This is a genomic window from Legionella massiliensis, from assembly GCF_000756815.1.
Lineage (GTDB): Bacteria > Pseudomonadota > Gammaproteobacteria > Legionellales > Legionellaceae > Tatlockia > Tatlockia massiliensis.
Window position 1 is genome coordinate 57,672 of sequence record NZ_CCVW01000001.1, and the last position, 115,343, is coordinate 173,014.

Consider the following 115,343-nt stretch of genomic DNA (forward strand, 5'->3'; position numbering starts at 1 on the left):
TTATGATATTTGGATGTTATCCAGACAATTCGATTTTAATGGTAAGGAACTTTCAGAAGCAATACGTCTGACATTTGAAAACCGTAACACCTTATTATCAGATAACATTGAGGCGTTTTCAAATCAATTTATACAATTAAAACAAACTCAATGGCTAGCCTTTACCAAACGGCTCAAGCAAGAGTATATACCGATTCAATTCCAAGAAATTATTAGTAAAATTCAGGCTTTTCTTTATCCGATGGTATTAACATTCTCTCAACAAAATCCAATTCCACAAAAATGGTGTAGTATTACATGTCAATGGTCATAAAAGCCAAACCCTACAATACCCGTTCATCTCAATCATATTGGGTTAATATTAAAACCAAAAGAAAATCGCAAATGGTTACATTTTGTAACCGGTTAAAAAAGATAAAGCGGTGACAAATTGTCACCAGTTAAAAATTAACTTCATGTGCGTTCAATTAATAACACTCAGAAAAAACCTTTGACAAACACTCGGATTTAAATAAACATCATCAATAGATGACCATTAAACTAAACTTTCACCACAATTTTTTTAACTCCCAAAATCAATGAGCCTAAATCCGTTCAAAACAAGGCCGACCCTAACCCGACACATCAACCCGGCACAAACCCGACATAGCAAGATCCAATAGTAGCAAGGAGAAAGATCCATTTGAATATAAAAACCCAACAAAGCAAAATTCTCCAAGCCGACCCACCTCATAACTCCAAAATCTGTTTTTTATGTGTTTACGCGCGCGAGGAAAATTTTTTTAAACAATTTTAAACAAAAATAACCAATTACCAACGCAAAAACTTCTTAGTAAAAAAATATAAGGTTCATTTAATATCATTTACTATCAAACCCATTTTCCCTATTGACACTTTCCACCAATTTCCTAGAATGAATCAAGTTTAATGCATCTTGGTTATCTAAATGTCATCGATTGATAGCGTTTGATATCAATCGAAATAAAAATACAGGGTTTAAACAGGAGTAAAAAATGGATTTCTTATTCGTCACCACCTACGAACTGGACGCACTCAGAGAAATCCCTCTCATGCAAAGAGTGGTCTATCTCATGGGCATCCGCCCCTACATGGACAGAAAGACCTTCATGGTCGGCATTAAACGCAAAATCAGCTACCAGTCTCTAAGAGAAACACTTTATGTCGCTCCGATCAAAGGCGTAAAAACAGGCTGCCCTAGTCACCAACAAATGAAGCGCGTAATTAAATCTCTGGCACGCCAAGGCATCATAGAAATTCGCTCAACAACCAAAAATCTCATTGTGAAATGCCTTCTGGCTAACCCACATGAGCCGATAGAGCTTGAAAATAAATCTAAGCCTGAATCAAATCCACCGACCCAAGCAGAACAGAATCAATCATTACCACCAGAAAATCCGAAATCAATGAAAACTGAAAAACCAACCTACTCAAAATCAGACGTCAAAGCACAGCCCAGCAACAACCTAAAAGTTCTATACCAAAAATTCGAACAATTCTGGCAACTCTACCCCTTACCTAGTTATAAATCTGAAGCATGGAAACAATTTCAGCAAATTGATCCTGATGAGAGGCTTTTTGCTCAGCTCATAGATGGATTGCAAAAACAGTTAACCACAGTTAATCGTTCAGGAGCTTATTGGCCTTATCCTGCTAGTTGGTTGGGTCAAAAAAATTGGTTAAGCAACGAGGGTATATAAGCTCATTTATAACGCAACCATCGTCCAATCTATTAATTGTTATCTATCCTTAAGCAAAACCTTACCTGAAAGTATGGGCTATACTGATTACAGTTTGCTCAATATTTAAGGAATTCATTATGCAAAAGGACTTCATAATAAATGATCCAATTCATAAATTAATGTTATTCAGAAATGATGAATCACGTCTTGTAAATTCAATTATCAGCACACCTTCATTCCAAAGACTTAGATACATAAAGCAATTAGGAATGTCTTATCTAGTTTATCCAGGAGCAAATCATACTAGATTTAGTCATTGCCTAGGAGCAGCTTATATTGCTAAAAGAGTTATTGAGAAATTACGTGCCGATCAAGACAATGACATTTCTGAGAAAACTAAATTATACGCCATTTCTGCAGGGCTCCTTCATGATATCGGTCATGGTCCTTTTTCTCATATATTTGAATTAGATTACGATGGTTTTAAATTTAATCATGAAGAAATGGGGTCTTTGTTAACAAAAAGAATTTCTAAAGAAATAGATGAGGATTTTCAAGAAATGATCCTAGAAACAGCTACTTTTCTTGATAAAAACAATATGAAAGATAATGCTAAAGATAAGTTAAGCAATGAAGCAAAGTTTGTAAAAACATTAATATCATCTCAACTTGATACGGATAGAATGGATTATTTATTAAGAGATAGTCATTTTTGCGGAGTTGATTATGGTGAATATGACATCAAATGGTTAATTAATGGAATAAAATACTGCTCTAAGAAAAATATAGTAGCAATGGTAATCCCCCCATTTTTAACTGAAGTTAAAAGTAGAGGATTAGGCAACTAGTGCCAATTTTTGCCTTGGAGGAATGCCTCCAATAGCAGTATTTGGACGTTCATTGTTGTATGTCCATAACCATTGTGTGGCATGTAGTTGCACCTCAGCAATAGATTCGAATAAATATTGGCTTAACCAATCATACCGAACAGTGCGATTATACCGTTCAATATAAGCATTTTGCTGTGGATTTCCTGGTTGAATAAAGACCAATCGTATTTGATTTTTATCCATTCCTCCAAATTTAGCTCGCCATTTGTAAAATGTAGCAGCGCTAATGACATGTTCTCGGCAGAGTTCTGAAACAGGGGTGCCACCTTCGGCTTGTTTTAGAATCGACAGGATTTGGCTATCTGTAAATTTTGATCTTTTCATGAAGAATCTCCTCCTATATAGCGTATGAGAAAATTCTACTTTTAACATCACTTATTTTTCGGGGGGATTACCCAATCAATAGAAAAGCTATCGGAGTAATTGAACATTATTTAATAGCACGGAGATTAATGACAAACTGTGTTTATAAGCACAAGAAAGTAATTGCAGCAACACATTTATTAAGTACCTTCTTAAAAGTCCTTCACTTGAATATAGAAGAACTAAGTAAATTGAATAAATATAGCTCGTTGCCAATAGTGCAGTTTTTTAACGTTATTTCCAAAGACGCACAGCATTCAAATATAATTGACGAGTTTCTTTCTATAACAGATTCAGATATTGATTTAATTATTAAAATGATTGCCAGTGAAAAAAATAAAAAAATTAACCCCTCTCTAAAAAAATTAGCACTAAATCTACTTAACAGACAAATTCCCAAAGCATATGAAATTGATTTTTCAAGGTATACTGACGCAAACCAAATTATTTCTGAATGGAAGGAAAAAAACTCTGGTTTTTTGGATTGGCAGGTATGCTTAGAGGAAAGAAATATTTCTACATATAAAAGTCATTCGTCCAAAAACACAGAGGATGAAAGCATTTACGTTATTGATTCAAACAATAATATTAAGGCAATTGACTATTTTTCACTACCGATTTTTTCTTTTAGTAACAGAGTTGAAATTAACCCAATAATTATGATTGATAAAGAATTAGAAGATACTTCTTTGGAAAAGCAATTGTTAGAAGAACTCAATAATGCATGTTGCTTGATTGATTGCAATCATAAAACATAGGAATCTCGCTTAACTCTTTGAAATTTTGATCATATTGATAATTTCATTAAAATTCTATGCGTCACTGCAATTTTACAGCAGTGACGCATACATATAAGATAAAAAATCCAATTTAAAATCAAACAATTAACAAATAAAATTCAATCCCACACCACAGGATTGAACAAAATATTCCTCCAAAACCTATTGCTCCCAGATATCGCCTTTGCTAAATTTTTCATAAGCATAACTGATGAGCCTGTGCAATTCAGGCGAAACCTTCGGGTCTTATGCTAAGCCACTCTCATCCCATAACCTGTGGCTGGACGTCTAGTCGGGAATCTGTAGTTCTAGGATAGGCTACCATCGGGTAGATAAGTTAATAATCACTTCTTTATTAACCATGGATCAGCGGCAGCTGCTGTTGGATTGCCGTGCGTTTTTTTATTTAAACAATAAGGAAATAAACCACAAAAAAACCGTTGTACCCAAATAATCATTAACCTTGATTTGCCCCACCATTTCGAGCCTTGCAGCGCAAGCTGGATATCCTCTTTGAGTGAGTCGCTCGATTAACACTAAACCAAAGACAGGGCAAATAAATTGATTGAATAGAACTATGCGCAGACACTCTTTAAGACAAATAGCGAGCCAATATCTGGATCATGATAATAGCGGTAGCCCTCGTGGTAAAAAATATCGCCGCTTTGTTATTCTAAGGATGATTGAGGATCTCTTTGTGCTTGGACTTGCGCCATCCAATTGGCCTGGTTTGACACCAATCCATTTGCAGCAACTGATTCAACACTGGCATAAGAAAAAAGTTAAACCTTCGACTCTGATGAATTACATGACCATCATCCGAAAATTTCTAAACCATGTAGGTCATACTGCTGAAAATATTGATAATCACAGTCTTGGTTTGCAAACTAAGAAAATTAAGAAGAAAACTCGGAAGTCTCCTACTGATTTAGTAGAGAAGATCAATGACCCTGTTGCCAAAATCCTTTTAGGCTTCCAAATTCATTTTGGCTTGTCCTTGAGCGAAGCCATGCGCATTTTGCCAGGGGTACATATTCAAGCGCATGAATTACTACTGACACGAGAAATCACTTTTAATAGCAAGGATAGGAGGATTCCTATTCGCTCCGGAGATCAAATAAAGCTTATACAGGATTTTAATATGTTAACCCAAGGGAACGGCTGCCTTATCACTACTCACGGTTATAGAGCTATCTGCTTTAGCTGGCAAAAGGCCATGAAGTCCCTAAGGCTCTCTGGAAAGAAATGCTGGCGTTATCTTTATGCCCAGCAATTAAGTTCACAATTATCATCTCAAATATCCCATTACCGTTTGTCCTTACTCATCATGGATGAAATGGGTCTGAAATCCCGTACCACACTTTGGAGTTATCTCAATGAGCAATAAACTACGTAGCGCACTTTACTCAGTACACCAATTAATTAGACAGATGCAGGGTTATTCCTATGCCAGCAAAGCAGATATGAAACATATGATAAACCGCTGCATGAAAGACCTACATGAATTGGGGTTCAAAGTTGGCCATTTAAATGGTTTAAAGCCCAAGCATATCTATATACTGGTTGAGCATTGGAAAAATCAAGGCAAGAGTCCAGCAACTATCAAGAATTATATGTCCAAATTACGTAAGCTCGCTTATTTTCTTGATAGACCTAAGCTGGTTAAGACAGGCAATGACTCCTACAACATTGATAAACGCACTTATATTCCTACCCAAAGCAAAGCCATTCACCATATCGATTTAAACTTATGTACCGATCCGCATATTCGCCTATCACTTGAAGCACAAATGCTTTTTGGTTTACGTAGGGAAGAATCAATGAAATTTGTAGTCAGTGAAGCATGGCATGGCGATTGTTTGCATATCAAACCCAGTTGGACAAAGGGTGGTATTGGACGATTGCTTAAAATTACTAATGAAGAGCAAATGAAATGGCTATTAAAAGTCTCGCAACAGATTAGACGAGGTGAGTCCCTAATCCCTGCGGAAAGAACCTATAAGCAACATTTAAGTCATTATCAACAGCAGGCTAAGTTAATGGGTGTCTGTAAATTACATGGTATCCGTCATGCTTATGCTCAACGTAGATATCTTGAATTAACGAAACAGTTAGATCCTTTAAATATAGGTTTGAGATGTCCGATTGCTGGGGGGAAAACAGCTCAAGAGCTAGATCAAACAGAGAGAAAAATCGATAAACAAATTAGAGGTATAATCAGTCGTGAACTTGGGCACTCACGCATAAATATCACCAAAACTTATTTAGGTTAACAGGACTAATCATGTTACAACTCGCTAACAAAAGTAGCGTTAGCTACTTTATAGTTATCAAGCATTTCATTCCATAATAATTGAACATTAGCTCTTGAAATAGGAATATTAGTTACCTTATTGGATAAAAAACCAGCGTGCTCACATGAATTTACAAATGAGAATAACCCATCAAAATACCCCTTAATATTTAAAAAACCTATGGGTTTTATTAATTCTCCAATTTTTATAGCGTTCCATGTCTCAATTGCTTCTTCTAGCGTTCCAAGGCCACCAGGCATCACAACAAACATATCAGATATTTTTTGCATCATGGCCTTACGTTGTTGCATGGAATCAACAATATGTAATTCGTCTATTATTTTTAAAGGCTTTTCTTGTGCGATAAGATGATTAGTAATTATCCCTACTACCCTTCCGCCATATTCTTTTACAGTATTGGCAAGAAGCCCCATCATCCCTAGACTTGAACCACCATAAACTAGAGTAAAACCATCTGCAGCAATTTTTTTACCTAATAAAATTGCTGCATCACTATATTCATTATCATTACCAAATTGAGCGCCCAAATAAACGCAAACAGTTTTCATATAGTTCCAAATAATTCAAAATAATTCAAAAGAGAATTTCAAATATGATGCCATGGTAGGTTAATTTAAAAATGAAAGGCAAGATCGATATATATAATGAAACGGAATCAAAGTCTTTGGTCATTGATCTTTGCGACAAAAGTTACACCACTTTTGTTCATATATAATATTATCCGCACGAATCTCCCACTCATGCCCATTTTTACAAACCATTCTAATCTTAGTTTTACATTGCAAATATTCAGTTGATAAACACACGCCTCCATGTCTACTCGCAAATTCATGGAAGTACTCTATTGAATATTTCCGAGAATTATTTCGCGCACAAAGAGGACATCCAGACTTATTTTTTGTTCGGTTATAGATCGTAGCCTGCCATGAGTGTTTTTTGTCACATTTCCACCATACTTTCTTGCCTACATGTGGAGTAAAGTTAGTTGGATTTAGCCCTTTGTTCATTTCGTTATCCCATTCTACCAATAGTTCAGGATAAGAAACCGCTAAATTATTTGTCGCTGAAGCATACCGGCCATAACAAAATGGACAACCTGTGCCACTAGTTCTACTGTTAGGTGCTGCCTGCCATTCATGCCCCTTTGTACATTTCCACCAAACTTTTGTATTCATGTTTGGAGTTATTTCTTCGGGAAGAACTCCAACATTTTTTTCATGATGCCATTCATTAACTAGCTGGGGGTTTATTTTTGCAAAATTCCACTCATTGGTTGCCCTGTTGGGAAGAATACGAGGACAATGAGGACAACCAGTGTTTTGGCATGAGCGATTATTTAGTGAAGTCTCCCAAGTATGACCTTGCTCACATCTCCACCAAACATTTTTATTTGCTGCAGGCCTAAAATGTTCAGGAGATAACGGGGCATTTAAATCATAAGCCCACTCTCTAGCAAGCTCTGGTTTTTTAGCAGCAAATGAAAGCTCGTATGGCGGAGCTGGAAGATGAGAAATAATTTTCCGATATAGTTTTTTATTAAGAAGTGAACCGCTATCAATATAATGCTGTAGATTTCCACGCTCAACATTGGATAAATCAGCAAATTTAATGATTTGATTGATAAGATTAGAAATTACTGGAAATATATTATTTGACGATTTAAAAGAGATGTCTCGGACGCTCAATAACGGCAATCCCTCCTCCCTTAAACGAAATAACAGAATACCTTTTTCTTCAAACAATTTTTGCTTTATAGCATCAACATGTGCTTTGGGTTTATGCCAATACACGCCATCAATTTCTACTCCAATTTTTTTATCAGGAAGGAATATATCACATTCGTATTTTCCAATTTTTTCACGCCACAAAACATTAGGAAACAATGCTTTTATTTCAGTGTAAACAGCAATTTCAATTCTTGATGTTTGAAGCGCACACCTCGGGCAACCAGTACCATTGTTAACTCTAGTTCCAACTGTTGCCTGCCAGTCGTGGCCATGCTTGCAAATCCACCAAATTTTTGTTCCACCACCCGCAATAACATCATTAGGAGTTAAGGTCTCGTTCTTAGTAGGATGCCAATCTTGAGCAATGTCAGGGCGAAGTCGAGCAAGACTATTCTCATCGCATAGCTTACGATTCGTACAATATGGACAGGATTTATTGTATTGTTTTCTTGTTCGATTTGTAATTGTAGCTTGCCAAGAGTGCCCCTTTTGGCATTTCCACCATACTTTTTGATTCGCTCTTGGGGTAAGGTTTTCAGGATCAAGATTTTTGTTTTTTATCGAATCTAATTCTTTCAATAATTCAGGATATTCAATAGCAAAGTTTCTATCGCTTGTTGGCTTTTGACCAGCACAATAAGGACAACCATGCCCACGATTTCGGCTATTAATAACTGCTTCCCACTCATGGTTATTTGAACATAACCACCATACTTTTATTCCTGAACCAGATGAAACATCTTTGGGCGTTAAAGGCATATTTTTATGTGGATGCCATTGTTGTGATAATTCTGGATTTTCTGACTGTAATGTGTCGGCTCTTTTAATTAAACCAAGAGATTGCTCAATCGAACGTCCTTTCTTTAACATTTCGATGACGTGCGTATAGGCTCGATTATAGTATTTTGCAGCTTCTTTTAGAGTTTTAAACTCACGACCCTCTACTTGAACAGAAATACCCGCAGTTTTGGATGCAAAAGCAGGAGGCGGTACAAGCCCTACGGCTTGCTCTGGAGTCCAACCTTTTGAAAGACGATAATCAACTGTATTTCGTGATTTACCAAATGCCTTAGCTGCACTCTCAAGTGATTCGTACTCTTTTTCTTGAATTATTATTTTTCTTTTGTTTGATCGTATAGTCATCTAATTCTGATTTTTGAAAATACCAAAGTACACCCAGAAGTACACCTAGCAGAATTTTTGATTTGAAATGAGTTTTAACTGAATGATGCAACTTACTGATTTAAAAGGGGATTTTATGGTCGGGACGGAAGGATTTGAACCTTCGACCACTAGCACCCCATGCTAGTACGCTACCAGGCTGCGCTACGCCCCGAACTGGTTGGGCATAATAACTTGTCTGTTTTTAAAAGACAAGGTTGTCGTTGAAATCGTTTTTAATTTTGAGAGTTTTGTGCGGCAAGCTATTAGTTTTGGTGATATTGGGCTCACTTGGCTTTTAGTTACCGCTGCTGTCATTAAGCGAAGGCATTGATGCCGGTTATGTGGCGGCCTAGTACTAGGGTGTGTACATTGTCTGTGCCTTCGTAGGTGAAAACGGACTCTAAATTCAGCATATGGCGGATCACGCTGTATTCTAGACTGATGCCGTTACCGCCTAAGAGATTTCGGCAGGCTCTGGCTATTTTTAGTGCTTCGCGACAGGCGTTGCCCTTCGCTAGTGAGATCATTACCGGGGTCTCGCGTTTTTGATCTTTTAATTGGCCGATTTGTAAATTCATACATTGGGCTTTGATAATCTCTGTGTACATTTCTGCTAAATCTTTCTGTATAAGCTGGAAAGAAGCAAGGGGTTTGTCGAATTGCTTGCGCTCTAGTAGGTAATCGCGAGTGATATCAAAACAGGCCATTGCTGCTCCCATAGCTCCCCAAGCAATACCATAGCGTGCCTGACTGAGGCAACTTAGCGCAGCGCCTAGTCCTTTCTCGCTACCGGCTAAAAAGTTTTCGTCGGGGACGAATACATCTTCAAGTACTAATTCACCAGTGATAGAGGCGCGCAAAGACATCTTTTGTTTGATTTCTGGGGCAGAAAAACCCTTAAAATCTTTCTCAACAATAAATCCACGAATTCCTTCATCCGTTTTTGCCCATACAATAGCAATATCAGCTATGGGGGCATTGGTAATCCACATTTTTGCGCCATTTAACCGCCAGCCACCAGCTACCTTTTTAGCTGTCGTACGCATAGAGGCGGGATCAGAGCCTGAATCAGGTTCTGTTAGGCCGAAGCAGCCGATAATTTCTCCGGCTGCCATAGCGGGTAAAAACCGCATTTTTTGTTCTTCATTACCAAAACGAAAAATGGGATACATACACAGAGAGCTTTGTACGGAAACAAAACTACGCAAACCGCTGTCCCCTCGCTCCAGCTCCTGACAAACCAGGCCGTAAGCCACATACGAAGCTTCTGCTCCACCATACTGAGCAGGCAGAGTGAGGCCTAATAAGCCAAGCTCAGCCGATTTTTTGATAAGCTGTTTAGGGAATTGGCCATGCTCGAAGGATTCGGCCATTAAGGGGATCACATCATGTTTAACAAAACGTGCGACGCTATCGCGAATCATACGTTCATCATCTTGTAATTGCTCGTCAAGAAACAGCAAGTCGTCCACGTTCTTTCTCCCTTTTTACTGAATATAAAGCTCTAACAGCTTCGACAATAGAATCACGACTAGGTAATAAATATTGCCAGGCTGTGCCTAATGGTATGAAACAATCTTCACCTGTAATGCGTTTTACTTTCAAGCGGTTTGCTGCCTTTTCTATCAACATAGTCATCAGAGCCTCGCTGAGCGAACCACTGCGTCTGCCTTCATCAACAATGAGTACTCGTTTAGCTTTGGCGACCTCAGCCAAAATTGCCTCCTCAGGAAGCGGGCTTAGCCAACGCAAATCGACAATTTTCACAGCAATATCATGTTGTTCTTTGAGAATCTTCGCTGCTTGTCGCGATAAATAATAGCCATTGGCATAGGTGAGAATCACTGTATCGCCCTCACCAAAAACACCTACCTCACCAGCAGCGATGTTTTGATCTACGGCCGGATAATCAAAAAGCCAACCATTATCGCCAGGTTCATGTAGATCTTTTGTCATATACAAAGCAATAGGCTCTAAGAAAACAACAATACGACCTTCCTGATGGGCTAGGCGCATGCAAGTTCGTAACATTTTTGCGGCGTCAGGGCCGTTAGACGGACAAGCTACGATAACGCCCGGTAAATCGCGTAAAACAGCAATCGAATTATCATTATGAAAATGCCCGCCAAAACCTTTCTGGTATGCTAACGACGCAATACGAATCACCATTGGGTTCTGATATTGCCCATTAGAGAAAAAGGATAAGGTAGACGCTTCGCCCCGCAATTGATCTTCAGCATTGTGTAAATAAGCCAGAAACTGAATCTCTGGAACGGGTAGAAAACCATTATGAGACAGACCAATTGCCGTACCTAAAATAGTTGTTTCATCTAAGAGAGAATCAAATACTCGACGTTGACCAAATCGCGCTTGTAAATCTGCAGTGACACGATAAACGCCGCCTTTTTTACTGACATCTTCTCCGAAAATCAGCATATTGGGGTATTGCATCATCAGATCAGTTAAAGCGAAATTAATCTGCTGACAAAGATTACGTTTCATCGCTAACTGATTATAGGCTGAGCCAAAAATCTTCTCGCGTATTGCCTTCTCAGGCAGAGGATAAGGCTGTTTATTAGGCCCTTTAGGTAGCAAAGAAGCCATAACCTCCTCTGCACTAGTCATTCTCGGTAGACGAATGGCTTCCATTGCCTTCGCTTCAATAAGTGTCCTATTGTCTTGGTAGAGTTGCAAAATAGCCTGGCGGCTCATTAGGCCTTCCGCTAACAGAATACGAGCGGTATGCAATAGGGGATCGTTTGCTTCGCGCCCATCAATTTCTAGCTGTGAATTATACTGCGACTCAATATCAGAGCCGGCATGTCCAAGTATGCGGACACATTTCATATGCAGAAAGACGGGCTGTTTGCGGACCCTCGCTATATATTCCGCCTGCTGTGCTTTCAGGTAGATATCCGCAATATTCAAACCATCGCAGCTTAGATAATGTATACCTGGTCGTTGCTTTATAGAGGTCTCAATCCAATCATTCGGTGTGGGTACTGAAATCCCAAGACCATTGTCTTCACAGATAAAGATTAGGGGCAGGGGATATTGCTGCGTTGCAATCCATGAGCAAGCATTCAAAGTTGTTTGTGCTGAAGCATGGTTGGTTGATGCATCGCCAAAGGAGCAAAGAATCACTGTATCAGCAGGTAATTTCGAATGAATTGCCAATTCTTTTGCACGGGTTATTGATATTGCCGTACCCAGTGCCTTTGGCAAATGCGATGCAATTGTTGAAGTTTGCGGGGGAATTGTCAGCGCTACACTGCCAAAAACCTTATGACGACCGCCCGCTATTGGATCGGAGGCAGCAGCAACAAGTGATAGTAAGATATCGCGCACACCATCTCCATCGTCCAACTGCTTGGAGCGCTGCAAATAGAATGCGCCGCTACGATAATGCAGAAAAGCCATGTCCGTTGTTCTAAACACTTGGCCAAAAACGGCATTCCCCTCATGCCCACTACTACCGATAGTGTAATAAGACAGCCCTTTCTCTTTCAGTTGCCGGGCAATCAGATCTAAAAGGCGTGATTTAATTTGTGAATCAAATAACTCAATTGCGAGTTTTTTATCTATTCCGGCCTGCTCAAGGCTAGTAGAACTTCGAGCTTCGGGGAAATCATCTTCGCTAACCCGTTTAATAAATTGCTCATCGACTACGCTGGCTCTATCTAACATCATTACACCCTGTCCTTAGTCCATTCCCATTCGGCGATGGGTCAAGTAATTGCAATATCTGCCGATACAATGGGCATCAGTATAGTGAAATGACTTTGTAGATGACAAGCACATTTAAAGGAATAAAAGTATGCCTGTAGATATTTCCAACACCCCTCCTCTAAGACTCAATCCAAACCAGGAATTAAGATTCACCAGACCTGAAACCGAACTCTATGTTGGCCAGGTTTTAAAAGCTGTGGTTGTTAAGTCTTTGTCGGAAAGCCAAGTTCTTATAAATATCAACGGCGAAAATATCAATGCACAAACCTCGCAACATATTGAACCCGGAGAATTGCTGCAGGTTAAGGTTATACAAAGCGATGAAGACCCCATTGTTTTGCAGATTTTAAAGGATAATTCGCCATTAACGCCTCTAGCGGCAGAGTTAGCAAGAACCCTGCCCAGACAAGCATCTGCAACTCAACTTCTTGCTTCATTATACGAACTAAGCCATGCCATTAACCTGCCAACTGCCCTTAAACAACAAATTAATCAGTTTTTGGCAAGCATTAGCTCAGTATCACAGTTACCCCAGCAGCTTGCCCAAGCGATCGCAAATAGCGGTCTATTTTGGGAGGCCGCCTTATTAAATTGGCGACGAAATAAGTCATCAGGCTTGCAGACTGACTTCAAAGGGCAATGCTTACGCTTGCTTGCAGCCCTTATTGAGGAAGGCGCCATGACACCGAGCACTCATACTAGCAATGAACAACGTGAATCCCTACTGCTACCAGGGGCAATTCCCCAGCCCTTACCGCAAGCTTCGGCACAATCGTTCTCAGGACAAGCCTTAAGTACTGTGCTAGCAAGTTTAAGGGAGCAGACTGAGCAAGTTTTAGCGAGGATTAAAACCGGCCAACTTAATAATTTACTACAGCCAGAGGGGCAACCTTATAGCATCATGCTGGATCTTCCCTTAGGAACAAACAGAGGTTTTGATTTGATCGCTTTATCGATTAAAGAAGAACGTCAAGGAACCCCCTTTCCCAGCTCAAGTTGGTCCATCAGTTTTGCACTCAACCTACCTGAATTAGGTGACATTCAAGCTAGGGTTAAAATCAATGAATTAGCCATTGATGTACAAATCAATGCAGAGAAGCAGGAAACTCTAATCTTATTAGAAGCAAATCAATCTATCTTCGATAATCTTATGGCCAATTTAGGCTTAACTCTGCGCTTATGGAATTTACAACTAGGCCTGGAAAAACAAAATATTGAGGGTAGCAATTTACGTTTATTGGATATACGCATATGAAGAAAGACAAAAAACAAGCCATTGCCCTAAGTTATGATGGACAATCAGCGCCCAAAGTCACAGCTAAGGGTGAAGGGAAACTTGCTGAGCAGATCATAAAGACAGCACAGAAACATGGTGTTCCTTTGCAAAAAGATGAAGAGTTAACCGCCTTGCTTTCTGAGGTAAAACTTAATGAAGAAATCCCGCCAAAGCTCTATCTGGCTGTCGCGCAGCTGCTCAGCTTTCTCTATTACCTGGATTCTAATCAATTATCTACTGGCGCAGCGGATAAGCAAAATTAATTGTTCAACTCTCAGCTTAGCATCCGTGACCTACCAAGCTAATTCGCATCGCCTCGAGAATCAAAAAGCTGGTAATAGGTCAGCCCTATCACCCTAATACTGCGCTCTGGATGACGTTGCGCTGAGACAAGGAGGGACGTGACCTATTACAAAGCTGCGGTTGGAGGAGAGTGTCCTTCTTCGTCCTTAGGGGCCTCGGGCTCATTTGCACCTTTTGTACCGTCAAGTTGCGGTTTAAATTGTTGAGTGCTGCTTATGCTTTGTAAACGATCAGCAACAGCGACATTGCTTGGAGCGGGAATTAATTGCTGACGGCATTCAACACGATTGATTGATACAAGGATATCTAGCATTCTATTCTCCAAGCCAGGTAATTTATTAGATAAGTCCGGATTATCGTGTAATGCAGCCATGATATCTTTAGCAGTATCTCTTATATGGGGGAGAGTGTTTTTGGTAACATCATGCTTTGCAAGTCTAAGCAGAGCATCCAGATTATCTTTACCCCTCCAACAAGTCAGTTTTACCTTTTCTCGCAAGATCATCAGTCCAGTTCTTAATTCCAGTTAAAAAGCAGAAATCTTGTCTTCTTCAATTTTGACCTTTTCATAGCGCTTAGGGGGGTGTTATTTTGAGCTTCAATTGATCTTAAAAAAGAATCATCCAGCTCTTCCGCGACCAAAGTCAGCTGTCCTTTCTTAGCTATATTATCTATCATCTCGACTGGAACACTGTCTAACATACTACAGGCATCTTGAGGTTCTGATAATTTCTGGGCGAGCTTTTGAATAGTTTGCTTTACCGCTATCTCTTCCTCTTGGGCTTGTCTTTTTGGCTTTGAATAATTAGGTGCTAAATCTTTGACTGTTTCTTCTTTAGATCTTGCCATAGCGGCTCTCCAACTTCAGCAACAGTATTTGGGGTCATGTGTATCATCTAAAACCAATTGATTATTGAGTACGCCAAGACTTATAAATACATTTCACTCTCTCATTGGTTTAATTTCAGACTAAATGAAAATAAAGTTTTCAAACTTGGCATCTCAGACAATCTCGCTAAAGCCGAGTTTTTGTTTTCAATCTATTGGCTTAGGCTCACTTTGTTAGAAAAGGCAAACTGGCAATAAATGTTCAAATATTCTACAATTTAACAACAGGTAGAAGACTTGAGGTTAATCATGAAATGGATCGCAATAGCCCCAATGATCATCTTGTTAGCAGCCTGCGGTTGCTGTACAAACACTGGTTATGTTGAGTACCGGCAAGTGAGTTACCGACCCGCGGTTATCGCCACACCAGTAGTTACAACCTCCGTTGTTGCAACTCCAATTTATTATGATCCTGTCACTATTATCGATGATGATCCGATTGATGTGACAACAACAACCATTGACTATTATTAGAGGTCAAGGTTAGGAAACGTCAGTTATGGATAAGAATCGTTTAAACGATTCTTATCCATAACTGACGCTTGGAATGGGACTTTTTGTTGACTAGCAAAATTTTCCTTTAGCCTGATTTTTGAATTGATTTTAATTTAGACATTTATTCAAGAATAAAAAAAGAGTAAAATAGCTATTTTTTGCATTACAGTCCTGCCGTTTTCTACGATTGTAAGAACTAAATTTAGATAAATCAGGTAAAAAAATGACCCCCTATGTAATTATCGCTTTTTATCAATTTGCCCCCCTTAATGATTACGAATTCATGAGAGAACCCCTGCTACAAACCATGAGGGACAATAACGTAAAGGGTACAATTATTTTGGCAAGCGAAGGGGTAAATGGTAGTTTTTGCGGCCTTCGGGAAGAGATAGCTCCCCTTATTGCACACTTGAGAAGTTTCCCTGGATTAAAAGAGATCGTTTTTAAAGAAACTTATAATGATTTCAATCCCTTTGCCAAAGCAAAGGTTAAATTGCGTAATGAAATAGTGACTATGGGTGTATCAGGAATTGATCCCCTCACTTTACCTGGCACACATCTAAATCCAGACGAATGGAATGCGCTGATTAGTGATCCGGAAGTAATCATTATTGATACGCGCAATGACTATGAAGTTAAGCTAGGTACCTTTAAAAATGCTATCAATCCCGAAACTGAAAATTTCAGAGATTTTCCTGCCTATGTTGAACAACATTTAACAGACAAAAAAGACAAAAAAATTGCAATGTTTTGCACTGGTGGAATTCGTTGTGAAAAATCAACGTCCTACTTAAAAACACTAGGATTTAATGAGGTTTATCAGCTCAATGGTGGGATCTTAAATTATTTGGAATCTGTCGACCAAGAAAACTCACTTTGGGAAGGCAGTTGTTTTGTTTTTGATGACAGGGTTGCCGTAGATAAAGATTTAAAGGGTTATGAAAAAGGTAGTATTGACCTTGAGTGGAAAAATAAACATAGAAAAAAAAGCGATGTTTAATAAACAAACACTATTAATATTGCCTTAATTTTACCCCGATATACTCACATTAATAGCTATCACAGCGAGACGTATACATGCCAAGAAGTAGCTTAGACATAAAAACTTATGTCCAACGCCTGTTAGGCGATAATCTAGAACCTGTTTCCCGTAAAGATCAACAGCTTGCTTATGGCTATCCTACAGAACGAAAAGTTTACGAAGATCCCATAGTTGAAGGAAAACAAGTTGTCGTAGTCACTGAGGGCGTGCAGTCTGTTGGGCAACCTAATGCCATCCACGAAGCAAATAACTACATTGACAATCTTGCTGCCGCAGCAAAAGCGCTAATTGATAAAGATAATCCAAAAGATAAAGAGCTTAGAAAAAAGGCCATTGATAATCTTGCTGAAAACTTTAAGAAAACTATTCAAGACAACATCGATCCTCGAAAAGCCACTGGCAATTTATTTAAGAGCAAAAAGCAAACCGTCAATAAAGATTTCTTAGATGAACTTGACACAGCACAAGAGATATTGAGCGACTACACCCAGGCTCTTGGGAAATTAACGGGGCATAAATTAAAAGAATTAGATGAAGCAGGACATCAGCTACGCAGCCAAAATCGTGCAACTCTTATCCATCGCTTTCAAGCTCCCAATGCTAAAGAAGGTGAAGAGCAATTCATTATGTATATTCCTTGTGGACGCTATACCAAGCGTCAGCAAACTCTGATGGGCAAAGGCGAGTCTCCTAACCGTGATCATGATACAACTAGCCATAACCGCGCCAATCTGGTTTTAGGAAACTCTAGCATGGCTCGCATGGTAGCCGGAACACGTCATGCTGATGGGACGGTAACTATTCTTCATGACAGCTTCACTGGTCCAGGCGCTCGGATGCCCTATTCAGATTTCAAGAGTGCTGATAGTTATAAAAAACTGGCTATTAAAGCGGTTACGCTAATAAACCAGGAAGAAATTATTCAAACCTTGGCTCAGCGACAAATCGATCGCATGTCTAACGATGAGCTAAGAGAAAAAATCCCTGTAGAACATCTGCCTGCCCGGCTTCCAGAAGACGAGAAAGAAGCACGTAAGACCTTAATTGAATTATACCTGGCTAGCCCCGACTACCAGCTCTCTGTGACAGAATGCTATACCCAAGTCGTTACTGCAGGACAAAAGGTTGCTGCTGAAAATCAGCATGAGCAATTTCAGTATGTACGAGAAGTGATGGATGCCTTCGATGGTACAAAGGTCAAGGTCACTATCCAAACTGGTGAGGATAGCGAAGCGGAAGCTAAGGTCAATTATCAGGCACGCATGGGCTCATGGGGGGTAAACTGGTTTAGAGGCAAGCATAATCCCTTAGCTGACAATAGTATTACTCAAGAACAAAATGCCCGTTTTATCAATCAGATGACTAGGGATGTGCTTGAGAATTTAAAGCAGGTAAAAGGCGAGCTACAAGATTTTGATAGGATTGACGCGCTTTATAGGCTTTTGAACAACAGCAAAACTAGAGAAGACGAAAAAGCCATCGCTCAGCTAGAAAACGGCCACCTTATACCGCTAAGATCCCTCTACCGCAAAGCCTTATTTGAGTATTTCAATGAATATAGCAAAGGCGAAGAAAATTGGAATCGCGATGAATTAGATCGGCTTAAAGGCCAAGTTGAGCTTTATGAAGGCCAAATTAAGATACAAGAACGTAGAATCTACAGAATACATAAAAGAATCGACGATCGTAGAAAATCTGATTTTCTAGATAACAGAGATGAGATCCTAAGAGTCTTAGGCGACTTAAAGCAACAAATTGAACCAGCACTGACCTCCGAGGAGACCTCTCCAGAGCTAAAAGCTAAATTACAGCATTTCTATAATACCTGCGCTTACTTAACCCATGCACAGGAACTGTACTATAAAGATACCTGGTATAAAGACAAAAACAATTTTAACTTACAAGCATTGATGGCTTCCTTAGCGGAAGAACTTGATTATGCCAATACCAAGGGATGCAAGAGTAATAACGACCGCGGTCAAAGGCTTGCCCAAAAGATAGTAGGAAATGCCTTATGGACTAAAATGAGTGACAGCGGTTTATATACGCGACAATTTCTCGATCGCAAACGAACACATAGAGAGGAAGTCAGCCCGATTGAAGCACTTGATCGCAAGTTAACAACCATTCAAGCCCTTCACCATACTGCAAATACAGGGGTCTCTGGTGGTAAATTTGAAATCGATAAGGCCTATTTCGCAGATAATGGCCTCTACGGTAAGGTTGCAAATCTGGCTAAAGTAAAAGATATGCAACCCAAAAATGCTATAACTCAAAATCTAGATTTAAAATTGGGTATTGGCGCAGCTCTCGGGTTAGCCGCTGGTGCGGCTGTTTTAGCTTTATGCTTGTTCCCACCTGTTGGCCTTGCCTTAGCAACCACTGCTTTGGGAATTGCCGGTGTAACTGCTTTAGCTGCAGTGGTTACTTTTCTTACCATATTATTATTAACCGCAGGGGTTGGAGTAATTCAAAATATTCGTCATGATAAGCAAATCCAAGCTTCTGCTGATAAGGGGCTTGAGATGGCTGAGAGCACCTTAGCTAACGCGCACTCGAGCAATAATGATAGGCTACATCAACTCTTAGGTGTTGATCACGTCGGTAGTGATGCACATCCAGATAATGAGCATAGAAAAATTGTTTCGAAAGACCAAACCGAGCACGGCGTAAGTCTTGGATACTCTGATGGCGATGAGGATCAAGCCCATAAAGGGATAAGCCTAAGTCAATCATAACATTGCAATACCGTAGCCGTAGAACAGAAAGAGTTTATGAATTACTATAGCTATTCAGTAAATCCCTCTCTTGAATAGCTATGCATCGTCTCATGTCCTTTTTAGTGCTTTGTTCTCTAAGCCAGTTGGCTAATGCCTTACCCAAAGGATTTGTCTATTTACACGATCTTGCCCCTACTATCATTGAGGATTTGCGCTACACAACCAGCAATAATTTTATTGGACGCCCCATCACTGGTTATAAGGCAAATCGCTGTATTTTAACCCTGCAAGCTGCCGAGCATTTACTGAGGGTGCAGCAAGCAGCTAATCAACAAGGCTACAGCTTGAAGGTCTATGATTGCTACAGGCCTCAACGAGCGGTGGATACCTTTTATCAATGGAGCCTTAATCCCAAGGACAGCCTGATGAAAGCGAGTTTTTATCCACGTGAAGATAAAAAATATTTATTTGCCAAAGGCTATATTGCTCAATCCTCTGGGCATACTCGCGGGAGTACCATTGATCTTAGTCTGGTAAAGATTGGCAGCAAAACCCATTTATCTAAGCCAGCAACTAACCGTTGTTATGGTAAAACCCCAAGCTATCAGGATGATAATTCGATTGATACTGGCACTCGTTTTGACTGCATGGATAGAAGCGCCAATACTGATTACCAGGCCCTCACAAAGGCACAAAAGAACAATCGCTTGCTACTGCGGCATCTAATGCTTACCAATGGCTTTATGCCTTATGAACAAGAATGGTGGCATTTCACGCTCAGAAATGAGCCTTTTCCTAAGACTTATTTTAATTTTGTCGTAAATTAACCTAAGGTCAGCCCTGTCCCCCTAACACAACGTCATCCAGAGCGCAGCGAAGGATCTCCTGAATGTGGCACCATGCTAATCCCAGAGATTCTTCGCTGCGCTCTGGATGACGGAATGCAGGGGCAGAGGGGCGAGACCTATTACTCATTACCCCTTTCCAAGCCGGATCCTTGCTTCCTTCACAAAGCTAGCCTACCTTTAGTTGTAGGGATAAGAAGTTTGGAGCACAATTATGTGGTTCGTCTACGCGGTCTTAGCCTCTATCTTGTGGGGATTGAATTATACCTTGGCTGAAAAAATACTCGATCGCATTTCCCCCATTAGCTTAATAACCATTGAAGTATGGATAGGTGCAATTCTATTTACTGCCATTTCTTATTTCACCACACTGAAAAAAGATCTCGCAATATTAGCCTCCGATCACTATATCCTTTGGCTGACCATTGTTGAGGCGCTAGTAGTCTTAATTGCCGGCTTCTTTATAGTCGCCTCAATCCATCTCAAGAATGCAACGGTAGCCGGTATCATTGAGTTGACTTACCCCTTATTTATTATCTTTTTCACTTGGTTTTTATTTAGTGAGATTCACGTTAACTCCTCAGTGATAATCGGGGGCTTATTAATTTTCTTAGGGGTTTTAATTATCAGTTTGGCTTAAAATAACGTATTATCACTTGACATTGAACCCAATTTAAAATCATACTGTTCATAATTTATATCTTAATGAACCCATTCTCAATGAAACGATTCGATTTACACATGATGATGCGCAGCCTGGACACTGTTTTGTCCAGGTTGGGCGGATGCATATGTAAATCGGCGTTGAACATCTGAATCCTACCCAATACCAGTGTCCAGGCTAACTTCACAAACGCCATAACAGCTTAGATTTACATTAATAGTGAGGTTACAATGGCTAGCTCATACCAACATCTACAAACTTTGTTGATTAGAATTCCCTTTATTTTGAAGGCCTATATCCAAGATAACATCCAACCCGTTTCGGCAAAATATAGTTATCCAGGCGAGCAGGGTATTAATCCAGCTTTTGAAGCACTGGATCAAGTCAAAACGGGCTTAGCTCTAAACGAAAAACGACTTTTTGCGCTACGCTCAGACTTTGTTATTGCGACTGGGGTCAAAAATGCTTATCAAGAACATAATTATCGCGGCCTAAAAAATATTTTACCGGAGTCTTCCCATAACTATGTGAACTGGGAGGATCGCTATGGCCATCCCTCACTGGTCACCCCTGGCGAACACTATGATGGTCGTGTGTTCTATGCAGGATTCGTCTGTCAGCGGGCTGAGTATTTAGAGGTTTTCCTCTCCTCTGGTCGCTTTAATCGCGTAGATAGAACAGAGGAAGGTATCCAACCTCTCAGCGAGGAACAAAGGACTATCATAGAAACCTATCTAAGCTTGCAGTTCTCAAAGGCCTATGGCGAGCAAACAGTTGTATTTTACGATACCTACCCCGGCAAAGAGGATGATGAAGATTCTGCCCTATTTTTTAGAGATCAGCCCTTTCCGCTAACAAAGAAATCCCGCGCTTACACCAAAGCTTCTCTAACAGAGGCGATAGAGCTCTCTGAAACAACTCTGGGTTTTGCGCAAGCCCGTCAATATCTGCAAGCTAATATTCCAGCCCTCCAACCCAAATATAGTTATGAAAACGAAGGCGCTTGCCTTAATCCTGGTTTTGAAAATATCGAGCAGGTCAGCCGCCCCTTGCAGATACTTGAAAAACGCATTTGGGCCTTACGCTCAGATCTGATTCTAGCTACAGGGGTTAAAAATGCCTATCAACAGGAATATGGCTATCAGGGATTGGTCGATAGTTTCGGAAAATCAAGCCTAGACCACCTAAATTGGAAAGATCGCTATGGTCACCCAACTCTGGCAGTTCCTGAAGGGGATTATGATGGCGGCATTCTATATGCGGGTTATATCTGCCAGAGAAAAGGGTATTTGCAAGTCTACTTAGCATCTGGCCGCTACGATCGCCATGATTTAAATTCAGAGCAAAGAGCAATTCTTGAAGCTTACATAGCCGCCCAATTTCAAGTTGCCTATGGACAGCAAAAAATTGTTTTTGATTTTGCTGATCCAGATAATAGCTATTACCACACAACTTTTTTTAGCAACGACCTTTTCTCGCCAGACAATCCGCAACGTCAATATAATCAAGCAACTATCCGAGAAATTTTGACTAATGGCTTGCTATCGGAAGATGAGCTTGCAGATAAGGATGAGGACCAAAGCCGTAAAGCGGTTGCTTAACCATTGATAGCACAACAGTCTAGGGTTCAGAGTTTCGAACCCTAGATTACTTCACCTGAGGATTTTACTAGGAACCTCCTAAAAGGAGTCGCCTTAGGACCCTTATAAATTCCTGATTTCATAATCTCTTAATAATAATCTATTAACATTAGCTAGATAACTTTCCAAAAAAGGTAAATTCAATGACTATAATCACTGATACTATAACTAACGCCTTTGTAAGTGCTAACCCAGAACTAAATAAGCAGCAAGTATCAAAAAGTGAAATATTTGAAGAGACTATTTTTAGACATGCTTGCTCACTTAATCCAGAACTTACCCAAAATATGTCTTTTAAAATTGCTGATAATGCCCATTATCAGGTCAAAGATAATCGTTTAGTGGTTACTTATTTGCAGTTAAATAATATTGATGATTTCAAAAGATTGGCAGCAATTTATGAAGCCGCTTATCCTGGATTAAATGTCAAAGTTACTGATAACTCTGTTTCAACAAGAAAGGTAGGGCAAAATTGTATATATTTTGCCTTAAGTTTTGACGCAAAAGCATTTATTGAGCAGGTAATTCCTACACTTGGAAAGCCTGTACCCCCTGTAAGTGTAGCTCCAGAAAAAGCGGAGAACATTCAGTACTTGCACCTATATCGCGGTGGCCATGTTTATCCCTATAACAGTGAATTAGCTGCACAAAGGAATATACGACTTGACCAAGAACTAGAAAATAGAAATGTCGCACTAATTAGACAAATCCAAGAATTCTGTAAAGATACTTCGTTCTGGTCTACAAAGGTGCGCTCTGGATATGGTGTACAGCTAGAAACTGGTGTTGTTCCTCATGGAGTCGCTCAAATTTTAGACCTTATCGAAAACAATCCCGATCACCTATCCTCCGCAGCCTTACTTCAAGCTATTGGTAAGGTTGCTGAATCAAAATACAGTAGGAATTGGCAGCCCTTGCATTCATTTTTTAGAGGGCGGGATGATAAGACCAATGAGTTTTATGGGATTTTGCAGGATTTGTCTTCGTCTTCTGCAAAGAATGGCGTTTCCCAAAAACTGGAGCAGTTTATACCAGCAACAGACGAAACTAGCCTGCTATTATCCTAGAGGACGTTCTGCGGCAAAAATGCTATAGGGGCGTAATAGGTCACGTCCCCCCCACCTCATATCTAAGGAAAACCTTGATGCAACGCAGTGTAATCAAGGTTTCATTAAATTGACTACTCTGGGAATCCTTAACTCTTAGCCCGTTTTCCCCTCATGCAATCCCCTTATTCTAAGCAACCGATTCACGAATAACCCAGATTCGCTTGGATGCCCCAGTGCCAGCAGTTGCCGCTACTGTTTCTGTCCACAAAACCAAGGGTTTATCTCCTGTTGCCATTGGCATAGCCTGTGAAGACAAAGCTACCGCAAAAGGATATTTTTTCCGAACCGACTGCAAGGCGGTTAAAACTTTCGACGAGTCTGCTTGGTTATCTTTAAGCACTAACTCATTGCCTCGATAAATAACCGTCACAGCCTGTCCTTTGAGCGCTTGCTTAACTACAGTTTCCAAACGGCGCCAACGAGCTTGTCTGCCACGTTGTAATTCAGCCTGTGTCGGGTTCTGCTGGAATTTAATGCGGGTATGGGGAGCAAAGACCTTCGATAAGATGTTATTCCCTGGTTTCTGCTGTAAGAAATAGGTACATAAAGCATCAACCAATGAGCGATAATGGCCAGAAACAGAAACAGGTGTACCTTTTCGATTATTAATAAAAATTGCAAAGGCTAAAGTATGATCATTAGCCGTATATAAAAAGCCTGATAAACTAACAACCCCAGTCATAGTACCTGTTTTAGCGCGAACCATATCTTGCTGGTTTGGTTTCTTAAAACGCTTTTGCAGAGTACCATCACGGCCAGAAACTGGTAGGGCAGCGATATATTCATAGGTCAGCGGGAATCTGTCATAAAGAAAGCGTAACAAACCTACCGTCTGCTCCGGCGTCAGTAAATTGTTGCGCGATAAACCTGAACCATCAGTTAATACCGCATTACTTAAATTTATTCCAGTCTGTTGTTGCAGGAATTTTTTCACCTGCACTTGCGCCAGATCCCAATTAACAGGTGCGCCATTTAGCTTTTCTGCTGCATGCAAAAATAGACTATCTGCATAGAGATTATCAGAAGGCTTCAGCGTATCAGCCATAATTTGTGAAATTGGCTTTGATGATTCTGAGGCAATCAACAACGAGCCGGAAGGTGCTTTGCCCAATAACACATTGCCTTCGAAGACAATATTAGCGTCACTCAATTGTCGCTTAATTAAGCCCTGGGCATAGGCTAAGGGATTACGAATTGCCATCTTTTGCATAACCGCCCATTGGCCAACCCCTACGCAACCACGCACGGTTAAGTGGTTATCTTTGTCCATTGAAAAATCGACGCCACAATGCGCTGAAGTTGCTTTGGTTTTCACCTGATTGCTTAAGACAATACTAGAGCTCGCGTCATCCGTTTCAACAACGGCTGGTTCATCAGGCTTACCGGCGGGATTAACTGTTACGGTTAAACGGTTAGTATCGATCATTAGGGGCGCAGTTGGGGCACCATAGCTATAGACCAAATCCGAAACCATCCAACCTGGGGGATAAGGATTTGCCACAGCATGGCTGCTATCAATATAGACATTACCTTGAATATGCTTGATTCCCCACGATTTCAATCCAGCAATAAGTGCGGCGAGACGATCATGGTTGAAGGAAGGATCTCCAGTAAGATGCAAATACAATGAACCTTTCAAGATCCCCTGCTGTAATTGCGTGGCATTTGTACTGAGCTGATTTTTGAAACGATAATCAGGTCCTAAAACCATAAGGGCTGCTGCGTCAGAAAAAAGCTTCATATTGCTTGCGGGAATAAAGGTACGCGCTTGATTGCGATGATAAAGCGTTGCTCCCGTTGTTAGATCAACCACTTCAATACCAATATTCATCGTAGGATCAATTTGGTTAATCATGCGATCAGCACCACTTTGAATACTAGCATACGAGGATGCTGATAAAAGCGCGCAGAACATACCCGACAGCATCCTTTTCATCGATTCTCATTCCTTCTCATAATTAGGGACATTTTTTCGTTGATTTTTAGCGATCACCATAGAATCTTTAGACAGGACTCTGAGATCAAGAAAATAAGTGTCTAATCATAGCGCAAGCCCATCTTCTCCAAAAGCCCTGCCAAGGTATCATTATCGAAAAATTTTACTTGCAACCAGCCACCCTCCGCATTATCGCTAATAATTTGTACAGGAGCGCCAATTTGCTCAGCAAGAACAGTCTGCAAACGCTCTATATCTCGATCTTTTCTAGGATTAGCATTCAGTGGTTCGTTAGTCTTTAACTCCCTCACCTTCTTTTCAAGTTGTCTCACAGACCAATCATTTAAAATGATTTGCTCGGTTAAATACAATTGTTGTGCGGGAAGCAAGCCAACCAGCATACGTGCATGACCAAGAGAAAGCTGTTCTGCTCGTAATCGTTCCTGTACAGGTTCACTGAGGCTAAGCAAACGCAGGATATTAGCGATATGACTACGAGACTTACCCACTAATAAGGCCACCTCGTCCTGCTGAAAATGGAACTCTTCAAGCAACCGCCTATACCCACTGGCCTCTTCAATCAAATTCAAATCTTGCCGTTGAATATTTTCAATCAGCGTGACTGCAGCAGCCTGTTCATCGCTATAGTTGCCAATTAAACAAGGAAGTTCCTCTAGGCCTGCGAGCATTGCTGCTCGCCACCGCCTTTCGCCAGCAATAATCTCATACTTCTGAGCAGACAATTCTCGAACAACCAGGGGTTCGATTAGGCCTTGGGTTGCAATAGATTGAGCGAGTTCTTGTAGCGCTTTCTGCGCAAAATTAACTCGAGGTTGATAACGCCCTGGTTGTAACCATTCGATGGGAATTAATTTAAATACGGTTTTCATAGATCAGCAAAGTGAAGCAAAGAAGAGTTATTGTTTCACAAGCGAACCCTTTCCTACAATGCTGGGCTCTCTGAATTGAGCAAGTCGGGCGTCTCTCTGTCTACAGTTCGTGTATCTTGAGCAAAGAAGCTAACGGGTGATTTACCGACACTTATACTGTTATTCAGCTGCTTGGCAACTTCTGTTGCTAATAGGTTATTACGATCCATTAAGCCAGTCGCTTCAGATTTTATAAAACTGTCACCCGATGAAAAAATTTTGACTACATGTCGAGCAGCTTGCTGTATACCCGAAGCTGTCCCCTTTTCCGCATGAGCAAAAGCGAGGGCTAACATTGCGTTGGTAAAACCTTGATCCGCTGCCTTATTCATCCAAGATAAATAGAGCTCAGAATTTTGAGGATAAATCTGAGCCAAGCGATACTGTGCCATTGAATCACCACTTGCGGCCAAAGCCTTCATTTGCATTAGCATGCCGAGGGTTTCATTTTTGATATGGTAGTTATCAGGTGCTTCAGATACAGCTTTGGCGCGTATAACAAAGTCACTGCTAAATTGTGGTGAAAGTGCCATTAGTACAACAAAATAAATTCAAGATACTTAAGCATAATGAATTCATATTAAGCTAGTATTAACAGCTCTTCGCTTTACAGAAATTTTACTTTAATTCGCTACTAGGTTTGTCATAAAGCGCCCAACCCATATGAAAGAGCATATGGCTCACTATCGCGGCAACTAAACCATACTGCCAAAACAACCAGCCAAAGAGAATCGCTTGCCATAGCGTGAGTAAAAGAAGGCTATAGATAAGTCGGCGAGTCGGTTGGCAACCCGCTGATAGATAAGCAGGCAATTGGCCTATAGCATAAAGAATCCCGCTTAAAAAAATTGACATCCAAATCACTAAGTCAGTTTTCTGTTTAGCGAATAAAATCGCAAAAAAAGCGATGACATTCAACAATCCCCAACGCGCGAGCACCTCTTCAACCACTCCGCCATAAAGAACGCATCCATCAGGGCCCAGGGTCGCGCGGATTTTTTTTAATGCTAGCGAGGTTTTATCGTCAAGTATGCTCTCTACTATTCCATAATAAAGCACCAGGAAAATGACCAAACCACCCAGAGTATAAAGAATAGCGGGAATCATTGTTTGTTGAATCAGACCGAATATTGGCTGGCCTTGCAATAAGGCTTCCAGCAAGGTAGCACTAAGGCCTGTCCGCAAGGAAAGCGCAGCGCCAGCAAGACTCATCATAAAAACCATCACCAGTGTTTGCGCAACCGCAAGACGAGTGACTCGCCTACGCAGCTCTTCACTATTATCAGGCAATAGGAGCTTAATAAGACGCGGTACTACAATAAAAACGCCAGGCAGGCAAAGACCAAATAATACGATAATGAGCGGCCAATTAAGTTGCATAGCTTCGTCTAATCCTTGTTTTTTATATCTGCTAATTCTGCCAGTTGTGTTTACAAAACGCGAGGCTTGCAATAACGACGCCAAGCAGTCTAAATTTTTTTCAACAAACTATAAAAGAAACCATCGCCACCAAATTCGCCAGGTAGGATCTGCCAACCATGGCCGGTAGAGCGCCCCCAATCATAATCAGCAGTCATAAATTGACCATCAGAATGTTGGGCAAGAAAATGGGCAATTTGCTGTTCATTTTCTTGCTTCATAACAGAGCAGGTTGCATAGACAAGCAAACCTTGTGGCGCCAATAAAGGCCATAAACTTTCTAATAAAGCAAATTGCAAATCAGCAACCTTAGAAATTTCTGCTTCACTGCGAAGTATACGTATATCAGGATGACGCCTAATAACGCCTGTCGCTGAACAAGGGGCATCAAGTAAGATACGATCGAAAAGTTGACCATCCCACCAGGATTCGGGTTTAAGCCCATCACCTTGAACTAAATTGGCGTTTAAACCAAGGCGAGATAAATTTTCGGCAACCCTGGCTAGGCGCTTTTCATCAACATCAAGAGCAAAGCAGGCAGCGAGTTCTGGTTCAGCTTCCAAAATATGGCAGGTTTTTCCGCCAGGGGCGCAGCAAGCATCCAGCACACGAAGCTTGGGTTGCAAAGCCATAAGAGAAACTGCAATTTGCGCAGACTCATCCTGCACAGAGACCTCACCATCTTTAAAGCCCGGTAACTCATGCACATCACAAGCCTGCTCCAATCTTAGCCCATCGATAGAATAGCGATGAGGGCTGGCTGGTAAACCAGCCTTTTGCAGCCGCTGCAAATAATGCTCTCTTTGCTCCTTGCTCTGATTAACACGCAGACTCATCGGTGGATGAGCATCATTAGCCTGCAGAATAGCCCGCCAATCTTCAGGCCAATCATTTCGCAGCCGTCGTATAAACCAGTCAGGATGACCATAGCTAAAGTCATCATTCTTCTCTAAACGGGCCAGCAGTGCAGACTGCTCACGGCAAAATGAGCGTAAGACAGCATTGACCAGACCTTTAGCCCAAGATTTTTTTAAGGGCTCAAGAACGGCAACAGTTTCCTTAACCACGGCATAGTCTGGCTTTTGCATGTAATACAACTGGTAAAGCCCCATAATTATCGCGAGCCAAACCTCAGAATCCTTAGGTCGTTTGGTCACTAAGCAATCAGCGATGGCTTGCAAACGGTAATAATGGCGGCAAACACCAAAACAAATCTCTTTACTAAGAGGGGATAGCTCTTTAGAAGCTTGCATCAAATGAGAGAGGGGAATTTTGTCATTAAATAGCTTGTTCAGAATACGCAGTGCCTGTAAGCGCTCATTTTTATTCATCGTAAAACCATATTGACCTGCAGTTGTGAGCGCCCTGCATTTAACCAGTCGGCAACAGTCATTGCCTTAGAACCTGGAAATTGAATTTGCTCGACTAGTAACGCTCGATCTGCGGTTGCAACCAACATACCTTTCTTATCCAGAGCCATTATAGTTCCTGGTTCAGCGGTAAAGGTAGGTTCAACAATTTGCACCTTATAGATACGTAATAAATCGTCTCCGGCCTGAGTATAAGCAATAGGCCAGGGATTAAAAGCAGCAACTTGCTGAGCAATTTCTACAGCAGACCGATGCCAGTTAATCGCTGCATCTTCTTTTTTTATTTTAGGCGCATAGCTGACAAGAGCGTTGTCTTGCTTCTCAGGCTTTGCCTGGTCCTTCGCTAGAAGCTCTAGGGTTTCTAATAAAGGCCCTGCGGCTAACTGAGCCAAGCGATCATGGAGGCTAGCTGCAGTATCTTCGGGATACACTGGACAACTTCGCTTCACCAACATGTCGCCAGTATCCATCCCCGCATCCATCTGCATGATTGTAACCCCAGTTTCTTTATCACCATGTAAAACAGCCTGTTGAATCGGGGAAGCACCACGCCAGCGCGGTAATAAAGAAGCATGCACATTAATACAACCCAAACGGGGTAAAGACAGTACTTTTTTAGGTAAAATCAAACCATAAGCAATGACAACCATAATATCTGGCTTAAGTGCAGCAAGCTCAGCAACAGCTTCATCGCTTTTAAAATTCTCTGGTTGATAAACAGGAATTTGATGAGTCAAAGCCCAACTCTTAACAGCCGAGGGCTGCAATTTACGCCCACGCCCTGCAGGCCTGTCAGGCTGGGTATACACCGCAGCTAAATGATGAGCAGAATCAATAAGCGCATTGAGGCAAGGCAGGGTAAATTCTGGTGTGCCAGCAAAAACAATTTTCATAGTAAACATTCACCATCTTCTGAATTCTTTAGGGGAAAGTTACCTTTCAGACTTTACGCAAATGAATACGCTTGTATTTATCAAGCTTGCGTCTGGCCATCGCTCGCTTCAAAGGCGACAACAAATCGACAAACAACTTTCCATTCAAATGATCGATCTCATGCTGAAAACACTCTCCCAACACGCCTTCACCAGTCATTTCAAAGGGCTTACCAAAACGATCGAGGGCTCGAATAGTCACCTTAGTCGCGCGCACTACTGTGTCATAAGCACCGGGGACAGATAAACAACCCTCTTCGTACTCTGTTTCACCTTCCCGAGCGATAATTTCTGGGTTGATTATAACCAGCTGCTCTTTTTTATCTCCAGCGATATCAATAACAGATAAACGCAGACTAATTCCAATCTGAGGTGCAGCAAGCCCCACGCCCTTAGCGTGGTACATAGTGTCGAACATATCGTCGATAAGGGTTTGTAAGTCTTCACCAAATTGCTCAACAGGTTTGGCAACCAGTCTGAGTCGTTCATCGGGGAGATAAATAATCTTGCGAATAGCCATAAAGTATCTATATTCATTGCGGATAATGCGTGCTATTATCGCCAATACCTCGCAAAGCTGCAAGCTATCTGTCTTTATTTTGTTCCAAATGATAGCTGCCATGCTTGCAAAAATGGATTAAAAAACGGACAGAGAAATAAAAATAATGGATAACAAATTTTATCTCCTTGCGCTTAACAGAATGAGCCAAATTGGCCCAAGAACCTTATTAAAAATGCTAGCCCGCTGGCCTGAATTAGAGGAAATGTTTCAATTAACCTCTGAGCAATTACAAAAGGCAGGCTTACCCGCCCGAATGGCCGATTGCATCCGCAACTTTAACCTTAAAGAAGTCGAGGAAGACTTGGTCTGGCAAGAACCTGCTAATCATCATTTACTAACCTGGGTGGACTCGGACTATCCAAAACTCCTTAAGGAAATCCACGACCCTCCTGCAGTACTCTATGCTAAAGGAGACCTTTCTTGTCTGGAACAAGCAGCCATTGCTATTGTTGGCAGCCGAAAACCCTCAGTTACCGGAGCAGAAACAGCAAGACAGTTCGCTAATGAATTAGCTCTCCATCAACTCACAATAGTCAGCGGCCTAGCCTTCGGCATCGATGCCCAGGCACATCAAGGCTGTCTCGACGCCAAAGGCAAAACTATCGCAGTAATGGGAACCGGCATCGATTGCATTTATCCTCGCCAACATCAAAGTCTTGCAGATAAAATTTGCCAGGATGGCCTGCTTATTACTGAGTTTCCTTTAAAAATTGTCGCAAACGCTGGACATTTTCCGCGCAGAAATCGTATAATAAGCGGTTTATCATTGATCACTTTGATTGTTGAAGCAGCAATTCGCAGCGGTTCCCTAATCACTGCGCGTCTAGCTTTGGAGCAAAATCGCGATGTCCTGGCCATTCCGGGCTCCATCCATAATCCGCAAGCACGTGGTTGCCACCATTTGCTACAACAAGGGGCAAAGTTAGTCACAGCAAGTCAAGATGTATTGGAAGAGTTAGGTCTCAGCAGCCAGGCAGTGATAAAAACTAATAAATCAGGAGCCCTTGCCAGAAATAGCAAAAACCTAGTAAAGTGCATTGGATTTGAGATTACTACTATTGATCAAATTGTTATTCGCAGCGGTTTAAATGTAGAAGAGGTAGCTTGCGGCTTGGCTACATTAGAATTACAGGGCACCATCAAAGCGGTCCCCGGTGGTTACATGAGGTGTTCATAATGAAAGATAGCTTGTTTGAAATGTTAATGAATTTTTTTGAAAAAAGTTTATCTCAGTTAAAAGAAAGCAGTAGCTCGACTAACATTAGTTCTGAAGAGTCAGATCTCTTAGATGTTTCAACGTTGGAAAGTCGTACTCTCACCTTAAAGGCACCGCAAGAAACAGCGATGCGTATTTTCACTTATGATGAAAAAATGAAATTTACCAAAGCAAGTTATCAGTTTTTAACAAAGTTAATGCTTTGGGACATCATTGCTCCAGAAACTCTGGAATTGATCATAAACCAGTTACTTCTTTCAGAATCGCGCTTTGTTTCCTTACAGGAAACAAAATGGACTATCCGAAATACACTGGCAGAAAACCTTAATGCTTCTCAGCTCGCTTTTCTTGATCTTGTGCTATACCAAAAAGAAGACAAATTGCCATTGCATTGATAGCACAGAAAGGAAGGTTAGGTTCTTATGAGCAAACACCTAGTTATCGTGGAATCTCCCGCGAAAGCTAAAACTATACAAAAATATCTGGGGAATGATTATGAGGTACTAGCCTCCTATGGGCACGTTCGTGATCTTCCTCCCCGCAAAGGTTCTGTCAATCCCGACAAACAGTTTGCGATGACTTATAGCCCAATTGAGAAAAATGCTCGACATATTGAGTCAATTGCTAAAGCATTAAAAAATTCTGACTCATTACTACTGGCAACCGACCCCGATCGCGAAGGTGAGGCGATTTCCTGGCATGTCTATGAATTAATGAAAGAACGTAATTTGTTGAAAAATAAAGAAGTTCATCGCATATTTTTTAATGAGATTACAAAGTCGGCTATTCAGGAAGCAATCAATAATCCCCGAGCTATTGCCATGGATCTGGTTAATGCCCAACAGGCTCGCCGGGCTTTGGATTATTTAGTTGGTTTTAATCTCTCCCCCTTATTGTGGAAAAAAATTCGCCGTGGTCTTTCAGCGGGTCGAGTACAAAGTCCGGCCTTAAGACTTATTGTTGAGCGCGAAGAAGAAATAGAACAATTTGTTGCACAGGAATATTGGCGCATTATTGCTCAATGCCAACATGAGAATGCGGCTTTTGAAGCACGGCTGACCCATTTCCAACAGGAAAAATTGCAACAATTTACTATCAACGAGGCTGGGCATGCTCATAGCGTCAGAGATGCTCTAATTAAGCAAGCTCAAGGCGAGTTGACAATAACTAATATTGAGAAAAAACAAAGAAAACGCAAACCAGCAGCGCCTTTTATTACATCAACCTTACAACAAGAAGCTGCACGCAAATTAGGCTTTACCGCCCGTAAAACCATGATGGTCGCTCAGCAGCTCTATGAAGGTATCGATATTGGTTCAGGGACAGTAGGACTCATTAGTTATATGCGTACCGACTCAGTCAACCTCTCTAATGAGGCAATTGAGGAGATTCGTGCTTATATCCTGCAACGTTATGGCGAAGACAATTGCCCCGAAAGTCCGCGTCTCTATAAAACCAAATCAAAAAATGCACAAGAGGCTCATGAAGCAATCCGCACCACGTCCATCAAGCGGACGCCTGAAATGGTGCAGCAAGCTTTAACAGCTGATCAATTTAAACTGTATAACCTTATTTGGAAACGGACTCTCGCTTGCCAAATGGCAGACGCACTGGTTGATACTGTTGCTGTCGATTTAAGCTGTGGTGAAGGAAATATTTTCCGCGCTAATGGTTCTACAATCGCCTTTCCTGGTTTTCTTAGCGTTTATGAAGAGGGACGTGATGATTCTCAGGATGACGAGCAAAATGGCGTCCTGCTACCCACATTAAATATTGGTGAAAAGGTCAAACTGCAGGATTTGCTTGCCAACCAACATTTTACTGAACCGCCGCCACGTTATTCTGAAGCTACGCTAGTTAAAGCCTTAGAAGAATATGATATTGGACGACCATCAACCTATGCCACAATTATTCATACCCTGCAGCAAAGAGAGTATGTAATCGTCGATAAAAAACGCTTTGTCCCTACTGATGTTGGTCGTATCGTCAAACGCTTCCTAACTGGGTATTTCACTCGCTATGTTGATTACAAGTTCACTGCCGAGTTGGAAGATACTCTAGATGCTGTGTCGCGTGGCGAAAGAGAATGGATACCCGTGTTAGATGAGTTTTGGCAACCTTTTATCCAGCAAATTCATACCACAGACGAACAGGTACAACGAAAAGATGTAACGACAGAAACGCTTGAAGAAGCCTGCCCTAAATGTGGTAAACCGCTAGCCATTCGCTTAGGGAAACGCGGCCGCTTTATTGGCTGCACAGGATATCCTGAATGTGACTATACTCAGGATCTCTCTAATACCGAAGGCGAGAAGTCAGAGCCAGATATTGTTGAAGGCCGTAACTGTCCAGATTGCGGCAGCGCCTTGCATATCAAAACAGGTCGCTATGGACGGTTTATTGGCTGCAGCAACTATCCTGAATGCAAGCACATAGAGCCCCTCGAGAAACCTGCTGATACAGGCGTTGAATGCCCCAAATGTCACAGCGCCAAAATACTCAAACGCAAATCACGCAAGGGAAAAATCTTTTACTCCTGTGGCAGCTATCCTAAATGCGATTATGCATTGTGGAACGAACCAATCGATAAGCCTTGCCCGCAATGTGCCTGGCCTTTGCTCACGGTTAAAGAGACCAAACGTTCCGGCAGACAAATTATTTGCCCCCATGAAGGCTGCGGCTACACTACGACAGAAGACTAAGTCTTGTAAATCATTGCGAATTCCCAAGGCTTGATTGCAGGATCTGTAAGCGGCAAAGATCCTACAATCAAGCCTTGGGAATTCGAATCCTTTTGAATGTTGATTCTTTTATATTTTACTTACTTAAGTTTTCCTTAATCTTTCAGATATACAATACGTTCGTTCTTTATACATCTATCCCCATCAAGAAACTTAGTCCAAACAATGGAGTATAATTATGCCTTTTACTAAGCTTAGTGATGTAGCAGTTCGACATAATGATTTTATCCCATCCTATAAACGTATAAACGGCCGCTTTGAGCGCCAACCAACCTATATCTACAATCTGAGAGACATACAGCAAATTAGAGCAGATGAATTAGAGCAACGGTTATATGGAAATGAAGATTTCGTAATTGCTCCAGACGAGTCTGGCCGTAACCCTGTAAAAGCAAAAATTGGAAAATTGTTCATCGAGTATTGTCCTGGTGGAAAAGATTCATTTGAATTATCAATAAAGGTGATTGATAAGCACAACAGAACCCTAAGTTCCTTTTTAAACTTACAAAACCCAAGATATAACGCAATCAAGTTTGAGAATTTATTACCCTTTTCTTTGGATGCCTTTTATCATGGGCGCACTATGGCTGGAAATCGTTACCATGGCGAAGTTGAAGAGCAGCTAAGCCATGCCTATGAATTAAAGTCCATTATAACCAGACTGTTACTTGGCCGATCTATCTCTCAGCAACATAGAGACCTTTTCCGAGAGCATTACCAAGCCCTTTACCTAGCAAACCAGCAACCACAGGTACAGGCTGCAAGTTCTCAAGAAAGACAAAGAGATATTAGCCATTTTGGTCGAAATTTAGGGGATAAGCCCAAATCACTCTTCGAGGTTTCTGCAAAAATTGGTAGCGTCGCATTGATCAACTTAAGTATCAGCGAGCAAGAAATTACCGATGTCTTAGTGGAGTATCTTCAAGAGACCAAACAATCTCCAGATATTTTTAATGAAGTGAACAAAAAAATAATCATCGAAACACTTCTTGATAATAAGCGCTTACCTCTGAAAAGTTTTGTTGCTGATATTGATACGCTGCTAAATAGTGCAATACAACAATTACCGGCCAAGCTGAATGCGTCCTCTCAACAAGGCCAGGCCGAGGAATTACTGTTGACTGAATCAACTACAGCGAAGGAGCTCGATGAGCTTATTCAAGGTCAATTAACTCGCCCACAAGGTTTAAAAGAACTGAAAAATCAGTATCTCGAATTATTAAGCCAACAGATTCCTACCTTATCTGCCGAGCTTAGATATGACATGGCCTTATATCTTTTGAATGAACCAGAACATTTCTTGAAAAAGGAAAGGCATTTCTTCCGTACTGCAACCTATTCGATTCAGACCTTATCAATGCATTCTGTTGTTTCCACCCTGTTACAGGGTCCTGACAGACCTTCATTGCTGGATGGCCAAGCACAGGTTGATGAGGAACACGTTCTATCTCGCCATGCTGCAGATTTCTTTTAAGTTTTGATCCTAGCCCCTAGTGTTGCACCTCAGAGTGCAACACCCTTTAATAGGTCACTCTCAGCACTACGTCATCCAGAGCGCAGCGAAGGATCTCCTGAAGAAGGCACAGCGCTAATTCCGGAGACCCTTCGCTGCGCTCTGGATGACGTTGCGTTAGGGGGGGATGGGCTGACCTATTACCACCCCTTCTCTAAAAAATTTCTCTAGGCATTTACTAAAAACTAAGCTAAAAATATGGAATAGTTATCTGGATCCTTTACCTATGTATTTACTTTTCGATTTTGATGGAACACTGGTAAAAAGTTATCAGCATGTGATTGAAAAAATTAATATCCTCGCCGAACGATTTCATTGCAGAAAAATAAATGAACAAGAAATAGAATCTTTGCGCGATCTTTCGTCACGAGAATTGATTAAATTTTTAAATATTCCCTTTTACAAAATCCCTCTATTGATACGCAACATCAGACATCTTTTGCATGATGAAATGGGCAATATGCAACCTGTCACTAATATTTCCCAGGTCTTAGAAACCTTTTACAACGCGGGGTGCACCTTGGGAATCTTGACTTCAAACTCGATTGAGAATGTAGTCTTATGGCTTGAAATGCACAATATTCGTCACTTTTTTGATTTTATTCATAACGAATCCAATTACTTTTCCAAACGATTTTTATTAAAAAAAACGCTCAAAAAATACGGAATCGACAAGGAAAAAACCCTATATATCGGTGATGAAACACGTGATATTGAAGCCGCAAAAAAGAATAGAATTCGATCAGTTGCAGTAACCTGGGGATATAATTCCGAGCGAATACTTTTAGCTTATCAACCCACTTTTATTGCACAACATCCTGAGGAGCTTCTCGCAATCTGTTTGCAAGAAAAAAAACCGATTTAATTATGAACGCCAAAACAATAAATTTCACAACCTTGGACATCCCTGATTTACTGGAAACAGCAAAAAATTTCCCAAGCATAGGCAGCTTATGTATTTCAAAATCTAACTTAGTTTATCTCAGTGTTGATAATCGATTTATTCATCAATTATTTCCTCTGCTAAAAAATATTCATAATCAGGCCTATAAGCCAGACTACTTTGGTGAACGCGCAACGGGAGCGCATGTTAGCGTTATTTATCCAGAAGAATACACGACTAGTCTAGCAAGCCAAGACTTAGGCCAGAGGCATCATTTCAAGGTTAATGGAATCTTCTCTGCTGATTTAGGTCTCAAGAGGTACTATGTTCTCGGCATTGAATCAGAATCGCTGATTGCACTTAGATCCAAGTATAATTTGAGCCCTAAACTCTATTTTAAACAGCAATAGATTGATTTACATCTTACCCTAGGCAAATCCTTGCTATAGCTAAGAAGAAACCACTCTGATAATCATAAAAATTTTACTTGGTTTTACCTCAATAGCAGCCCAATATCCCTAACCAATATTAGAGTTTTATCAAACAAGTCCAAGATCAAAACCAATAAAAATCCATCAAAAAATTTCATCTTTTTATCATATAGTTATTAGAGATGACGGATAGTTCTTTACTTTAGCACGGTCCTAAGACTAAAATGCCGCGCATTATTTTGTATTTCAATTGGATGGAGTAGTAAACATGGCAAAACAAAGACGTGAACGCAATCTGCAAAACCAAAAGCCCATCGTTCAACCCCAGGAGCCAAAGGCTAATGAACGTGAAGCTGCTGAACGGCTAGTCGAAGAACAACAACGTGCCCTTGAAGAACAACGTGCTCAGCAAGAACAACAACGTGCCCTTGAAGAACAACGTGCTCAGCAAGAACAACAACGTGCCCTTGAAGAACAACGTGCTCAGCAAGAACAACAACGCGCCCTTGAAGAACAACGTGCTCAGCAAGAACAACAACGCGCCCTTGAAGAACAACGTGCTCAGCAAGAACAACAACGTGCCCTTGAACAACAACGTGCTCAGCAAGAACAACAACGTGCCCTTGAACAACAACGTGCTCAGCAAGAACAACAACGTGCCCTTGAACAACAACGTGCTCAACAAAGTAAAACTAATACTAAAGCCACTAAAAAATCAGCTAAAGGACAAGATGAGCATCAAGCACAACTACACGCTGAAACAGAGCGACGACGTGCTCGAGCAGAGAAAAAAGAAGCTGCTGTACCACAAACTGTTGTTAAAAAGCAAAGAAGACAAGATGCTACAGGGTCACATAAGTCAAGCAGACCAAGTGTATCAGGTATTTTTGCTTCTACTGCTAAGCAAGAGGAAAAAGGTCAATCTGAAGCGAAGCAACTAACGCGCACAGAGAACTCAACCCTAAGCGAAGCACAATTAGCTGCGATTCAAGAGCAAATTAACGCTTTAACCGGTGAAATCAACAGCTGGTGGCCTTACCCAAATAAAGATGTTAAGGCGATTAAAGTTGCTGCCCTTGAGAAACTGGTCAAATATGCTAATCAGGCGATTTCTCTCAATGATACAGTTACAAGAATCAAAGATGAGTTCCCAAGAGCTACAGAGGGTTCAATCAGCACCAGAACTAATGATCTCTTAGAGCAATTAGCAGAAAATGTTAATTTAGAAGAAGAAAAGTCTTTCTGCGGCATATGCTAATCTAGCTCCCCCCTACCAGTATCGATATCAGAGCTAAAACATTGATACGATACTGACCTACCAGACAATTGAAGCGTTTCTTGCTTAAATTGTCTGGTAAAATCTCCGGTTTTTGACTTAAATTTACGCTGTTTTTTAAAGAAAAGAGCGCTCAAAAAATAATCGCCATAACTTAAAAATCGATCGTCACAGGATGATTTAGGCTTCCGTAATTTCAGATTTTTTTGGTTGCGTAAGCTTGGCCTCTTTGGCACCAAAGAAGGTTGATTGTGCGAATTTATTCGCAAAGGTTGCTACAGCTAAATGGGCTATAAACGCTTGCATAGTCTCTGGCGATGTCAGGAAAAGAACAGAGGAGTTAGAACCTATCAGACCACAATCAAAGGTTGAATAGGAATCATCCTTGAAACCAGCTCGCTTTAAAAAGCCAACAACCATAGAAATATCTCCCTCACAAGCACAAATTACCCCGGCATTTAAGCGTCTTTCATCGCTCCAGATTGAGTAAAATTGATTTCTTGCGAAGATATCTACTAGGGCATCTTGATTATCATGTTTATAGATCAATTTATTATCGATATCTAAATCAATATCTTGAAAATTTTCAAATACGAAAAATTTATGACCAAATAATTCAAATAGCTTCCTCTCAATTTGAATTTTTCTCATAGAGTCCTCTATAACTCCCTTAGGCTCATTAGTTTATAAAATATGAGCTCAAAATAAAAGAAAATCTCTTCGACTTTGCCTATTAAAATTTATGATTTTTGATTTCTATTATTTCTTATTTCAAAACAGAAAATCTTGGCGAAACAATATTAAAAATCTAGCTAAAATTAAGTGATGACTCTAATGTTAAAGTTGGACTATAAAAGCGTCAAATTGGCTATAATTTGCGGCTATTTTGGTAATAAGTTACTCCCCTTAGCTATCAAAAAAGTAGACTGGGTTTGGGTTGTTAAGCCCAACCTACTTCCTGTCAATTGCTCACAATCAGACAAGACCTGAACGCTTACTTTGTCTCTTTAGAACTTGCATCAATTCTATATTCAAGCCAGATTGCATTCAAAATTGCAAAGGTACAGGCCAAGCCAGTGCCTAAAATCCAAGAAAAATACCACATGATTTGTCTCCTAATACGCAGTTTCCTGGTTTTGTTTAATTGTTTCACTTGTCACCTTGCCGCGTAGAATACGATATACCCAGGTGGTATAAGCAAGAATAAGCGGTAAAAAAATAAGCGTTGCTATTAACATAATAAACAAGGTCAATTGACTTGATGAGCTATCCCAGACAATCAGACTTTGCCCCGGCATGGAACTGGAAGGCAAAATAAAGGGAAACATTGATACACCAACTGTTGCGATTATCCCCATTAGGCAAAAAGCGCTCGAGATAAAAGCCAGTCGCGGCTTGTTTGCAAACAAAGCCGCCATCACTGCTGCTAGGATAGCAACAACGGGCACAGCCAAAGTAAAGGGATAAGTTAGATAGTTTGATAACCAGGCTCCCCTTTGCGTTAACACCGACTTGTAGAGCGGATTTGATGGGCCATCGTGCGAGGCAATTTTTGTTAATACAAAACCATCAATTCCATAGAAAACCCAGAGGCCTGCGAGCAGGAAAATGATCAGGGTTAGGACAGCAGAAATCCGACCAACCGTCTTTGCCTGCTGTTGTAAATTTCCTTCTGTTTTAACATTAATAAAAAAAGCGCCATGCATTGCTAACATAACTACTGAAAGCAAACCACAAAGTAAAGCGAAGGGATTTAACAGCGCCCAAAAACTACCTGTATAAAACGGCCTTAAACTCTCGTCGAAGTGAAAGGGAACACCCTGTAATACATTACCCACTGCTACGCCAAAAATGAGAGAGGGAATAAAACCACCAATAAACAAGGCACCATCCCAGGTTGCTCGCCAGTGCGGACTTGCTAACTTCGAACGATATTTAAAACCAACAGGCCTCAAAATTAAGGCTAATAGAACCAGTAGCATGGCAAGGTAAAAACCGGAAAAAGACAAGGCATATAACATCGGCCAGGCAGCAAAAATTGCACCGCCCCCAAGAATAAACCAAACTTGATTGCCCTCCCAGGTTGGTCCAATACTGTTAATCAGGATTCGCCTTTCTGTATCTGTTTTTGCAAGCCAAGGTAGCCACATAGCAACGCCCAAGTCGAAACCATCCATAATGGCAAAGCCAATTAGCAAGACTCCCAGTATAACCCACCAAATAACTCTTAATGTTTCGTAATCTATAGGCATCAGGACTCTCCAAATTAGCGGTAAGCGTTCACAACCTTCGCCAAATACAGGCTTTCACCAAAAATCTATATTACCCCCTGAACAGATACAATTAGTGTGTCATTCCATCAGGGCCAAGGCGTATGTATTTAACCATTAAATATAATTCAACAACGGCTAGCACGGTATAAAACAGGATAAAGCCCCCTAGCGAAACCATAACCTGGGAGACACTAAGCGATGAGGAGCCCATAAAGGTGGGTAAAACACCTTGAACAACCCAAGGTTGACGCCCATATTCAGCAACGACCCAACCTAACTCGGCTGCAAGCCAGGGTAAGGGCAAGGACCAAAAAGCCAGATGTAAATACCAGCGGGTCGTGTGAAGTTTTCTTCTCAGCGATAAATAAAAACCCGTGGCAAACAATAAAATAAAGAACACACCACAGGCGACCATGATACGGAAAGAGAAAAACAAGGGTTTAACCCTGGGCTTAAGATCATTCGCAGCCCGGTTAATCTGATCTTCATTTGCATCAGTGACATTTTCGGTATATTTCTTCAAAAGCAAGCCATAGCCTAAGGAATCGCCATGGGCTTCAAAATCTGCTTTGGCAGCAGGATCTTGGGGATTAGCTCGCAGCCGATTTAAGGCATCATAGGCTAACATGCCCTCCTGAATCTTTTCTTTCCCTTGTTCAATTAAGTCAGTAATTCCTTGAAGTGGCTCATTAAAAGAGCGGGTAGCCATGATGCCTAAGAGATAAGGTACTTTGATCTCATAATCTGTTTCTTGTGTTTTCTCATTTGGAATACCAAACACTGTTAAACCAGCAGGGGCTTTTTCCGTATGCCACATAGCCTCCATGACGGCCAATTTCATTTTTTGATTTAAATTAGAAAGATAACCACTTTCATCACCTAAGACAACTACCGATAAGGCAGAAGCTAAGCCAAAAGTGGTAGCAACTGTCATCGAGCGTTTTGCAAAATCTTTATTACGTCCGCGGATAAGAAAATAGGCGCTGATAGCCAGGATAAAAATTGAACCAGTGACATAACCAGCACTAATCGTATGCACAAATTTCGCTTGGGCAACAGGATTAAACATGACTTCAGCAAAATTGCTGACTTCCATACGCATCGTTTGATAATTGAACTTAGCCCCTACAGGGTTTTGCATCCAACCATTGGCAATTAAAATCCACAAAGCAGATAAGTTAGTTCCGAGGGCAAGTAACCAAGTACAGGTCATATGCTTTAACTTGGACATTTTATCCCAACCAAAGAAAAAGATACCCACGAAAGTCGCTTCTAAAAAGAAAGCCATTAGACCTTCAATGGCTAAGGGCGCACCAAAGATATCTCCTACATAATGCGAGTAATAGGCCCAATTGGTACCAAACTCAAACTCCATCGTTAATCCAGTAGCGACTCCTAAAGCAAAGTTGATGCCGAATAACACGCCCCAATATTTAACCATTTGCCGCCAAATATCTCGCCCAGTCATAACATAGACAGTTTCCATGATCGCTAACAATATCGAGAGCCCAAGCGTCAAGGGAACGAATAGAAAATGGTAAAGAGCAGTTATTGCGAATTGAAGGCGGGAAAGATCAACAACATCACTTGCAGGAATCATTAAACACCTCAGCGTGTAGGGTTCTCATATCAACAAAGGGCTGCCTGTCCTCAATATCGAAATGTATAACAACCCTATTTTGTTTTTATCACCTGCGTCACCTTAGCAGGCGTACCAGTGCCCAGTAGCCATTTCTTCATATCCATTGCAGGCTTTTCGACCCCTTTTATGCAGATAAACCACAGCATAAAAAACAATGAAAACTTGACTATCAACGTAACACAAATATCACGGGTCAACGTTTTCATAGCACCTCGTTCTGGTAGGTCGGGATAAAATTCTATGCCCAATCCCCCCTAATTGAAAGGAATCTTCTTGGAATTTTTAAAATTTTGTTTGTTGCGCATAAAATGATTTAATTTCCCTGAGCACCCTCTCCAAATCATCCCTTGAAACATCCAGGTGTGTCACGCAGCGAACCAAGCCATTTTTGCGTGGTTGCTTAGGCATGAAAATACCTCGTTCACGCAAATAGGCTTGTAATTCTGAATAACTTTGTTTCACTTTGATAAAGAGCATATTTGTTTGTACAACGCTTAGGTCAACCTCTATTTCCTCAAGTTCGGCTAAGGCCTTGGCAAAATAGTAGGCATTATCATGATCTTCACTAAGACGATTAACATTATTCTCCAAAGCATAAATTCCAGCTGCAGCTAAGAAGCCAGCCTGACGCATGCCACCGCCTAAAACTTTCCGCCAACGCCGGGCTTTAGCAATTAAATCAGTAGAGCCGCAAAGAACTGAACCGACAGGTGTACCCAGGCCTTTAGACAGGCAAATTGAAATTGAATCAAAATTAGAACTAATTTCTTTGAGGCTTAGACCTAACTTAATTGCGGCATTAAAAACCCTAGCACCGTCTAAATGGCTATTTAGCTGGTGTTCACGGCAAAAAAACTTCATTTCTTTGAGATAAGCAAGCGGTAAAACCTTGCCTGCGGTTGTATTCTCAAGACAGAGTAACTTTGTATGGGCGTGATGAACATCAATTGGTTTAATCACCATTGCTACTTTGTCTAAGGGCAAAGTACCATCGGCTGCAAAATCAAGGGGTTGCGGCTGGATGCTACCTAGAACAGCAGCGCCGCCGCCCTCCCACATATAAGTGTGCGCTGATTGTCCCACAATATATTCATCACCACGCTCACAATGCGCCATCAAAGCCAACAGATTTGTCTGGGTACCAGAGGGGGCAAAAATAGCAGCCTCCATGCCAGCTAGGGCTGCAATTTGATTTTCAAGCTGATTAACCGTGGGATCTTCCCCATAAACATCGTCGCCTACCTCAGCATTCATCATAGCATCCAGCATTCCCTTAGAGGGTTTAGTCACTGTATCACTGCGTAAGTCGATTATTTTCATTTTATTCTCTCTGGTTAGTTGCGCTCATAACAATGCTGCATCTCAGGTAGTTTATCCCTGATTAAATACATAATATCTAGCGTTTCCCTCGCGTCATTATGCCAACCCTGGCGCGCACAAAAGGCATACCATAGCAGCCAAGTATGAAAAACTAAATCCCAATGCTGCTCATCTATTTCAGGCAGGGAGCCTGCCTTTTTCTGGTATCCCTCTAAGGTCGCGAGCAATAATTCTTTCTCAAAGCGACAACGTGCTAAACCTGCACAGTTTAGAGCCAAACCAATCAGCTCAATTGCTGGATGAATCAAACCTGCACTTTCCCAATCGATAATATGAGGAGTTCGGGCATCAGGCCAGATAATATTAGCCGCATGGATATCACGATGACTAAACACCCAACTATCTTTTGTGTACTGGCAATAAAGGTTGCAACGCTGCAGCAACTCCGCTAGCCAACTTGGTAGTTTATGAGTCGAGCCCAGGTTGATAAGCGGAAGGGGCTGTGCTCCTTTCTTCGATATCTTTAATAAATGTAATTCAGCCAAGGTATGGCCAAGAATATGCGCTTGATCGAGGCTGAATGAATGGACTATTTGCCCCTCACAGTAGGGTTTAATCATCGCCCCAACCAATCCTACATTGAGAATAACCCTAGCTGTTGTTTGATCTCGATATGGAGCAAAGCAGCAACCTAAGATTTCCGCAGCTTTTTCAGCTAAGGATTCTGATAATTCAATATTTTGTGGTTTTGTTGCCCCAAGCCAGGTATCAGAACAAAATTTTTTACATACCCATCGAGACTGATCTTCAAGCTGAATCAGATCAATATGGTGCTGCCTACCCTCTTTTAGGGGTAGGCTTGAGATAATTCGCTGCCGAAAAAAGGCTTGTGACCAATGAGCATTACTCATGCATTAGCTGTTCAATATAACGTCTACAGGTTAGCGGCTTATCAAGAAAACCAATCATATGACGGGTTCCGCCAGTACCAGTTATTATTAAAGTCCCGTAGTGAAAAATACTTCCTACAATAGATTGGCGAATATCAATCGACTCAATTTTTGCCAGGGGAATATCTATGGTTTTTCTTACCATCATGCCTGTGCGTAAGATAACCTGTTTTTTTTTGATAGTTAGTGAGGAGAAATGATAGTTAACCCAGGTCATAAATATCCAAGCCAGAGAAAACACCACAAAAAGAAGAGCAACTTCTTTCAACTGATGGATTTCGATACCAATAAACATAGCGAAGCAAGCAAGAATAACTGGCCCTATAAATAATATCCAATGTAGTTTTGCTTGATATACAACGTTGCTCTCTGCCATCTTTATCCTCGTAGCCTCTATCTTTTTGTTAGCGCTTATCATATTGCAGATGGGATAAATTTGCTATGCTATGCTTTTTCTTAGCACGATTATCAGACTTAAAACACTATTATGATTCGACCAATCAACCGCTGCCTTAATGTACAACTCCTCAATCTATGTCAACGTGCCATAGCACTGGAGGAATTGAATGATAAAATTAAGGCGAACCTCCCCTCTCCCTTAAGAGATAATTGTCAAGCCGCTGCCTTTAATCGAGGTTCCTTAGTGATTAGTACATTGAATGCAGCCTGGGCTACGGAACTTCGCTATCAAGTACCAGAATTGCGTGATCGCTTGCGCAAAGCAGGTTTATATCAACTGACTTCGATAAAAATTACTATCGCAGATATAGCTCCCCAATTGATCCCTAACAAAGCGTCACCAGAGAGTCATCCACTTTCAGAAGGTGCACGTGATTGCTTAAAAACAGCTTCCGAGCATTGCAGCTATCCGCCTCTGAAAGAGGCGCTCTTTCATTTGGCAAATGCAGGGAAGAGCTGACTTTTCAACGATATGCTAAGGGCAAACTGCAAGAATTTCGAGCGAAAATAAAGTCGTCTACAGCAAGTAGCCTGGTTACATTCTATCCATACAACAATGCTCTCCCCAACTTTGCGGGAAGAGCATCTAAACTAATAGTTAGCAATTAGAGTATTAAAAGAGAATTAGGCTTCTACAGGGAAGAAATCAGGCGCGCTAGTTGGTTGATAATTTTCTGCATCGAAATAAGTATATTCCCATGCATCTTGTCTTAACATTAACTCTCGCAGTAAGCGATTGTTTAAGCCATGACCTGACTTATAACCTTCAAAAGCGCCGATTAAGCCACAACCTAAGAGGTAAAGATCACCAATTGCATCAAGAACTTTATGGGTAACAAATTCACTTTCAAAGCGTAAGCCATCTTCATTCAACACACGATAATCATCAACAACGATAGCATTGTCCAAGCTACCGCCCTTCGCTAAATCATTCTCACGTAATTTTTCATAATCTGACAAAAAGCCAAAAGTTCTTGCTCTGCAAACCTCTTTCACATAAGAGGTAGTAGAAAGATCGAAGGTTGCTGTTTGTGGCTTATCATTGAAAACAGGATGATCAAAATCAATTGTAAATGAAACCTTATAACCATTATATGGTAAAAATTGTACATACTTACCATTATCTTCAACACGGATTGGCTTGAGAATGCGGATGAATCGTTTCGCTGCACTTTGTTCACGGATACCAGCAGATTGAATCAAGAATACAAAAGGTGCAGAACTTCCATCCATTATAGGTAATTCAGGACCATTAACATCAACATAAGCGTTATCTATTCCAAGTCCAGCAAAGGCTGAAAGCAGATGTTCCACAGTAGCTACCTTGGCTCCGTTTCTTTGCAAAGAAGTACAGAGCATTGTATCGCCAACTTGATCGTATAAAGCCGGAATTTCAACAACTGGATTTAAATCAGTACGTCTAAAAACGATGCCTGTATTTATAGGAGCAGGATGTAAGGTTAGAAGAACCTTTTCTCCAGAGTGCAAACCAACCCCTGTTGCTTGAATGACTTTCTTAGGAGTTCTTTGTTTTATCATTCAGTGACCACCTTTCAGATATCCCTTATTTTTGAGCGCAATAAGTAGCCAAATCATAACAACAATTTATTGATTTGTCTATTTTTTTTATGCGTCCGAAGAACGGCCGTCTTGTAAGGGACAAACAAACTAAAAATCCTTTTAACCATTGAGTTTCCCGTGGTGTAACCACGGGAAACTCGAATCTTTTTGGGGGATTGTTATTTTGTCCTATACAAAGATACGGCCTAAAGACTGCCCTTGGTATTATTCAACTTGTTCCTCTTGCCGACGCAAGAAGGCAGGGATATCCAGATAATCGACATCTGGCACCGAGGTTTCGTTTACTGGTTTAGCTGGGGCAGCTGCTTGCTTACGCATTACAGCTGGTCTATCAAGATACTGATAATCCAGAGAACCATCACTACGAGTAGATTCTGTCATACGGCTTTTAGCTATTATTGTTTGTTGCTGTTGGCCTCGCGCACGTGCATCACCAAGACCTGTAACAATAACAGTGACACGCATTTCATCAGTCATCTCTGGGTCAATTACTGTACCAACAACAACTGTCGCATCATCAGAAATGAATTCTTTGACCACATCACCAACTTCTTCAAATTCACCGATAGACATATCTAAGCCAGCAGTAATGTTGACCAAAATACCGCGTGCGCCGGAGAAATTGACATCCTCTAGCAGAGGAGAAGCAATTGCCGCTTCTGCAGCTTGGCGAGCCCTTTGCTCACCCGTAGCACTACCTGTCCCCATCATCGCCATGCCCATTTCTGACATGACCGTACGAACATCGGCGAAATCGACGTTAATCAAACCGGGACGGGTAATTAAATCTGAAATACCTTTGACTGCGCCTAAAAGAACATTGTTTGCCGCTTTAAACGCATTAAGCAAGCTGATATTTTTACCGAGAACGCTCAATAACTTATTATTTGGAATAGTAATTAGGGAGTCTACATGTTCGGCTAAGCGGCGGATTCCTTCTTCTGCAGCCAAGGCACGTTGCTTGCCTTCGAAGGAAAAGGGTTTTGTAACCACGGCAACGGTCAAAATACCTAATTCCTTTGCAACTTCTGCAAAAACGGGGGCAGCGCCTGTTCCAGTTCCACCACCCATACCGGCAGTAATAAAGACCATATCAGCACCAGCGAGAATTTCTTTGATTCGATCTCGATCTTCTTCAGCTGCTTCACGACCGATCTTTGGATTGGCACCTGCACCTAAACCTTTGGTTAATTCGTCACCCAGTTGAATATGAATCTTCGCATTGGAGTTTTTAAGTGCTTGAGCGTCTGTATTTGCACAAATAAATTCAACATCATCTATTTTTTCAGCGACCATGTGCTCAACAGCATTACCACCGCCACCACCTACACCTACGACCTTAATCACGGCATTGTCTTGCTGATGACTTTGCGTTAATTCAAACATGAGACCTCTCCACTAAATTCTGCGATTAGATTAGCAGTAACTGCGGCACTTATTAATTTTTTGCACGCAACTACAAAACCTGGGTTAAAAATTACCGTTAAACCATTCTTTCATTCGTTTCCACATACCCTTGGTATTATCGCTCAAAGCTGGAACATTATAACCACCTTCATATTGCTGTTGAAAGCCATGGAGCAATAAACCAACACCTGTTGCCAATGATGGATTGGCAGTAGCTTCTACCAGACCGGCGACATGATGAGCACAACCTTGGCGAACAGGCATTTCAAAACACATTTCAGCCAATTCGACAGCACCTTGTATACAGGAACCACCACCGGTGATAACCATTCCAGCAGCGACCCGTTGTTCAAAACCACTGCGCCTCAGCTCATTACGAACTAGAGAAAACAATTCCTCATAACGCGCGGAAACAACTTCTGAGAGAACCCTGGCAGAGATTTTTCGCCCCGGTCTCTCACTAACACTTAATACCTCAAGCATTTCATTCGGATTCGCTAACTCTGGCATTGCATAGGCATGTGCAACCTTAATTGCTTCAGCAGCCTTTGTTGGCGTGCGTAAAGCCATGGCAATATCATTGGTCACTTGATCGCCGGCGATAGGAATTACTGCTGTATATTGAATTGCACCTTCTGAAAATATTGCTATATCGGTAGTTCCACCACCAATATCAACCAGACAGACACCAAGTTCTTTTTCATCCTCTGTTAGCACGGCATGACTGGATGCTAATTGCTCGAGAATTATATCGTTCACCTCAAGACCACAGCGACGTACACATTTCGCAATATTCTGCGCCGCGCTGACAGCGCCAGTCACCACATGGACCCTTGCCTCTAAACGAACACCAGCCATACCTATTGGTTCGCGAATACTACCTTGATGGTCAATGATAAATTCTTGCGGCAGGATATGAAGGATTTTCTGATCGGCAGGGATCGCGACCGCTTTTGCGGCATCGATTACACGCTCTACATCTGCTTGTGATACTTCAAGATCACGAATCGCAACAATACCATGTGAATTTAAACTACGGATATGGCTACCTGCGATCCCAGCATAGACTGTGCGTACCTCGCAGCCAGCCATAAGCTCAGCCTCTTGAACTGCGCGCTGGATTGTATTAACAGTTGCCTCAATGTCAACCACAACACCTCTTTTCAATCCACGGGAGGGATGATTTCCTATTCCAATGATCTCAATTGCACCATCAGCTGTCACTTCACCAATAAGTGCTACAACTTTGGAAGTTCCAATATCCAGACCGGTAATGATGTTTTTTTCTGATTTTTTAGCCATTATCTTCCCGTTTAGTAAGCTCTTTATTTAGACCTTGTCAAAACCTAAATTAAAGTGTTACTCCCGATTATTTTTTCCATTGCACCGCCATACCTCGCGGATACCTTAAATCAACACTTGCTAATTGCTCAGAACGTTCAGCGAACACGGCTGGATAAGCTTTGCAAAAACGCGTCATTCGCATATCCAAATCTCGTTTTCCTAAACGTAACTGCACCCCATTTGCTAATGTAAGCTCCCAAGCATGATTATCACGCCATTCCAGTGCCGACGCATGCAAACCATAAATTGATAATATCTTACTCATTTTTTCGTAAACTTGTAAGACTTCTTTCTGCTGATTAGCAGGACCGCTTAGATGCGGCAATGGTGAACTACTCAGCTCACCACCCTCATTAAAAATTTCCCCCCCCTGAGTGACCAAGGCCTTATTCCAGGTCGCTACAGGGATTTTCTCAATAAGCGTAATCTTTAAAGTATCAGGCCAAATACGCTCAATCTGAACGTTTTTTGTCCAATCCAAATTAGCCAAATCTGCGTATAATCGCCTGACTGATAAGGTAAAAAAGCTTGAACTCAAGTAGTCTGTCAGCACAGTCTCAAGATCTTGATGAGTGATATGCTGATAACTGGCAACAACTTTCACCGTGCTGATTGGAAAGCGTTGTGGATCAGCTACAAACAAATAGATCAGGCGAGCAGCCAAAAAGAATGCCGCAACGATTAGCACAGTTAAAAAGCTTGCGTAGCGCAATCGCCCTGAATCAGCATCCATCCATTCGCCTCACTACTTACCTTATTGATAACTGGTTACTAATTGCTGGCGGCAACGCTGATGTGCCATAGCCAAACTAACTAATTCATTTAAAAGATCTTTATACGCCAATCCACTTGCCTGCCATAATTTTGGATACATGCTAATAGAGGTAAAGCCAGGTAGCGTATTGATTTCGTTAAAATAAATCTCATCCTTTTGCTCGTTGACAAAAAAGTCAACTCTCGCCATCCCCTTACATTTCAATCGCATAAAAATTTCTGCGGAAATATTTTGCAATTGCCCTAAAATTTTTTCATCAAGTTTAGCAGGGACATGTAATTCAGTTTGATTTGATTCCAAATATTTTGCTGTATAGGAATAGAAACCATCTGAATGGTTGACACAAATTTCGCCAGCAATACTAACTTTTGGTTGCGAGGCAGAAGATATATTTTCCAAAACTGCCAGTTCAATTTCACGACCGGCCAGGAATTCTTCAACTAGAATTGTTTCATCATAGCGCAAAGCATCTTCGATGGCATTTGCCAATTCGGCAGCATTTCTTACTTTATGAATTCCAACACTTGAACCAAGTGAACAGGGTTTTACAAATAACGGCCATCCTAGATCAGCTACTACTTGCTGACAGAATTGCTGTCGCTCTGCTGCATTGCTATGCCAAGATAGCGTGCGATACCTTGCTGAGCGAATATCATCACCGCAAGCAACTCGTCTGGCCATATCTTTGTCCATACCAATTGCTGAGGATAAAACATCACAACCCACATATGCTACGCCGGCCAATTCCAGCATACCCTGCAAACAGCCATCTTCATAAAGAGGACCATGTACAATAGGGAAAACAACATCCGCATCGACAGCAAGACGCCCCTCAACTAATAAGCTAGCAATAGAGATAGAACGCGGAGTCGTCACTGGCAAACTATCGGGGAAAGCGAGTAATTCTTGGTAATCATTTTGGTAAAAGCGACCTTCTTTATCCATTCCTACAGGAATAATATCGAATTTATTGGCATCCAAGTTTGCCAATACGGAGGCTGCTGAAATAAGTGAAATTTCGTGTTCACCAGATTTGCCTCCATAAAGTAATAATAATTTTGTTTTTGTCATTAAAGATCTCCAAGAATGTGCACTTCACGAATCAATTCAATATCCGTTGTTTTGCGCACAGTGTCACGCACTAGTTCAATGAGTGACTCAATATCATTTGCAGAGGCAACACCCTGATTAATTATAAAATTTGCATGTTTTTCCGAGACAATAGCCCCGCCTAGTTGTTTACCTTTTAAACCACAGGACTCAATAAGACGAGCAGCAAAATTTCCCGGTGGGTTTCTAAAAACCGAACCACAGTTGAATTCATTGATCGGTTGAGTGTTTGCACGATAAGCCAATAGTTCTTTGATAAGTTGCAGAGACTTTTCCTTCTCCCCTGGAGATAAACGACAGGTTGCAGCAACAAACCATTCATCCTCCTGCAGGCCTGTAACATGGCGATAGGAAATTGCGAACTCTTCTGGCTTACGAATCCTGATCTGGCCATCACGTGTTATTGTTTCAACTTCAACAACTGTCTGCCAGGTTTCTCTGCCGGAGCAACCTGCATTCATGCGCAAAGCACCACCCATAGTCCCGGGAATACCAGCCCAAAATTCACCATCGGTCAAATTTGCGCGGGCACTAAATCTTGCCATCGTTGCGCAGGACACTCCTGCCTCAACACGCACCAAACCATCAGCAAGCAGATTAATTTCTTTCAAACAACCTTGGGTTAAAATAACCGTTCCAGAGAATCCAGTGTCTCTGATGAGTGAATTGGAGCCTAAACCCAACCATAGTACAGGCTCATCTTTAGGGAGCTGTTTAAGAAACAAGGCCAAATCAGCAACGCCTGCCGGTTTGAATAGTTTCTTAGCAATCCCGCCAACACGCCAGGTTGTGTAGTCAGCTAAAGGCTCGTTAAAAAGCAATTGCCCCTTAAACTCGACGGGGCTTAGATTGATTTTATCGTCTGAGGTTTTCACACTGATTCTCTCGCTGTTTGCATCAGATTGAGTGCCATTTGGCCAACACTGCCAGCCCCCTGCATTAAAATAACATTGCCATCACGAATCAACTCATCCAAATGTTGCAGCAAATTTTGTGCGGTCACCAATCTTGCATTAGGGCTCTTTTCTCTAATTTGCTGTAATAAGGCTTCACTGGTCATACCAGGAATTGGCTGTTCACCAGCAGAATAGATATCCAGAAGCAACAGCTCATCTGCCATGCTCAGCACATTAACAAATTGTGAGAACAGGGATTGAGTACGGCTATATCGATGAGGTTGAAAAACATGTATCAGCCGTTTGTCCGGCCAAACCCGGCGAAAGGCGTCTATTGTCGATCTGATTTCTTGCGGATGATGGCCATAATCATCAACAACAATGGCAGAACCTTGTTCAAAACGTTTCTCACCAAGCATTTGGAAACGCCTGCCAACCCCTTCAAACTTGAACAAACTATTGATAATTGCTTCGTCGCTTACATTAAGCTCAGTTGCAATGGCAATCGCCGCTAAGGCATTCAGCACATTGTGACGGCCTGGCCATTTGAATTTAATTGTCAACGGTTCATGAGGAGCAGGGCGTATAACATTAAATTCGCTCAGCATGCCATTTTGCGTCCAATCAGTCGCACGATAATGAGCATCTTCACGGAAACCATAGGTGCGGATAGGTCGTTGGACTGAAGGCAGAATATGGCAAACTTCCTCATCTTCAATACAAAGCACAGCCAAGCCATAAAAGGGTAAATGATGCAGAAATTCGACAAAGGTATTACGTAATTTATCAAAATTATCGTCATAGGTGCCCATATGATCGGCATCAATATTAGTCACTACTGACATCATCGGCTTGAGGAATAGGAAGGATGCATCACTTTCATCTGCCTCAGCAACGAAATAAGCAGATTTTCCTAGCTGCGCGTTAGAACCACGACTATTGAGCTTACCGCCAATAACAAAGCTGGGATCGAGACCACCTTCGGCCAGTATAGAGCTGACTAAGCTAGTTGTTGTCGTTTTTCCATGGGTTCCCGCGATGGCAATACCATGGCGAAAACGCATTAATTCAGCGAGCATTGCAGCCCGTGGAATTACGGGAATTGCTTGCTCTCTGGCAGCAATAATTTCTGGGTTATCATCAGCTACCGCAGTTGAGCGGACGATTACATCTGCCCCCTTGATATTTTCAACCTGATGTCCCAGATAAACCTTAACACCCAACGATTGTAAATGTTGTACTGTCCGGCTTTCACTAAGATCAGACCCCGTAATACGATAGCCTTCATTGTGTAATACCTCGGCAATACCACACATACCAGCACCGCCAATACCAACAAAATGTATCTGTTCCACTCGCCCCATCCGTGGTGACAAGAACTGTTCTATGTTGTCCATAGAGTTCCCCTTTTTATTATCAATAACCGTTCACGACTGTGAACGAATAACTATTATGATGTTGGTGTTCTCAGCCCTAGAGCCTGCCAACGATTCTCATGATCAATACGTAATATAAGCGCTATGACCACACAATTAACAACAATACTGGCACCACCGTAACTTAGCATAGGTAAAGTCAAACCTTTCGTGGGTAGCAACCCCGAATTGACTCCCATATTAATAGCAGCCTGTAATCCCAGCCAAAACGTTAAACCATAGGCAGTAAATGCAGCAAATAACCGTTCTTGGCTATGTGCTGTAAAGCCAATCATTAAGCCTCTAATAACCAGTATACTATACAAAATTAGCACGAGAGAAACGCCAATTAATCCTAACTCTTCTGCTAGTACAGCAAATAAAAAATCCGTATGAGCCTCAGGCAAATAAAACAATTTTTGAACACTTTCGCCGAGCCCAACACCTAACCATCCTCCTCTTCCAAAAGCAATCAACGACTGGGTAAGTTGATAACCGGAATTGAACTGATCGGCCCAAGGGTCAAGAAAGGCTGTTAGACGTGCTACACGATAAGGCGATGACAAAGCAAGCATTACAAGCGCACAACAAACAGCTATCATTAGTCCTAGATAATATCGCAGCTTTACTCCTGCTAAGAACAGCATAACCATTACCGTACCAGTTATAACCACTGTCGCACCAAAATCAGGTTCCCTCAAAAGAAGAACAGCAACAACTCCCAAAACAATCATGGGCTTAATAAAACCGATGATACTTTGGCGAACACTCTTTTGCTGACGCACTAAATAGCCAGAAACATAAAAAATCATTGTCATCTTAGCTAATTCGGAAACCTGTATCCCAATGGGACCAAAGGCAAGCCAGCGTCGGCTACCATTTACTGAACGTCCAATGCCAGGGACTAAAACAATCAATAGCATCAATAAGCAAACTAGCAATAAAGGCATGCTGGCCCGTTCCCATGCCGAACTATCAACACGCATTACGACGATTGCAGCCATAAATCCTGCGAACAAATAGCATGCTTGCCGAATCAAAAAATGAAAAGGCTGATGATAGTATTTGGTTGAAATCATGATAGAACTTGAGGCAACCATCATTAAACCGATGATGAGTAAACCAAGAACCGCTCCTATTAACCACTTATCATATAAAGCAATGGGTTTACTCGTTGGTTTACCGCGTTGATTGTAATGACGGGGTTGCAAAGTGCTCACAAATTACCCACCAATTTCGCAAAGGTCTCGCCACGGTGATTAAAATTATCAAACATATCAAAGCTTGCGCAAGCAGGTGACAACAGCACAACATCACCTGGCATTGCCTGTGATTTAGCAAGTGTAACAGCACTGTCTAGCGAAGGCGCTCGCAGCACTGGGACAACATCGGATATTGCGTCTTCAATCTTATCAGCGTCTTCACCAATTAGCACAACTGAGCGGACATAGTCTGCCACAGGTGTACGAAGTTCAGTAAAATCTGCTCCCTTACCTACGCCACCGGCAATCAATACAATTTTCCCTTGCATGGAACCTCCTATTCCAGAAATGGCAGAGATAGCTGCCCCTATATTCGTTCCCTTCGAATCATTAATCCAATCAACGCCATCAAGACTGCGCACCCACTGGCAGCGATGTGCTAAGCCTGAAAAAGTTTCCAATACTTTAACCATAGCCTCTCGCTTAATGCCGGCTGCTGTTGCTAAAGCACAGGCAGCTAAAGCATTCTGCCAGTTATGTTTACCTTTTAGACGTATTTGTTCGATAGCTAGTATCAGCTCTTTACCCTGCGCTAAATAAGTTTTGCCATCTTGCTCAATGATTCCCCATTGCCCATCGGCGGGTTCATCCAAGCCATAACTAGCCATAGCCGCTTCCCCCCCAACCCGCTTAGAGGAAGGAATTGTCTGATTATCTTCGCGGTTATATAAAAGAAAATCTGTGTGATTATAAATACGTTGTTTGGCATCAATATAGGCCGCAAGGCTATGATGCCTATCCAAGTGATCAGGTGAAATATTTAAGATCGTTGCTGCAACAGGTGCTAATGAATGCGTCAGATCCAATTGGAAACTTGATAATTCTAAAACCCAAAGGTCATAGTGTTTATCATCATCCAAAAGGTCAAGAACGGGTAAACCGATGTTCCCGGCAACAGCGACCTCTAGGCCTGCTTCTCTTGCCATTTCACCAATTAAAGTGGTTACTGTTGACTTACCATTGGTACCGGTAATTGCAATGATAGGCGAGTTTAACTCACGCGCCAGACATTCAATGTCCCCATAAATCGGTATATTGCGTCGGACAGCCTCCTGCATAAAAGGTTCATCAAGAGCAACCCCTGGGCTTGCAATGATAGCAGCTAATTGCTCATACACCGTTGATGGTAATTCACCCAAAAACACATCGACCCCTGGAAATTCCCGAGTAAAATCTGCCAAGCCTTTAACACTGTGTCGCGTATCAAAAACGATGAAGGGCTTGTTACGCCGGCGTAAATAACCAGCGATGGAATGACCTGTTTGTCCTAAACCTGCAACTAAATAGAGGGATTGGCTCATGATTGCACCTATCGTAATTTTAAAGTTGCCAAACCGCAAAGTACGAAAACAACGGTCATAATCCAAAATCGTACAATGACTTTGGGTTCAGACCATCCCTTTAATTCAAAATGATGATGTAAAGGGGCCATGCGAAATAAGCGTTTGCCGCCAGTGTATTTAAAATACCCTACCTGTAAAATAACAGATAGTGTCTCGATCACAAACAAACCACCCATGATCAATAACACTAATTCTTGCCTAACGATAATCGCCACAATGCCAAGCGCAGCGCCTAAGGATAAGGAGCCAACATCGCCCATAAAAACCTGGGCGGGATAACTGTTATACCAGAGAAAACCAAGACCTGCGCCTACCAGCGCTGAGCAAAAAATAGTGACTTCGCCAGTATTGGGAACATAGGGAATTGCCAAATAATGAGCATAGACCGCATTTGAACTAGCGTAAGAAAATACACCCAAAGCACCAGCAACCATTACGATTGGCATAATAGCCAAACCGTCGAGGCCATCTGTCAAATTCACGGCGTTACTGGAGCCTACTATGACAAAATAGGCAAGCACCGGAAAAAGAGGCCCTAAGTCAACAACTAGGTTCTTGAAAAAAGGAATAGTCAGTTGGGAATTAACAGAAATATCTGGGCTCCAATAAAGATAAAAGACCGCAGCAAAAGCAATTAACGATTGCCAAAAATATTTCCAGCGCCCAGGTAATCCCTTAGAGTTTTTGTGGACTACCTTGCGATAATCATCTATCCAGCCCACTATACCGAAACCAGCTGTTACCAGAATTACGATCCAAAGAGCAGGTTGCCGCAGATCTCCCCAAAGCAATGAGCTGACTAAAACTGCAAGTAAAATTAAAACACCGCCCATAGTGGGTGTGCCTGCTTTGGATAAATGAGTTTTGGGTCCATCATCGCGCACCATCTGGCCAATTTGCAAATTTCGCAACCAATTAATCATCAGCGGGCCGCAAAACAAACCAACAAGGAGAGCAGTTAAGGCGGCTAAGATAGAACGGAAAGTTAAATATTGGAACACTCTAAACGCATGATACTGTCCTTGTAATAGCTGCGTTAACCAATAAAGCATATTTTATTCACCCCTCATTAAAAAAACCTTTGTATATCACACCTTTATCTAAGGTCGCGCAAAAAGCCGCCAATAATAGCACATACTTGGCAAATCAACCCACCAATTGCTGTACAATTTTTTCCATCGCTGCGGAACGCGAGCCTTTTACTAATACAGTTGTATCTTTATCAAGTTTAGAGAGCAAATCTCGCGCCAACTCATCTTGATTCTTATAGTGTTTTGCTGTGGCGCCAAAGGCTTTGGAAGTATATTCGCTATGAGTACCGCAAGTGAGCAATAAATCAATTCCCTGACGATAGGCTGCATGGCCAATTTCCTCATGATGTTGCTGTGTCCATGCACCTAACTCACCCAGATCCCCTAAAACAAGTATACGACGCCCCTGTCGGCCAGCCAGTACATTAACAGCTGTTAACACTGAGCGCAGGTTAGCATTATAAGTATCATCGATAACGACTGACTGATTTTTGCCGCTCAGAAATGTCATTCTGCCTGCAACTCCACGGAATTGTTGCAAACCTTCAACAATATCTTCTAAAGAGATACCTACTGCATAACAACAAGCCGCCGAAGCCAGTGCGTTACGTACAGTATGCTCACCAGGAATTCGTAAAACTACAAGAGCATGCCCAGTCGGCAAAACCAACTCAAAATGCGCGCAACCTTGCTCGTCAAAAGACAGGTTGCGAGCATAAACATCCGCAGGTTTATTTAACGAAAAGCGCAGCACTTTTTTATTGGCCAGAATGTCATCCCAAAAATGCGCATAATCATCATCTGCATTGACGACAGCAAGCCCTTCTTCAGAAAGTCCCTGGTAAATTTCTCCTTTAGTGCGAGCAACTCCGTCAATTGATCCAAAACCTTCAATATGTGCCGGAGCAATGTTATTAATTAACGCAACCTGTGGTTTAACAATAGCGACCGTATAGGCAATCTCACCGGGATGATTAGCACCCAGTTCAAACACGGCATAACGATGCTCTGGTTGCAATTGCAATACCGTTAGAGGTGCTCCGATATGGTTATTTAAATTGCCAGGCGTAGAATGAGAAGGTTTGGGTAAAATCGCTGCAATCATTTCTTTGACTGTCGTTTTACCATTAGAGCCTGTAAGAGCAATCACAGGACAATAGATGGTTTGACGATGAAAGCTTGCAAGTTTTGCCAAGGCCTGCAAAGTATCGTCTACAATGATTTGTGGCACTGAAACCTGACTATCAAGGCGAGTACAGAGCACGGCTACAGCCCCATTGGTTACTGCATTCTGAATAAAATCATGACCATCAAAATTTTCGCCACGTAAAGCAATAAATAAATTTCCAGGCTTCACCTTTCGGCTATCAATACCAATACCGGTTATAAAGGTGTCATTTGAACAACTACTATTAAATAATTCAGCAATCTTCTTTAGGTTCATGGGTTTTTATAAATAGTCAAAAGTCTAGTTTACTGATTATTCATGCAACCCACCAGCCCTATTTAGTTTGCCAAAATCTTGTTATATAAAGTTCAAACTTCTTCACCAAAATAAGTGTGATACAGGTTTAAATAATCCCCATTCACTTCCATGTTTTGTAACTGACTATTAATTTGCTTAATTAAGGTGCTTTGTTCTGGTAATGCAATGATTCCTATTCCTTTTCCAATAATGGTGTCTTTGTCTAATTTCTTAAAGCTAGAATCGCTCTGTATTAACCAATAATTTGCAGTTGATGCATGCATAAAAGCCGCATCCAATGCCCCTTGATTAAGGTCATTTATAATATCTAGCATATTAGAATATTGTTTGAGCTGAAATTGATTATAAAAATTGGAGGTTAAATAATCGATAAAAGCCTTTCCGTTTAGGTCATTAACAACACCAACCGTCTTACCTTTCAAACCCGTCAAATCTCTTAGCGAGCTATTTTGGGAAACAATAAACTGCCCACGACTAAGCACATAAGGTAAGGAAACCGAGTATTTTGCTTCTCGGTCAGGGGTAATCTCTATGCCTCCAATAGCCAAATCAATCTTTCTATCATTAAGCGCAGAAAATAACTTTTTGGAATCCATTTGCACAAAAGTACAGTGAACCTGAATTCTCGCACATAGTTTATTGAGTAGGTCGAAATCAAAACCTTCGTTTTTGGTGATAATAAATGGCGGATAAAAGTAAACAGTCCCTATTTTGATGTCCGCGTATCCGGAAGAAAAATAAGATAAAAAAAGCAGAAAGCAAACTATCAATCTCATGAATACTACTCCTTATGTTGAAATTGAATAACTAGTTTAAAACTGTCATAAAAATCCTATCGTCTTAATGTTAGCAAAACTTGCATTAATTTCTCCTGTTCGTCTGCGGCAATTTTGATAGTAAGAGTCTTTATTCGAGAACTGGCACCACGTGAAATTTCGATTTGCTTTTGTTGTAAGCCTAATTCCTTTGCCAAATATTGCACTAACATCTTATTTGCCTTGCCATCCTGAGCCCTGGCTTGCAAACTAATCTGCAAACCAGCCGTCTGATCAATAAAAATCGCATTTTGCTTAGAACTCGGCTTAACCTTTACTTGCAGGCTAAGCCCCTGGTTAGTAGCCCTAAGCCAAGGTAGATTCATAATCCTCAATATTCAGCAACTTTCGATAATGCGCTAAACCAACCTCTGACAAAGGTTGTTTGCGTTCGTCTAATAGATAAGTATCTAAGCCGTCTCTTAACTGTTTTGCTGTTTCATGCATGATATAGAAACGTTCGGCATCTATTGTTGGATTTCCAGAAGCCTGCATGAATAGACAGAGCCCACGCACACTAAAAGCACCGATATTTTGCAAATCAAAAACACCGCTAGCTGTTGCAGCTGCTAGGCTACAAAGAACTGGTCCCTGGCCATTGGCATGTTGATGTCTGTGAAATAAATTACCCTCTCCATAGCGTAAACCTGCAGCAAGAACAGTTTGTAAAAGCTCATAACCTGCTAATTGGCGATTCTCTTTAGCTAATAAAAACATCATCAAAGACTTACCTGCTTTATCGCTACTCTGGCTCGTCGTTGCCCCCACTTCGTCCCCGATTGACGGCACTTTGCTAGCTGCCATTTTAATTACCGGCTTATCAGCAACATTCTCTTCACCTGGTAACTCGTAATTGACCTTTCGTACTGCAATAATATCGTCAAACTGCTTAGTCTCAGTTTGTCCCAGAGAAGGCGGATAACTGACAGGAGCTAAACTGCGACGCCGCGCTTTCATTAAACGGCCAATAGCAATCACAACCCCAATGAGTAGCAACACATTAAGGATAAGACTCCAGTTTGCCTGCATGTTTTACTCCTAGTTCTAGTTTTTTCTACGAAGCCTCAGTCATTGCTAAGGCTTGCTCTACATCCACAGCAACTACCCGTGATACACCTGGCTCACGCATGGTTACTCCTATTAGATGATCTGCCAATTCCATTGTTACCTTGTTATGGGTAATAAACAGGAACTGAACGAATTGTGACATTTCTTTCACCAAAGCACAAAATCGCCCAACATTCACATCATCTAAGGGTGCATCTACCTCATCTAACATACAAAAGGGTGATGGATTCAATTGGAAAATTGCAAAGACCAGCGCAACAGCTGTCATCGCCTTTTCCCCACCTGACAGCAGATGAATCGTACTATTCCGCTTGCCAGGGGGCTGTGCCATTACTAAAACACCAGCCTCCAAAAGATTATCACAGGTTAACTCTAGCATGGCACGCCCTCCTCCGAAAAGACGTGGGAAGAGTGCTTGAAAGGCTGTATTGACTTCATCAAAGGTTGCTCTTAAACGCTGTTGCGTCTCTTTATCCATTTTCTCAATAGCAGCATCCAGCGTGGCTAAGGCTTCTGTTAAATCCTGATATTGTTCATCGAGATGCTGTTTACGCTGAAACTCACTATCATATTCTTCAATTGCAGCTAAATTGATTGCTCCAAGGCGCTTAATCTTCTCTGTCAGCTCTTCTAATTCCTGCTCACGCAGCAACTGATTCACATGCTCCGGGATCGCACTAAGAATCGTATCAATCTGACCATCCAATTCTGCCAATGATTCAAGAACAGCTGTGGCACGAACAGCCAGGGCTTGCTCTTGCATTTGCTCTTGTTGAATTTTCTCCTGGACAGTCTTAGCAAATTTTTCCTCTGATCGGACAAGTGAGTCCCAAGACTCCAAACGGCTGGTTAGATCATTTAGTTGATCTCGCCTTAAACTCAGTTCCTCTTCTAATTCACTATGCTGCATAACTTTTTCAGACAAGCATCCCTGCAACCTATGATCTGGGTTCTCAAGCTCGATTAGGCGATTAGCTAAGGTTTCTAGACGCTCATTCAAAATCTCCAGACGACTCTGCTCACGTTGCACATTATCTTTAAGTTGCTGAATTTTTAATTTTTCTCGATCAGCTTGTAACTGTGCCTGGTGCAAAGTAGAGCGTGCCTCATCGAGCTCAATTCGGCTTTGATGTAAACTCTCATCCCAACTTGCCTTTTCAGCGGCTAGCTGGCTTTGCTCCGATTCATATTTTTTCGCATCTTGGCTGGCAGTAGTATAAAGTTGCTCTGCACTTTCTTGTTGGCAAACCAGCTCTTCCAGATCAAAACGCAGCGCCTCAGACTCTTCTGATAAGGCATTTTTTCGTGTTTCACTCTGTTGGAGTACCCGTTCTTTGTGACTGACCTCTGCTTCACAGGCGCGCGAGGTATCTCGACTTGCTGCCAATTCTTGTTTTGCAAGTTCAAGCGCCTGTTCGCTGTCTTTTAGATGTTCATGTAATTCATCACGCTTGTCTTTTAAAACAGATAACTCTTCTTCAGCTTCAGCCAGCGTCTCTTTAATTTCCGTTAATTCAGCCTGTCTTTCCAGCAGACTAATTTCATCTTGAGTTGCTGCACCAGCGGTCTTTAGCCATCCTTTGCCTAACCAATACCCTTCCTCGGTAATTACAGACTCATCTTGGCCTAGCTTGTCTAAATAAGCGATGGCCTCTTCAAGGGAAGACGCTGTATAGATTTTATCAAGGCAGTGCACCCAGTTTGGTTTCAAACCGCTAATTTTGTCAGACAATCGTGGATGAGCACTTTGGTTATCACGAGCCTGGTTGCAAGTGATAAACTGGGCGGCATTTGCTTCTAAGCGATGAATCTCCGGCCACAGAATATCCATTGATTCCAGTACGATAGCCTGTAGTCCCTCTGCTAAAACAAATTCACAAGCCAATTGCCAATTTTTTTCTACACTGATTGTTTCAACCAACCGCGATTTATCAGCCCATTGCGCTAGATTTGCTGCCTTAGATTCTCGTCCCAGAGCAGTCTGTTGAGCAGCAAGCAAGCGCGCTTGTTGGGTATTTAGGCGATGCAATTTGTCTTGAGCCTGATGCACTAACTTCTCTGTTTCCGCTAATTGTTGTCGCACCATTGCAGTAGCGGCAATCAGTTGTTGATTCTTCTCTTCATCTGCCTGAACCTTAGCTTTAAACTCAAACATTGAGGCCTTCTGGCTTGTCAATTCTTCATTCAGCCCTTCAACAGCAACTGTTTTTAGTTCGTCATCTATTTTTTCTAAGCGCGCTAGAATCTGTTGGCGCCGCTCGGCCAGATGTTGCAAACGCAACTGCTCTACCTGTGTTTCACGTTGAGCCTTGTTCAATGCAGCCTGAATTTGCTGGGTTTTAAGATTCCAACTAGCCTGCTCCGCCTGCTTTTCCTGCAAAACCTGTTGTTTAAGGTTGAATTCAGCATCTAGGGTTTGCAGACTCTCTTGTATTGCAATTAAAGCAGATTCACTTAAGGTTAAGGTTTCCTGATCTTGTTCTAATTGGCTATTAGCATCCTGCCAATCAGCCTGCATTTGTTGTTGATCGGCTAGTAAACGTTGCTTTTCACGTTGATGTTGCTGGAGCCCTTCTTCTAATCGGGCAATCTCTGTTGCCAATTGATAAAAATTAGCCTGTACCTGTTGAAAGGCTTCATTATCATCGTGTAACTTTTCGCGAACTTCGGTGCTCTGTTTATAGGCCTCTGTCGCATTCGCTTGGTGTTTTTCATAATCCACTAACAAATGCTGTAACTCGTTTTGCTTGCGTTGTTGCTCCTGAGTCAAAGCGTGCCATTTGAGAGCCAGAATCTCAGACTTGCACAAACGCTCCTGTGCTTTGAGTTCTTTATAGCGCTCAGCTGCTCTGGCCTGGCGCTCGAGGCGTTGAAGTTGCTTGTCTAATTCGTCGCGAATATCGGCAACCCGTGCCAGATTTTCACGAGTATGTTCAATGCGTGACAGGGTTTCACGTCGGCGTTCTTTGTATTTCGAAATCCCGGCTGCTTCTTCAAGGTAGGCGCGCAATTCTTCTGGACGGGCTTCAATGATTCGAGAGATTGTTCCCTGACCAATAATCGAATACCCCCGGGCACCGGCTCCTGTTCCAAGAAAAATATCAGTAATATCGCGGCGGCGGCAGCGACTGCCATTTAAGAAATAGGCGGAGTCACCATCACGGGTTACCAACCGCTTCACAGAAATTTCTTGATAGCTAGCATATTGGCCTGTCAAACGGCCCAGACTATTATCGAAAACCAATTCAATCGAAGCTTGGCCAACGGCCTTGCGGTGGGAAGAGCCATTGAAGATAACATCAGTCATTGATTCGCCGCGCAGATTTTTTGCTGAGCTTTCACCCATAACCCAACGCACAGCATCAATAATATTTGATTTCCCACAACCATTGGGCCCCACTACAGCAACCAATTGACTGGGAAAGGGAACAACTGTAGGGTCGACAAAGGACTTAAAGCCTGCCAGTTTTAACTGTTTCAGGTGCATTAGAAGACTAGCGAATTCAAAAGCCCGGATTATAACTCAGAATAAGGCTTAAGGCGAAGTTTGCATCCCTGCAAATCTCAATCCTTTAGGAATATGTATTGCCTTGATTAACTTCCTCGGTGAGGAGAGGGTCAAAACCGATGGAAGCAGCCAAACTATCAATCAAATTGATTGTTGTAGTTTGTTTGCCCAATATTGAGAAAAATCTTGTTGTCATGTTTTGTCCGGTATTTAAGATATCAAAACGTGAACTACCCCAAGTCTTTCTATTATCTGTGCTAATAGCCTTATGTTTTTCACTATAAAACTCAGTTAAAAAGTTTTTAACTTCATCCATATCTTTCAGACTTGTTATATCTACAAGAAATTGGTGAAGCACTGTGGCCTTTCTTTTTTCACTTAAATCAATAAGGCCACAGAAATAACTATGAGAGCGACTATCCTCAGTCAAGGTAGTTTTTAGATAGACTTGCAATGCATTATATTCAGCAGATGCTATGAAAGCATTGAGCTCAGGCGCATGTCCCAGGCCTGCCTTTCTTTGCTCATGTAGCCGCCTATCTTTAAGCGCTGCTTTAGTAGCACCAAGAAAGCCTCTGCGGGCTTGTGGTTGCAAGTCACTAGGATCTAGGATGGGAGATGGAGCCTTTATATCTCCTTGAGGATAATTCTGCCTATAGGCTTTCTTGAGCGCTTCTAAATGCCCATCAATAAAACTTTGTCGCTCAGGAGCAACTTGTACACTTTCCGTATCCCTTCGCCAGATCAAATAACTTGCCGCATTTCGTAAAGCCGCTGCATAATTTGCCAGATTAGCCTCTGAATTTTTCTTCTTTAAAGCCGCAGCAAAACGCTCAACCATTTCTTGCTGATTTTTCCAGTGATTTGGAGTCGTAAAGTTTGTACTTGTTATGTCTGCAATTCTACCCGCATAATCTTCAACATCATTTAAATGATAAGCCATTATAAAACTCCTAAGTAATAAAGCCTGGCGATTATAACTCAAGTCGGTATAAAAATAATCAGCTTATCCTATCAAACATGTCTATAATTCTTACAATGAAGTAAACGCTCTCACTAAGAAGAATTGACGACCCGCTATAAAACACGTGAGAATAGAATGAGTTAACAATTGCCTTCAGGAGCTCGGATGACCCAGGACACAGAACTTAGTGAAATCATGCAAGCGGTTGCAGCAAAAAGCATGAGAATTCTGGAAGGCTTTCAAAAACAACCTGCACAGCTCTCTAAAATTGTAAAACAATATATTGATTTAACTAAAGATTTCCAGTTAATGATTTCAGTTATTCTGAAAAATCCCGAAGAAGTATGGCGCATGCAAATGGCCTATTGGCAGGATGCATTTAGCCTCGCCCAGGAGCAAATGAACCATTGGCTAGAAGGTAAGCCCATGCCGATTAGTGATCGACGCTTTAGTAGCGAGGAGTGGGTTAATAATCCTTTTTTCAATTTCATGAGCCAACATTATCTATTGGCGAGTGAGCATATGAATTCCTTACTTGAGCATATGGAGTATAGCGACAAGCAACTGTCCAGACGCGTGCAATTCTTCGCCCGACAATATTTGGATGCTCTATCCCCAGCAAACTTCTTGCATACCAATCCGCAATTAATGGCTGAAACGATACAAAGTCATGGCAAAAATTTATTAAAGGGCCTACAAAATCTGCTAACAGACATGGAGGCAGGCTCCTCACGGCTCATTATCAAAATGACCGATACCGATGCCTTTAAAGTCGGAGTTAACCTCGCTACAACCCCGGGCAAGGTCATTTTCCGTAATGAAATGATGGAATTGATTCAATATACGCCACAAACAGCTAAAGTGAAGTCCATCCCAATATTGATGATTCCGCCCTGGATTAACAAATACTACATTCTTGATTTGAGTGAAAATAATTCATTGATTGGTTGGCTAGTTAAACATGGAATTACAGTCTTTGTTGTTTCTTGGATAAATCCTGACGCCAGCTATGCGAAAAAGGGACTCTTTGATTATCTGAAAGATGGACCTATGGCAGCCATTAAAGTTATCCAGCAACAACTTAAGGTAGAGCAGGTAAATACGCTTGGTTTTTGCATTGGAGGAACCCTTCTTGCCTGTACATTAGCCTATCTCAAAGCCCACAATGAGAATCCGGTCAATTCAGCTACTTTTCTAGCAGCAATGATCGATTTCAGTGATCCAGGTGATATTTCAGTCTTCATTGACGAGCAACAAATTCTCCACATTGAAGAGGAAATGCATGCCAAAGGATTTTTAGATGGGCGCTTTATGGCCAGTACATTTAACTCTCTGCGTGCTAACGACCTTATCTGGTCTTTTTTCATTAAAAATTACTTGCAAGGGCAAAATCCAGTACCCTTTGATATCTTGTATTGGAATGCGGATGTCACCAATATGCCAGCGAAAATGCATTCTCAATACTTACGTTGGATGTATCTGCATAATGACCTAATCAAACCCGGAAAAATAAAGTTAAATCACATTCCTGTTGACGTTACTAACATTGAGATCCCTACCTTTTTTGTTTCAACTAAAAAAGATCATATCGCGCCCTGGCAAACCACCTATCTCGGTTTTCAACATATGAAGGGAAAAAAGCGATTTCTACTTGGAGGCTCAGGCCACATTGCTGGAATTATTAACCCTCCAGAAAGTGGAAAATACGGTTTTTACCATAATGTAAGCACCACTCAAACCGCCGAAGAATGGCTGGCATCTGCCAAAGAGCGAAAAGGCTCATGGTGGCCAGAATGGTTGGATTGGTTAAAGACACAATCCGGACGCTTAATTAATGCACCAGATTTTGCCAAGTTACCCTTTCCAGGACTTATGGATGCTCCTGGTAGTTACGTTTATAAAACTTATAAGGAACAACCACCAAAAGAGACGAATGAAAATCAAGATTCTAGCTCCTCATAGCGCTCACACCCTATTCGCCGAATAGTCTAGACACTGTTATCCTGAACAACGTGATTGTGCAGCCTAAGTAATAGCTCACGCGGGATGTAAAAATCTTGGAGAAAGTGGACTTTCCTGAGTACGGAGTGATCTATTACCAGCCTAATACATATAAAAAAAAGACTACCCATAGGTAGTCTTTTTGTGAATCTTGTACTCTTAGTGTTTTTCGTTTTTCTTAACTTCTTGTACAAAAGAAAGCATTGCTTTTTCGATGATTTCAAAGGACTTTTGCATATAGTCAAGTGCTTTGTGACCATTTTCAACTGCCAAGCCAATTTGTTTTTCAATTAACTCTTCTGGTTTTTTAAGGCTGGCTAATTCTTCTGGTTTCAGATACGTTAAACCTTGTAGTGTTTTTACGTTCAACTCAGCGATAGCTTGAAAAGGTGCTTGTACTTTTTTAGCCATTTCAGTCCACTTTTCATATGGTTGGTTCATGTCAATCTCCTCAATATGTTGCACCGCACAATAATAGAATAGTACTATCCTTTATCTGTTGTCAAGCTACTTAGTGTAATTTATTTTGCACTGCAACAAAAATAGCTTATCGAGTAAATCTAAACCTAGGAAACCTGAGCTATTACCTATCGCTTAAAAAAATCTTGCCATTGTTTCATAAACTCTTGCATCTGTTCATTCCAGGAGTCGCTTGTCTTTTTATAGTCGTTTATGTATGGATTTTCTTCTACAGTGCCTTCCATACCTGCAAACATTTTTCCCAATACCTCTTTAAAGGATTGATTCATTGGGTGGTGAGCAAGGATGATTAATTGGCGTAGCATTTCTGAGGATAAAAACCGTGTAGTACCACTTTCCATTTCGACAAAAATTTGCAGCAGGGTCGCATTGGTGATGTCCTTTTCGCTGGTAGAATCCTCAACACGAAAAGGCACCCCCTCAAGCACATAACGTTGTAGATCTTCCACAGTAATATATTCACTACTTTCGGTGTCATACAGTCGGCGATTTTTATATTTTTTTATTAGTCTTATCATCGTTCTCTCAATCTTGCTTTAGCATCGCTTACATGTATTGACCACCATTTATATCAATGTTTGCGCCAGTAATAAAACCAGCCTCTGGTGCTGCCAGAAAAGCTACCACTTCAGCAATTTCCTCAGGTCTTCCTAAGCGGCCGACAGGAATATTAGCAATGATGCTTTTCAAAACTTCCTCTTTAACCGCAGCCAACATAGGAGTTTCAACATAGCCTGGAGAGATTGTATTTACAGTAATACCTTTAGCCGCAACTTCCTGCGCTAAGCTTTTACTAAAACCATAAAGGGCGGCCTTAGTCGCAGCATAATTACATTGGCCAAGTTGTCCCTTACGGCCATTAATTGACGAAATACTGATAATTCGGCCGTAGCCCCTATCAATCATTGCTGGAAGAACATTTCTTGTGACATTAAACACACTATTTAGATTAGCATCGATGACCTGCTGCCATTGTTGTAGAGTCATACGCTTCAAACTAACATCCGCGGTAATACCTGCATTATTGACCAATACGTCAATACGGCCATAACGCTCCATAACCAAGTTAGTTAATTTTTCACAATCTTCGAATTTTGATATATCCGCATATATGATATCGATATCATAACCAGCTTCTTTCTGCTGTGCTTGCCACTGCTTCGCCTCTTCATGCTTTCCATCTTTAAAATAGCAGGCAACTACATTATATGTAGTAGCAAGTCGTTTACTGATAGCTGAGCCTATTCCCCCTGTTCCTCCAGTAACAACAGCTGTCATTCGCTCCATAAATAACTCCTCTTTATAATTGTTGGCTTAGTAAACATAAACTAAGAAATCCGCATAAATCCCTTAATCTATCCTACAAAAACCCTCTCCTCGAGAACGAGGAGAGGGTAGCAATATGGTCGTTTTGAGAGAGAAAATTAGCTAGTAAAACAATTAAGCTTTAACTGGTTGTGGTACATAACCTTTAATTTGTATAGCAAATTGGCGCAATACCTCTAGTCCTGATTCCTCAGCTTGCTTACACCATTGTTGTAACGCATCGACCAATTCTTTTTGCGAGCTAGCCGTTTTTAACCATATGTTTTGTAAGGATTGACGATAGTTATAAACCATACGTAATCGCTCATAACGCTCGAGTAGAGCTTGTAAGCGAGATTTTGCTTTCGGTGACAATAAGCTATCTTGGCGGCGGAACAAACTACCTGCACGTTGAAATAAGCGCTTATCTGCTTTATTTACGCTACGCTCATGTTGCAGAATAGGGCGGACTACTCGGCTGTAATAGTGCGACATGATCTGGAAACGGTTGCCTATCACAGCTTTAACAGTTTCAAGATCTACTTGCAATTTGCCTGCTTCTTGCGCCAGTTTAGGAGGTAATTTCTTAACTTTAGCCAAACCTAAGAAAGACAGTATACGGATATACAACCAACCAATATCAAACTCCCACCACTTCACTGAAAACTTAGCAGAAGAAGCGAAAGTATGGTGATTATTATGTAATTCTTCTCCACCAATCCAAAACCCCCAGGGGAAAATATTAGTTGCTGCATCAAGGCATTCAAAATTTCTATAGCCAAAATGATGGCCTACGCCATTGATAACTCCGGCAGCATGAAAAGGAATCCACATCATCTGAATTGCCCAGATAGTGATTCCTGGTAAACCAAAAAGGAGAATATCAGCAAGAAACATTAGCAAAATACCCCTCGAAGAGAATCGGGTATAAACATTACGTTCCATCCAGTCATTCGGCGTACCGTGCGAATATTTAGCAACCATCTCCTTATCGTTAGATGCTTGTTTGTAAAGCTCCGCACCTTCCCATAATACTTTCTTTAACCCTAAAACCTTAGGACTATGAGGATCGCCTTCAACGTCCGTAGTCGCGTGATGTTTACGATGGATAGCTACCCATTGAGCCGTGACCATTCCAGTGGTTAACCACAACCAGAGACGGAAAAAATGACTAACTATAGGATGCAGGGTTAATGCACGATGTGTCTGATGACGATGCAGATAAATCGTAACCGCCGCGATAGTGATCTGCGTTAGTACTATCGTTGCTATCACGTATCCCCATAACGACAAATTTAGAACACCGTAAATCATAAGTTACTCCACTAAGTAGAAGGATGAATCTATTGTGAGATGATGATTACTAAAATAGATAAACAAAAAGATCCATTGGTATAGCTCTCATTTTCGCTATATCAACAGGTCCTAACCTGATTTTAGATAGTAAATCACCTACCCATCCCTTTATGATATCACAAAATGGACAATTCGCATTGCATCGTTTCCACTTGTGGACGATAATTTTTAGATAAAGCAATGATCTAGGGCTTAGGCTCTTTGGTGGACGGATTTGTTCATGAATATAAAACTGAAACATCTTCTTGAAAATATTGTTCCTTTTCTCATATTGGGAATCGGTATTGCTCTGCTTATAGGATTTTTCATCATGTTCTCCTATATTTTGTTCTGGGGCCTCATAATAGGACTCGTACTCTGGGGACTAACGTTTGTGAAAAATTTATTTCTTTCTGGAATGCACCCCAAGAAGCCACCTGAAAAGACAAAAGGGCGGATAATCGAACACAGTGATAAAGACTAATGCCAGAATTACCAGAGGTTGAAACTACAAGACGGGGAATAAGCCCTTTTATAATAAAGCAAACAATAACCGCAGTGACGGTCAGGCAGCCACAGTTGCGTTTTCTTGTGTCCCCAGAACTCAACACCCTTTGTATCGGAAGAGAGATCTTGGCTGTTCGGCGTCGAGCCAAATACCTGTTGCTTGACTTATCAGAAGGTTATTTGCTTAATCATCTGGGAATGTCTGGTCATCTGCGTATTGTGGATAAGAATACCGTCGCAGGTAAACATGATCATCTGGATTTAACATTAAGTAATGGCTATATCTTACGCTACAATGACCCTCGACGTTTTGGACTCTGGCTTTATCTTTCAAGTAATCCGGAACACCATCGCCTTTTATGCCGTTTAGGACCAGAGCCTTTAACTGATCGTTTTGATGGAGCCTATTTATTTAGACAATCTCGCAATAAGCAAAAAAATATTAAGTCCTTCATTATGACTAATGAGGTCGTTGTTGGCGTAGGGAATATTTATGCTACTGAAAGTTTGTTTTTAGCCGGTATTCATCCCTTGGCTCCAGCGCGGTCACTGAGTTTACCTCGCTATGAGCGACTAGCTCAATGCATTAAAGATGTTTTACAACAAGCCATTGAAGCCGGGGGCACAACCCTTCGTGATTTTTATACAAGTGATGGGAAACCTGGTTATTTTGCCAATCAGTTATTAGTCTACGGCCGCGCCAATAAGCCCTGCCCAAAATGCAAATCGCTAATACAAGCCCTAGCCATTGGAGGTAGAAACTCGGCTTTTTGCCCCAATTGCCAAAAACCAAAGGAGATACTGGGCAATTTCTAGCACTTGCAGTATTATCAATCCCTTAATTTATTAACCTCCCCTAATTTATGAAAATCAGCAAGCTGCGTACTCACTGGATTATGTTACTTTCAGCGCTTTACACCGCGGATACTTGTACTCGTTCTGTATTCATGCGTTTTTTTGGTAGAACTAATCGAGCCTGGGTCGATAGCACAATCCATAACTGGGTAAACAGCTTACTTGATTTAGTCGGTGTAAAATGCAAGGTTTTTAATCCTTACAATGTTGAACCCCAGCCAGGCCAAGCTACTATTATTATGTGTAATCACAGCAGTTTATATGATATCCCAATTAGCTTTAAAGCATTTCCTAATCATTCAATACGGATGCTTGCTAAAAAAGAATTATCAAAAATTCCTATCATGGGTAAGGGAATGGCAGCAGCAGAGTTTCCTTTTGTTGATCGAAAAAACAAACATCAGGCACTGAAAGATTTGGAAGAGGTGCGTAAGCTCTTGGAAAGCGGCATAGTCATGTGGATTGCCCCTGAAGGAACACGCTCAAAAGATGGGAAGTTAGGGCCGTTTAAGAAAGGAGCCTTTATCACTGCTATTGAAGCCAAGGCAATGATCATTCCTATTGGTATACGGGGAGCCTACAACATCCTGCCTGCCCGCACCACTCAATTCAATATTAATCAAACTGCGGAAATTCATATTGGTAAACCTATCAATGCCTCTCAATATGGCTTTGAAAATCGTGACCAACTAGTCAAGGCAGTGCGCGATACGATTAAAACACTGGTTGAAGGTGAAGAGTTAGAACCTGAAAACTCCCCTCGAAGCGCAAATTGACTATATTCAGTTTAGGATCAATGTATTCGCTCAGGGACATGTCTGAATCTTGATGAAAGCTTGGATTTGAATGCAGATTTTGAGAAAACGAGGGTGGAAAGGTGCTGAATACATTAGTATGTGAGCATTTTTAATCCCGCTTTTCTCTCGAGATGGGCCAAAAGTGGACTTTCCTGGGTACGGAGTGATCTATTACTAATTTTTTTTCTGTAGATTGAAACTGTCATAGCTCCGCTGATTTACACTTATTGTTGCAGCTAAACCAATATGTCTGGGATCAGAGGCTGCAGTGACTAAGTTAGATTCTTTGTCCCAGGTTATAGCTTGCATATCACCATAATATTGGTTCAACATCATTAACTTATACCCCATTGCCTTTAATTCAGCCTGTAGTGAAGGTGAGAAAGTATCTGGTTCAACCTGTATCCAATCAGGTAAATATTGATGATGAAAACGCATTGTGGAAACCATGCTAATCGCCCCACCATAGTTGTGAAAATCTAAGGCAGCAAGCAACACCATTGTGGGAATTCGACTACCGCCAGGCGTGCCAAAAATTGCCACTCGACCTGGCGTTTCAAGAAAAGTCGGCGTCATACTGGATAAAGGTCTTTTGCCTGGCTGGATGGTATTGACATCTGAGCCAACTACCCCATAGACATTCCGTTCACCCGGTTTCGTCGAAAAATCATCCATTTCATCATTGAGCACGATACCCGTTCCAGCAGGCATCACACTTGAGCCAAAAATAAAGTTGACTGTCATCGTCGCAGAAACTCGATTGCCTTCGCTATCCAAAATAGATAACTGAGTCGTATTATCACTTTCCAGCTTTGCTGCATCCCCCTGTAAAGAGGTGCTGGGTAAGGCTTTATCCGAAAGAATTAGTTGACGTAACTGCTTGGCGTTCTCGGCGGAGAGTAAAATATTAAGCGGGATTTTCACAAAATCAGGATCAGCAAGGAACTTAGAGCGTTGCCAGTATGCTAAGCGCATTGCTTCCACAACATAATGTACCCATTTTGCTTTTGTCAGCGTTTGTAAAGGGTAGTCAGCCAAAATATTTAGCATGGTTAGCAACCCAACCCCTCCTGCAGAAGGAGGTGGTGCTGTAACAATTAACATATTATGGAAAGCTCCCTCTAAGGGTTCGCGCAGCTTTATCTGATATTGCGCAAGATCGTCTAAAGTCCAGACCCCACCTGCAGCTCTTACCCCCTTTACCAGTCGCTCAGCAATCTCGCCATGATAAAAGCCATCATGTCCTTTTTCAGCAAAGAGCCGCAAAGTTTTTGCAAGCTCGGGTTGTTTTAAGCGCTGGCCAATCTGGTATGCCTTGCCCTCTTTTAAAAATACAGCAGCTGTATCAGGAAAACGTTGTAACATTTGCAGGCGATCGCTAATAGTCGAGTAATAGTTAAATAACTGATCAACGACAAACCCCTCTTCGGCTAGACGAATGGCAGGAGCTAAAGACTCTGTTAATGGGAGGCGACCATAGTGTTTCGCAATATAGGCTAAAGCAGCCGGCTCACCAGGAATCGCTGCAGCCAAACCACCGTTTAATGATAATCCGGGAACTACCTGTCCATCCTTTCCCAAAAACATATTCTTGTGCGCAGCGAGAGGGGCTGCTTCACGTCCATCGATAAATATATTTTTTTTATCATTTTCCAGATGTAAGAGCCAAAATCCCCCCCCTCCCAAACCAGAATGATAGGGCGCGACTACCGCAAGAGCAGCACTAACAGCCACCGCAGCATCAAAGGCGTTTCCGCCCTTAGCCAAGGTTTCTAACCCAGCATTCGTTGCAAGAGGATGAGCGGAAGCCACCGCATACCCAGATGGTTTTTCAGCATATTGAGTCGCGTTTAACGAACCAACTCCAAAACAAAGGATAATAACTAAATATTTCCATGCTCTCATATGTTTTGCTTTCTCCTCTGCTCCAATGCTTGAACAACTGTTTCGGGAACAAATTGTGATACGTCACCACCAAATGAAGAAATTTCACGCACCAAACTTGATGAGATAAACATTAGATTTTCAGAAGGGGTTAAAAACAAGGTTTCAATTTCTTTCGATAATTTTCGATTCATGCCAGCTAATTGAAATTCATATTCAAAATCATTAACCGCTCGCAATCCTCTTAAGATAATGCCCGCTTTTTGCTTATTAACAAAATCAATTAACAAGGTATCAAAACCCAAAACCGAAACCCCCGGTAAATCGCCAACAGCTTCCTGTATTAACTCAATACGTGTAGACAAGTGTAAATAGGGGCGCTTAGCGCTATTGCTTGCTACGGCAACAATTAGCTCGGGAAATATTTTGGAGGCCCTAGTAATAATATCAATATGGCCGTTGGTTACAGGATCGAAAGTACCTGGATAAATTGCTTTGTTTTTCATAATAACAAGCTTTAATTGCAAGTTTTGGCAGTCTAGCGTATTGTGGTAAGAAAAACTATTGTCTAAACAGGGAGAGCGGCAATGATTGGGTATAGACGTATTGGGATTATTTCTTGTCTGTTGCTCGCTGCATGCGCACCTAAACCTCCAATCAGTGAAACTACCGAAAACCTACTCCCACCATCAGAAGCAGAAACGCCCTTAGCTCAAACCGAGACATCAACTGCTGGAAATCCAGGCTTAGAGAAGACAAAATTGTCTGAAGAGAAGCAAGTTCCAGGAGTAAAAACTAGTACGGCGGTAGAAAATAGTAAAAAGAATCTGGCAGCCGCAAAAATTTCATCTTGGGAAATTTCAGGTGCTATGGCAGCCCGCAGTAAAGGAAAAGGTTGGAGCGCATCAGTAAATTGGCTGCAGCAGGGCCTCAGCTCATATCAGATTCGCTTATCAGGTCCGTTAGGAAGTGGAACCGTTCTAATTAGCCGAAGCGGAGGCACTGTCACTTTACGTGATGGCCCTAAGACAGCCACTTCTTCCAATGCTGAATCATTATTAATGCAACAAACAGGTGTCCGTCTTCCAGTGAATAATCTTTACTATTGGGCAAGAGGTGTACCAGCACCAGGCGCGGTTCAAGGTTCCAAATACGATCAGGGTGGACGTCTTTTGATTTTAAGACAGGCCGGGTATACCATTGAATATCAACAATATACCTCTGTTGGCAATGTCATTTTGCCCTCAAATATTAGATTACAAGGGAATGGTATATTTATAAAACTAGTTATTAAAAACTGGCGAATTTAGCCTGTTCTGAGTAGTTTCAACAGCCGCTAACCGCTGGTATTTACCAGATTGCTAACGGCTTTATGAAATTATTACCAGCAAAATATCTAGCGATAAATTTAAAAAATTATCGTTGACAACCCCTCAAATACTCTGCAAAATACGCAGCACGTTGCAGCAGTGCACACGATGATTATTCAAGGACGTATAAAAGAATCTACAACTTATTGGGGTGTCGCCAAGCGGTAAGGCACAGGGTTTTGATCCCTGCATACCTAGGTTCGAATCCTAGCACCCCAGCCACAATCTTGTTGATTCAAGTAAACAGACGGCAGAAGATCCCTGGGAAGGATGCGATTACCAGATCGCTCAAATAATAATTATATCTTGCTGGCTGTCTTCTGCTATGTGTTTAAGTTATCCTGATAAAAACCAATCAAAGGCTTTTGGCACATGTCAACAATGATGATCTTTACCGGCAATGCTAACCCAGAGCTGGCACTTAAAATTGCTTCTCACTTACAAATTCCTATAGGCCAAGCAACCGTGGGCACTTTTAGTGATGGCGAAACCATGGTTGAAATCCTTGAGAACGTACGTGGACGCGATGTCTTTGTCGTTCAATCTACCTGTGCTCCGACAAATGACAACTTGATGGAATTACTCATTATGGCGGATGCTTTAAGACGTTCTTCTGCTGGTCGTATCACTGCCGTTGTTCCTTATTTTGGATATGCTCGGCAAGATCGCAGGGTACGTTCGGCGCGCGTTCCAATTACTGCAAAAGTTGTTGCCGATATAATGGCTTCTGTAGGAATATGTCGAGTTCTTACTGTCGATTTACATGCGGATCAAATTCAAGGGTTTTTCTATATGCCAGTTGATAACGTTTATTCGACACCGGTATTACTTGAAGATATTAAGCAGCAAAATCTACCGAACCTCATGGTTATCTCTCCAGATGTCGGTGGTGTTGTTCGCGCTCGAGCAATGGCAAAGCTCCTAAATGATGCTGAATTATCTATCATTGATAAAAGACGCAGCGGTCCCAATAAATCTGAAGTAATGCATATTATTGGAGAGCCTGCTGGTAGACACTGCCTTATCATTGACGATATCGTTGATACAGCAGGCACCTTATGCTCCGCAGCTCACCAACTAAAGCGTAATGGAGCAGCAAGTGTAAGAGCCTATATCACGCATCCTGTACTCTCAGGCCCCGCTGTTGAAAATATCAAACATTCTTCTCTTGATGAGGTTGTCGTTACTGATACTATTCCACTAAGCGAAGCTGCAAAACATTGCGATAAAATTCGTGTAGTCAGTTTAGCCGATATGCTTGCTCAAGCAATAAAACGAGTGAATGTTGAAGAGTCAGTAAGTTCTATGTTTACCGAATAACAGTCTTTTATAAACTAACTCCCGATTAATTGCGAGCATAGCTTATCTCCCCCTATCTAACTCTCTCCCCAAGGGGAGAGAGGACATACCGTCTTCGAACCTGAGGTATTGCTCCTTAAGTTGATGCCATTGTGCGAACGGATGCAAAGGGTCTGATATATTTTTTGCGTGAACCCTTGTTGTTAACGAAGCATGACTGGTAATAGGCCAAGCCTCTTTTTGCCTTATATTAGCTCTTCCCAATCATAATTAAGGTGCTACATTATTACCAACGTCACTAGCAAGAGGGACATTATTATCCCTAGTATCAATCCTTTTTTGCCGATTAAAGAATATCTGCTTGCTAGCTGAGCTTAAGATTGGAATGTTGTTTGGTTAAGCCTGATCGCTTCGATTAAATCGGCTAAGGCACCCTGATTCTCTCCTAGTCTAAGTTTCGTTTCTCTCCGAGTAGCAAAAGCAACACTATTGTTCGGGCTAAGATTAATAGCCCCAGTTGAATCAGCCAAAGCACCGGTAAAATCTCCTTGCAATCGCTTCACCTCGGCTCGAGTACCAAAAGCGAGGCTATTGTCTGGGATGAGCCTGATCCCTCAGTTGAGTCAGCCAAGGCGCCAGGCAAATCGCCTTGCAATCGCTTCACCTCTCCTCGCATTGCAAAGGCGAAACCATTACCAGGGAGAAGCCTGGTTGCTTCCCCTAAATTAGCTAACGCGCCATCTAAATCATTTTGCGCAAGTTTCACCGCGCCTATAGTGTTATAAGCTAAACCAATATTCGGGTTCATTCGGAGCGCTTTGCTTGAATCGGCTAATGCGCCGTCTAAATCACTGTTCAGCCGTTTTATATCAGCCCGAGATATTTCCTATGTTGAGCTCAATCGCTCTGTTAAAGTCCATTAAAGCCCCGTTCAAGTCGCCTTGCAAGCGTTTCAACTCACCCTGATTACAAAAGGCATGGCTTTTGTCTGGTTCATACTCAATCAATTTATCAGAATCAGCCAAGGCTCCGCTTTAATCGCCAAGGTGGTACTTTACCTTGCAGCGAATTTTATAAGCAAAACTATTGTTTGGAATAAGATCAATCGCCTTGTTTAAATCAACTAATGAGCTATTTAAATTACCTTGCTTGAGTTTCACTTCCCCCCGAATGCTATAAGCATGACCATTGTGAGGATTAATAAGAATCGCGGTATTTAACTTATTGATGGCAGCCTCTAGATTGCCACTATTTAATTCCTCAACACTTTGCATAGTCAGAGCGCGATCATCGTTTGAGTTTTTTGCAGTGATAAATGTTTTTTGCACCCTCTTGTTTGTTTTTGGGGCTTCATTAAGTCGGCGTTTCATAGTGAAAACTCTCTTTGTAGTTTTGATTGTAAATTGTTCTTTATTGGTCAAATAGAGACGAATAGTTTAATTGAAAATCAAAAGCACAAATACCGTGAAAAATACGGTAGCTGATCCGAAAAAACATGAGAGCCAATTTTTCCGCCATTCTGCCTTAGAATGGGGATTATAAAACTTGCAATAATAACTATCTGTACTGGAGAGTGATACTGACGTTAAAAAAGGAAGCACTAAGGCTTCCTTTCTTAATTGATATAAAGATCTTTACATGAGCTTAGTCGCGTGTACCTACGTACTTATCATCAAAATAGCGGCGCAATTTAGTTCTTAAAGTGCCCCTGCTAATACCCAGCATAATTGCTGCGCGAGATTGGTTATACTTACAATGCTCCATAACAGCGCGAAACAATGGTGTTTCAATTTCTTCAAGAACAAACTGGTACAGATCAACAGGATCAGTTCCCTTCAGCTCGGCGAAATATTTCTGCACTGATTGAGTGACGCTCGCTGCCAGCGATGCAGTTGTATCCCCGGCTTCATTACTGATTGTTGTCATTCTTATTCACTCCTCCTTTAAAAAGCAGCATCTTACCCAATTGAGCAATTCCTGACAAGTCTAGTTTTAGAAAATTTGGCTTAAAAATCAGGAATTACCGAGCGGATTTAAAAATTAAACCCACTCAAAAGCCATAAATTCCTTTTCTATTGAAATTTAAGCATATCTTGATTAAATGACTTACCATTAACCGTTAATTGGCCTTGGCTAAAGCTCAACTCAATCGTGTAATCACTTCCTTGAGTAACTAAAAGACCAGATTTAACCATAGCCGCTAACGCTTTATCCGCGTCAGCTGCTGGATCTTCGGTCGTTTGTGCAGGTGTTGTGTTTGCAGCAGGGGTTGCTGCAGCTGCAGAATTTGCAGGTTGCGCAGTATTGCTTGCCCCATCTGCATTAGGCAGATTAGTAACCTGGCCAGCCGCTTGCTGTTGCATTTGCTGTACAATACCTTGTTGAATAGTCTGTGGAGCAGCTGCCTTTTGTTGTAAAGACTGAGCAAGGATGCTTTTAAGCACAGGCGCAGGAACTTTTAACTTACCGTTGCCTTGGACTTTTTGTACGAGCTCAAAAGGATTAGCTACATCAGATTTAGGTAATGAAACCATGAGGTTACCCTCAATTTTTCCTTCAGGCATTGTAAAATTCATTTCAGTAATTTCGAACTCAGGACCCTTACTAAATAATTGTGGCAATTGCGGCAGGATTGCCAGTAAGGCTTGCTGACGTTGCGCATCATTACCTTGTTGAAGCTGGTTAGCCTGCTCATTAATCTTAGTTAGTGCAGCAGCATCAAGATTTCTAATTGCAACCTCTAAGTTTCCAGGCCCATAGGTCTTGTCATTGACAACTACCTTATCCAGTGAAGTTCTGAAGTGAGAACTAAATAAACCCTCTTCAATATTTGTATCTGAATGAACATCAAATTGACTAAGTTCAAACAATTTCTTGTCGCTGTTAGTCACAACTAATGAGGGAAAAGATACGCTCGCATCTCCGAGATATATGCCCCCTTCTGATCTATGTAGATCATATTCACTGGTAATTGATGACATAACTGTTTTCGTTTGATCTTTTGTGAAGTTCAACCCTTCAACAGTGATATTACCATCAACTTTATTTTTATCTGATGAAATACTTGTAGAAGAAGTCAAGCCTAACCAGTCTAATTGCCCGGTATTATCTTTGGAAATCAGTTTAAATTCTGGTACAGATGCTTCTACACTCGAATTGCTAAAGTAATTAACAAACAAGCTCAAATCCAATTTAGGCTCAGTTGATTCGCTTGAAAAATTACTCTTGAATTGTTCTGAAATCTTTGATGGCAGTGCTAAATCAGTGTGGGCGTAGCCTAAGCCAAACTTGACACCCTTATCAACAATGATTATTGGGCCATGATGGATAGTCAGTGGCATCTCTAGATTATAATCTTCTGCTGAAACCGTTTTTGATTGGCCGTCTTGTGTGGTTACAACATGTTCAGGGACATGTAAACGCCAAGCTAATTCTGCTGTAGATGAAAACCAACCACGATTGTATTTTTCAACCTCGACACTGAGGCCGTTAGATTGATTCACTATTTTGAGGTCTTGCTTCACTCTTTTCTCAGTGAGATACCCCATGCCATAATACGAGCCGAGGACTAGAACAGCGATCAGAACCACTAATCCTGTGAATTTTTTCATTATTATCTCCGTGTTTAGTGTCAGGCCTCCGCTTATTCTAAACTCGCTTAGGTAGATTGCAGAGGCACGGCAGTAATTAAAGCACGAGATTCACTAACTAGCAAAGATATCTATAAAAAAATTTGATAGTAGACAGCGACTTAGTGGGCCTTGCGAAGAGGCCTACAGTAAGTTTCTTTTACAGTAAATGCTAAAATTAGCGCAACTAAAGAACATAACGGCAGAATTCTAAGACCAGCCTGGAAATCAGAAAGCAGCAAAGTTTCCACATTATAAGCGCGTGGTCCTGATACTAAATCAACTAACCGGCCAACAAGCGGCTGCATTAAAGCACCGACAAAAATCGATATCATATTTGTAAATGCAATTGAAGTTCCAACAACGTTACTTTCATGAATTTCTGTTGAAACGGCATAAGCTATGGCTACCCCAGTGTTCGTTAACCCAAACAGGAAAAAGATGAGATAGGCTGAAGTCTTATCAATTCCAGGGTAAAAAACAAATAAAGACGATAAAACAATTCCGCACAAGGCTGAAAATATCATTAAAGGCTTACGACGCCCCATCCTGTCTGAGAGCCAACCAGAGATGGGGCCGCTAATACCCCAGCCAATAAAGATCAGGCCGGTTGCAAAAGCAGCAGCATGAGCAGATAGCCCGCGACCATATTGTAAATATGCAGGGCCGATCGCTTCGCCAATAACAGCTGTCGGACCAAACAGGAAACCCGCATAAAGCGCATTTAACCATGTTTGGCGATGAGAGAGCACAATCCGCAAACTAGCAATAATGCTGATTCTCTGTTCGAATCGGATTTCACGCCGCTTAGAACCAGGTTTATCCTGTACGAATTGATATAAGAGTCCTGCAAGCGCGATGAATAAAAAGGCTATAATGAGCATTGAATGTCGCCAACCGACATTAGCAACTAGAAAAGACACTGGCGCCTCACCAGCCGCAGCCCCTAACATCCCAAGGGCCTGAGTTAGTCCTGCCAATAGCCCCAACATTGCTGGAGGAAACCAGGAAGTCGCCAAGCGTAAAGAACTTACAAATGCAAAGGCAGCACTGAATCCAATTAACATACGGCCTACTGAAGCCATCATCAATCCATCTGCCAAGCCGAAAACACAGCAGCCCAGAGCAGTGACTAAAGACATCACAGTAAGAATAGCTCGAATACTTAAGCGATCTACAGTCAGTCCTACGGGAATTTGCATTAGAATATAAGGAATATAGAAGGATGCCGTTAGAATCCCAAATCCTGCTTCGTTAATACCAAAATCCACTTGTAAACTACGATGCATAACACCGGGAGCGACTCGCGCCAGGTAATCGGAGAAATAGAATGCTGCTGCCAGTCCCCAAACTACCCATGCAAATGCTAATTGGTTAATGCGACCTGTTTTTTCACTTTGAGACATCGCTATCATATTCATTAATTCACTACTTTGTTATCCTTTCTCATTCAAGTAGACGTCAGAATCTAATCACTCTACCTTCTAATGAAAACAGAATATTGTTCAATAAATTGGCAAGTCAGAACTACATTATACTGCTGAGGATTATTATTTCAACACATTGGACGTTCTGCCAACTTACCACTTTTCTTCAGATATGTATACCAGACGGTTATTAATTCATAAATACTCAGGTAAATCATGCGTATCCTAAGCTCCTTCAAAATGCGGTTTTTAGTTTTGAAGGAGCTTGGGTATAATCCCCGATTTGAATTTAGGTATTAATCATATGAACAGTCTGGAATTAGCAGTTAAAGAAGCATTAGACTCTGTCGGGAATTCTAAGGAAGCTAACAAAGCCTATCTGGAGTTTATTAAAGCAAATTTCATCATTCCTATTGATAAACAGTCTGCTGCCGAGCAACCTGAGGTCCTCTTTTTCGAGGAAAACGGCGTCTCCTATTTACCGGTCTTCACTAGCATGGAATATTTTGATCGTTGGGTTGCTGAGATCAGCGATTCAGTTCATCTGCTCAAGCTATCGGGGGTCGACTTATTAAAAGGGATAGGCGAACAAGTCACTGTTTGTCTTAATATTGGTTCAGAAATTTATAAAGAATTTAATACGGCTGAATTAGCTAGGATGAAAAGTATGGTATTGAAGTTATTTAAAAACTAAGGAGCGGTTGGCTGGTTATTAAAGATTAAATCCAGCCAACCTATTGAATGTTTAATAAAGTCAAAACAAGCCCCCAATTTTGAAAGTTAAGCAACGAGTTCAATAACCTGGTAACCGACTACTGCGGTTGCAGCTATTGCACCAGTGATTTTTAATATATTAGCTAAAATCTCTGATTTGACTAAATTGCTAATAAAATGAAACGCATGGTCATTTGCAGCGATTGGCTCGCCTATAGCAGTTTGTTCAGGCTCAACATATTCAGCAAGATCGTAGAGTGGTTTTTCACCATAAAAGCCAGCCCACCATCCTTCCTGCCATTGCTCATATTCTTGAGTTCCTTCTTGATATGGGTTTTCCTCTTCTGCAGCCTCGGCTAATGCACATTCATAGCCATCGGCATAACACTCCTCAAAGCTAGGATGTTCAATATTAAAGCGCAATTTAATATCTGATAGTAACTCGGCTGTGTCTTTCATCTTAGTATCCTCTCGTTGAGCATCTTAAATTTTCTAACACTTGGATTTAACGAAGCATTTATCCTGCCAAAATAGAAAATATTTTTATAATTAATAAATGCCCCTTTAAGATCCATTCTACGACTAGAAGATGGGCCAAATAGTCAACTGTCCTTTTTTTACTCTTTCTTGACAAATTAAAAAATTCCCCTCTGTTTTTAAAAGGTTTCCGTGCTTAACTTATTGATTTTAATTTGTTAAATGTTGGGAAATTTATTTCCGGAAAGCGCCGGCAAAAGGCAAATATTGGCTGCCGGCATTATTTGTATTTTGCTAGGGTGCTAATCGCTTATAACCCCATCCTTCATTCTTCTTATAATAAGAAATTCGATCGTGTAAACGATTATCTCTGCCCTGCCAAAATTCAACCTCAAAAGGCGCGACAACATAACCTCCCCAATGGTTTGGGCGAACTATCGGTTCTTGTCCATGTTCAGCAATAAGCTTATTAAGACGCTGCTCCAATTCTTTGCGATCAGTAATTTCTTGGCTTTGAGGGGAAAGAGTCGCGGAAAACTGACTAGGAACCGGTCGAGAAGCAAAATAAGTATTGGATTGTTCCGAAGACACTCGTTCAATTTGGCCTCGAATCCTGACCTGGCGTGACATTTGTGGCCAGTAGAAATTTAATGCAACATAGGGATTATGATTTATTTGCAAGGCTTTCGCGCTCTGGTAATTAGTATAAAAAATAAAACCTTCCTCATTGAGCCCCTTAAGCAAGACGACTCTTGAATCCGGATGTCCTTGTTCATCTACCGTAGAAAGAACCATTGCGGTAGGATCTGTTTTCTCTTCTGGCGCCACCTCTTCAAACCAACGTTTGAACTGGACAATTGGACAGCCATCAATGGCCTCTTCGTTCAAGCTCAAATCACCATACTCTCGCCGAATATCGGCCATTGTCCTCCAATCACTCATAATTCTCTCAAAAAGCTAATCAATACCTTATTATAAGCGGCCTTCATTAAAGATCTATGGCCGAAGAGTCTCTCTTTAACTATGGCATAGCTAAAATTAATAGTTTTTATTAGTAAAACTTGCTAAATGCTTAATATTTTCTTAAGAAACATCTTATAATATGACCCAATTGTTATGACTGAAGATTGATGCATTATGCTGGAAAAAATATTAAAACTGCTCGATTCTTTTAGAGAAAATCAGATTTCAAAAGTCCTGCATACCAATCGTGAGCGCATAGTGGCTATGCTTAAAGGCCCCTATTTCAGTGATAAAATTAAACCCTATTTTGCAACAATGCATGCTGAAGGCGTACCCTTCACTGACTTTGAAGATCAACCCAAGCAAGTCACTCAAATCAAAGAGATTATTAATGCGCTTTATCATGCTGAGCAAGCTTTTCTTGATTTGGAAACAGTTAATTTACGGGATGGACAGAATAAAGGAAAAGATGTTAAACAGCTTTATTTCCATACTATCCGTCATGGTTATCAAGCGAGTTATCTCTTAACACATCTTGATGTGGAACTTAGCGAACTTTTTGCAAATGAAGTTAAAGTGGTTCTGCCATTATTAACAGTTTTTCAGAATTTCGTGGATACCCATGCAAAAGAAGCCGCTGAATTCACTGCACAATTAAAGCAATATCCCTTTAGTTATAAAGCTGGTTTGATTAGCGGAATAACTGTTGATCAGATGCGACCTGGCAGCGGTCAGATCGACTACAGTTTCCTCACACAGTTTAGTGCTGTTTTACCTGGTTATCTCCAGCAATTTAGAGAATATATCCAGCGATATTCACCAGAACAACTTGCTAATTTTGAACCGACCCTCAACAAGACCCAGCTTGATGACTTGCAAAAGGAAGGATTTAAGCTCCTCAATGCCCTGGAAAATTTACAGGGTGAAAGTATTTTTATGTCTGCCAAGTTGTTCTATTACGTTGATGCAATTCGACGAGTTATCAACCTCTCTATGAGTACTTTGGAGCAAATGGGGGATTTGAATGAATCGTCACAAGACGTCATTCGAGATAATTTAACGCAACTGAAATATAAATGCTTGGTCCCCTTATTCGCTCTAGCAGATAGACTTGAAGATGAGGCATTGCTAACACCTGGAACACTTAGCAACCCACTTATGGAACAGGTGAAGCCACTCTATGACTTCCTCATTGAATACACATCCAAAGTCGTTAATTTCTCCAGCAAAGGACGCGAACTTGTCACTATAGAAGATGACCGTTTTATACATTTAAGACTTGCAGAAACTGAAAAACGAATTAATGAAGCTAAACGTAATTTAGTAAAAATTGAGCAGGCTCAAGGAGACTTCGTTGCTTTTTTCAGACTGTTGGATGGACACCAAGGAACAAGCTCTTATCTCATCGGTTTACCTGAAGAGACTAAAAAATCCTTAATGACAGATTATAAATTGATCGAGCCCTACGTTAAAAAAATTGACCAAGAGCTTAATAACAATATTATCAAAGCATTAACCCTGCAAAATAGGTGGACCTACGCATCTTTGAACCCAGGGAATTGGATCGCTTATGGCCATGAAAAACTTGAAGTTAAAACGCTATTAGCCCTAAAAGATAAAATCGAAACAGCGCTCAAAAGAGATAGAAATACACAAAACTTCCATATTACGCTTAATGAAGATCTAATCAGCTCCGTTCATGAACGAGCCGAATTAAGTCTCTTTCCTTTTGATAGACAAACGAATGTCTTTGATTGTAATGAGGCTTCTGTCTTAAAGGTGGATCCAATTGCACCTAATGATTTTAATTTTAACATTCAAGGTGAGGATTGTTACGTAACGAATGCGGACAGCCTAACTACCGATCAAGCCTTTGAACTCTATCAATTTTATACTAACAAATTAGCCAAATTGGAAAGAGCTCAAACAGCTTATAAACAATTTATGGTAATTATTCGAGCCCAGTTTCCAAAACTATTAAATGAGATAGATGACGAAACAAAGGTTCGCTTACGCAGCTTATACTGCCGCTTTCAGCCTTATATGGTTGATGTCATAATGCCTGAAACCGACAAGGTGAATTATGACGAACTAATCGTTGCTAACCTAGCGATGACAAGCAACAGCCCAAGTTCTGAGCAACCTGAGCCTCTATCTACAAGGTATTTTTTGATTAGGGGACGCGAACAAACCTTTTTATCATCTTTAAATACATTAACCCTTAATTTTCAGCAAAGAGCGACTTTTTTCCGAGGGCAGGCAGGTTCAAAATATCAAACAGAAGTTCGTGCAAGAGAATTAAAGCATGATGATAAAAGCAGCTATAGGGCAAATCATTTGCTCAAACATACTGAATATTCAAAGGCAATTGGAGAGTTCAAAGATACGGTCATTCAATTAACTACTCTTTTCAATACCACAACAAAAGAACAACTAAACCCAACGCAATATTATATTCGCTCAGGAGTTCCCTTCCCTGAGGTTGAAAATGGCGTCGCGCGCTTAAAAGAAAGCAAACAAGTCTTGGGTCTTAAAGCAATCGCTAATTCCCTATACCATATTGAGCAAATTTCTAAGCAACTTGAGGCGCTAAACAATAAGAGTACTGAAACGGTTTATGTTTACCACTTGGTTCAGGTTTATACCCACCTTGACTCTATTGCCAGCGCAGCAAAAGAATTATATAAAGACCCCTATCTGGCTTTAATCGCTTCTGATATTAGCAACCGTGCGACGGCAATTTATCAAATGCTATTGATCCAAAGCGAGCCTTATAGAACTAGCCCAGACACAGTTGGCACTCCCCTTCCTGAAGTTGCAGCGACAGATGAGCCTTCAAATACAGCCGAGCAAACTCCTCCATCAACAGCTAATGAAGTTCAGTATGGTGGGATCTGGTATCCACTTAATGCCTTTATGCTCGTTCCTGCTTATATTCAAAAATTGACAGCAGAAGATAACTTAACCCAAGAAGATCAAGAGACAATTCAGGAACACACCAAGCAAGTCGTTCTAAAAATTGAAGGTGTTATCAACAGCTCAAGCTCTTATTTCAAGTTATTCCTTAAAACGCCTGTAATGCTTAACCTCTTTCTTGAGCTAAAGGAAAAGCTTAGTGAGTTTACCACTCTTAGCCATGCCGCTGTCCTCGAGCATCTAAAAGAGTTAAATACTGAGCATTTTGCACAAATGCTGCTTGAGGCGGATGAATGGGAAGACCGAATGGGACTGCAACCCGGTCTGCTTTCTGGTCCAATGAAACTTATGTTGGATGAATTTTACAAGGGACTAGTTGAACCCCTTGGTTTTGTCTCGCAAAAGCATATTGAGCTTGTTACTTCACTGGAGCCAATAGAAAAACGACTAATTGCCGTAAGGGAACGCAAAGAACAGGCAACACAGGAAAAAGCGAAGTATAGAGATAATCATGCTGCCCTTGCCAAACTGCTTAAACTAATTGCTACCCATGATAATTTTACTACTGGGCCAGCACCCTCCCCTGTAGCAATGTATGGCTTAGAGCAGGATCTTCTACAAGCCTATGAGCAAGCCTTACCCATTCTTAAAAAACACGAGGACCTCTTCGCCTTATTAAAAAATGACGATGAAATCGAGAAAAGTCCTAAACTCGATAAGTTTATTGTTCAAGAATTCAATGCCCCCTCTGCCAAACTAAGACGCCCGATGAAAGCCAGCCGCTTTGTGGGTGATTCTGCGGTTCATTCACCGTTCAGTGAGCTCCTTACTGAAGGACTGCCATTTAGTCTAGAACTGGAACAAATGAATCCAAAACAGACTAAGCCTAAAGTAGAGCTTAGTGACCTAATTGTTGTGGTAGCAGAAGAAGAGCAAATTGTAGAGAACCCTAATGTCGAAGTCGCGCCACCTTTAGTGCTAACTCAGCACATTAAGACTCATTGCCAGGTTGTTTTTAATTATTATCAAGGCCAGGTCAGCACTCATGATACCGAGTTAAAAACAGCAAAAGAGAAAGAGCGTTATTTAGAAGATTTACATAAAAAGCAAAAAGCACTCAATAGTAAATTTGTTACTGATTATACAAAGAAGGCGATCGGTGTTCAGATCGATGCGGCAATCAACCGTTACATTGGCCTTTTACATGTTCAGAATGAATATAATATTAAATTGAAAGAATACCTGGAATCTAAGGCAGGACAAATCATTGAAGCAGCAAAACGTTCTGATGATATTGATACCTTAGTTCAAGAAATGATCGCTCAGCGAGTATTGCGTTTTGATCAGAAGCATTATCGCAATTATGCGCATTTAGAAGCAGTAATGGTTGCCTTAACTCAATTCAAAACCTATTTTACTGAGGTAAGTACTCACCTACTCAATAATAACTCCTATTTTGAAACATCAAAAACGCTTGAAAACAAATCGCGGATGGTTAAGCGTTTAGAGACAATTGCTGAGAGTGACAAAGATGTGAAAACTCGTTTTGCAGAAATGCGAGCAATTACTGAGGAATTTTCATTTGAAACCACCATGCTCAAGCATTCTAAGCCCAATCCTTTTACCCTGGCCTGGTTAACCCAGCTTGTTACTTCATTCTTAACCCTGCTTCATATCTACAAGCCTGCCTATATCCAACGCTATGATGGCCTAAAAGAAGCACTTACAACTCCGCCTAGCGAGCAAGCGATTAACCGCTACAGGCTCTTTGAACCACCGCAGGCAACCAGACGTTATGCTCTGCCCCCACTAGCACTTGCAGTAGGGCAACCTAACCATGCTGCTGAAGAGCAACCTGTTGTGCAAGAAGGAGCAGTCTTTGGAGTGTAAAAGCAAAGCTTGTAGAATTCTCTGGGGTTTGCTAAAAACTGTTTTTTTCCTATCACTTGGATTAATGATGATAGAACAAAAGACTTATGCACTTGAAATTATCACGACTGATCAACCAACACATGCCGGAGTCCTACGAACCTCGGCACAGCCTGTTAATTTTCCTTTGAGTAAAGCGGATAAAGAACTCATTGCCGCGATGAAAGCGAAATTAACCGAGTTAGGTGGTGTTGGGCTTGCTGCACCGCAGGTTAATCATCACAAACAAATAATCGCAATCTATATCCCCGAAGAAGCAGCCTTTTTGCGCAGCAATACCAAAGCTTACCCCATGCATATTATGATTAATCCCTCCTATGAAGGGGTCGAATCGGCTGGTCGAAGCACTGATTTTGAAGGCTGCTATTCCGTAGTCAACAAGGCTGGCAAAGTCCCTCGTTATAACCAAATTAAAATTCAATTTTATGATGAGCAGGGACATCAGCATAGTAGTATTGAGAATGGTTTTTATGCTCGGGTCTTGCAGCATGAAATCGATCATATTAATGGCACACTTATCATTAACCGATTAACTGCCGATTGTGTACAAGGATCGATGGAGGAAATGATGGCTTTACGCCGCAAGGAACTTGATCCAAAACGAAGAGAATTATTCGATAAGTGGTTGCAAGAAAAAATTAAAAAATGACAGTAAAATCAATAAAATCCTTCTTCAAAAATCATTCTTTTTTTCATATAATTATATTAGTTTATGGACGACAAAAAGCCATTGTACATAAGATTATAATTACATATAATCAGCTTCCCTAGTACTAATAATGAGTTAATAATAATGAAAAAAATTGCTCTGTCTTTACTTGCTGGTTTATTCGCTTTTAATGTCCATGCTGATACAAAATTCTCTTGTGACTATACTGATAAGTTCCTCATTAGTGATAACGTGGATGCCCACATTGGCCTCATGAGCTACAACTCTATTGAAAATTTAGAAATCATACCAACCAGCCCTAGAAGTTTTACGCTGCATGATGTTACCTGTAAAAAGGGACAAGCATATGTAGCTGTAGGCCTGGATATGTATAAATACTGCAATTTCATAATTGCAGATGGTCCTTATATGTGGAGTCCCCAAGTTATTAGCGCCTCATGCAAAGGAATGAACTTCAGAAGACTTTCTTCTATGGGCTCACATTCCTATGTCATTGAACTTGATGAGTTTAATTAAATCATTTCGACAATAATAATGTTTTCTTTTCTTTCCGCGTAGGGGGAGAAGTCCATCGCCTGAAATGCAGTGAAGCGAAATCCAAAAAGTGCTCTGACTTCCCTGATTTCGCTTCACTGCATTCAGGCTATATTCAATTCATACAAAAACAGCCGCCCACAATGGCAACTCTAAGGGACTTCTATGCCACAAAAAACGATTCTAATTACTGGTTGCTCTTCCGGTATTGGTCATGATACTGCGATTGATTTATCTCGTCGTGGCTATCAGGTTATTGCTTCTTGTCGCAAACAAGATGATCTGAATAAATTACAAGCTTTAGGTCTTGAAGCAGTACTTATGGACATGGATGATGAAGAATCAATAGTCAACGCCTTTGCCGAGGTTTTAGATAAAACAGAAGGACGGATTGATGTCCTGATCAATAATGCAGGTTATGGCCAGGCCGGTGCCTTGGAAGACATCCCACGAGACGCCATGCGCCAGCAATTTGAAACCAATGTCTTTGGTCTCATGGATTTAACCCGACTGGCTATCCCCGTTATGCGCAAGCAGGGGCATGGGCGTATTATTAACATAAGTTCATTACTCGGCTTCGTCTCTATGCCCTTTCGCGGCGCTTATAATGCGTCAAAATATGCGGTTGAAGGGATAAGCGATACCTTGAGGCTCGAGCTTAAGTCTTCTGGGATCGATGTGATTGCTATTCAGCCAGGGCCTATCCAAAGTCGATTCAGGGATAATGTGCTTGATCATTCGCTTAAAAAAATTGATAAGGAAAACAGCTATTTCAATCAGCAATATCAGGAAATGCTGAATGGCTATCGCCAGCAAAAGGAAGGCTCAGTCTTCACCCAAGGCACAGACGCGGTAATTGCTAAATTGCTTCATGCCATTGAAGCCAAACATCCAAAAGCCAAATACCCTGTGACTTTTCCCAGCCATCTCTTTGCCTTCTTAAAGCGGGTTCTCAGCACAAAAATGTTAGATCGTTTAATGAGTTACCTTTCGAGGAAAGAATTAGGCCCGCGCTAGCGAGAATTTCAAGTCAGCAGCCCTCATGTAATAGCTTACGTGGGATGTCAAAATCTTGGAGGTAATAAGTCACCCCCATCCCGAAATCCCGCAGCTTGCTCCATAGGTATCTACACAAGTGTCTGTAATAGATGAGCCCTGTGCCCCCCTAAAGCACGTCATCCAGAGCGCAGCGAAGGCTCTCCTGAATGTAGTACGGTGCTACCTTCGCTGCGCTCTGGATGACGTAGTGTTGAAACAAGGAAGGACGTGACCTTATTACAGACACTTGTATAGATACCTATGGGCTTGAGCGCGGGATCTATGGGCTCAGAATGTACACTGGATCCCGCGCTCAAGCCGCGGGAATTCAATACTGGGGTGGGGGCGACCCTATTACATAGAGTAAAGAGGGGGGCTTAAACTATTCTGTTCCCAGTTTCAGTTGCTGGGGTAATTGTTCTATCGCCTGTATTAGCCTTATCGTCCGTTGTTGGGAACATAGTTGAAGCACGGCTTCCAAGGTCCGCTTTATTTCTTCGCCATAAAGCTGTCTCAGTGTCTAGATGCTGCTCATCGTTTGCAGCATGAGTAACGGAAAGGGTATCCAGGATGCTATCGACCATGATCCAAGATGACTCCATATCACTAAGCGGCCTGGGTTTTGGCTCAAGTGTACTTTGAGGAATAGTGCCTAATTGTAAACTAGATACTGAGCCCATTTTTTCCCAATCTGAAAAACTCTGACTAGTTGAAAAAGCCACGCTGCTAGCAGCCTTATTAGTTTGCAGCTCAGGCTGTTGCACCACAGTTGTTTTAGGCGCCCTGAGCCAATTCCAGAATCTACTGACATAACCCTGTTGTTTTACCTCTGGCTGCTCTGGTGAATGCGGCTGATCAATATTTAGTTTCGCTTTGTAGGCTTCGAGACTCACCACTACCGCTTTAGTTTCCTTTGTCACCTGAACAGGAACTTTCTCAACGCTTTGCACTGGCTTACTAACCTCAGCATTTTGTGGCTTTTCTTGAACCGCTATCGCGGCTTGGGCTGCCAGTAATCGTTCTAAGATGACAAACTCTTTCTTAAGGTCCGCAAAATTGGTTTGATATGCGTCTAGTACCTCTTGATAACTTTCAATAGTAAATCTTGCATCATTAGAACTTAGACCGTTCATAAGTGTCTCAACCGTTGGCATATCCAGATCTAGCTCTTTAACAAGGACATCAATTGCCTGACTTTGATCCTCATAAAGCGCTTCAGTTTCTGGGTCCGTTTTCTTTTCTATATGATTAATTTGCTTATCAACCAGTTCTTGCAAAGCAGCTAATTTAGTTTGTAAGCCTAGTAGCAAGGTCTGCTCTTCTTCAACTCTATCTTTAGAAGGCCATGCCCTGAATGCATTGCGCAGTGTTGTAAAGGGCCCGAAGGCGAAGAGTGTCGCAAGTTTTACAGCGATAAAGTCAAGAAACAATGTTTTTGCTAATGCTAAACCGATGCACTTTAAGACTAATAAGGTAATCTTGCCTGCTCGCTCAGAAAGTGAAGGGGTTTCTTCGCTTATCCTTTTGAATTCAGCCAGATTTTCATAAAACTTCCTACCAACATTCCATATTAGATTAAGCACTGCTATCCCAGCAACTACAGCCAAGCCTATGCCTGTCGCACTAAGACCTCCACTAATTGCCAACACAGCTATAGTACCTTTACCGGCAAGAATAGCGCTGATAATGCTCGACCAAGTAAAAATTGGCCCCAAATACTTTGCTAGGAACAAGAGAACATTAACTATTATTCGATTCGATGTTGATTTCTTATATTCCCATTCCCAAACACTCAGCCCTAATAAAGGCTCTTTAGTTGACAACATAGCCTGATGTTTATTCACTTGCTTATCAACGACATCTTTAGCCTTGTTTATACGAGCTTTAACCTGGCTCAATTGCAATTTTGCGGCTCGTTTGTTTGCCCCAGAAATTACCTCAACCATTGACTCTGGTGTAGCCTTGTTTGACATCAATACAAAGCCTTCATCATCATCTTCGTCAGTCCGAGTTTGATCGCTTTTATAAGCTACTGATAGCTCATTGATTTTTTCAAGGGTATCACTTAATTTCCTAATTGCCTGCTCTTGTAGGCGAGTGACTTGCTCCGCATTACCAAGCTGCTCAGCAGCATCCATAGCCATTACCAGAAGTCGATTAACAAGCGCTAATTTAATAAGTGTATCGTTTGAGTGATCGCTCAAATCGAGATGCCCTATTAAAAATTCCAATTGGAGCTCAGTTTCTTTAATAGCATCCGATTTTGGCGGTGCGAAATCTGGCAATTTCGCATCTAGGTTGTCAAAAGTAGCTGCAATAATACCTTTGATCTCTTCCTGTTGTTCTGGCTTGTTATCTGCTAATAACTCAGCGAAAAGGAATTGAATTACTGCTTGCTCATCAAAAGGTTCAGAATTTATCTTCATCTCACGGTATTGCAGATAATACATTGCAAAAGAATCGCGATCTGCCGCACTGGCACTATCAGGATTGAGCATATAGTTATAAGCACCGGCTTCAATAGTCTTCTGGAGCTCAATGCCCAGTATGGGATAAAGTCTGGATTTTGCTATCTTAGTGAACTCATCAAGTTTATCGGAAACCACGCCACCGTATTCATTCATTAGGGAGTTAACGATTGGTGATATACGTGCTTGCACAGTTTCACTTTGAATCGCCTGCAAGGCCAACTCAGCTAAAAAGGGATAGGGTAAAAATCTGACAAGTTGCTCTCTACTAATACCTGCAACAACTTGTTGTACATAATTCACCCCCCAAGAAAAGGCTGATTTTTTACCGGCCTCAACAAGGTTTTGGACAATTGCGTCCATGATTTTTTCTTGGCTTGGAATAATATTCACTGGCGCAAGAGGATCATTTAATTCTTTCATTAAGGCAGGAACTGGATTGCTATTTAATTCCACCTTGTAGCTTTCTTCAGCTTGGACAACATCCAGAAGAGGTTGGTTTTCAGTCTGTTTTAAATAATAGGTCAGCAATCGGTAAGCCAACATATTAGTGGGAGATAGCTTATCTGCAGCAGAGGGCCATATATTCCAGGCTAAGTCTAGAAGCTTACCCGGTGCAGTATTTGCAGCTAATATTTCTCTTGGTTCCGCTGTCATAGCAGCTAGATCACCTTGCAGCATTTGCAGAAGATAACCTTGTAAATCGCTATGTGGCGTTTCCAATCCAGCTCGTAACTGATTGATTAAACCATTTAATGCAGCAATATATTCTAATTTTTTCGCAGCTAACTTGGTAATTCGTTCGTTAGAACTAAGTGCCGTCAATTCTTTGCAAGAATCAAGTTGTTCATCTAATCGATCTTGCAGCACATCCAATAATAATTGAATACCAGGTGTAATTGTTTCTAAAGTATGGGCGGCATCTTGCTTGTTCTTTTCACTTGGAGTTAACCATTTTGAATTTTCTAATTTTTTCTTGTCAGGAGGAAGCAATGTGGATAATGCCTTGAAACTATCAAACTCTTCAGTTTCTTGCGCTCCAAACTCACCATGATTAGTGATGTAGTCGTTGAGAAAATTGATATCACGTGGTGATAAATTGATATTTTCCTTTAATTTTGAATAAACCACGCGCAGTTTATGTGTTTCGTTAGTTGTTGTCTGTAGCAGGGTTTCTAACAAAGGGATTAGGCGCTTGGTTTGATATTCGCCTTGCATACGCAACATTGCGGGTACTAAGAATTCTTTATGAAAATTCTTTAGCGCCTCAGACTCATATTTTGCTACTTCCTCAACAGCCTTAATTAACTCATTAAATGCCTGCACTGGCATTTTAGAATCAAATTTAGATTCCAGAGTTTGTAATCGATTGACAAGTATTAAGATTTCTAGTTTCTGCGGTGAAGAAATCTTAAAGAAGTCTACGGCACCAATTAAGGACGCCGTCGGAACACTCGGTCTCATAACATTTGCAATCCCAGCAGCCAACGGTTGCTGAAGATTAAATTTGCTTCGCAATTGATTTTCAAGCTGTTTGTAATCCTTAAACAGAAACTCCTCTGGCCTAAGCTTAGTATCAGCTTTAACTACCTCAGACATATAGGCATCAAAGAGTTTAGACTTGAGATCATCATCTTGAATTGCCCCTGCTTTTACTAAATCATAAAAAGCGAAATAGGCCATTACCTTATCAAGCTGAAAATCATTTGGCTGTTCATCAATCTGATTTAAAACTCTAGTCAGCGAATCGGTTCGTGACAAATAATTGCGCACTGCCTTAGGAATTAAAGCAACTGCGTAATCATAAAATGCGCCAAGTCCTCTAAGAGCGGTTTGCGCGACACCTTCTACAACAGTAGCACCTGTTCTTACCTGTTGATAATAGCCATTTGCCTGGTTTAGCCAGGAAGGAAGTAAAGAGGGGTCGATTTGCGCACTTACAGCTGCTATTTTATCGAAATTTTCAAAAGCCGTTCCTATGTAGGCTAAGCGATCGATCTGATTATCAGTGACTAAGGCATTGACTGCTGCCAAACCCAAGCCAACAGTGCCTGTAATAGCCTGGCTGCATTGATTCGCTGGTTCCAGCAGTGTGTTAACTAAAATATCTTGTATTGAATCAAATTGCACATCCATTGTAGCTAGGAGTTGTCTGCGGGCAATAGCCTCTTCACTCTCAGAACCATCGTCATTTTTGGGGAAAACTTTTGCTTTTTCAGCCCCAAGAGTATGATGACTCTCAATTATTTTATTAACAAAGGGCAAGAACTCATCAGATAACATATCAACGAGTTCATGGTCTGCAAATTGAACATCTGGCATTGTTACTGCAAGAGCCAGCTTTAGTCCCCTAATGAGTTTGCCTTGGCGGTCTGCTTCATCTGCGTTAAGAGCAGCATCGATAGTATCAAGAGTTTTTGCTAGCATCTCAGCAGTTTTACGCGGTTGATAATTTGCTCCTGGCTTATTCTCAGCGAGGCGGATGCATAATTTTTCCAAGACAAAGGGTAGTTCCAACAAAGAATTTAAATAAGCCCTTTGCGCTTTTAGTACACCGATAAAGTCTACAGATTCTTGTGCCATTATTTCAGGAGGGAGCACTGTACTAACATTCACATTAAAAAGATTTTGCCCAGGCTTAACAGCGAGGTGTCTAATCGCGTGCTCAGTACTCTTCTTGGCTCTATCCAGATTTGACAGGTAACTGGTTTTAATCAGCTTAATAGCCAAGTTATCTTGGCTTGCTTCAGTGACTTCAGTCACAATCGATTGTGCAAAAGCCACAATTTTCTTATGTAAGTCTTGATTTTCCTGCGCCCAGTTTACAGGTCTGCCGCTTTGATTAGCATCGGCAACAGCCTTACAGATTGCATGCCATTCCTCACTTTGCAGGATTGCTTGATGACTAAAGGCAACGTTAAGATAGAAAACATAGGCCTTAGAGTCATAACCTGCTTCATCGAGGGTAAAACCACAGAGATCAAGAACAAAGTTGGAAAGTTCTTTTATATCTCTGGCGATAAAATTGCTTATTTCTTGTTGTTCAAGCATTGATAGACTCTTATTCGTAGATATATCGAAAGTATAAATTCAAAACATTAAGAAAATATGAAAGATCTTAAATTTTTTTTACATAATGACTATTAAAAATTCATTTTTCGAGATTTTTCGTGATTACAGATTGAGATATACAGATTATGTAGGCTGGGCTGATAAGCCCAGCATTTACCTAATTTCGCTGGGCTTATCAGCCCAGCCTACTACATTTAATATGTGTGCTTGGACTTATTTCCAACCTGTAACTTCTGCGATTGCATCACCTAAATCTGCAGGAGAACGTACAGTTCTGACCCCAGCAGCTTCAAGAGCAGCAAACTTTTCAGCAGCAGTTCCTTTGCCGCCAGAAATAATAGCACCAGCATGTCCCATGCGCTTACCGGCTGGGGCAGTTACTCCAGCGATGTAAGAAACGACGGGTTTGCGTACATTTGATTTGATGTATTCTGCAGCTTCTTCTTCAGCTGAACCACCAATTTCACCTACCATGATAATTGCTTCAGTTTGTGGATCACGCTCAAACAGCTCTAAGGCATCGATGAAGCTAGTACCGGGAATTGGATCGCCACCGATACCTATACAAGTGCTTTGACCAAAGCCTTTATCAGTAGTTTGCTTAACAGCCTCATAAGTCAGTGTACCTGAGCGAGAAACGATACCAACCTTTCCAGGTAGGTGAATCGAACCAGGCATAATCCCGATTTTGCACTCGCCTGGAGTGATAACTCCTGGACAGTTTGGTCCTATCAAACGGGCTTCAGTGTTGTTCTCAAGGTAAACCTTTACCTGCAGCATATCGAGTACAGGAACACCTTCAGTGATACAAACAATCAATTTGATGCCTGCATCTGCTGCTTCAAGGATAGAATCCTTGCAAAAAGGAGCAGGAACGTAGATCACAGATGCTTCAGCACCAGTTTCTTCCACAGCTTCACGCATTGTGTTAAAAACTGGCAAACTTAGATGTTGTTGTCCACCTTTACCTGGCGTCACCCCACCAACCATGCGTGTACCGTAGGCAATTGCTTGTTCAGAATGGAAGGTTCCTTGTTTGCCAGTAAAGCCCTGGCAAAGTACTTTTGTGTTTTTATTAACTAATACACTCATTGCTAGCCTCAAAATAGTGTTCTGGTTGCTCTAGCTAGTCCAGAGCCAACCAAAGATGATAATTAGGCGACAGCCGCCACGATTTTTTTCGCAGCATCAGTCAAACTGTCAGCAGCGATTACGTTCAAATCACTCTTATTTAAGATATCTGCACCCAGTTTTGCGTTATTGCCTTCGAGGCGCACAACAACAGGTACTTTTACATCGACTTCTTTAACTGCGGCAATAATTCCATCAGCAATCAAATCACAGCGAACGATACCCCCGAAGATGTTAACCAGGATGCCTTTGACACTCTCATCAGAAAGAATAATTTTGAAGGCTTCACTGACACGCTCTTTGGTTGCACCGCCACCAACATCAAGGAAGTTTGCCGGTTCACCACCGTGCAATTTGATAACATCCATTGTTGCCATAGCTAGGCCAGCACCGTTAACCATGCATCCAATCGAACCATCGAGCGGAATATAGTTTAGTTCCCAATCTGTAGCACGGTTTTCACGCTCATCTTCTTGAGAAGTATCACGCATCATCTTCAGTTTTGGTTGGCGATACAGTGCGTTGCCATCAATATTGATTTTGCCATCGAGGCAAATAAGGTTACCGGCTTTGGTTACCACTAGCGGGTTAATTTCAAGCAAGCTTAAATCACATTCAACAAACATCTTACCCAAAGCCATCATGAGATGAGTAAATTGCTTAATTTGATCATCAGTTAAATCGAGCTTAAACCCTGTATCTCGACACTGGTAGGGCATAACACCAACCAAGGGATCAACTTCGATTTTGAAGATTTTCTCAGGCGTTTCATGAGCTACTTTTTCAATCTCCACACCACCCTCTGTAGACGCCATGATTACCACGCGACGGCTTGAGCGATCGACAACTGCACCAAGGTACAATTCACGGCCGATATCACAGGTTTCTTCAATAAGAAGCGTGTTAACAGGTTGCCCTTTAGCATCAGTTTGGTAAGTCACCAAGCGAGTACCTAATAATGATTTAGCTACTGAAGCCAATTCATCCTTGCTAGATACCAACTTAACACCACCAGCCTTACCTCTGCCGCCGGCGTGAACCTGGGCTTTCACTACCCATTTTGATGTTGATAATTGTGAAGCAACTTGCAGTGCATCTTCTACGCTTTGGGCTACTTGACCATTAGGAACAGGCAGTCCGTAGCTAGCAAATAACTGCTTGGCTTGGTATTCATGTAAATTCATCGTTAGCACCCTTTAAAAAGCAAAACCCGGCAACGCGGGTCTTGCGGTTGATCGTTAACCTCAAACATTAAGTAATAAACGGGAAGGATCTTCCAGTAACTCTTTTACAGTCACTAAGAACTGTACTGATTCTTTACCATCAATTAAACGATGGTCATAGGACAAGGCGACATACATCATAGGCCGAATAACAATCTGTCCTTTCTCAACGACTGGTCTGTCCTCAATTTTGTGCATTCCCAAAATACCAGTTTGTGGTGGATTGATAATGGGTGTTGCCAGGAGAGAACCAAAAACACCACCATTAGTAATGGTAAAGGTTCCGCCCTGCATTTCTTCCATCGACAATTTACCCTGGCGTGCACGGGTAGCGGTATCATTGATTGATTTTTCAATATCAGCCATTGTCATTTGATCAGCATCTCTTACTACAGGCACGACCAAACCACGCTCGGTCGAGACTGCAATCCCGATATCGTAATAACCGTGGTAAACAATATCCTGACCATCAATAGATGAGTTAACTGCTGGAAAACGTTTCAGAGCTTCAACAACCGCCTTGGTGAAAAAGGACATAAAGCCCAATTTGACGCCATGCTTTTTTTCGAAACTATCTTTATATTGAGCACGTAAGTCCATCACTGCCTTTAAATTGACTTCATTAAAGGTTGTTAGCATCGCTGCATTATGTTGTGCCTGTACGAGACGCTCAGCAATTTTAGCTCTGAGCCTAGTCATTGGAACGCGACGCTCTTCACGTACGCCCATCGGAGCCATAGGCTCTTGTCGAGCTGCTGGTTTGGCAGTCTTTTCACGACTTGACTCGATGAAAGTCAGTACATCATCTTTTGTAATACGACCATCCTTGCCTGATCCGGCAATTTGACCAGCCTGCAGATCATTTTCAGCAAGAATTCGCCTTACTGCGGGACTTGTTGATTTATCTTCACTTGCAAGGTTTTCTTGTTTAGTTTCTGCTTGCTTGCTTTCTTGCTTCTCAACTGGAGCAGATGCAGCAGCACCATTTTCTATACGCGCAAGAATCTGGCTGGATTGAACGATGTCACCCTCTTTGAACAGAATTTCTTTGAGAATACCATCCGCAGGGGCAGGCACTTCCAAAACAACCTTATCTGTTTCCAAATCTAAGAGGTTTTCATCACGAGAGACCTTATCGCCAATTTTTTTATGCCAGGTAGCCACGGTAGCATCAGCTACCGACTCAGGCAGGGCAGGTACTTTAACTTCAATAGACATAGTAATACCTTCTTCGTTTGTTATATTTTTAATCAATTAATCCAATAAAGCCTGTTCGACTAAAGCCTGCTGTTGCTGTGCGTGAAGGATCGGACTTCCAACTGCTGGTGAAGCAGCAAACTCTCTTCCTGCATAACTGAGGCTCTGATCGGCGCGCAAACAAGCAACTATATTATGTTGTGTAGCGAACCAAACACCTTGGTTCTGAGGCTCTTCCTGACACCAAACTACCGATTTAGCATTTGGATATTTTTCCAATTCCTGAATCAGCGTTTTTTTCGGGAAGGGATAGAGTTGCTCTACACGAATAATTGCAACATGGCTCAGTTTTTTGTCATCACGTCGTCTTTGCAAGAGATCATAATAAACCTTACCACAGCATAAGACGACCTTGGTCACCTTTGCTGCATTCAAATCATCGACCTCTGGAATGACCGTTTGGAATTTACCCTTGGTTAAATCCTCTAGTGGTGATACAGCCAACTTATGGCGTAGCAAACTCTTAGGCGTCATAACAATCAGAGGCTTGCGGAATTTGCGTATCATTTGGCGACGCAACAAATGGAAGATCTGCGCGGGAGTTGTTGGTGTACAAACCTGCATATTATGCTGAGCACAGAGCTGCATATAGCGTTCTAGTCGAGCTGAAGAATGCTCAGGACCTTGACCTTCATAGCCGTGTGGCAGGAGCATTACTAAACCGCAGAGCCGACCCCACTTTTGCTCCCCTGAACTAATAAACTGGTCAATAACAACCTGCGCACCATTAGCAAAATCACCAAATTGCGCTTCCCAGAGAACTAAGGATCTTGGTTCTGATGAGGCATAACCATATTCAAAGGCAAGTACGGCTTCTTCTGAAAGCACAGAATCAATTACGGCAAAGGGCTTTTCCGGATTAGACGCTGTCTTTTCCAGTGGAACATAGGTATTCCCTGTTTTTCCATCATGCAGGACTGCGTGACGATGTGCGAAAGTTCCTCGACCTGAGTCTTGACCAGACAAACGAACACCATAGCCCTCAGCTAACAAACTGGCATAAGCCATTGTTTCGGCATAACCCCAGTTCATTGGTAGTTCGCCACTTGTCATTTTGTCGCGATCAGCCAGTAAACGCTTAACAACTGGATGCAATTCAAAATTAGCTGGCAACTGGTTAAGTTGCTTTGCCAAAGATTGAATAGTGCTCTTAGAAATTGTGGTATCGGCCTTATCTGTCCACTTAGCATTAATATAGGGTGTCCAGTCTACAGCAACCTTTCCTTCATAATCACCCTGAACAACATCAACTACAGCCTGTCCCTTATCCAATCTGTCTCGATAAGATTCGACCAAATTATCGACCTCTTCTTTTTTAATCAGGCCATTAGCTATCAATTGCTCTGCATAGATTTCTCTTAGCGTAGGCATTGATTTAATCTTTAGATACATCGTTGGCTGGGTTACTGAAGGCTCATCAGCTTCATTGTGACCATGACGACGGTAGCAGACCAAGTCAAGTACGATATCTCGTTTGAATTTCATTCTGAATTCAAAGGCAATCTGTGTTGCAAATACAACAGCTTCTGGGTCATCACCATTAACATGGAGAACCGGTGCCTGCACCATCTTCGCCACATCGGTACAATAGAGGGTTGAACGCGCATCCAAAGGATTAGAGGTTGTAAAACCAACCTGATTATTAATTACAATATGGATTGTTCCACCTGTGGAATAACCACGTGCCTGAGAGAAATTGAATGTTTCCATCACCACGCCTTGCCCGGCGAAGGCTGCATCACCATGGATAACAACAGGTACAACCTTATCTTTTTTATCCAAATCATGCTGGCGGCGTAGTCGGGATCGAGCAGAACCTTCAACTACTGGACCAATAATTTCCAAGTGAGAAGGGTTGAATGCTAGGGCTAAATGGACAACCGCGCCATCTTCCGTTCGTAGATCAGACGAGAAGCCCATATGATACTTAACATCGCCTGTACGCTCAGACTTAATCTTACCTTCAAACTCTTGGAACAATTGGCTAGGCTCTTTACCTAAAACATTGACCAAGACGTTCAAGCGTCCGCGGTGCGCCATGCCAATAACAATTTCTTTAACCCCTACATTCCCCCCTTGTCTGATAATTTCTTTCATCATAGGAATAAAGGCGTCGCCTCCTTCAAGTGAAAAGCGCTTTTGGCCCACATAACGAGTACCTAAATAACGCTCAAGACCATCAGCAGCAATCAGGTCATTAAGAATTGTACGTTTTCTATTCGCATCGAAGGTTGGTCTGCCACGCACGGACTCCATCTTTTCTTGTAGCCATTCGGTTTCAGCATTATCGGAGATATGCATGTATTCAATACCGATGCTGCCGCAATAAGTATCACGAAGAGCCTGATAGATATCGCGCAGAGACATTTGTGCGCCATTAAAGCTTTTACCGGCAAAAAATTTGCGCCCCATATCTGCTTCAGAGAGCTGGTGATAAGCCAATTCGAGGCTTGGAACGTGCATCCGCTCTGCCATTCCCAAAGGATCAAGCTTGGCAGCATGGTGTCCATGGGATCGATAAGCGTTCATCAAATGTGCGACCTGATATTGCTTGCTATCTTCAGAGATAACAACCGCAGCCTGCTTTTTATCAGCATTTTCCAGAAAATAATCGCGGATCTCTCGATGTGAAACATCCTTCACTCCACCATTCACTGTTGGTAAAGCCTCAAAAGCCGCGCGCCAATCGGCGGGGACTGAGTTTGGATCAGCAAGAAAGTCCTCATAGAGGGCATCGACATAGGCCATGCTTCCACCTGATAAATAGGAAGTAGCCCATTGATTTTGCAGGTCAGTACTGCTCATGGTTGTTTTCTCCAAAGGGATTTGCCCTGAATTTTCAATCAGGGCAAGAAAATCGCTATCAAGTTTCCTGGTTCAACATTTGTTTGCGTATTTCTGCAATCGCTTGCGTTGGATTGAGTCCCTTCGGGCAAACACTCGCACAATTCATAATTGTACGGCAACGAAACACAGAGAAAGGATCCTGTAGTTTATCCAAACGATGTTGTTTCGCTGTATCACGACTATCAGCCAAAAATCTACGTGCTTGTAAAAGTCCGGCTGGTCCAACAAACTTCTCTGGATTCCACCAGAACGAAGGACAAGAGCTTGTGCAGCATGCACACAAGATACATTCATACAATCCATCAAGTTGAGACCGCTCTTCCGGGGACTGCAAACGTTCACGCGCAGGAGCAACACTATCATTTTGCAGATAGGGTTCAATTCGCTCATATTGTTGATAAAATTGACTCATATCAACAACTAAGTCTCGTATTATCGGAAATCCAGGTAAGGGACGAATGACGATTTTGTCGGTATTTAATTGTGTAAGCTTTGTGATACAAGCTAAGCCATTGGATCCATTTATATTCATCCCATCAGAACCGCAAACACCTTCACGGCAAGAGCGTCTGTAGGTAATGGACGGATCCTGCTCTGCTTTTAAACGCTCAAGCAGAGTAAGTAGCATGGGATCACTTTTAGCCGGGATCTCAAGCTCATAATCCTGCATATGGGGTTCTTTGCCCGATTCCGGATCATATCGATAAATAGACAAGCTCAGATTTCTAATGTCAGCCACGGCATATCCTCTCTAGTAAACGCGCTCTTTGGGCTCCATTGGAGCAACGTATTTAGGTGAAGTATTTACAGGTCGGTATTCGATTGAGTCGCCCTCTGTAAAATACAGGGTATGTTTAATCCAGTTCGCATCATCACGTGCCGGGTAATCTTCACGGCTATGCGCACCACGACTTTCTGTACGAGCCAGTGCCGAATGAGCTGTAGCACAGGCTGTTGCCATCAGGTTATCCAGTTCCATTGCTTCGATGAAGGCAGTATTGAATACCTTCGATTTATCACTTAAATAAGCATTGGCTAAACGTTGACGTAAGGCTTCCAGACGGTGTAAACCTGAAGCCATCACTTCACCAGTACGGAACACACCAAAGTCTTCTTGCATCACTCTTTGCATTTCATCACGAATTACTGCAGGACTTTCACCCTCTTTTGAATTTTCCCAACGGTGATAACGTGCCAGAGAGGCTGCGATGTCATCATCTGAAATATAGGGCGACTCTGGCAATTGATTCGATTGCCAAAGCTCCTCAACATGTAATCCAGCAGCGCGGCCAAAGACAACCAAATCAAGCAGAGAATTACCACCTAAACGATTAGCGCCGTGAACTGAAACGCAGGCACACTCACCGGCCGCATACAAACCTTCAACAATTTCCTGCTGGCCATTCTTATGCGTTAATACCTGGCCATGCATATTAGTTGGAATACCCCCCATACTGTAATGGCAGGTTGGTACAACTGGAATTGGTTCAACAATAGGATCAACGCCAGCAAACTTCATTGATAACTCACGAATACCCGGTAAACGCGACATAATTAAGTCAGCTCCCAGGTGATCGAGTTTTAGCTTAACGTGATCGATACCCTTAGGATCAAAGCCTTTACCAGCTCTTATTTCTAAAGCCATAGAGCGCGCAACAACATCGCGAGAAGCCAAATCTTTTACGCGTGGGGCATAACGCTCCATAAAGCGTTCACCATCCTTATTGATAAGGTAGCCACCTTCACCACGGCAACCCTCTGTCACCAAGGTTCCAGCTCCAGCAATACCTGTTGGATGGAATTGCCACATTTCCATATCCTGTAAAGGAATACCCGCGCGTAAGGCCATACCAAAACCATCGCCGGTATTAATATGGGCATTAGTTGTCGATTGATAAATGCGTCCTGCACCACCTGTTGCCATAATGCAAACACGGGTTTGGAAAAATATGACTTCGCCTGTTTCAATACACATTGCAGTAACACCAGCGATACGGCCGTGAGTATCTTTAACGAAATCCATTGCATACCACTCGCTAAAGACATGTGTCTTTGCTTTTAAATTTTGCTGATAGAGGGTATGTAAGAGAGCATGACCCGTTCTATCCGCCGCAGCACAGGTACGTGCAGCTTGCTCTCCACCAAAATTCTTGGATTGGCCGCCAAATTGGCGTTGATAAATTCTGCCATTGTCCATACGAGAAAAAGGCAAACCCATATGCTCAAGCTCATAAACAGCTTCAGGCCCTGTTTTACACATGTATTCGATACAGTCCTGGTCACCGATATAATCAGCACCTTTAACAGTATCATACATATGCCAGCGCCAGTCATCGTCATGGGCATTACCTAAGGCAGTTGTGATACCACCTTGCGCAGATACAGTATGAGAACGGGTTGGAAAAACCTTTGACAAGAGTGCAACTTTTAAACCTGAATTTGCTAACTGCAGGGCTGCTCTCATCCCCGCGCCACCTGCACCGATAATTACTGCATCGAATTTATTACGTGCAATTGTCATGCTCATTGCCCCCACACAATCATTAAGCCCCAAAGAAATTGACTCAGCAACCACAGAGCAACCAACATTTGCACAGAGAGCCTTATCACTGTACATTTCATATAGTCAGTCGTTACTGTCCACACACCGATCCATGCGTGTAAGCTGAGAGCAAATAAAGCGATTAAACTAGCGACTTGGACCCATTGGCAGTGAAAAAGAGTATGCCACTGTTCATAATCCATATGAGGATGTGTTATCAAATAGGCCAAAATAAAGAGACTATAAACAGCAAAATATACCGCTGTAACCCTTTGAATTAACCAGTCTTTCAGGCCATTGCCTGTTAAACTTGTGACGTTGCTTACCATATCCAAATTCCTAGAAAAATTGTCAGAATCACAGCTAAAGCGATAACCAAGACAGCACTACGTCGCCCAGCGCAAACACTCTCACCATATCCCAGATCCATAATCATATGACGGATGCCAGCTAGCAGGTGGTATACCAGCGCCACAGTAAAAGCCCATAGCAGTAATTTGCAATAAGGACTCGTCAACATTTGTTGAAACTGCCCAAAGGACTCTGCGCTCTTTAGCGACAGGTGAAGAAGATAGAGGACATAAGGCAACAGTAAGAACATAACGAGCCCGGATATACGATGTAAGATTGAAGCAATCGCCATAGCGGGGAATTTCATCGTTGCCAAATCAAGATTCACTGGTCTTTTCTGATTCACTGTTCAAATCTTCCTTAAAAGAAATATGTTAAATACCTCTACAAAATTGCAAGGGTATGAATAAATTTAGTTACAACGGAAAACTTGCGGAGTATAGCACTCAGTTTTTTTCGGCGCAAAGCATCACTTTGGTTCTTATCGGGTCAGTCACTTCTCTAAGTGTTTTCCATTACCAGGCATTGATTTTTTATTAACCACAGAGGAATAAATAACGCCTTTTAGTGAATTATTAGACCTTTTCCGCAGCGATCTAATTAAACTCATACTATTCTTTAAATATACTGGGTGCAAGGAAATATCCATGCTAATAAAACGGCCCGTTTATAACAATCGATTAGAATGCGTGGCAGTTGAAATAATCGCTCATCAACAAGCTAAAGAGTATCGAGAGCTCTACGAGCACTTTGCGTCAATATTGCGCAACACAGATAAACAGCTCCCCCTTTTTTTACCCTATGCACTCAAGTTTCTGATCGAGAAACCAGACCTCCCTATTGAAAATCCAATTATCCTAAAACTCCATGCAGCAGATATTAATACTTTATGTCCTCGCGCAGAGTTAGAGTACACCACTTATACTATTGCATTGCTGATTGACAGCCCAGAGCAATTAGCCTGGTTGAATTTCGCTGAATACATTGCCTTGAGTGAACACTTGATGACAGCAGCAAATCTAACCAAGGTAGTAAAATACAGTCAGGATCGTAAACGGAAAGTCATTGCCTACGATATAAATCACACCACGAATTTTGAGCGGTGCAAGGCAATGTCTATGGATCTCTTTTGTGGCGACTTCCTATTTCAACCCAACGAACAGGAACAACAGGATATAGCTGCTAATCAATTAAATCTTTTAGAACTTATATCTAAGCTCCAGCAACAAGACACTAATTTGGATCATATCGCCGAACTTATTCAAGCGGATCCAATGCTAAGCTATCAATTGCTCCGCATAGCAAATTCAGTGGCCTTTTCAGGGTATCAAACCGTTGAATCTATCCAACAAGCAATTATGCGGCTGGGTATTATCAATTTAAAAAATTGGGTGATGGTTTTATCAATGACCAATGTCTCTAATAAGCCTGCAGAAATTGTTGAGTCTGGACTTATTCGGGCGCAAATGGCGCAAAGAATAGCAGAGTCGCAACCAGAGCTGAGTGCTGCGAGTGCCTATACCGTAGGCTTACTTTCTGTTTTAGATAGTTTAATGGATACACCGATGGAAAATCTGTTGGAAAAAATCACCCTCGCAGATGAAATTAAAACTGCCTTAATTTCCCATAGCGGCAGCTTAGGGCAGCTACTTAGTACTGTCATTGCTTATGAAGAAGGGCATTTAAATGAAGAAATGGGAACTAGCTATACGAATGTTGATCTAAGCAAGATCTATCTTGAATGCCTTGAGCAAATCTCCCTAAGCAAAAAAGCAATGAGTGCACCTAAGAGCTAGGGCTGGCCTATCCCGGCCTAACTAGGCCCATTAAAACTATCAACCTCTTCAAGTTTTTCAAATTCTCTTACTAGGGATTGTGAATACAGTTTTACATTGTCATCCACAGCAGTAAGACCAATCATTTTACCCAAGGCCATAAAAGCTATAGCGGCGAAAGCAATCATGCTAACGACTGGTACAGTAAAGGTACTAGTACTGAGGATGCCAGCAAAAAGGGCAAACATTAGAACGACCGCACCGATAATAATCATTGTCTTCGCTATACGCCTTGTTGATGGATTATCAGAGACAACTGCATTTTCAGCTTCCTTATAATAGTTGCTCGCCAAATTTAGAGGATCAGCTAAAAAATTGGCTGTTTTTGCGAGCCAGTCCACCTTGTCTTCATCAGGCGCCGTGGACAAAAAAACAGCACTTTGCAGCTGACGAGCAATCTTCAGAATATCTGGATCTTGCTTATAGGATTCTAAAGCCTCATTAAATTGTTGATAGGCTAGTTTAAGCAGGGTTAAGTCTGGTTCGTAATTGTCTTCTTGATTGTTATATAAAAATTGTCTTAAGCGATATAACAGAGCCCTGCCTTCTGGAGACTCTCTGAGATTCTGGCAGGCTCGCACTAATGCAGTATCAGTTTTTGGGGCTCTTAGCGTCAGCGTTTTTAATACCGTTAAGGGGTCTTCATAGAGGGCATTCATGAGGACTTGCATATCTTCAAAATCAGTGGGGTGATTATATACATAGTGCCATAAAGCTTTAAATTCAGAGGATTGGGTGAGCTTGGCAAAAAACTTGCCGCTTTGGGTGAACACTTCGGTTTGCTTTTGACTCTCCTGGAACTCATCTCCGATATAGCTAAGGAGAACCCTGACCCCTAGATTTATTTTAGCCTGGCCAATACTGACCTGTGATCGCTTTTCTTTAAGCTGCTCTATTTTTGCTTTAAGTAGAAGCTCTAAATCGCCTTCCTCGTAGCCGATTTGATGATAAGAGGCTTTTAATTCAATAAGACACATAAAAAGTGCAACAACTAAAGCGCTTCTTGAGCGCCCTGCTTTACAGTGAATATAAATAGCTTCTCCACGATTATATGCAGCCCACATTTTTTCTAGGGTTTCTAGCAGCAATTCTGGGTTAGCATTATCAGTAAAATCTGTAAATGGCAGGTGATGGTGTTCTATATCGGTATGTGCCCATAAGGAAGGGTTAGATACTGAGGTGGTCGCGCCACAGCCCGCCAATTCAAAGCAATCGTTGCAAGAAACAATCAACCCGTTGGGTGAAAGCTCTCCAAGTAATTCAGCATTAAAAGAATCTATAGGAATTTGTCCTAGAAGCACACGCCCACCTACGCGATTCTGTAAGACTTCATTATAGCTTTGATGCCATCCGGTCCATGCTTTGACTCGATTGAAAAAATGACTTACTCCAAAAAAAAGTTCGGAAAAGGTGCCTGTTAATTCATGAGAAAAAAACACGGAATAGTCAGACTTACGCATAGATGCTTGCCCTATTGATATCAGGAGATGAAAAGAGGTCGATTGAGCGCCGAGCTCAGATTTGGGCAAGATAATAGCACTTAATACTTTCTTTGCGCAACAACAAGATTTAGCCCCTAAAAAGGTTCGTTTAGCGTGTTAACCCTGGAGGCACAATTGGCGTATAACGTGGTGCTGGACGTGGGTAGCCATAGCCTTTATCAGCAAGACGTTTTACTGTTTGCAGATAACGCTCCCCCCAAGCACCGGGGTCAAAATTGGTAACGACAACGTTATAGGCTAAGTTAATAATTGATTCAAAGGCTTTCCGTTGAGCTATTTCATGACCGCCAAAGGAAACTTGCACTTCTGTTTCCTCATCAACTCCGCCTGATTTTAAACGTTCAACCAAGATATAAATCATTTTTTCAATAGTTAGAAACAATTTGCACATTGACATGGTGGTGTTATACATATCTTGGCTTTTTGACGTTGATAACTTAAAACCATGATCATGAATATTGTAGACGAACTCGCGTTCACCGGTAGCCTCATTCACTTCAGGCTCGATAACAATTGGCGGGGAGATAGGAACTATAGTTGGGCTTACCACATAAATGGTAAAATCTGCCCAGTGCCACCACAACTGATAGACTCGTTCGATTATTGTCAGTGGGTTATCGTCCAGGTCAACGGCCATAGTCCCTGATGTAAATCCACTAATTTCTTCTGTCAGTTCAGCCATTTATCAATACCTACCATCTTCTTATACCACTATCTTAGCTCAAAACAAGCTTATGAGCACAACTAAAAAAACATAAGAAACTGTAAAGTTGACGTAAATTTGCTCTATCTAAGCAAAATTTGGAATTATTCGAGGTACTGATAATAGATAGGAGGCTGTGTCTTACATTTAAAACATCGGCTCTGGCAGGCTGATTTTTCCTGACAATTTCCAATAATACCTTTACGCAACCATAGCTCCAGCATAGGTTGTAAGGCTTGAAGATCAAGATGAAACTCGCGCGCTATCTGCTGATTAGACGCTACGCGCACTCGACGCAGATACTCACGAATTTGCAACAGCATGGGCACCTCCTGGTAAGCCTGAGCGATAACGAACAAATACAAAAGTCAGCCCAGCAAGCACTAAGATTACTAAACACCAGCCTAGTGATTGCTGTGGATGAGCAGAAAGGGTTGCTAATTGATAAAACAATACTGCCGAAGCATAAGCAATAGCAAATGACCAGATTACTGAGAACCACATCAATTTTCTGTTGGCTTCTTGTCGAATAACAGCCATAGTCGATACGCAAGGTATATAGAGTAAAATAAAGAGCAGGTAGGCATAAGCTCCTGCTTGTCCATCAAAACGCGTCACCATCATGCCATAGACCGATTGCGAGAGTTCACCATCTGGCGCACTTGCGATAATGGGATTGATAAGAGCATGCCCTAATTGAGCAAGATTCTGGGGAATAGACCATAGCGCAGCTTGCAAAGAGCCCCAGAAATCAAAGGTCGCAGACGACATTTCCCCTAAATGACCAATTTGCGCGTAGAGCGAATTTAAGGAACCAACAACAACTTCTTTAGCCAGCATTCCGGTCAAAAGCCCAACTGTGGCAGGCCAGTTATCCTGATGCAATCCCATAGGCGAAAAAACAGGAGTCAGCCACTGTCCCAGCAAGGATAAGACAGAATGACTATTCGCGTCGGCTGTATTAATTCCTCCATCCAAAGTCAGTGCATTCAAACCACCTAAAATGACACAAATGGGAATAATTAATCGCCCGGCACGAATTACAAAATGACGCAAACGCATGGAAGTTTCTTTGAATAATCGCTTTAAGGCTGGTTTATGATAGGCCGGCAACTCTAATATTAAGGGAGAGGCCTGTCCACTTAGGGTTGTTTTGCGCAAAATAACCCCCGTTAATACCGCCATTAAAATACCGATCAAATAGAGGGAAAAAACCACATTCTGCCCCCCTGTCGGAAAAAATGCCGCCACAAAAACAGCATAAATTGCTAAACGGGCACTACAAGACATAAAGGGGCTCATTAGCACAGTCAATAATCGTTCACGTTCAGAATCAAGTGTCCGCGCCGCCATAATTGCTGGCACATTACAACCAAAACCAACAATCATCGGCACAAAAGATTTGCCAGGTAAGCCTAAGGCCCGCATCACTTTGTCAACGACAAAAGCGGCTCTTGCCATATAACCAGAGGCTTCTAGCAAGGATAAAAAGAAAAACATCGAAGCAATAACCGGAATAAAGGTTAGGGTCGTATTGATCCCCTTACCAATACCGTGGGCAAGCAAGGCAATCAACCAATGAGGCGTATTAAGCTGTTGCAACACCCAGGCACTACCCTGTACGAAAATAGTGTCGGTTGTAATATCAAAAAAATCTTGGAAGGCGCCACCAATATTAATTGCGAACAAGAACATCAGATACATCATGGCAAAAAATATCGGCAAAGCCCAAAAGCGATGCAGAACGATTCGATCTATTTTCGCAGTAAATTGTTCGCTGGTATCACTGCGCTTTTTCTGAACGCTGCTAACCATCTGATGAACTTTGTGATAACGAGCATCAGCGATAAGAATATCCAGCTCGTTATCGAGCGTATCTAGCTTAAATTGGCTAGAATCCTGCGTTGCTAGTATTAAATTATCACCTTCCAGAATTCGGCGCGCATAATAACCAGAATAGGTCTCGCTGATGCCTTGCGCTAATAACTGCTGTTGAATTTGCGTAAAAGACGTCTCAACCAGTGCAGGTAATTTCAATTTTAAGGGTTTTGCTGGCTCAATTGGCTTAGAGATTGCCTGATATAAATCCGCAAGGCCAATTTGTTTATGGGCTTGGATAGGCAACACCGGGCAATTTAGCTCCTTGGATAAAGCCTTGAGATCGATATCAATACCACTCTGCTTAGCAAGATCCATCATATTCAAAGCAATAACTACAGGCTTACCTAATTCGAGAATTTGACTCGTCAGATAGAGATGGCGCTCTATGTGACAAGCATCTATGACATTGATAATCAGGTCTGCATCAAGTTCAACAATCGCTTTGGCAGCAATTTGTTCATCCACACTCGACCCCTGCTCTGATGAGGATAAGGAATAAATTCCAGGTAAATCTGTAACGTCTATTTGTTGTCCATGCAAATCAAAGGAACCAGTTTTCTTTTCAACCGTTACACCCGGCCAATTACCTACTCGCTGATGCGAACCAGTAAGTGCATTAAAGAGGGTTGTTTTGCCACAGTTAGGATTACCGACAAGAAGAAGATGCCTCATATACGCTCCCATTCTAACAATCCGGCCTCTTCTTTACGCAGAGTCAAAGAAGTACCACGAACCTCTACCTGAACTGGGCAGCCTAAGGGCGCTATTCTGACTACTGATAATTCAACCCCTCGAGTAATTCCGAGAGACAATAAACGGCGTCGATACAACAAATCAGTTTGGCCAAAATCAACTAATCTTACTCGATCACCTTTTACAAGCTCAGAAATTCGCATTGTGTTCACAAATAAAGACAGAAAAGATTGCCATTCTATCACAAATGATATCGAGAATCATTCTCATTTTTGTAAAAACAGTCTATTTTAATTTGAAATTATTTGAACCCTATTAGATTTATCAATAAACTCTAAAACTCTTAAAGACGAATTATTAACTAATCATGAACATGGAAAGTAGCTCTAGGCCATTAAGAATTCTTGCTATCTGTCTTGGAATTATTGTTATTCTTGCATTAATAGTTAATTTTGCGGTGAACTACCTTGCGAATAAGCTTGCACATTCGATAGTCAATGAACATGAAACTAACCTCAATTTTCTTATGGATGTCAGAGCGCTTCCCTACCCTAAAATTACTATTAGCAATCTTGTTTATACCTATCAGGGAAAAACAGCGCTTAGCGTGGGTAAAGCCTATCTTGATTTCTCACTGTTTGATCTCTTTAAAAAACAACTGCATATTTACCATATCTATGTTGATAAGGTGTCCCTAAACCTACCCAATTTCCCGCAAACAAAGAAAAAGCAACCTTCTTCACCTGAAGAAAAATCGCAGAATGAGAATGAAACCACTTCTACACCACAAGAGGAAAAACCGGCAAACCAAGCTACCAAAGCACTTAATAATTTTACAGTTGATGTTATTGATTTAAACCATTTAAATATTATTTACGCCTCTTCGCCCAAGGATTCATCTATCTATATCGACACCATTAAAGTTAACCTACTCTCATCTGAAAACAATCAATTTCAAATTGCTGTAAATACCAATTACCATGAACAGCCGCTGCAAGCAAAAATTTTGCTGCAGTTTGAAAAAGGGAACCTAAATTTCGATGGCAACTTAACCCTTGCCAATAATCAAGTGGCTATGACTGCTGAATATAAGCAAGGTCAGCTTAGAAGCCAAATAAAAGGGACTCTTAATAATCCTAAAGCCCTGGAATTGATAATTGCAATTGCTGCACAGAAACTGCCTACTCAATTTGACGCTACCTTGCAGGGAGATAGCCAACAAATAACTATAGCTCCCATTCAAATCCAATATCCGGCCGCAGCCATTCAAGCAGATTTGAATTTCACAACTAAAGCGCCCCTAAAAGGCAATCTGACTATACCTGAGACGCTGCTCGAACAACTGGCCGCAGGAGAGCCCTCACCCAATTGTCCTCTGCCTCATATGGCAACCGAGATCATTAAAGGGATAAGGATGGATCTACAAATGACGATAGTCCCGACCAATGCCGATCTCAACGCTGCTAGAAAGACCCTTATTCAAATCGTTCCTAGCGGAATAAGTCTTGAAAATGGGATATTACCTGCGAATTTGCAGCAAAATTTCCTCAGTTGTTTTAATTATCAGCTGCAAAACACCAGCGGCACTGTACATATTGAGGGATAGATTCCCGCCCACGCTCTCAAATATCTACGTCATGTCGAACGTAGAGAGACATCTCCTGAATGTGGCATAGTGCTAATCTCGGAGATCCCTCACTACGTTCGGGATGACGGGGGGCGCTCTGGATATCGGAATGCGGGAACAAAGGAGCGTGCTCTATCAATGGCGTCAACTTAAGGAGCACTACCCCTGGTTCGAAGACGATATGTCCTCTCGCCCCTTGGGGAGAAAGTTAGAGACACTGCCATTAAGTTAAGAAAAGCCCTACGTCCCGCGGCTTGTCCGCGGGATCCAGGGATCTAGCTAAATCACTGGATCCCGCGAACAAATCGCGGTGGTGTAGGGCTTAACTTAATGGCAGTGAGAGTTAGAGAGAGGGGGAGATGCGACATAAAAATACTTAAGTTGACGCCATTGCGTGATCTATTACCCCGATGAGCCAAAGGTTGTTTGCGAAGTATTTTCGACTAAATTTTCGCTCGTATCCCCATTTTGTTGTGGTGTGGCTCGCAGGAACCGATCCTTAAACGAACGAGAGTTTGTAGTACAAGCTTTAGCAATTTGTGCATCGATCTCATCAACCATCAGGGAAGAGGTTG

Annotated in this window: 103 protein-coding genes, 2 tRNA genes and 1 pseudogene (2 of these 106 cut by a window edge); 37 read left to right on the forward strand and 69 right to left on the reverse strand. The window is 41.6% G+C overall.

The features are described from left to right. The 3 genes from BN1094_RS00270 to BN1094_RS00280 form a co-directional block, all read left to right on the forward strand. Positions 1-313, forward strand: partial view of a nucleotidyl transferase AbiEii/AbiGii toxin family protein gene (locus BN1094_RS00270; protein WP_043872443.1) — the final stretch only. Its footprint begins 593 nt before the window's first position; 313 of the gene's 906 nt are visible here — the last part of the coding sequence; its start codon lies off the left edge, out of view; it ends in the stop codon at positions 311-313. 700 nt (positions 314-1,013) lie between these two features. Next, positions 1,014-1,718, forward strand: coding sequence for a hypothetical protein (locus BN1094_RS00275; protein ID WP_043872444.1), 705 nt, complete (start codon positions 1,014-1,016; stop codon positions 1,716-1,718). 119 nt (positions 1,719-1,837) lie between these two features. After that, positions 1,838-2,548 carry an HD domain-containing protein gene (locus BN1094_RS00280; protein WP_052403056.1) on the forward strand — a complete coding sequence of 237 codons (711 nt, stop codon included), beginning with the start codon at positions 1,838-1,840 and terminating at the stop codon, positions 2,546-2,548. On the opposite strand, the gene BN1094_RS20230 is transcribed toward BN1094_RS00280, so the two are convergent. Both BN1094_RS20230 and BN1094_RS20235 read right to left on the reverse strand, forming a co-directional pair. Beyond that, a complete protein-coding gene (locus tag BN1094_RS20230; protein WP_425411904.1) occupies positions 2,537-2,773 on the reverse strand; it encodes an integrase core domain-containing protein in 237 nt (78 codons plus the stop codon). The genes BN1094_RS00280 and BN1094_RS20230 overlap by 12 nt on opposite strands. Further along, positions 2,756-2,914, reverse strand: a pseudogene (locus BN1094_RS20235) (transposase); the annotation flags it as partial. The gene BN1094_RS20230 and the pseudogene BN1094_RS20235, both read right to left, overlap by 18 nt. Before the next feature lie 128 nt (positions 2,915-3,042). Between BN1094_RS20235 and BN1094_RS00290 the strand changes: the two are divergent. The 3 genes from BN1094_RS00290 to BN1094_RS00300 all read left to right on the forward strand — a co-directional run bounded on the left by BN1094_RS00290 (position 3,043) and on the right by BN1094_RS00300 (position 6,005). Next, complete coding sequence (locus BN1094_RS00290) at positions 3,043-3,711, forward strand: hypothetical protein (protein ID WP_043872446.1); 669 nt, start codon at positions 3,043-3,045, stop codon at positions 3,709-3,711. A gap of 598 nt (positions 3,712-4,309) precedes the next feature. Beyond that, entirely contained in the window at positions 4,310-5,119 is an 810-nt protein-coding gene (locus BN1094_RS00295) for a phage integrase N-terminal domain-containing protein (protein ID WP_043872447.1), read from the forward strand. Further along, positions 5,109-6,005: a phage integrase N-terminal domain-containing protein gene (locus tag BN1094_RS00300; RefSeq protein ID WP_043872448.1), complete on the forward strand. Its 897-nt coding sequence runs from the start codon at positions 5,109-5,111 to the stop codon at positions 6,003-6,005. Before BN1094_RS00295 ends, BN1094_RS00300 begins: the two co-directional genes overlap by 11 nt. Positions 6,006-6,019: 14 nt before the next feature. On the opposite strand, the gene BN1094_RS00305 is transcribed toward BN1094_RS00300, so the two are convergent. The 5 genes from BN1094_RS00305 to BN1094_RS00325 form a co-directional block, all read right to left on the reverse strand. Then, positions 6,020-6,595, reverse strand: a complete 576-nt coding sequence (locus tag BN1094_RS00305; RefSeq protein ID WP_043872449.1) for an LOG family protein — start codon at positions 6,593-6,595, stop codon at positions 6,020-6,022. 120 nt (positions 6,596-6,715) lie between these two features. Beyond that, a complete protein-coding gene (locus BN1094_RS00310) occupies positions 6,716-8,917 on the reverse strand; it encodes a zinc-ribbon domain-containing protein (protein ID WP_043872450.1) in 2,202 nt (733 codons plus the stop codon). A gap of 116 nt (positions 8,918-9,033) precedes the next feature. Then, positions 9,034-9,110: transfer RNA gene (locus tag BN1094_RS00315), tRNA-Pro, on the reverse strand. A gap of 142 nt (positions 9,111-9,252) precedes the next feature. Beyond that, on the reverse strand, positions 9,253-10,410 hold the full coding sequence (locus tag BN1094_RS00320; protein WP_043872451.1) for an acyl-CoA dehydrogenase family protein: 1,158 nt from the start codon (positions 10,408-10,410) through the stop codon (positions 9,253-9,255). Next, entirely contained in the window at positions 10,388-12,625 is a 2,238-nt protein-coding gene (locus tag BN1094_RS00325; RefSeq protein ID WP_043873614.1) for a thiamine pyrophosphate-dependent enzyme, read from the reverse strand. The genes BN1094_RS00320 and BN1094_RS00325 overlap by 23 nt, the downstream gene beginning before the upstream one ends. 130 nt (positions 12,626-12,755) lie before the next feature. On the opposite strand from BN1094_RS00325, the gene fliK reads away from it, so the two are divergent. Continuing rightward, positions 12,756-13,922, forward strand: a complete 1,167-nt coding sequence (gene fliK, locus BN1094_RS00330; RefSeq protein WP_043872452.1) for a flagellar hook-length control protein FliK — start codon at positions 12,756-12,758, stop codon at positions 13,920-13,922. Further along, positions 13,919-14,206 (forward strand): EscU/YscU/HrcU family type III secretion system export apparatus switch protein, encoded by a 288-nt coding sequence (locus tag BN1094_RS00335; protein ID WP_043872453.1) that lies wholly within the window; start codon positions 13,919-13,921, stop codon positions 14,204-14,206. The genes fliK and BN1094_RS00335 overlap by 4 nt, the downstream gene beginning before the upstream one ends. 146 nt (positions 14,207-14,352) lie before the next feature. Here the strand turns inward: BN1094_RS00335 and BN1094_RS00340 are convergent, their stop codons facing one another. Next, entirely contained in the window at positions 14,353-14,751 is a 399-nt protein-coding gene (locus BN1094_RS00340; protein ID WP_043872454.1) for a hypothetical protein, read from the reverse strand. An 11-nt stretch (positions 14,752-14,762) separates the two neighbouring features. Continuing rightward, positions 14,763-15,095 carry a hypothetical protein gene (locus BN1094_RS00345; protein ID WP_043872455.1) on the reverse strand — a complete coding sequence of 111 codons (333 nt, stop codon included), beginning with the start codon at positions 15,093-15,095 and terminating at the stop codon, positions 14,763-14,765. Positions 15,096-15,383: 288 nt separating this feature from the next. Between BN1094_RS00345 and BN1094_RS00350 the strand changes: the two genes are divergently transcribed. From BN1094_RS00350 to BN1094_RS00380, 7 genes are all read left to right on the forward strand, one after another. Further along, positions 15,384-15,608 (forward strand): hypothetical protein, encoded by a 225-nt coding sequence (locus BN1094_RS00350; RefSeq protein WP_043872456.1) that lies wholly within the window; start codon positions 15,384-15,386, stop codon positions 15,606-15,608. Between the two features lie 244 nt (positions 15,609-15,852). Beyond that, on the forward strand, positions 15,853-16,629 hold the full coding sequence (trhO, locus tag BN1094_RS00355) for an oxygen-dependent tRNA uridine(34) hydroxylase TrhO (protein WP_043872457.1): 777 nt from the start codon (positions 15,853-15,855) through the stop codon (positions 16,627-16,629). 77 nt (positions 16,630-16,706) lie between these two features. Then, positions 16,707-19,409 carry a hypothetical protein gene (locus BN1094_RS00360; RefSeq protein ID WP_052403057.1) on the forward strand — a complete coding sequence of 901 codons (2,703 nt, stop codon included), beginning with the start codon at positions 16,707-16,709 and terminating at the stop codon, positions 19,407-19,409. 80 nt (positions 19,410-19,489) lie between these two features. Next, positions 19,490-20,218 carry a M15 family metallopeptidase gene (locus BN1094_RS00365; protein WP_043872458.1) on the forward strand — a complete coding sequence of 243 codons (729 nt, stop codon included), beginning with the start codon at positions 19,490-19,492 and terminating at the stop codon, positions 20,216-20,218. A 232-nt stretch (positions 20,219-20,450) separates the two neighbouring features. Further along, positions 20,451-20,876 (forward strand): DMT family transporter, encoded by a 426-nt coding sequence (locus tag BN1094_RS00370; RefSeq protein WP_043872459.1) that lies wholly within the window; start codon positions 20,451-20,453, stop codon positions 20,874-20,876. 254 nt (positions 20,877-21,130) lie between these two features. Beyond that, complete coding sequence (locus BN1094_RS00375) at positions 21,131-22,501, forward strand: hypothetical protein (protein ID WP_043872460.1); 1,371 nt, start codon at positions 21,131-21,133, stop codon at positions 22,499-22,501. A 182-nt stretch (positions 22,502-22,683) separates the two neighbouring features. After that, positions 22,684-23,607, forward strand: a complete 924-nt coding sequence (locus BN1094_RS00380; protein ID WP_043872461.1) for a hypothetical protein — start codon at positions 22,684-22,686, stop codon at positions 23,605-23,607. 169 nt (positions 23,608-23,776) lie between these two features. On the opposite strand, the gene dacB is transcribed toward BN1094_RS00380, so the two are convergent. The 7 genes from dacB to def (BN1094_RS00415) form a co-directional block, all read right to left on the reverse strand. Next, complete coding sequence (gene dacB / locus BN1094_RS00385; RefSeq protein WP_043872462.1) at positions 23,777-25,585, reverse strand: D-alanyl-D-alanine carboxypeptidase/D-alanyl-D-alanine endopeptidase; 1,809 nt, start codon at positions 25,583-25,585, stop codon at positions 23,777-23,779. A gap of 101 nt (positions 25,586-25,686) precedes the next feature. After that, complete coding sequence (locus BN1094_RS00390; protein WP_043872463.1) at positions 25,687-26,475, reverse strand: ParB/RepB/Spo0J family partition protein; 789 nt, start codon at positions 26,473-26,475, stop codon at positions 25,687-25,689. 53 nt (positions 26,476-26,528) lie between these two features. After that, positions 26,529-27,047: an SEL1-like repeat protein gene (locus tag BN1094_RS00395; RefSeq protein WP_043872464.1), complete on the reverse strand. Its 519-nt coding sequence runs from the start codon at positions 27,045-27,047 to the stop codon at positions 26,529-26,531. 85 nt (positions 27,048-27,132) lie between these two features. Next, positions 27,133-27,894, reverse strand: a complete 762-nt coding sequence (locus tag BN1094_RS00400) for a CPBP family glutamic-type intramembrane protease (RefSeq protein ID WP_043873616.1) — start codon at positions 27,892-27,894, stop codon at positions 27,133-27,135. 89 nt (positions 27,895-27,983) lie between these two features. Beyond that, positions 27,984-29,264, reverse strand: coding sequence for a 16S rRNA (cytosine(967)-C(5))-methyltransferase RsmB (gene rsmB / locus BN1094_RS00405; protein ID WP_043872465.1), 1,281 nt, complete (start codon positions 29,262-29,264; stop codon positions 27,984-27,986). Next, the gene (gene fmt / locus BN1094_RS00410; RefSeq protein ID WP_043872466.1) at positions 29,261-30,205 is read right to left on the reverse strand and encodes a methionyl-tRNA formyltransferase; all 945 of its coding nucleotides are present in this window, start codon (positions 30,203-30,205) and stop codon (positions 29,261-29,263) included. The genes rsmB and fmt overlap by 4 nt, the downstream gene beginning before the upstream one ends. 37 nt (positions 30,206-30,242) lie before the next feature. Next, positions 30,243-30,755 carry a peptide deformylase gene (def, locus tag BN1094_RS00415; RefSeq protein ID WP_043873617.1) on the reverse strand — a complete coding sequence of 171 codons (513 nt, stop codon included), beginning with the start codon at positions 30,753-30,755 and terminating at the stop codon, positions 30,243-30,245. A 145-nt stretch (positions 30,756-30,900) separates the two neighbouring features. Here def (BN1094_RS00415) and dprA point away from each other — a divergent pair, with 145 nt between their 5' ends. The 7 genes from dprA to BN1094_RS18615 all read left to right on the forward strand — a co-directional run bounded on the left by dprA (position 30,901) and on the right by BN1094_RS18615 (position 38,839). Beyond that, positions 30,901-31,974 carry a DNA-processing protein DprA gene (dprA, locus tag BN1094_RS00420; protein ID WP_043872467.1) on the forward strand — a complete coding sequence of 358 codons (1,074 nt, stop codon included), beginning with the start codon at positions 30,901-30,903 and terminating at the stop codon, positions 31,972-31,974. Then, positions 31,974-32,408 carry a DUF494 family protein gene (locus BN1094_RS00425; protein WP_043872468.1) on the forward strand — a complete coding sequence of 145 codons (435 nt, stop codon included), beginning with the start codon at positions 31,974-31,976 and terminating at the stop codon, positions 32,406-32,408. Before dprA ends, BN1094_RS00425 begins: the two co-directional genes overlap by 1 nt. A gap of 27 nt (positions 32,409-32,435) precedes the next feature. Then, the gene (topA, locus tag BN1094_RS00430; RefSeq protein WP_043872469.1) at positions 32,436-34,715 is read left to right on the forward strand and encodes a type I DNA topoisomerase; all 2,280 of its coding nucleotides are present in this window, start codon (positions 32,436-32,438) and stop codon (positions 34,713-34,715) included. 217 nt (positions 34,716-34,932) lie between these two features. Beyond that, entirely contained in the window at positions 34,933-36,228 is a 1,296-nt protein-coding gene (locus BN1094_RS00435; RefSeq protein ID WP_043872470.1) for a hypothetical protein, read from the forward strand. A 265-nt stretch (positions 36,229-36,493) separates the two neighbouring features. Beyond that, complete coding sequence (locus tag BN1094_RS00440; protein ID WP_043872471.1) at positions 36,494-37,132, forward strand: HAD hydrolase-like protein; 639 nt, start codon at positions 36,494-36,496, stop codon at positions 37,130-37,132. A gap of 2 nt (positions 37,133-37,134) precedes the next feature. Beyond that, positions 37,135-37,560: a hypothetical protein gene (locus tag BN1094_RS00445; protein ID WP_043872472.1), complete on the forward strand. Its 426-nt coding sequence runs from the start codon at positions 37,135-37,137 to the stop codon at positions 37,558-37,560. A 289-nt stretch (positions 37,561-37,849) separates the two neighbouring features. After that, positions 37,850-38,839, forward strand: coding sequence for a hypothetical protein (locus BN1094_RS18615; RefSeq protein ID WP_052403058.1), 990 nt, complete (start codon positions 37,850-37,852; stop codon positions 38,837-38,839). A gap of 198 nt (positions 38,840-39,037) precedes the next feature. Here BN1094_RS18615 and BN1094_RS00455 read toward each other — a convergent pair whose 3' ends face one another. From BN1094_RS00455 to BN1094_RS00480, 8 genes are all read right to left on the reverse strand, one after another. Continuing rightward, positions 39,038-39,508, reverse strand: coding sequence for a hypothetical protein (locus BN1094_RS00455; RefSeq protein ID WP_043872473.1), 471 nt, complete (start codon positions 39,506-39,508; stop codon positions 39,038-39,040). 343 nt (positions 39,509-39,851) lie between these two features. Next, positions 39,852-39,962, reverse strand: coding sequence for a cytochrome bd-I oxidase subunit CydX (gene cydX / locus BN1094_RS19075; protein ID WP_081934922.1), 111 nt, complete (start codon positions 39,960-39,962; stop codon positions 39,852-39,854). A gap of 10 nt (positions 39,963-39,972) precedes the next feature. Then, entirely contained in the window at positions 39,973-41,109 is a 1,137-nt protein-coding gene (gene cydB / locus BN1094_RS00460) for a cytochrome d ubiquinol oxidase subunit II (protein WP_043872474.1), read from the reverse strand. A 91-nt stretch (positions 41,110-41,200) separates the two neighbouring features. Then, positions 41,201-42,730: a cytochrome ubiquinol oxidase subunit I gene (locus BN1094_RS00465; protein ID WP_043872475.1), complete on the reverse strand. Its 1,530-nt coding sequence runs from the start codon at positions 42,728-42,730 to the stop codon at positions 41,201-41,203. Between the two features lie 74 nt (positions 42,731-42,804). Further along, positions 42,805-42,978 (reverse strand): cytochrome oxidase putative small subunit CydP, encoded by a 174-nt coding sequence (gene cydP, locus BN1094_RS19730; protein ID WP_176695244.1) that lies wholly within the window; start codon positions 42,976-42,978, stop codon positions 42,805-42,807. A gap of 76 nt (positions 42,979-43,054) precedes the next feature. Further along, on the reverse strand, positions 43,055-44,092 hold the full coding sequence (ltaE, locus tag BN1094_RS00470) for a low-specificity L-threonine aldolase (protein ID WP_043872476.1): 1,038 nt from the start codon (positions 44,090-44,092) through the stop codon (positions 43,055-43,057). A 14-nt stretch (positions 44,093-44,106) separates the two neighbouring features. Next, the gene (locus tag BN1094_RS00475) at positions 44,107-45,003 is read right to left on the reverse strand and encodes a phosphotransferase (protein ID WP_043872477.1); all 897 of its coding nucleotides are present in this window, start codon (positions 45,001-45,003) and stop codon (positions 44,107-44,109) included. After that, positions 44,996-45,418 carry a PH domain-containing protein gene (locus BN1094_RS00480; RefSeq protein WP_043872478.1) on the reverse strand — a complete coding sequence of 141 codons (423 nt, stop codon included), beginning with the start codon at positions 45,416-45,418 and terminating at the stop codon, positions 44,996-44,998. The genes BN1094_RS00475 and BN1094_RS00480 overlap by 8 nt, the downstream gene beginning before the upstream one ends. A gap of 111 nt (positions 45,419-45,529) precedes the next feature. Here BN1094_RS00480 and BN1094_RS00485 point away from each other — a divergent pair, with 111 nt between their 5' ends. Further along, on the forward strand, positions 45,530-45,961 hold the full coding sequence (locus BN1094_RS00485) for a DciA family protein (protein ID WP_245614117.1): 432 nt from the start codon (positions 45,530-45,532) through the stop codon (positions 45,959-45,961). A gap of 164 nt (positions 45,962-46,125) precedes the next feature. Here the strand turns inward: BN1094_RS00485 and lpxC are convergent, their stop codons facing one another. The 16 genes from lpxC to BN1094_RS00565 all read right to left on the reverse strand — a co-directional run bounded on the left by lpxC (position 46,126) and on the right by BN1094_RS00565 (position 65,485). Beyond that, positions 46,126-47,040: a UDP-3-O-acyl-N-acetylglucosamine deacetylase gene (gene lpxC / locus BN1094_RS00490; RefSeq protein ID WP_043872479.1), complete on the reverse strand. Its 915-nt coding sequence runs from the start codon at positions 47,038-47,040 to the stop codon at positions 46,126-46,128. A 246-nt stretch (positions 47,041-47,286) separates the two neighbouring features. Beyond that, positions 47,287-48,468 carry a cell division protein FtsZ gene (gene ftsZ, locus BN1094_RS00495; protein ID WP_043872480.1) on the reverse strand — a complete coding sequence of 394 codons (1,182 nt, stop codon included), beginning with the start codon at positions 48,466-48,468 and terminating at the stop codon, positions 47,287-47,289. Positions 48,469-48,552: 84 nt separating this feature from the next. Next, positions 48,553-49,791: a cell division protein FtsA gene (ftsA, locus tag BN1094_RS00500; protein WP_043872481.1), complete on the reverse strand. Its 1,239-nt coding sequence runs from the start codon at positions 49,789-49,791 to the stop codon at positions 48,553-48,555. Positions 49,792-49,858: 67 nt separating this feature from the next. Continuing rightward, the gene (locus BN1094_RS00505; RefSeq protein ID WP_043872482.1) at positions 49,859-50,566 is read right to left on the reverse strand and encodes a cell division protein FtsQ/DivIB; all 708 of its coding nucleotides are present in this window, start codon (positions 50,564-50,566) and stop codon (positions 49,859-49,861) included. A gap of 21 nt (positions 50,567-50,587) precedes the next feature. After that, positions 50,588-51,679, reverse strand: a complete 1,092-nt coding sequence (locus BN1094_RS00510) for a D-alanine--D-alanine ligase family protein (RefSeq protein WP_043872483.1) — start codon at positions 51,677-51,679, stop codon at positions 50,588-50,590. Then, the gene (gene murB, locus BN1094_RS00515; protein ID WP_043872484.1) at positions 51,679-52,593 is read right to left on the reverse strand and encodes a UDP-N-acetylmuramate dehydrogenase; all 915 of its coding nucleotides are present in this window, start codon (positions 52,591-52,593) and stop codon (positions 51,679-51,681) included. Before murB ends, BN1094_RS00510 begins: the two co-directional genes overlap by 1 nt. Continuing rightward, a complete protein-coding gene (gene murC, locus BN1094_RS00520) occupies positions 52,590-54,011 on the reverse strand; it encodes a UDP-N-acetylmuramate--L-alanine ligase (RefSeq protein ID WP_043872485.1) in 1,422 nt (473 codons plus the stop codon). The genes murB and murC overlap by 4 nt, the downstream gene beginning before the upstream one ends. A 53-nt stretch (positions 54,012-54,064) precedes the next feature. Then, positions 54,065-55,249, reverse strand: coding sequence for a putative lipid II flippase FtsW (gene ftsW / locus BN1094_RS00525; RefSeq protein WP_099908947.1), 1,185 nt, complete (start codon positions 55,247-55,249; stop codon positions 54,065-54,067). Continuing rightward, positions 55,246-56,592, reverse strand: coding sequence for a UDP-N-acetylmuramoyl-L-alanine--D-glutamate ligase (gene murD, locus BN1094_RS00530; RefSeq protein WP_043872486.1), 1,347 nt, complete (start codon positions 56,590-56,592; stop codon positions 55,246-55,248). Before murD ends, ftsW begins: the two co-directional genes overlap by 4 nt. 8 nt (positions 56,593-56,600) lie before the next feature. Continuing rightward, on the reverse strand, positions 56,601-57,686 hold the full coding sequence (gene mraY, locus BN1094_RS00535) for a phospho-N-acetylmuramoyl-pentapeptide-transferase (RefSeq protein WP_043872487.1): 1,086 nt from the start codon (positions 57,684-57,686) through the stop codon (positions 56,601-56,603). A 94-nt stretch (positions 57,687-57,780) separates the two neighbouring features. Then, positions 57,781-59,109 (reverse strand): UDP-N-acetylmuramoyl-tripeptide--D-alanyl-D-alanine ligase, encoded by a 1,329-nt coding sequence (locus BN1094_RS00540; RefSeq protein ID WP_043872488.1) that lies wholly within the window; start codon positions 59,107-59,109, stop codon positions 57,781-57,783. Between the two features lie 92 nt (positions 59,110-59,201). Then, positions 59,202-59,927 (reverse strand): transporter substrate-binding domain-containing protein, encoded by a 726-nt coding sequence (locus tag BN1094_RS00545; RefSeq protein WP_043872489.1) that lies wholly within the window; start codon positions 59,925-59,927, stop codon positions 59,202-59,204. A gap of 56 nt (positions 59,928-59,983) precedes the next feature. After that, the gene (locus BN1094_RS00550; RefSeq protein ID WP_043872490.1) at positions 59,984-60,292 is read right to left on the reverse strand and encodes a DUF167 domain-containing protein; all 309 of its coding nucleotides are present in this window, start codon (positions 60,290-60,292) and stop codon (positions 59,984-59,986) included. Continuing rightward, on the reverse strand, positions 60,273-60,995 hold the full coding sequence (locus BN1094_RS00555) for a cell division protein ZipA C-terminal FtsZ-binding domain-containing protein (RefSeq protein ID WP_043872491.1): 723 nt from the start codon (positions 60,993-60,995) through the stop codon (positions 60,273-60,275). The genes BN1094_RS00550 and BN1094_RS00555 overlap by 20 nt, the downstream gene beginning before the upstream one ends. Before the next feature lie 25 nt (positions 60,996-61,020). Further along, positions 61,021-64,521 (reverse strand): chromosome segregation protein SMC, encoded by a 3,501-nt coding sequence (gene smc, locus BN1094_RS00560; RefSeq protein ID WP_043872492.1) that lies wholly within the window; start codon positions 64,519-64,521, stop codon positions 61,021-61,023. An 85-nt stretch (positions 64,522-64,606) separates the two neighbouring features. Next, entirely contained in the window at positions 64,607-65,485 is an 879-nt protein-coding gene (locus BN1094_RS00565) for a hypothetical protein (RefSeq protein ID WP_043872493.1), read from the reverse strand. A gap of 186 nt (positions 65,486-65,671) precedes the next feature. Here BN1094_RS00565 and BN1094_RS00570 point away from each other — a divergent pair, with 186 nt between their 5' ends. Next, entirely contained in the window at positions 65,672-67,468 is a 1,797-nt protein-coding gene (locus BN1094_RS00570; RefSeq protein WP_043872494.1) for a PHA/PHB synthase family protein, read from the forward strand. A 198-nt stretch (positions 67,469-67,666) separates the two neighbouring features. On the opposite strand, the gene BN1094_RS00575 is transcribed toward BN1094_RS00570, so the two are convergent. From BN1094_RS00575 to BN1094_RS00590, 4 genes are all read right to left on the reverse strand, one after another. Then, positions 67,667-67,948 (reverse strand): phasin family protein, encoded by a 282-nt coding sequence (locus BN1094_RS00575; protein WP_043872495.1) that lies wholly within the window; start codon positions 67,946-67,948, stop codon positions 67,667-67,669. A 146-nt stretch (positions 67,949-68,094) separates the two neighbouring features. Continuing rightward, entirely contained in the window at positions 68,095-68,505 is a 411-nt protein-coding gene (locus BN1094_RS00580; RefSeq protein WP_043872496.1) for a polyhydroxyalkanoate synthesis regulator DNA-binding domain-containing protein, read from the reverse strand. A gap of 28 nt (positions 68,506-68,533) precedes the next feature. Beyond that, entirely contained in the window at positions 68,534-69,274 is a 741-nt protein-coding gene (phbB, locus tag BN1094_RS00585; RefSeq protein ID WP_043872497.1) for an acetoacetyl-CoA reductase, read from the reverse strand. A gap of 153 nt (positions 69,275-69,427) precedes the next feature. Then, positions 69,428-70,606, reverse strand: coding sequence for a DesA family fatty acid desaturase (locus BN1094_RS00590; RefSeq protein WP_043872498.1), 1,179 nt, complete (start codon positions 70,604-70,606; stop codon positions 69,428-69,430). 262 nt (positions 70,607-70,868) lie between these two features. On the opposite strand from BN1094_RS00590, the gene BN1094_RS00600 reads away from it, so the two are divergent. From BN1094_RS00600 to BN1094_RS00610, 3 genes are read left to right on the forward strand one after another with little or no spacing between them, the layout of a single operon-like run. Continuing rightward, positions 70,869-71,111: a hypothetical protein gene (locus BN1094_RS00600; protein ID WP_043872500.1), complete on the forward strand. Its 243-nt coding sequence runs from the start codon at positions 70,869-70,871 to the stop codon at positions 71,109-71,111. After that, the gene (mutM, locus tag BN1094_RS00605; protein ID WP_043872501.1) at positions 71,111-71,950 is read left to right on the forward strand and encodes a bifunctional DNA-formamidopyrimidine glycosylase/DNA-(apurinic or apyrimidinic site) lyase; all 840 of its coding nucleotides are present in this window, start codon (positions 71,111-71,113) and stop codon (positions 71,948-71,950) included. Before BN1094_RS00600 ends, mutM begins: the two co-directional genes overlap by 1 nt. A 47-nt stretch (positions 71,951-71,997) precedes the next feature. After that, the gene (locus tag BN1094_RS00610; RefSeq protein WP_043872502.1) at positions 71,998-72,765 is read left to right on the forward strand and encodes a lysophospholipid acyltransferase family protein; all 768 of its coding nucleotides are present in this window, start codon (positions 71,998-72,000) and stop codon (positions 72,763-72,765) included. Positions 72,766-72,960: 195 nt separating this feature from the next. On the opposite strand, the gene ggt is transcribed toward BN1094_RS00610, so the two are convergent. After that, entirely contained in the window at positions 72,961-74,691 is a 1,731-nt protein-coding gene (gene ggt / locus BN1094_RS00615) for a gamma-glutamyltransferase (RefSeq protein WP_043872503.1), read from the reverse strand. After that, the gene (gene coaD / locus BN1094_RS00620) at positions 74,688-75,176 is read right to left on the reverse strand and encodes a pantetheine-phosphate adenylyltransferase (protein WP_099908948.1); all 489 of its coding nucleotides are present in this window, start codon (positions 75,174-75,176) and stop codon (positions 74,688-74,690) included. Before coaD ends, ggt begins: the two co-directional genes overlap by 4 nt. Positions 75,177-75,257: 81 nt before the next feature. On the opposite strand from coaD, the gene lolB reads away from it, so the two are divergent. From lolB to BN1094_RS00640, 3 genes are all read left to right on the forward strand, one after another. Further along, positions 75,258-75,980, forward strand: a complete 723-nt coding sequence (lolB, locus tag BN1094_RS19080) for a lipoprotein insertase outer membrane protein LolB (RefSeq protein WP_043872505.1) — start codon at positions 75,258-75,260, stop codon at positions 75,978-75,980. Between the two features lie 207 nt (positions 75,981-76,187). Beyond that, positions 76,188-76,262: transfer RNA gene (locus tag BN1094_RS00630), tRNA-Gln, on the forward strand. 150 nt (positions 76,263-76,412) lie between these two features. Continuing rightward, a complete protein-coding gene (locus BN1094_RS00640; protein ID WP_043872506.1) occupies positions 76,413-77,360 on the forward strand; it encodes a ribose-phosphate pyrophosphokinase in 948 nt (315 codons plus the stop codon). Positions 77,361-77,713: 353 nt separating this feature from the next. Here BN1094_RS00640 and BN1094_RS00645 read toward each other — a convergent pair whose 3' ends face one another. The 6 genes from BN1094_RS00645 to BN1094_RS00670 form a co-directional block, all read right to left on the reverse strand. Then, on the reverse strand, positions 77,714-77,893 hold the full coding sequence (locus BN1094_RS00645) for a tetratricopeptide repeat protein (protein WP_141650396.1): 180 nt from the start codon (positions 77,891-77,893) through the stop codon (positions 77,714-77,716). A 5-nt stretch (positions 77,894-77,898) separates the two neighbouring features. Next, a complete protein-coding gene (locus BN1094_RS00650; protein WP_043872508.1) occupies positions 77,899-78,147 on the reverse strand; it encodes a tetratricopeptide repeat protein in 249 nt (82 codons plus the stop codon). Between the two features lie 226 nt (positions 78,148-78,373). Next, a complete protein-coding gene (locus BN1094_RS00655) occupies positions 78,374-78,709 on the reverse strand; it encodes a tetratricopeptide repeat protein (RefSeq protein WP_043872509.1) in 336 nt (111 codons plus the stop codon). A 274-nt stretch (positions 78,710-78,983) separates the two neighbouring features. Further along, on the reverse strand, positions 78,984-79,265 hold the full coding sequence (locus BN1094_RS00660; RefSeq protein ID WP_043872510.1) for a helix-turn-helix domain-containing protein: 282 nt from the start codon (positions 79,263-79,265) through the stop codon (positions 78,984-78,986). 146 nt (positions 79,266-79,411) lie between these two features. Then, positions 79,412-80,950 (reverse strand): YdgA family protein, encoded by a 1,539-nt coding sequence (locus tag BN1094_RS00665; protein WP_043872511.1) that lies wholly within the window; start codon positions 80,948-80,950, stop codon positions 79,412-79,414. A gap of 140 nt (positions 80,951-81,090) precedes the next feature. Next, positions 81,091-82,389, reverse strand: a complete 1,299-nt coding sequence (locus tag BN1094_RS00670) for an MFS transporter (protein ID WP_043872512.1) — start codon at positions 82,387-82,389, stop codon at positions 81,091-81,093. A gap of 310 nt (positions 82,390-82,699) precedes the next feature. Between BN1094_RS00670 and BN1094_RS00675 the strand changes: the two genes are divergently transcribed. Next, complete coding sequence (locus tag BN1094_RS00675; RefSeq protein WP_043873621.1) at positions 82,700-83,089, forward strand: SseB family protein; 390 nt, start codon at positions 82,700-82,702, stop codon at positions 83,087-83,089. Positions 83,090-83,175: 86 nt separating this feature from the next. Here the strand turns inward: BN1094_RS00675 and BN1094_RS00680 are convergent, their stop codons facing one another. Both BN1094_RS00680 and pdxH read right to left on the reverse strand, forming a co-directional pair. Then, positions 83,176-83,568: a hypothetical protein gene (locus BN1094_RS00680; protein WP_043872513.1), complete on the reverse strand. Its 393-nt coding sequence runs from the start codon at positions 83,566-83,568 to the stop codon at positions 83,176-83,178. Positions 83,569-83,880: 312 nt separating this feature from the next. Further along, on the reverse strand, positions 83,881-84,528 hold the full coding sequence (gene pdxH, locus BN1094_RS00685) for a pyridoxamine 5'-phosphate oxidase (RefSeq protein ID WP_043872514.1): 648 nt from the start codon (positions 84,526-84,528) through the stop codon (positions 83,881-83,883). A 195-nt stretch (positions 84,529-84,723) separates the two neighbouring features. On the opposite strand from pdxH, the gene BN1094_RS00690 reads away from it, so the two are divergent. The 4 genes from BN1094_RS00690 (at position 84,724) to BN1094_RS00705 (ending at position 91,615) form a co-directional block, all read left to right on the forward strand. Then, on the forward strand, positions 84,724-89,355 hold the full coding sequence (locus BN1094_RS00690; protein WP_043872515.1) for a hypothetical protein: 4,632 nt from the start codon (positions 84,724-84,726) through the stop codon (positions 89,353-89,355). 67 nt (positions 89,356-89,422) lie between these two features. Next, a complete protein-coding gene (gene def / locus BN1094_RS00695; protein WP_043873622.1) occupies positions 89,423-90,043 on the forward strand; it encodes a peptide deformylase in 621 nt (206 codons plus the stop codon). A 144-nt stretch (positions 90,044-90,187) separates the two neighbouring features. Continuing rightward, positions 90,188-90,580 carry a hypothetical protein gene (locus BN1094_RS00700; protein ID WP_043872516.1) on the forward strand — a complete coding sequence of 131 codons (393 nt, stop codon included), beginning with the start codon at positions 90,188-90,190 and terminating at the stop codon, positions 90,578-90,580. 183 nt (positions 90,581-90,763) lie between these two features. Beyond that, on the forward strand, positions 90,764-91,615 hold the full coding sequence (locus BN1094_RS00705; RefSeq protein WP_043872517.1) for an SDR family NAD(P)-dependent oxidoreductase: 852 nt from the start codon (positions 90,764-90,766) through the stop codon (positions 91,613-91,615). Positions 91,616-92,013: 398 nt separating this feature from the next. On the opposite strand, the gene BN1094_RS00710 is transcribed toward BN1094_RS00705, so the two are convergent. The 9 genes from BN1094_RS00710 to sdhC form a co-directional block, all read right to left on the reverse strand. Further along, positions 92,014-97,155 carry a hypothetical protein gene (locus BN1094_RS00710; protein ID WP_043872518.1) on the reverse strand — a complete coding sequence of 1,714 codons (5,142 nt, stop codon included), beginning with the start codon at positions 97,153-97,155 and terminating at the stop codon, positions 92,014-92,016. 234 nt (positions 97,156-97,389) lie between these two features. After that, complete coding sequence (gene sucD / locus BN1094_RS00715) at positions 97,390-98,268, reverse strand: succinate--CoA ligase subunit alpha (RefSeq protein ID WP_043872519.1); 879 nt, start codon at positions 98,266-98,268, stop codon at positions 97,390-97,392. Between the two features lie 62 nt (positions 98,269-98,330). Then, positions 98,331-99,491 carry an ADP-forming succinate--CoA ligase subunit beta gene (gene sucC, locus BN1094_RS00720; RefSeq protein WP_043872520.1) on the reverse strand — a complete coding sequence of 387 codons (1,161 nt, stop codon included), beginning with the start codon at positions 99,489-99,491 and terminating at the stop codon, positions 98,331-98,333. A gap of 60 nt (positions 99,492-99,551) precedes the next feature. Then, complete coding sequence (odhB, locus tag BN1094_RS00725; protein WP_043872521.1) at positions 99,552-100,748, reverse strand: 2-oxoglutarate dehydrogenase complex dihydrolipoyllysine-residue succinyltransferase; 1,197 nt, start codon at positions 100,746-100,748, stop codon at positions 99,552-99,554. A gap of 36 nt (positions 100,749-100,784) precedes the next feature. Next, the gene (locus tag BN1094_RS00730; RefSeq protein WP_043872522.1) at positions 100,785-103,592 is read right to left on the reverse strand and encodes a 2-oxoglutarate dehydrogenase E1 component; all 2,808 of its coding nucleotides are present in this window, start codon (positions 103,590-103,592) and stop codon (positions 100,785-100,787) included. A gap of 58 nt (positions 103,593-103,650) precedes the next feature. Beyond that, the gene (locus tag BN1094_RS00735) at positions 103,651-104,373 is read right to left on the reverse strand and encodes a succinate dehydrogenase iron-sulfur subunit (RefSeq protein ID WP_043872523.1); all 723 of its coding nucleotides are present in this window, start codon (positions 104,371-104,373) and stop codon (positions 103,651-103,653) included. A gap of 12 nt (positions 104,374-104,385) precedes the next feature. Then, complete coding sequence (gene sdhA / locus BN1094_RS00740) at positions 104,386-106,155, reverse strand: succinate dehydrogenase flavoprotein subunit (RefSeq protein WP_043872524.1); 1,770 nt, start codon at positions 106,153-106,155, stop codon at positions 104,386-104,388. Positions 106,156-106,157: 2 nt separating this feature from the next. Then, a complete protein-coding gene (sdhD, locus tag BN1094_RS00745) occupies positions 106,158-106,505 on the reverse strand; it encodes a succinate dehydrogenase, hydrophobic membrane anchor protein (RefSeq protein WP_043872525.1) in 348 nt (115 codons plus the stop codon). Then, on the reverse strand, positions 106,499-106,873 hold the full coding sequence (sdhC, locus tag BN1094_RS00750) for a succinate dehydrogenase, cytochrome b556 subunit (RefSeq protein ID WP_043872526.1): 375 nt from the start codon (positions 106,871-106,873) through the stop codon (positions 106,499-106,501). The genes sdhD and sdhC overlap by 7 nt, the downstream gene beginning before the upstream one ends. Before the next feature lie 301 nt (positions 106,874-107,174). Between sdhC and BN1094_RS00755 the strand changes: the two genes are divergently transcribed. Continuing rightward, positions 107,175-108,323, forward strand: coding sequence for an EAL and HDOD domain-containing protein (locus tag BN1094_RS00755; protein WP_043872527.1), 1,149 nt, complete (start codon positions 107,175-107,177; stop codon positions 108,321-108,323). Between the two features lie 17 nt (positions 108,324-108,340). Here the strand turns inward: BN1094_RS00755 and BN1094_RS00760 are convergent, their stop codons facing one another. The 5 genes from BN1094_RS00760 to BN1094_RS00780 all read right to left on the reverse strand — a co-directional run bounded on the left by BN1094_RS00760 (position 108,341) and on the right by BN1094_RS00780 (position 113,344). Continuing rightward, the gene (locus BN1094_RS00760) at positions 108,341-109,822 is read right to left on the reverse strand and encodes a protein-tyrosine phosphatase family protein (protein WP_043872528.1); all 1,482 of its coding nucleotides are present in this window, start codon (positions 109,820-109,822) and stop codon (positions 108,341-108,343) included. A 130-nt stretch (positions 109,823-109,952) separates the two neighbouring features. Further along, complete coding sequence (locus BN1094_RS00765; protein WP_043872529.1) at positions 109,953-110,546, reverse strand: hypothetical protein; 594 nt, start codon at positions 110,544-110,546, stop codon at positions 109,953-109,955. Positions 110,547-110,671: 125 nt separating this feature from the next. After that, positions 110,672-110,890, reverse strand: a complete 219-nt coding sequence (locus BN1094_RS00770) for a FeoC-like transcriptional regulator (RefSeq protein WP_043872530.1) — start codon at positions 110,888-110,890, stop codon at positions 110,672-110,674. Then, on the reverse strand, positions 110,871-113,120 hold the full coding sequence (gene feoB / locus BN1094_RS00775) for a Fe(2+) transporter permease subunit FeoB (protein ID WP_043872531.1): 2,250 nt from the start codon (positions 113,118-113,120) through the stop codon (positions 110,871-110,873). Before feoB ends, BN1094_RS00770 begins: the two co-directional genes overlap by 20 nt. Then, entirely contained in the window at positions 113,117-113,344 is a 228-nt protein-coding gene (locus BN1094_RS00780) for a FeoA family protein (protein ID WP_043873623.1), read from the reverse strand. Before BN1094_RS00780 ends, feoB begins: the two co-directional genes overlap by 4 nt. 164 nt (positions 113,345-113,508) lie before the next feature. On the opposite strand from BN1094_RS00780, the gene BN1094_RS00785 reads away from it, so the two are divergent. Next, on the forward strand, positions 113,509-114,747 hold the full coding sequence (locus BN1094_RS00785) for an AsmA family protein (protein ID WP_141650397.1): 1,239 nt from the start codon (positions 113,509-113,511) through the stop codon (positions 114,745-114,747). A 423-nt stretch (positions 114,748-115,170) separates the two neighbouring features. Here the strand turns inward: BN1094_RS00785 and BN1094_RS00790 are convergent, their stop codons facing one another. Then, positions 115,171-115,343: the 3' end of a hypothetical protein gene (locus BN1094_RS00790; RefSeq protein WP_141650398.1), read on the reverse strand. Its footprint extends 1,831 nt past the window's final position; only the last 173 of its 2,004 coding nucleotides appear in the window; the start codon falls outside the window, past its right edge; its stop codon occupies positions 115,171-115,173.

Excerpts from the sequence above, each read along its gene's own strand:
- sdhA (WP_043872524.1), bottom strand. The coding sequence starts at position 106,155 with ATGACAATTGCACGTAATAAATTCGATGCAGTAATTATCGGTGCAGGT.
- odhB (WP_043872521.1), bottom strand. The coding sequence starts at position 100,748 with ATGTCTATTGAAGTTAAAGTACCTGCCCTGCCTGAGTCGGTAGCTGAT.
- coaD (WP_099908948.1), bottom strand. The coding sequence starts at position 75,176 with ATGAAAAACAAAGCAATTTATCCAGGTACTTTCGATCCTGTAACCAAC.
- phbB (WP_043872497.1), bottom strand. The coding sequence starts at position 69,274 with ATGGAGCGAATGACAGCTGTTGTTACTGGAGGAACAGGGGGAATAGGC.
- fmt (WP_043872466.1), bottom strand. The coding sequence starts at position 30,205 with ATGTTTACTATGAAAATTGTTTTTGCTGGCACACCAGAATTTACCCTG.
- smc (WP_043872492.1), bottom strand. The coding sequence starts at position 64,521 with ATGCACCTGAAACAGTTAAAACTGGCAGGCTTTAAGTCCTTTGTCGAC.
- BN1094_RS00335 (WP_043872453.1), top strand. The coding sequence starts at position 13,919 with ATGAAGAAAGACAAAAAACAAGCCATTGCCCTAAGTTATGATGGACAA.
- BN1094_RS00400 (WP_043873616.1), bottom strand. The coding sequence starts at position 27,894 with ATGCAACTTAATTGGCCGCTCATTATCGTATTATTTGGTCTTTGCCTG.
- sdhD (WP_043872525.1), bottom strand. The coding sequence starts at position 106,505 with ATGGTAAGCAACGTCACAAGTTTAACAGGCAATGGCCTGAAAGACTGG.
- ftsA (WP_043872481.1), bottom strand. The coding sequence starts at position 49,791 with ATGGCTAAAAAATCAGAAAAAAACATCATTACCGGTCTGGATATTGGA.
- BN1094_RS00505 (WP_043872482.1), bottom strand. The coding sequence starts at position 50,566 with ATGGATGCTGATTCAGGGCGATTGCGCTACGCAAGCTTTTTAACTGTG.
- BN1094_RS00350 (WP_043872456.1), top strand. The coding sequence starts at position 15,384 with ATGAAATGGATCGCAATAGCCCCAATGATCATCTTGTTAGCAGCCTGC.
- BN1094_RS00370 (WP_043872459.1), top strand. The coding sequence starts at position 20,451 with ATGTGGTTCGTCTACGCGGTCTTAGCCTCTATCTTGTGGGGATTGAAT.
- BN1094_RS00425 (WP_043872468.1), top strand. The coding sequence starts at position 31,974 with ATGAAAGATAGCTTGTTTGAAATGTTAATGAATTTTTTTGAAAAAAGT.
- BN1094_RS00305 (WP_043872449.1), bottom strand. The coding sequence starts at position 6,595 with ATGAAAACTGTTTGCGTTTATTTGGGCGCTCAATTTGGTAATGATAAT.
- BN1094_RS00480 (WP_043872478.1), bottom strand. The coding sequence starts at position 45,418 with ATGGCAGAGAGCAACGTTGTATATCAAGCAAAACTACATTGGATATTA.
- BN1094_RS00290 (WP_043872446.1), top strand. The coding sequence starts at position 3,043 with ATGACAAACTGTGTTTATAAGCACAAGAAAGTAATTGCAGCAACACAT.
- BN1094_RS00545 (WP_043872489.1), bottom strand. The coding sequence starts at position 59,927 with ATGAGATTGATAGTTTGCTTTCTGCTTTTTTTATCTTATTTTTCTTCC.
- BN1094_RS00600 (WP_043872500.1), top strand. The coding sequence starts at position 70,869 with ATGAATATAAAACTGAAACATCTTCTTGAAAATATTGTTCCTTTTCTC.
- lolB (WP_043872505.1), top strand. The coding sequence starts at position 75,258 with ATGATTGGGTATAGACGTATTGGGATTATTTCTTGTCTGTTGCTCGCT.
- cydP (WP_176695244.1), bottom strand. The coding sequence starts at position 42,978 with ATGAAAACGTTGACCCGTGATATTTGTGTTACGTTGATAGTCAAGTTT.
- def (WP_043873617.1), bottom strand. The coding sequence starts at position 30,755 with ATGGCTATTCGCAAGATTATTTATCTCCCCGATGAACGACTCAGACTG.
- feoB (WP_043872531.1), bottom strand. The coding sequence starts at position 113,120 with ATGAGGCATCTTCTTCTTGTCGGTAATCCTAACTGTGGCAAAACAACC.
- BN1094_RS00310 (WP_043872450.1), bottom strand. The coding sequence starts at position 8,917 with ATGACTATACGATCAAACAAAAGAAAAATAATAATTCAAGAAAAAGAG.
- BN1094_RS00485 (WP_245614117.1), top strand. The coding sequence starts at position 45,530 with ATGATTCGACCAATCAACCGCTGCCTTAATGTACAACTCCTCAATCTA.
- BN1094_RS00665 (WP_043872511.1), bottom strand. The coding sequence starts at position 80,950 with ATGAAAAAATTCACAGGATTAGTGGTTCTGATCGCTGTTCTAGTCCTC.
- BN1094_RS00550 (WP_043872490.1), bottom strand. The coding sequence starts at position 60,292 with ATGAATCTACCTTGGCTTAGGGCTACTAACCAGGGGCTTAGCCTGCAA.
- BN1094_RS00445 (WP_043872472.1), top strand. The coding sequence starts at position 37,135 with ATGAACGCCAAAACAATAAATTTCACAACCTTGGACATCCCTGATTTA.
- BN1094_RS20230 (WP_425411904.1), bottom strand. The coding sequence starts at position 2,773 with ATGGATAAAAATCAAATACGATTGGTCTTTATTCAACCAGGAAATCCA.
- BN1094_RS00280 (WP_052403056.1), top strand. The coding sequence starts at position 1,838 with ATGCAAAAGGACTTCATAATAAATGATCCAATTCATAAATTAATGTTA.
- BN1094_RS00710 (WP_043872518.1), bottom strand. The coding sequence starts at position 97,155 with ATGCTTGAACAACAAGAAATAAGCAATTTTATCGCCAGAGATATAAAA.
- BN1094_RS00565 (WP_043872493.1), bottom strand. The coding sequence starts at position 65,485 with ATGGCTTATCATTTAAATGATGTTGAAGATTATGCGGGTAGAATTGCA.
- BN1094_RS00340 (WP_043872454.1), bottom strand. The coding sequence starts at position 14,751 with ATGATCTTGCGAGAAAAGGTAAAACTGACTTGTTGGAGGGGTAAAGAT.
- BN1094_RS00680 (WP_043872513.1), bottom strand. The coding sequence starts at position 83,568 with ATGAAAGACACAGCCGAGTTACTATCAGATATTAAATTGCGCTTTAAT.
- sucC (WP_043872520.1), bottom strand. The coding sequence starts at position 99,491 with ATGAATTTACATGAATACCAAGCCAAGCAGTTATTTGCTAGCTACGGA.
- BN1094_RS00785 (WP_141650397.1), top strand. The coding sequence starts at position 113,509 with ATGAACATGGAAAGTAGCTCTAGGCCATTAAGAATTCTTGCTATCTGT.
- BN1094_RS00655 (WP_043872509.1), bottom strand. The coding sequence starts at position 78,709 with ATGAAACGCCGACTTAATGAAGCCCCAAAAACAAACAAGAGGGTGCAA.
- BN1094_RS00640 (WP_043872506.1), top strand. The coding sequence starts at position 76,413 with ATGTCAACAATGATGATCTTTACCGGCAATGCTAACCCAGAGCTGGCA.
- dprA (WP_043872467.1), top strand. The coding sequence starts at position 30,901 with ATGGATAACAAATTTTATCTCCTTGCGCTTAACAGAATGAGCCAAATT.
- BN1094_RS00440 (WP_043872471.1), top strand. The coding sequence starts at position 36,494 with ATGTATTTACTTTTCGATTTTGATGGAACACTGGTAAAAAGTTATCAG.
- BN1094_RS00555 (WP_043872491.1), bottom strand. The coding sequence starts at position 60,995 with ATGCAGGCAAACTGGAGTCTTATCCTTAATGTGTTGCTACTCATTGGG.
- mutM (WP_043872501.1), top strand. The coding sequence starts at position 71,111 with ATGCCAGAATTACCAGAGGTTGAAACTACAAGACGGGGAATAAGCCCT.
- BN1094_RS00435 (WP_043872470.1), top strand. The coding sequence starts at position 34,933 with ATGCCTTTTACTAAGCTTAGTGATGTAGCAGTTCGACATAATGATTTT.
- BN1094_RS00475 (WP_043872477.1), bottom strand. The coding sequence starts at position 45,003 with ATGAGTAATGCTCATTGGTCACAAGCCTTTTTTCGGCAGCGAATTATC.
- rsmB (WP_043872465.1), bottom strand. The coding sequence starts at position 29,264 with ATGAATAAAAATGAGCGCTTACAGGCACTGCGTATTCTGAACAAGCTA.
- BN1094_RS00755 (WP_043872527.1), top strand. The coding sequence starts at position 107,175 with ATGCTAATAAAACGGCCCGTTTATAACAATCGATTAGAATGCGTGGCA.
- BN1094_RS00760 (WP_043872528.1), bottom strand. The coding sequence starts at position 109,822 with ATGCGTAAGTCTGACTATTCCGTGTTTTTTTCTCATGAATTAACAGGC.
- BN1094_RS00325 (WP_043873614.1), bottom strand. The coding sequence starts at position 12,625 with ATGTTAGATAGAGCCAGCGTAGTCGATGAGCAATTTATTAAACGGGTT.
- dacB (WP_043872462.1), bottom strand. The coding sequence starts at position 25,585 with ATGAAAAGGATGCTGTCGGGTATGTTCTGCGCGCTTTTATCAGCATCC.
- BN1094_RS00380 (WP_043872461.1), top strand. The coding sequence starts at position 22,684 with ATGACTATAATCACTGATACTATAACTAACGCCTTTGTAAGTGCTAAC.
- BN1094_RS00375 (WP_043872460.1), top strand. The coding sequence starts at position 21,131 with ATGGCTAGCTCATACCAACATCTACAAACTTTGTTGATTAGAATTCCC.
- BN1094_RS00765 (WP_043872529.1), bottom strand. The coding sequence starts at position 110,546 with ATGGCTGAACTGACAGAAGAAATTAGTGGATTTACATCAGGGACTATG.
- ltaE (WP_043872476.1), bottom strand. The coding sequence starts at position 44,092 with ATGAAAATAATCGACTTACGCAGTGATACAGTGACTAAACCCTCTAAG.
- BN1094_RS00705 (WP_043872517.1), top strand. The coding sequence starts at position 90,764 with ATGCCACAAAAAACGATTCTAATTACTGGTTGCTCTTCCGGTATTGGT.
- murD (WP_043872486.1), bottom strand. The coding sequence starts at position 56,592 with ATGAGCCAATCCCTCTATTTAGTTGCAGGTTTAGGACAAACAGGTCAT.
- BN1094_RS00650 (WP_043872508.1), bottom strand. The coding sequence starts at position 78,147 with ATGAACCCGAATATTGGTTTAGCTTATAACACTATAGGCGCGGTGAAA.
- fliK (WP_043872452.1), top strand. The coding sequence starts at position 12,756 with ATGCCTGTAGATATTTCCAACACCCCTCCTCTAAGACTCAATCCAAAC.
- BN1094_RS00610 (WP_043872502.1), top strand. The coding sequence starts at position 71,998 with ATGAAAATCAGCAAGCTGCGTACTCACTGGATTATGTTACTTTCAGCG.
- BN1094_RS00300 (WP_043872448.1), top strand. The coding sequence starts at position 5,109 with ATGAGCAATAAACTACGTAGCGCACTTTACTCAGTACACCAATTAATT.
- BN1094_RS00540 (WP_043872488.1), bottom strand. The coding sequence starts at position 59,109 with ATGAACCTAAAGAAGATTGCTGAATTATTTAATAGTAGTTGTTCAAAT.
- def (WP_043873622.1), top strand. The coding sequence starts at position 89,423 with ATGATAGAACAAAAGACTTATGCACTTGAAATTATCACGACTGATCAA.
- ftsZ (WP_043872480.1), bottom strand. The coding sequence starts at position 48,468 with ATGTTTGAATTAACGCAAAGTCATCAGCAAGACAATGCCGTGATTAAG.
- BN1094_RS00455 (WP_043872473.1), bottom strand. The coding sequence starts at position 39,508 with ATGAGAAAAATTCAAATTGAGAGGAAGCTATTTGAATTATTTGGTCAT.
- BN1094_RS00345 (WP_043872455.1), bottom strand. The coding sequence starts at position 15,095 with ATGGCAAGATCTAAAGAAGAAACAGTCAAAGATTTAGCACCTAATTAT.
- BN1094_RS00575 (WP_043872495.1), bottom strand. The coding sequence starts at position 67,948 with ATGAACCAACCATATGAAAAGTGGACTGAAATGGCTAAAAAAGTACAA.
- ggt (WP_043872503.1), bottom strand. The coding sequence starts at position 74,691 with ATGAGAGCATGGAAATATTTAGTTATTATCCTTTGTTTTGGAGTTGGT.
- BN1094_RS00590 (WP_043872498.1), bottom strand. The coding sequence starts at position 70,606 with ATGATTTACGGTGTTCTAAATTTGTCGTTATGGGGATACGTGATAGCA.
- BN1094_RS00780 (WP_043873623.1), bottom strand. The coding sequence starts at position 113,344 with ATGCGAATTTCTGAGCTTGTAAAAGGTGATCGAGTAAGATTAGTTGAT.
- BN1094_RS00580 (WP_043872496.1), bottom strand. The coding sequence starts at position 68,505 with ATGATAAGACTAATAAAAAAATATAAAAATCGCCGACTGTATGACACC.
- trhO (WP_043872457.1), top strand. The coding sequence starts at position 15,853 with ATGACCCCCTATGTAATTATCGCTTTTTATCAATTTGCCCCCCTTAAT.
- murC (WP_043872485.1), bottom strand. The coding sequence starts at position 54,011 with ATGGACAACATAGAACAGTTCTTGTCACCACGGATGGGGCGAGTGGAA.
- topA (WP_043872469.1), top strand. The coding sequence starts at position 32,436 with ATGAGCAAACACCTAGTTATCGTGGAATCTCCCGCGAAAGCTAAAACT.
- BN1094_RS00395 (WP_043872464.1), bottom strand. The coding sequence starts at position 27,047 with ATGGCACTTTCACCACAATTTAGCAGTGACTTTGTTATACGCGCCAAA.
- sucD (WP_043872519.1), bottom strand. The coding sequence starts at position 98,268 with ATGAGTGTATTAGTTAATAAAAACACAAAAGTACTTTGCCAGGGCTTT.
- BN1094_RS00660 (WP_043872510.1), bottom strand. The coding sequence starts at position 79,265 with ATGACAACAATCAGTAATGAAGCCGGGGATACAACTGCATCGCTGGCA.
- BN1094_RS00690 (WP_043872515.1), top strand. The coding sequence starts at position 84,724 with ATGCTGGAAAAAATATTAAAACTGCTCGATTCTTTTAGAGAAAATCAG.
- BN1094_RS18615 (WP_052403058.1), top strand. The coding sequence starts at position 37,850 with ATGGCAAAACAAAGACGTGAACGCAATCTGCAAAACCAAAAGCCCATC.
- BN1094_RS00465 (WP_043872475.1), bottom strand. The coding sequence starts at position 42,730 with ATGATTCCTGCAAGTGATGTTGTTGATCTTTCCCGCCTTCAATTCGCA.
- BN1094_RS00275 (WP_043872444.1), top strand. The coding sequence starts at position 1,014 with ATGGATTTCTTATTCGTCACCACCTACGAACTGGACGCACTCAGAGAA.
- lpxC (WP_043872479.1), bottom strand. The coding sequence starts at position 47,040 with ATGATAAAACAAAGAACTCCTAAGAAAGTCATTCAAGCAACAGGGGTT.
- BN1094_RS00390 (WP_043872463.1), bottom strand. The coding sequence starts at position 26,475 with ATGAAAACCGTATTTAAATTAATTCCCATCGAATGGTTACAACCAGGG.
- BN1094_RS00730 (WP_043872522.1), bottom strand. The coding sequence starts at position 103,592 with ATGAGCAGTACTGACCTGCAAAATCAATGGGCTACTTCCTATTTATCA.
- BN1094_RS00365 (WP_043872458.1), top strand. The coding sequence starts at position 19,490 with ATGCATCGTCTCATGTCCTTTTTAGTGCTTTGTTCTCTAAGCCAGTTG.
- BN1094_RS00770 (WP_043872530.1), bottom strand. The coding sequence starts at position 110,890 with ATGCTGTTGCAAATTCGTGAGTATCTGCGTCGAGTGCGCGTAGCGTCT.
- pdxH (WP_043872514.1), bottom strand. The coding sequence starts at position 84,528 with ATGAGTGATTGGAGGACAATGGCCGATATTCGGCGAGAGTATGGTGAT.
- BN1094_RS00295 (WP_043872447.1), top strand. The coding sequence starts at position 4,310 with ATGCGCAGACACTCTTTAAGACAAATAGCGAGCCAATATCTGGATCAT.
- cydB (WP_043872474.1), bottom strand. The coding sequence starts at position 41,109 with ATGCCTATAGATTACGAAACATTAAGAGTTATTTGGTGGGTTATACTG.
- cydX (WP_081934922.1), bottom strand. The coding sequence starts at position 39,962 with ATGTGGTATTTTTCTTGGATTTTAGGCACTGGCTTGGCCTGTACCTTT.
- BN1094_RS00670 (WP_043872512.1), bottom strand. The coding sequence starts at position 82,389 with ATGAATATGATAGCGATGTCTCAAAGTGAAAAAACAGGTCGCATTAAC.
- mraY (WP_043872487.1), bottom strand. The coding sequence starts at position 57,686 with ATGCTTTATTGGTTAACGCAGCTATTACAAGGACAGTATCATGCGTTT.
- BN1094_RS00510 (WP_043872483.1), bottom strand. The coding sequence starts at position 51,679 with ATGACAAAAACAAAATTATTATTACTTTATGGAGGCAAATCTGGTGAA.
- BN1094_RS00675 (WP_043873621.1), top strand. The coding sequence starts at position 82,700 with ATGAACAGTCTGGAATTAGCAGTTAAAGAAGCATTAGACTCTGTCGGG.
- BN1094_RS00360 (WP_052403057.1), top strand. The coding sequence starts at position 16,707 with ATGCCAAGAAGTAGCTTAGACATAAAAACTTATGTCCAACGCCTGTTA.
- BN1094_RS00700 (WP_043872516.1), top strand. The coding sequence starts at position 90,188 with ATGAAAAAAATTGCTCTGTCTTTACTTGCTGGTTTATTCGCTTTTAAT.
- BN1094_RS00570 (WP_043872494.1), top strand. The coding sequence starts at position 65,672 with ATGACCCAGGACACAGAACTTAGTGAAATCATGCAAGCGGTTGCAGCA.